The organism is Micromonospora sp. WMMD964 (assembly GCF_029581455.1).
GTDB lineage: Bacteria > Actinomycetota > Actinomycetes > Mycobacteriales > Micromonosporaceae > Micromonospora.
The window spans coordinates 6465169-6579486 of record NZ_CP120860.1 but is presented as its reverse complement, the minus strand read 5'-3'; the positions used below and the strand labels follow the sequence as shown (position 1 = coordinate 6579486).

The 114318-nt window shown below is 71.0% G+C and carries 106 protein-coding genes, 2 tRNA genes and 3 rRNA genes (2 of these 111 cut by a window edge); 85 read left to right on the top strand and 26 right to left on the bottom strand.

Going from position 1 to position 114318, the window contains the following annotated elements:
- The 11 genes from O7616_RS29960 to O7616_RS29910 form a co-directional block, all read left to right on the top strand.
- Window positions 1–852, top strand: partial view of a 2-hydroxymuconic semialdehyde dehydrogenase gene (locus O7616_RS29960; RefSeq protein ID WP_282304987.1) — the 3' portion only. The gene continues 657 nt to the left of window position 1, outside the view; the window shows 852 of its 1509 coding nt (coding positions 658–1509); its start codon lies off the left edge, out of view; its stop codon occupies window positions 850–852.
- Window positions 853–866: 14 nt separating this feature from the next.
- Window positions 867–1664 carry a fumarylacetoacetate hydrolase family protein gene (locus O7616_RS29955; RefSeq protein WP_282304986.1) on the top strand — a complete coding sequence of 266 codons (798 nt, stop codon included), beginning with the start codon at window positions 867–869 and terminating at the stop codon, window positions 1662–1664.
- A gap of 76 nt (window positions 1665–1740) precedes the next feature.
- Window positions 1741–2673, top strand: a complete 933-nt coding sequence (locus tag O7616_RS29950; RefSeq protein ID WP_282304985.1) for an acetaldehyde dehydrogenase (acetylating) — start codon at window positions 1741–1743, stop codon at window positions 2671–2673.
- On the top strand, window positions 2670–3767 hold the full coding sequence (dmpG, locus tag O7616_RS29945; RefSeq protein WP_282304983.1) for a 4-hydroxy-2-oxovalerate aldolase: 1098 nt from the start codon (window positions 2670–2672) through the stop codon (window positions 3765–3767). Before O7616_RS29950 ends, dmpG begins: the two co-directional genes overlap by 4 nt.
- Window positions 3764–4537: a fumarylacetoacetate hydrolase family protein gene (locus O7616_RS29940; RefSeq protein WP_282304982.1), complete on the top strand. Its 774-nt coding sequence runs from the start codon at window positions 3764–3766 to the stop codon at window positions 4535–4537. The genes dmpG and O7616_RS29940 overlap by 4 nt, the downstream gene beginning before the upstream one ends.
- Complete coding sequence (locus tag O7616_RS29935) at window positions 4534–4953, top strand: RidA family protein (protein ID WP_282304981.1); 420 nt, start codon at window positions 4534–4536, stop codon at window positions 4951–4953. Before O7616_RS29940 ends, O7616_RS29935 begins: the two co-directional genes overlap by 4 nt.
- Window positions 4953–5477, top strand: a complete 525-nt coding sequence (locus tag O7616_RS29930) for a 3-hydroxyanthranilate 3,4-dioxygenase (protein ID WP_282257057.1) — start codon at window positions 4953–4955, stop codon at window positions 5475–5477. Before O7616_RS29935 ends, O7616_RS29930 begins: the two co-directional genes overlap by 1 nt.
- Entirely contained in the window at window positions 5477–6478 is a 1002-nt protein-coding gene (locus tag O7616_RS29925) for an amidohydrolase family protein (protein ID WP_282304980.1), read from the top strand. The genes O7616_RS29930 and O7616_RS29925 overlap by 1 nt, the downstream gene beginning before the upstream one ends.
- Window positions 6479–6678: 200 nt before the next feature.
- On the top strand, window positions 6679–8142 hold the full coding sequence (locus O7616_RS29920; RefSeq protein ID WP_282304979.1) for an amidase: 1464 nt from the start codon (window positions 6679–6681) through the stop codon (window positions 8140–8142).
- 75 nt (window positions 8143–8217) lie between these two features.
- Complete coding sequence (locus O7616_RS29915; protein ID WP_282307773.1) at window positions 8218–8514, top strand: hypothetical protein; 297 nt, start codon at window positions 8218–8220, stop codon at window positions 8512–8514.
- Complete coding sequence (locus tag O7616_RS29910) at window positions 8501–8908, top strand: DUF5130 family protein (RefSeq protein ID WP_088988018.1); 408 nt, start codon at window positions 8501–8503, stop codon at window positions 8906–8908. The genes O7616_RS29915 and O7616_RS29910 overlap by 14 nt, the downstream gene beginning before the upstream one ends.
- A 55-nt stretch (window positions 8909–8963) precedes the next feature.
- On the opposite strand, the gene O7616_RS29905 is transcribed toward O7616_RS29910, so the two are convergent.
- Entirely contained in the window at window positions 8964–9527 is a 564-nt protein-coding gene (locus tag O7616_RS29905; RefSeq protein ID WP_282304978.1) for a Uma2 family endonuclease, read from the bottom strand.
- Window positions 9528–9611: 84 nt separating this feature from the next.
- Window positions 9612–12161: an aminopeptidase N gene (pepN, locus tag O7616_RS29900; RefSeq protein ID WP_282307772.1), complete on the bottom strand. Its 2550-nt coding sequence runs from the start codon at window positions 12159–12161 to the stop codon at window positions 9612–9614.
- A gap of 218 nt (window positions 12162–12379) precedes the next feature.
- On the opposite strand from pepN (O7616_RS29900), the gene O7616_RS29895 reads away from it, so the two are divergent.
- The 4 genes from O7616_RS29895 to O7616_RS29880 all read left to right on the top strand — a co-directional run bounded on the left by O7616_RS29895 (window position 12380) and on the right by O7616_RS29880 (window position 15544).
- Window positions 12380–13006 (top strand): disulfide bond formation protein DsbA, encoded by a 627-nt coding sequence (locus tag O7616_RS29895; protein ID WP_282304977.1) that lies wholly within the window; start codon window positions 12380–12382, stop codon window positions 13004–13006.
- Window positions 13007–13176: 170 nt separating this feature from the next.
- On the top strand, window positions 13177–13701 hold the full coding sequence (locus O7616_RS29890; RefSeq protein WP_282304976.1) for a hypothetical protein: 525 nt from the start codon (window positions 13177–13179) through the stop codon (window positions 13699–13701).
- Window positions 13702–13788: 87 nt separating this feature from the next.
- Complete coding sequence (locus O7616_RS29885; RefSeq protein ID WP_282257065.1) at window positions 13789–14988, top strand: DUF1015 family protein; 1200 nt, start codon at window positions 13789–13791, stop codon at window positions 14986–14988.
- 88 nt (window positions 14989–15076) lie between these two features.
- Window positions 15077–15544, top strand: coding sequence for a ribose-5-phosphate isomerase (locus tag O7616_RS29880; RefSeq protein WP_282257066.1), 468 nt, complete (start codon window positions 15077–15079; stop codon window positions 15542–15544).
- A gap of 9 nt (window positions 15545–15553) precedes the next feature.
- On the opposite strand, the gene O7616_RS29875 is transcribed toward O7616_RS29880, so the two are convergent.
- Complete coding sequence (locus tag O7616_RS29875; RefSeq protein ID WP_282257067.1) at window positions 15554–15898, bottom strand: hypothetical protein; 345 nt, start codon at window positions 15896–15898, stop codon at window positions 15554–15556.
- Window positions 15899–16038: 140 nt separating this feature from the next.
- Between O7616_RS29875 and O7616_RS29870 the strand changes: the two genes are divergently transcribed.
- Window positions 16039–16584, top strand: a complete 546-nt coding sequence (locus tag O7616_RS29870) for a hypothetical protein (protein WP_282257068.1) — start codon at window positions 16039–16041, stop codon at window positions 16582–16584.
- A gap of 157 nt (window positions 16585–16741) precedes the next feature.
- On the opposite strand, the gene O7616_RS29865 is transcribed toward O7616_RS29870, so the two are convergent.
- Window positions 16742–18877 (bottom strand): M14 family zinc carboxypeptidase, encoded by a 2136-nt coding sequence (locus tag O7616_RS29865; protein WP_282304975.1) that lies wholly within the window; start codon window positions 18875–18877, stop codon window positions 16742–16744.
- A gap of 186 nt (window positions 18878–19063) precedes the next feature.
- Between O7616_RS29865 and O7616_RS29860 the strand changes: the two genes are divergently transcribed.
- The 3 genes from O7616_RS29860 (at window position 19064) to O7616_RS29850 (ending at window position 21327) form a co-directional block, all read left to right on the top strand.
- Entirely contained in the window at window positions 19064–19573 is a 510-nt protein-coding gene (locus tag O7616_RS29860; RefSeq protein ID WP_282304974.1) for a SigE family RNA polymerase sigma factor, read from the top strand.
- Window positions 19570–20415 carry a hypothetical protein gene (locus O7616_RS29855; protein ID WP_282304973.1) on the top strand — a complete coding sequence of 282 codons (846 nt, stop codon included), beginning with the start codon at window positions 19570–19572 and terminating at the stop codon, window positions 20413–20415. The genes O7616_RS29860 and O7616_RS29855 overlap by 4 nt, the downstream gene beginning before the upstream one ends.
- Before the next feature lie 141 nt (window positions 20416–20556).
- Complete coding sequence (locus O7616_RS29850; protein WP_282304972.1) at window positions 20557–21327, top strand: hypothetical protein; 771 nt, start codon at window positions 20557–20559, stop codon at window positions 21325–21327.
- Between the two features lie 58 nt (window positions 21328–21385).
- On the opposite strand, the gene O7616_RS29845 is transcribed toward O7616_RS29850, so the two are convergent.
- A tRNA-Gly gene (locus O7616_RS29845) sits at window positions 21386–21459 on the bottom strand.
- Between the two features lie 339 nt (window positions 21460–21798).
- On the opposite strand from O7616_RS29845, the gene O7616_RS29840 reads away from it, so the two are divergent.
- From O7616_RS29840 to clpX, 5 genes are all read left to right on the top strand, one after another.
- Window positions 21799–21872, top strand: a tRNA-Pro gene (locus O7616_RS29840).
- Between the two features lie 138 nt (window positions 21873–22010).
- Window positions 22011–23357, top strand: coding sequence for a trigger factor (tig, locus tag O7616_RS29835; RefSeq protein WP_282257073.1), 1347 nt, complete (start codon window positions 22011–22013; stop codon window positions 23355–23357).
- Window positions 23358–23551: 194 nt separating this feature from the next.
- Window positions 23552–24193, top strand: coding sequence for an ATP-dependent Clp protease proteolytic subunit (locus O7616_RS29830; RefSeq protein WP_088988027.1), 642 nt, complete (start codon window positions 23552–23554; stop codon window positions 24191–24193).
- Between the two features lie 10 nt (window positions 24194–24203).
- Window positions 24204–24866 carry an ATP-dependent Clp protease proteolytic subunit gene (locus O7616_RS29825; protein ID WP_088988028.1) on the top strand — a complete coding sequence of 221 codons (663 nt, stop codon included), beginning with the start codon at window positions 24204–24206 and terminating at the stop codon, window positions 24864–24866.
- A gap of 210 nt (window positions 24867–25076) precedes the next feature.
- Window positions 25077–26372, top strand: coding sequence for an ATP-dependent Clp protease ATP-binding subunit ClpX (gene clpX, locus O7616_RS29820; RefSeq protein ID WP_088988029.1), 1296 nt, complete (start codon window positions 25077–25079; stop codon window positions 26370–26372).
- 24 nt (window positions 26373–26396) lie between these two features.
- Here the strand turns inward: clpX and O7616_RS29815 are convergent, their stop codons facing one another.
- The gene (locus O7616_RS29815) at window positions 26397–27023 is read right to left on the bottom strand and encodes an XRE family transcriptional regulator (protein ID WP_282304971.1); all 627 of its coding nucleotides are present in this window, start codon (window positions 27021–27023) and stop codon (window positions 26397–26399) included.
- A 41-nt stretch (window positions 27024–27064) separates the two neighbouring features.
- Here O7616_RS29815 and O7616_RS29810 point away from each other — a divergent pair, with 41 nt between their 5' ends.
- A complete protein-coding gene (locus O7616_RS29810) occupies window positions 27065–27898 on the top strand; it encodes a DMT family transporter (RefSeq protein ID WP_282304969.1) in 834 nt (277 codons plus the stop codon).
- A 39-nt stretch (window positions 27899–27937) separates the two neighbouring features.
- On the top strand, window positions 27938–28735 hold the full coding sequence (locus O7616_RS29805; protein ID WP_282304968.1) for a carbon-nitrogen hydrolase family protein: 798 nt from the start codon (window positions 27938–27940) through the stop codon (window positions 28733–28735).
- A 5-nt stretch (window positions 28736–28740) separates the two neighbouring features.
- Here the strand turns inward: O7616_RS29805 and O7616_RS29800 are convergent, their stop codons facing one another.
- Window positions 28741–28965 (bottom strand): hypothetical protein, encoded by a 225-nt coding sequence (locus O7616_RS29800; RefSeq protein ID WP_282257077.1) that lies wholly within the window; start codon window positions 28963–28965, stop codon window positions 28741–28743.
- Window positions 28966–29871: 906 nt separating this feature from the next.
- On the opposite strand from O7616_RS29800, the gene O7616_RS29795 reads away from it, so the two are divergent.
- The 4 genes from O7616_RS29795 (at window position 29872) to O7616_RS29780 (ending at window position 36410) form a co-directional block, all read left to right on the top strand.
- Window positions 29872–31386, top strand: a 16S ribosomal RNA gene (locus O7616_RS29795).
- A 375-nt stretch (window positions 31387–31761) separates the two neighbouring features.
- Window positions 31762–34872 (top strand): 23S ribosomal RNA (locus O7616_RS29790).
- An 86-nt stretch (window positions 34873–34958) separates the two neighbouring features.
- A 5S ribosomal RNA gene (rrf, locus tag O7616_RS29785) occupies window positions 34959–35075 on the top strand.
- Together the 16S, 23S and 5S rRNA genes form the textbook arrangement of a ribosomal RNA operon.
- A 1083-nt stretch (window positions 35076–36158) precedes the next feature.
- Window positions 36159–36410, top strand: a complete 252-nt coding sequence (locus tag O7616_RS29780; RefSeq protein ID WP_282304967.1) for a hypothetical protein — start codon at window positions 36159–36161, stop codon at window positions 36408–36410.
- 405 nt (window positions 36411–36815) lie between these two features.
- Here O7616_RS29780 and O7616_RS29775 read toward each other — a convergent pair whose 3' ends face one another.
- Window positions 36816–37502 (bottom strand): hypothetical protein, encoded by a 687-nt coding sequence (locus tag O7616_RS29775; protein WP_282257078.1) that lies wholly within the window; start codon window positions 37500–37502, stop codon window positions 36816–36818.
- Between the two features lie 69 nt (window positions 37503–37571).
- Between O7616_RS29775 and O7616_RS29770 the strand changes: the two genes are divergently transcribed.
- From O7616_RS29770 to O7616_RS29760, 3 genes are read left to right on the top strand one after another with little or no spacing between them, the layout of a single operon-like run.
- Entirely contained in the window at window positions 37572–40190 is a 2619-nt protein-coding gene (locus O7616_RS29770; RefSeq protein WP_282257079.1) for a valine--tRNA ligase, read from the top strand.
- Window positions 40187–41521: a folylpolyglutamate synthase/dihydrofolate synthase family protein gene (locus tag O7616_RS29765; RefSeq protein WP_282257080.1), complete on the top strand. Its 1335-nt coding sequence runs from the start codon at window positions 40187–40189 to the stop codon at window positions 41519–41521. Before O7616_RS29770 ends, O7616_RS29765 begins: the two co-directional genes overlap by 4 nt.
- A complete protein-coding gene (locus O7616_RS29760) occupies window positions 41518–41958 on the top strand; it encodes a DUF4233 domain-containing protein (RefSeq protein ID WP_282304966.1) in 441 nt (146 codons plus the stop codon). The genes O7616_RS29765 and O7616_RS29760 overlap by 4 nt, the downstream gene beginning before the upstream one ends.
- 29 nt (window positions 41959–41987) lie before the next feature.
- Here O7616_RS29760 and O7616_RS29755 read toward each other — a convergent pair whose 3' ends face one another.
- The gene (locus O7616_RS29755; RefSeq protein ID WP_282304965.1) at window positions 41988–43541 is read right to left on the bottom strand and encodes a VOC family protein; all 1554 of its coding nucleotides are present in this window, start codon (window positions 43539–43541) and stop codon (window positions 41988–41990) included.
- 142 nt (window positions 43542–43683) lie between these two features.
- Here O7616_RS29755 and ndk point away from each other — a divergent pair, with 142 nt between their 5' ends.
- Window positions 43684–44109 (top strand): nucleoside-diphosphate kinase, encoded by a 426-nt coding sequence (gene ndk, locus O7616_RS29750; protein WP_074313773.1) that lies wholly within the window; start codon window positions 43684–43686, stop codon window positions 44107–44109.
- A gap of 36 nt (window positions 44110–44145) precedes the next feature.
- Here the strand turns inward: ndk and sigJ are convergent, their stop codons facing one another.
- Together sigJ and O7616_RS29740 are read right to left on the bottom strand one after the other, a co-directional pair.
- On the bottom strand, window positions 44146–45021 hold the full coding sequence (sigJ, locus tag O7616_RS29745) for an RNA polymerase sigma factor SigJ (protein ID WP_282304964.1): 876 nt from the start codon (window positions 45019–45021) through the stop codon (window positions 44146–44148).
- On the bottom strand, window positions 45018–45458 hold the full coding sequence (locus O7616_RS29740; protein WP_282304963.1) for a carboxymuconolactone decarboxylase family protein: 441 nt from the start codon (window positions 45456–45458) through the stop codon (window positions 45018–45020). Before O7616_RS29740 ends, sigJ begins: the two co-directional genes overlap by 4 nt.
- A gap of 374 nt (window positions 45459–45832) precedes the next feature.
- On the opposite strand from O7616_RS29740, the gene ileS reads away from it, so the two are divergent.
- Both ileS and O7616_RS29730 read left to right on the top strand, forming a co-directional pair.
- Window positions 45833–48979, top strand: a complete 3147-nt coding sequence (gene ileS, locus O7616_RS29735; RefSeq protein ID WP_282304961.1) for an isoleucine--tRNA ligase — start codon at window positions 45833–45835, stop codon at window positions 48977–48979.
- 97 nt (window positions 48980–49076) lie between these two features.
- On the top strand, window positions 49077–49766 hold the full coding sequence (locus O7616_RS29730; protein WP_145779371.1) for a lysophospholipid acyltransferase family protein: 690 nt from the start codon (window positions 49077–49079) through the stop codon (window positions 49764–49766).
- A gap of 381 nt (window positions 49767–50147) precedes the next feature.
- On the opposite strand, the gene O7616_RS29725 is transcribed toward O7616_RS29730, so the two are convergent.
- Complete coding sequence (locus O7616_RS29725) at window positions 50148–51368, bottom strand: hypothetical protein (protein ID WP_282304960.1); 1221 nt, start codon at window positions 51366–51368, stop codon at window positions 50148–50150.
- A gap of 78 nt (window positions 51369–51446) precedes the next feature.
- On the opposite strand from O7616_RS29725, the gene O7616_RS29720 reads away from it, so the two are divergent.
- The 11 genes from O7616_RS29720 to O7616_RS29670 all read left to right on the top strand — a co-directional run bounded on the left by O7616_RS29720 (window position 51447) and on the right by O7616_RS29670 (window position 64529).
- Window positions 51447–53435 (top strand): TIGR03960 family B12-binding radical SAM protein, encoded by a 1989-nt coding sequence (locus tag O7616_RS29720; RefSeq protein WP_282304959.1) that lies wholly within the window; start codon window positions 51447–51449, stop codon window positions 53433–53435.
- A 243-nt stretch (window positions 53436–53678) separates the two neighbouring features.
- Complete coding sequence (locus O7616_RS29715; RefSeq protein WP_282257088.1) at window positions 53679–54119, top strand: hypothetical protein; 441 nt, start codon at window positions 53679–53681, stop codon at window positions 54117–54119.
- Between the two features lie 11 nt (window positions 54120–54130).
- Entirely contained in the window at window positions 54131–55594 is a 1464-nt protein-coding gene (locus tag O7616_RS29710) for a hypothetical protein (RefSeq protein WP_282304958.1), read from the top strand.
- Between the two features lie 10 nt (window positions 55595–55604).
- Window positions 55605–56975, top strand: coding sequence for a type VII secretion-associated serine protease mycosin (mycP, locus tag O7616_RS29705; RefSeq protein ID WP_282304957.1), 1371 nt, complete (start codon window positions 55605–55607; stop codon window positions 56973–56975).
- 154 nt (window positions 56976–57129) lie between these two features.
- Entirely contained in the window at window positions 57130–57942 is an 813-nt protein-coding gene (locus O7616_RS29700; protein ID WP_282257091.1) for a TIGR03936 family radical SAM-associated protein, read from the top strand.
- A gap of 131 nt (window positions 57943–58073) precedes the next feature.
- A complete protein-coding gene (locus O7616_RS29695; RefSeq protein ID WP_282304956.1) occupies window positions 58074–61130 on the top strand; it encodes an Rne/Rng family ribonuclease in 3057 nt (1018 codons plus the stop codon).
- Between the two features lie 117 nt (window positions 61131–61247).
- Entirely contained in the window at window positions 61248–61706 is a 459-nt protein-coding gene (locus tag O7616_RS29690) for a hypothetical protein (protein ID WP_282304955.1), read from the top strand.
- Window positions 61707–61872: 166 nt separating this feature from the next.
- On the top strand, window positions 61873–62187 hold the full coding sequence (gene rplU / locus O7616_RS29685) for a 50S ribosomal protein L21 (protein WP_007464063.1): 315 nt from the start codon (window positions 61873–61875) through the stop codon (window positions 62185–62187).
- 11 nt (window positions 62188–62198) lie between these two features.
- Window positions 62199–62453 carry a 50S ribosomal protein L27 gene (gene rpmA, locus O7616_RS29680; RefSeq protein WP_007464062.1) on the top strand — a complete coding sequence of 85 codons (255 nt, stop codon included), beginning with the start codon at window positions 62199–62201 and terminating at the stop codon, window positions 62451–62453.
- Window positions 62454–62548: 95 nt separating this feature from the next.
- Entirely contained in the window at window positions 62549–64009 is a 1461-nt protein-coding gene (gene obgE / locus O7616_RS29675) for a GTPase ObgE (RefSeq protein ID WP_282304954.1), read from the top strand.
- 70 nt (window positions 64010–64079) lie between these two features.
- Window positions 64080–64529, top strand: coding sequence for a GNAT family N-acetyltransferase (locus tag O7616_RS29670; RefSeq protein WP_278141234.1), 450 nt, complete (start codon window positions 64080–64082; stop codon window positions 64527–64529).
- A 16-nt stretch (window positions 64530–64545) separates the two neighbouring features.
- Here the strand turns inward: O7616_RS29670 and O7616_RS29665 are convergent, their stop codons facing one another.
- Together O7616_RS29665 and O7616_RS29660 are read right to left on the bottom strand one after the other, a co-directional pair.
- Complete coding sequence (locus tag O7616_RS29665) at window positions 64546–65205, bottom strand: DUF6766 family protein (protein WP_282304953.1); 660 nt, start codon at window positions 65203–65205, stop codon at window positions 64546–64548.
- A gap of 63 nt (window positions 65206–65268) precedes the next feature.
- Window positions 65269–65760: a DUF4383 domain-containing protein gene (locus tag O7616_RS29660; RefSeq protein WP_282257097.1), complete on the bottom strand. Its 492-nt coding sequence runs from the start codon at window positions 65758–65760 to the stop codon at window positions 65269–65271.
- 231 nt (window positions 65761–65991) lie between these two features.
- On the opposite strand from O7616_RS29660, the gene O7616_RS29655 reads away from it, so the two are divergent.
- The 3 genes from O7616_RS29655 to O7616_RS29645 are packed head-to-tail and all read left to right on the top strand — an operon-like array spanning window position 65992 to window position 67983.
- Complete coding sequence (locus O7616_RS29655; RefSeq protein WP_282304952.1) at window positions 65992–66837, top strand: hypothetical protein; 846 nt, start codon at window positions 65992–65994, stop codon at window positions 66835–66837.
- Between the two features lie 31 nt (window positions 66838–66868).
- Entirely contained in the window at window positions 66869–67336 is a 468-nt protein-coding gene (locus O7616_RS29650) for a phage holin family protein (RefSeq protein ID WP_282257099.1), read from the top strand.
- Window positions 67333–67983, top strand: coding sequence for a DUF3618 domain-containing protein (locus tag O7616_RS29645; protein WP_282304951.1), 651 nt, complete (start codon window positions 67333–67335; stop codon window positions 67981–67983). Before O7616_RS29650 ends, O7616_RS29645 begins: the two co-directional genes overlap by 4 nt.
- On the opposite strand, the gene O7616_RS29640 is transcribed toward O7616_RS29645, so the two are convergent.
- Complete coding sequence (locus O7616_RS29640; RefSeq protein WP_282304950.1) at window positions 67973–69070, bottom strand: glycosyltransferase family 2 protein; 1098 nt, start codon at window positions 69068–69070, stop codon at window positions 67973–67975. The two genes, O7616_RS29645 and O7616_RS29640, sit on opposite strands and share 11 nt — an antisense overlap.
- Before the next feature lie 13 nt (window positions 69071–69083).
- Entirely contained in the window at window positions 69084–70331 is a 1248-nt protein-coding gene (locus tag O7616_RS29635; RefSeq protein WP_282304949.1) for a cytochrome P450, read from the bottom strand.
- Window positions 70332–70490: 159 nt separating this feature from the next.
- Between O7616_RS29635 and O7616_RS29630 the strand changes: the two genes are divergently transcribed.
- Window positions 70491–70898 (top strand): hypothetical protein, encoded by a 408-nt coding sequence (locus tag O7616_RS29630; protein ID WP_282257103.1) that lies wholly within the window; start codon window positions 70491–70493, stop codon window positions 70896–70898.
- Window positions 70899–70994: 96 nt separating this feature from the next.
- Here O7616_RS29630 and O7616_RS29625 read toward each other — a convergent pair whose 3' ends face one another.
- Window positions 70995–71213, bottom strand: coding sequence for a DUF397 domain-containing protein (locus tag O7616_RS29625; protein ID WP_030491749.1), 219 nt, complete (start codon window positions 71211–71213; stop codon window positions 70995–70997).
- Between the two features lie 69 nt (window positions 71214–71282).
- Between O7616_RS29625 and pepN (O7616_RS29620) the strand changes: the two genes are divergently transcribed.
- From pepN (O7616_RS29620) to O7616_RS29570, 11 genes are all read left to right on the top strand, one after another.
- Window positions 71283–73799 carry an aminopeptidase N gene (gene pepN, locus O7616_RS29620; RefSeq protein WP_282304948.1) on the top strand — a complete coding sequence of 839 codons (2517 nt, stop codon included), beginning with the start codon at window positions 71283–71285 and terminating at the stop codon, window positions 73797–73799.
- Between the two features lie 348 nt (window positions 73800–74147).
- Entirely contained in the window at window positions 74148–74744 is a 597-nt protein-coding gene (nadD, locus tag O7616_RS29615; protein WP_269682755.1) for a nicotinate-nucleotide adenylyltransferase, read from the top strand.
- A gap of 110 nt (window positions 74745–74854) precedes the next feature.
- Window positions 74855–75262 (top strand): ribosome silencing factor, encoded by a 408-nt coding sequence (gene rsfS / locus O7616_RS29610; protein WP_282257105.1) that lies wholly within the window; start codon window positions 74855–74857, stop codon window positions 75260–75262.
- Window positions 75259–75888 (top strand): histidine phosphatase family protein, encoded by a 630-nt coding sequence (locus O7616_RS29605; protein ID WP_282304947.1) that lies wholly within the window; start codon window positions 75259–75261, stop codon window positions 75886–75888. The genes rsfS and O7616_RS29605 overlap by 4 nt, the downstream gene beginning before the upstream one ends.
- A gap of 72 nt (window positions 75889–75960) precedes the next feature.
- Window positions 75961–76815, top strand: coding sequence for a DegV family protein (locus O7616_RS29600; RefSeq protein ID WP_282257107.1), 855 nt, complete (start codon window positions 75961–75963; stop codon window positions 76813–76815).
- 214 nt (window positions 76816–77029) lie between these two features.
- A complete protein-coding gene (locus O7616_RS29595) occupies window positions 77030–77404 on the top strand; it encodes a VOC family protein (protein ID WP_282304946.1) in 375 nt (124 codons plus the stop codon).
- 156 nt (window positions 77405–77560) lie between these two features.
- Window positions 77561–78232, top strand: coding sequence for a DUF3592 domain-containing protein (locus O7616_RS29590; protein ID WP_282304945.1), 672 nt, complete (start codon window positions 77561–77563; stop codon window positions 78230–78232).
- Between the two features lie 173 nt (window positions 78233–78405).
- On the top strand, window positions 78406–79245 hold the full coding sequence (locus tag O7616_RS29585) for a ComEA family DNA-binding protein (RefSeq protein WP_282304944.1): 840 nt from the start codon (window positions 78406–78408) through the stop codon (window positions 79243–79245).
- Between the two features lie 116 nt (window positions 79246–79361).
- A complete protein-coding gene (locus O7616_RS29580) occupies window positions 79362–81701 on the top strand; it encodes a ComEC/Rec2 family competence protein (protein WP_282307771.1) in 2340 nt (779 codons plus the stop codon).
- A 250-nt stretch (window positions 81702–81951) separates the two neighbouring features.
- Entirely contained in the window at window positions 81952–82932 is a 981-nt protein-coding gene (gene holA, locus O7616_RS29575; protein ID WP_282257112.1) for a DNA polymerase III subunit delta, read from the top strand.
- The gene (locus tag O7616_RS29570; RefSeq protein ID WP_282304943.1) at window positions 82929–83351 is read left to right on the top strand and encodes a hypothetical protein; all 423 of its coding nucleotides are present in this window, start codon (window positions 82929–82931) and stop codon (window positions 83349–83351) included. The genes holA and O7616_RS29570 overlap by 4 nt, the downstream gene beginning before the upstream one ends.
- Window positions 83352–83732: 381 nt before the next feature.
- On the opposite strand, the gene rpsT is transcribed toward O7616_RS29570, so the two are convergent.
- On the bottom strand, window positions 83733–83999 hold the full coding sequence (rpsT, locus tag O7616_RS29565; protein WP_282257114.1) for a 30S ribosomal protein S20: 267 nt from the start codon (window positions 83997–83999) through the stop codon (window positions 83733–83735).
- A gap of 459 nt (window positions 84000–84458) precedes the next feature.
- Window positions 84459–85445, bottom strand: a complete 987-nt coding sequence (locus O7616_RS29560) for a phosphotransferase (protein WP_282304941.1) — start codon at window positions 85443–85445, stop codon at window positions 84459–84461.
- 61 nt (window positions 85446–85506) lie between these two features.
- Here O7616_RS29560 and O7616_RS29555 point away from each other — a divergent pair, with 61 nt between their 5' ends.
- The 8 genes from O7616_RS29555 to O7616_RS29520 all read left to right on the top strand — a co-directional run bounded on the left by O7616_RS29555 (window position 85507) and on the right by O7616_RS29520 (window position 93986).
- Window positions 85507–86043: a DUF4240 domain-containing protein gene (locus O7616_RS29555; protein WP_282257117.1), complete on the top strand. Its 537-nt coding sequence runs from the start codon at window positions 85507–85509 to the stop codon at window positions 86041–86043.
- Window positions 86044–86159: 116 nt separating this feature from the next.
- Entirely contained in the window at window positions 86160–88034 is a 1875-nt protein-coding gene (gene lepA / locus O7616_RS29550; RefSeq protein ID WP_282257118.1) for a translation elongation factor 4, read from the top strand.
- Between the two features lie 388 nt (window positions 88035–88422).
- The gene (locus O7616_RS29545) at window positions 88423–88707 is read left to right on the top strand and encodes a GlsB/YeaQ/YmgE family stress response membrane protein (RefSeq protein ID WP_088991454.1); all 285 of its coding nucleotides are present in this window, start codon (window positions 88423–88425) and stop codon (window positions 88705–88707) included.
- Window positions 88708–89602: 895 nt separating this feature from the next.
- The gene (locus O7616_RS29540; protein ID WP_088991454.1) at window positions 89603–89887 is read left to right on the top strand and encodes a GlsB/YeaQ/YmgE family stress response membrane protein; all 285 of its coding nucleotides are present in this window, start codon (window positions 89603–89605) and stop codon (window positions 89885–89887) included.
- Between the two features lie 247 nt (window positions 89888–90134).
- Entirely contained in the window at window positions 90135–91421 is a 1287-nt protein-coding gene (locus tag O7616_RS29535; protein WP_282304940.1) for a sugar ABC transporter substrate-binding protein, read from the top strand.
- Window positions 91418–92404 carry a sugar ABC transporter permease gene (locus O7616_RS29530; RefSeq protein WP_282304939.1) on the top strand — a complete coding sequence of 329 codons (987 nt, stop codon included), beginning with the start codon at window positions 91418–91420 and terminating at the stop codon, window positions 92402–92404. Before O7616_RS29535 ends, O7616_RS29530 begins: the two co-directional genes overlap by 4 nt.
- Complete coding sequence (locus O7616_RS29525; protein WP_269682769.1) at window positions 92401–93231, top strand: carbohydrate ABC transporter permease; 831 nt, start codon at window positions 92401–92403, stop codon at window positions 93229–93231. The genes O7616_RS29530 and O7616_RS29525 overlap by 4 nt, the downstream gene beginning before the upstream one ends.
- A gap of 113 nt (window positions 93232–93344) precedes the next feature.
- Window positions 93345–93986 (top strand): MOSC domain-containing protein, encoded by a 642-nt coding sequence (locus O7616_RS29520; protein ID WP_282304938.1) that lies wholly within the window; start codon window positions 93345–93347, stop codon window positions 93984–93986.
- A 49-nt stretch (window positions 93987–94035) separates the two neighbouring features.
- Here the strand turns inward: O7616_RS29520 and O7616_RS29515 are convergent, their stop codons facing one another.
- Window positions 94036–94938, bottom strand: coding sequence for a phytanoyl-CoA dioxygenase family protein (locus tag O7616_RS29515; protein WP_088988074.1), 903 nt, complete (start codon window positions 94936–94938; stop codon window positions 94036–94038).
- A gap of 220 nt (window positions 94939–95158) precedes the next feature.
- Complete coding sequence (locus tag O7616_RS29510) at window positions 95159–96019, bottom strand: hypothetical protein (RefSeq protein ID WP_282304937.1); 861 nt, start codon at window positions 96017–96019, stop codon at window positions 95159–95161.
- A 359-nt stretch (window positions 96020–96378) separates the two neighbouring features.
- Here O7616_RS29510 and O7616_RS29505 point away from each other — a divergent pair, with 359 nt between their 5' ends.
- A complete protein-coding gene (locus tag O7616_RS29505; protein WP_282257123.1) occupies window positions 96379–97143 on the top strand; it encodes an SDR family NAD(P)-dependent oxidoreductase in 765 nt (254 codons plus the stop codon).
- A gap of 90 nt (window positions 97144–97233) precedes the next feature.
- Here O7616_RS29505 and O7616_RS29500 read toward each other — a convergent pair whose 3' ends face one another.
- The gene (locus O7616_RS29500) at window positions 97234–98043 is read right to left on the bottom strand and encodes an enoyl-CoA hydratase-related protein (RefSeq protein WP_282304935.1); all 810 of its coding nucleotides are present in this window, start codon (window positions 98041–98043) and stop codon (window positions 97234–97236) included.
- Between the two features lie 19 nt (window positions 98044–98062).
- On the opposite strand from O7616_RS29500, the gene hemW reads away from it, so the two are divergent.
- Complete coding sequence (gene hemW / locus O7616_RS29495; protein ID WP_282307770.1) at window positions 98063–99286, top strand: radical SAM family heme chaperone HemW; 1224 nt, start codon at window positions 98063–98065, stop codon at window positions 99284–99286.
- Between the two features lie 43 nt (window positions 99287–99329).
- On the opposite strand, the gene O7616_RS29490 is transcribed toward hemW, so the two are convergent.
- A complete protein-coding gene (locus tag O7616_RS29490) occupies window positions 99330–99959 on the bottom strand; it encodes a DUF4870 domain-containing protein (protein WP_282257125.1) in 630 nt (209 codons plus the stop codon).
- 226 nt (window positions 99960–100185) lie between these two features.
- On the opposite strand from O7616_RS29490, the gene hrcA reads away from it, so the two are divergent.
- The 3 genes from hrcA (at window position 100186) to O7616_RS29475 (ending at window position 103161) form a co-directional block, all read left to right on the top strand.
- Window positions 100186–101208 (top strand): heat-inducible transcriptional repressor HrcA, encoded by a 1023-nt coding sequence (gene hrcA / locus O7616_RS29485; protein ID WP_282257126.1) that lies wholly within the window; start codon window positions 100186–100188, stop codon window positions 101206–101208.
- A 71-nt stretch (window positions 101209–101279) separates the two neighbouring features.
- The gene (dnaJ, locus tag O7616_RS29480; RefSeq protein WP_282264793.1) at window positions 101280–102425 is read left to right on the top strand and encodes a molecular chaperone DnaJ; all 1146 of its coding nucleotides are present in this window, start codon (window positions 101280–101282) and stop codon (window positions 102423–102425) included.
- 1 nt (window position 102426) lies between these two features.
- Complete coding sequence (locus O7616_RS29475; RefSeq protein ID WP_282304934.1) at window positions 102427–103161, top strand: 16S rRNA (uracil(1498)-N(3))-methyltransferase; 735 nt, start codon at window positions 102427–102429, stop codon at window positions 103159–103161.
- 4 nt (window positions 103162–103165) lie between these two features.
- On the opposite strand, the gene ppk2 is transcribed toward O7616_RS29475, so the two are convergent.
- A complete protein-coding gene (gene ppk2, locus O7616_RS29470; RefSeq protein WP_282257128.1) occupies window positions 103166–104077 on the bottom strand; it encodes a polyphosphate kinase 2 in 912 nt (303 codons plus the stop codon).
- 72 nt (window positions 104078–104149) lie between these two features.
- A complete protein-coding gene (locus tag O7616_RS29465) occupies window positions 104150–104911 on the bottom strand; it encodes an SDR family oxidoreductase (RefSeq protein ID WP_282304933.1) in 762 nt (253 codons plus the stop codon).
- Window positions 104912–104957: 46 nt separating this feature from the next.
- Between O7616_RS29465 and O7616_RS29460 the strand changes: the two genes are divergently transcribed.
- From O7616_RS29460 to O7616_RS29425, 8 genes are all read left to right on the top strand, one after another.
- Window positions 104958–105317, top strand: coding sequence for a histidine triad nucleotide-binding protein (locus O7616_RS29460; RefSeq protein ID WP_282304932.1), 360 nt, complete (start codon window positions 104958–104960; stop codon window positions 105315–105317).
- Window positions 105314–106702: a serine hydrolase domain-containing protein gene (locus tag O7616_RS29455; RefSeq protein WP_282304931.1), complete on the top strand. Its 1389-nt coding sequence runs from the start codon at window positions 105314–105316 to the stop codon at window positions 106700–106702. The genes O7616_RS29460 and O7616_RS29455 overlap by 4 nt, the downstream gene beginning before the upstream one ends.
- Window positions 106703–106832: 130 nt before the next feature.
- The gene (locus O7616_RS29450) at window positions 106833–107891 is read left to right on the top strand and encodes a PhoH family protein (RefSeq protein ID WP_269682781.1); all 1059 of its coding nucleotides are present in this window, start codon (window positions 106833–106835) and stop codon (window positions 107889–107891) included.
- Between the two features lie 15 nt (window positions 107892–107906).
- Window positions 107907–108380: an rRNA maturation RNase YbeY gene (gene ybeY, locus O7616_RS29445; RefSeq protein ID WP_282257133.1), complete on the top strand. Its 474-nt coding sequence runs from the start codon at window positions 107907–107909 to the stop codon at window positions 108378–108380.
- Window positions 108356–109828: a hemolysin family protein gene (locus tag O7616_RS29440; RefSeq protein ID WP_282307769.1), complete on the top strand. Its 1473-nt coding sequence runs from the start codon at window positions 108356–108358 to the stop codon at window positions 109826–109828. The genes ybeY and O7616_RS29440 overlap by 25 nt, the downstream gene beginning before the upstream one ends.
- Window positions 109821–110207: a cytidine deaminase gene (locus tag O7616_RS29435; RefSeq protein ID WP_282257134.1), complete on the top strand. Its 387-nt coding sequence runs from the start codon at window positions 109821–109823 to the stop codon at window positions 110205–110207. The genes O7616_RS29440 and O7616_RS29435 overlap by 8 nt, the downstream gene beginning before the upstream one ends.
- Window positions 110204–111109 carry a GTPase Era gene (era, locus tag O7616_RS29430; protein ID WP_282257136.1) on the top strand — a complete coding sequence of 302 codons (906 nt, stop codon included), beginning with the start codon at window positions 110204–110206 and terminating at the stop codon, window positions 111107–111109. Before O7616_RS29435 ends, era begins: the two co-directional genes overlap by 4 nt.
- A gap of 177 nt (window positions 111110–111286) precedes the next feature.
- The gene (locus tag O7616_RS29425) at window positions 111287–112465 is read left to right on the top strand and encodes an acyltransferase (RefSeq protein ID WP_282304930.1); all 1179 of its coding nucleotides are present in this window, start codon (window positions 111287–111289) and stop codon (window positions 112463–112465) included.
- On the opposite strand, the gene O7616_RS29420 is transcribed toward O7616_RS29425, so the two are convergent.
- Window positions 112452–113258 (bottom strand): DUF4097 family beta strand repeat-containing protein, encoded by an 807-nt coding sequence (locus O7616_RS29420; RefSeq protein ID WP_282304929.1) that lies wholly within the window; start codon window positions 113256–113258, stop codon window positions 112452–112454. The two genes, O7616_RS29425 and O7616_RS29420, sit on opposite strands and share 14 nt — an antisense overlap.
- 102 nt (window positions 113259–113360) lie before the next feature.
- On the opposite strand from O7616_RS29420, the gene recO reads away from it, so the two are divergent.
- The gene (gene recO / locus O7616_RS29415; protein ID WP_282304928.1) at window positions 113361–114227 is read left to right on the top strand and encodes a DNA repair protein RecO; all 867 of its coding nucleotides are present in this window, start codon (window positions 113361–113363) and stop codon (window positions 114225–114227) included.
- A gap of 4 nt (window positions 114228–114231) precedes the next feature.
- Window positions 114232–114318 carry the 5' end (the start) of an isoprenyl transferase gene (locus O7616_RS29410; RefSeq protein ID WP_282304927.1) on the top strand. 729 nt of this gene lie beyond the right edge of the window, so 87 of the gene's 816 nt are visible here — the first part of the coding sequence; its start codon is at window positions 114232–114234; its stop codon lies off the right edge, out of view.

Here is a 114318-nt window from a genome sequence, read left to right as displayed (position 1 = left end):
AACCTGGTGCACGGGTTCGGGCCGGACTCGGCGGGGGAGTTCCTCACCCGCCACCCGGGCGTGGACGCGATCACCTTCACCGGCGAGTCGGCCACCGGCGGCGCGATCATGCGGGCCGCCGCAGACGGTGTGAAGGCGGTCAGTTTCGAGTTGGGCGGCAAGAACGCCGGCCTGGTCTTCGCCGACGCCGACCTGGACGCCGCGGTGGCCGGCTCGGTGCGGTCCAGCTTCACCAACGGCGGCCAGGTGTGCCTGTGTACCGAACGCATCTACGTGCAGCGCCCGGTCTTCGAGGAGTTCACCGCCCGGCTGGCGAAGCGGGCCGGCGAGCTGGCGTACGGCTGGCCGACCGACGAGGCGACCGCCACCATGCCGCTGATCTCCCACCAGCACCGGGCGAAGGTGCTCGGCGCGTACGACCTGGCCCGCTCCGAGGGCGCCGAGGTGCTGACCGGCGGCGGCTCGCCCACCTTCGGCGACGCCCGTGACGGCGGGTCGTACGTGCAGCCGACGGTGCTCACCGGGCTCGGCCCGGACGCCCGCACCAACCGGGAGGAGATCTTCGGCCCGGTGGTGCACGTGGCGCCGTTCGACACCGAGGACGAGGCGTACGCGCTGGCCAACGGCACCGAGTACGGCCTGGCGGCGACGGTGTGGACCCGGGACGTGGGTGTCGCGCACCGCGCCGGCGTCCGGCTGGACGCCGGCATCGTCTGGGTCAACACCTGGTTCCTGCGTGACCTGCGGACCCCGTTCGGCGGGGTGAAGGCGTCCGGAATCGGTCGGGAGGGCGGCGTGCACTCGCTGAACTTCTACTCCGAACTCACCAACGTCTGCGTGGACCTGTCGTGAGCGAGGGAGCGAACGTGGAAGCTGACATCGAGGCCGCCAACCGGGAGCTGGCCGACGCCCGCAGCACCGGCAAGCCGTGCCCGCCGCTGCGCGGGCGGCTGCTGCCGGAGGGGGACGTCGAGTCCGCGTACCGCGTGCAGCAACTCCAGGCGCGGGCCTGGCAGGGTCGCGGTGAACGCCGGGTCGGCGCGAAGATCGGGTTGACGTCCCGGGCGGTGCAGGAGACCTTCGGGGTGTTCCAACCGGACTTCGGCATGCTGACCGACGCCATGGCGGTGGGTGACGGGGTCGAGGTGCCCATCGACCGGCTGCTCCAGCCTCGGGTCGAGGCGGAGATCGCGTTCGTGCTCGACAAGGATCTGTCGGATCCGCAGATCACGACAGTCGACCTGATCCGCGCTGTCGACCACGTGCTGCCGGCGATCGAGATCGTCGATTCGCGCATCGCCGCCTGGGACATCTCCATCGTGGACACCGTGGCCGACAACGCCTCCAGCGGGCTCTTCGTGCTCGGCACCACGCCGCGTCGGCTCGCCGACGTCGACCTGCGACTGTGCGGGATGGTGCTGGAGCACGCCGGTGAGCCGGTCTCGGTCGGCGCGGGCGCGGCCTGCCTGGGCAACCCGCTGCACGCCCTGCACTGGCTGGCCGGCACCCTGGCCCGCGCCGGTGACCCGCTGCGCGCCGGGGACGTGGTGCTCTCCGGTGCACTCGGCCCGATGGTCCCGGTCACTCCCGGGGCCGCGTACGAGGCACGGATCTCCGGGCTCGGCTCGGTGCGCACCTGCTTCAGCGACGGAGGCGACAAGTGAGCGAGCGTCAGCGAGCGAATCATCGGCGCAGGTTGGTGAACGCTCAGGGCGGCACGGAGCGAAGCGGAGTGTCGGCATGAGCGTCGGAGTGGCGGTTCTCGGTTCCGGCAACATCGGCACCGATCTGATGATTAAAGTCCTGCGGCTGAGTGACAGCCTGCGGATGGTGGCGATGGCCGGCATCGACCCGGCCTCCGACGGTCTGGCCCGGGCCCGCCGACTCGGCGTGGCCACCACCGCCGACGGCGTGGACGGGCTGGTCGCGATGCCCGAGTTCGCCGACGTCGAGCTGGTCTTCGACGCCACCTCGGCCGGGGCGCACCGACGCCACGACGAGGTGCTGCGGGCACATGGCCGGACCGTCGTCGACCTGACCCCGGCCGCGCTCGGCCCGTACGTGGTGCCGCCGGTCAACCTGGACGAGCACCTGCACGAGCCGAACGTCAACATGGTGACCTGTGGCGGGCAGGCGACCGTGCCGATCGTCGCCGCGGTCCGCCGGGTCACGCCGGTCGCGTACGGGGAGATCGTCGCCTCGATCGCGTCGAAGTCCGCCGGTCCGGGCACCCGGGCCAACATCGACGAGTTCACCGAGACCACGGCCCGGGCCATCGAAGTGGTCGGCGGGGCCGAACGCGGCAAGGCGATCATCGTGCTGAACCCGGCCGACCCGCCGCTGCTCATGCGCGACACCGTCTACTGCCTCTGCCCGGACGTCGACGCCGACCGCAGCGCCATCGCCGCCTCGGTCACCGAGATGGTCGCCGCGGTGCAGGAGTACGTCCCCGGGTACCGGCTCAAGCAGGACGTGCAGTTCGACCGGGTCGAGGCGTACCTGCCGACGCTCGGGCGTCAGCTCACCGCCCTTCAGGTGTCGGTGTTCCTGGAGGTCTCCGGCGCCGGGCACTACCTGCCCGCGTACGCCGGGAACCTGGACATCATGACCTCCGCCGCGCTGCGGACCGCGGAGCGGCTGGTCGCCCTGCGCTCGACGGGAGCGGTGGCATGACCGACCTGTACATCCAGGACGTGACCCTGCGCGACGGCATGCACGCCATCGCCCACCGGTACACGGTCGACCAGGTGCGGACGATCGCCGCCGCATTGGACGCCGCCGGGGTGGCCGCCATCGAGGTGGCGCACGGTGACGGGCTCGCCGGGTCCAGCGTCAACTACGGTCACGGCGCGGCCAGCGACGCCGACTGGATCTCCGCCGCGGCCGAGGTGCTGACCACAGCGAAGCTGACCACGCTGCTGCTGCCCGGCATCGGCACCATCGCCGACCTGAAGGCGGCGAAGGCGCTCGGGGTGACCAGCGTGCGCATCGCCACGCACTGCACCGAGGCGGACATCAGTGCCCAACACATCTCGTGGGCCCGGGAGAACGGCATGGACGTCGCCGGGTTCCTGATGATGTCGCACATGAACGATCCGGCGGGGCTGGCCGGGCAGGCCAAGCTGATGGAGTCGTACGGGGCGCACTGCGTCTACGTCACCGACTCCGGTGGCCGCCTGCTGATGTCCGACGTGGCGCAGCGGGTCGACGCGTACCGGCAGGTCCTCGCGCCGGAGACGCAGATCGGCATCCACGCCCACCACAACCTGTCGCTCGGTGTCGCCAACAGCGTGCTCGCCGTCGAACACGGCCGGGTCACCGGCTCCGGGCCGGCCGGCCCCGGCGCCCCGAACGGCCGGACGGTCCGGGTCGACGCCTCCCTCGCCGGCATGGGCGCGGGCGCCGGCAACGCGCCGCTGGAGGTCTTCGTCGCGGTCGCCGAGCTGCACGGCTGGAAGCACGGCTGCGACGTGTTCGCGCTGATGGACGCCGCTGACGACATCGTCCGCCCGTTGCAGGACCGGCCGGTCCAGGTGGACCGGGAGACGCTCTCCCTGGGGTACGCGGGTGTCTACTCCAGCTTCCTGCGGCATGCCGAGCGGGCCTCCGTGAAGTACGGCGTGGACGTCCGGTCGATCCTGGTCGAGCTGGGCCGCCGCCGGATGGTCGGCGGCCAGGAGGACATGATCGTGGACGTGGCACTCGACCTGGCCGGCACGGAGCGTTCGCGTGACCCGCGGTCGCGGACGGAGGACGACGCAGCATGATCGGACCGGACATCGCGGGGATCGCCGAGAAGTTGGGGGCGGCGGCCGGAACGGCCACCGCGATCCCGCAACTCGCCGCCGAGACCGGCCTCGACGTGGACGCCGCGTACGCCGTGCAGGCCGCGCTGATCCAGCGCCGGGTCGACGCCGGTGAGCGGCTGGTGGGGCTGAAGATGGGGCTGACCAGCAGGGCGAAGATGGCCCAGGTCGGCGTGGACGAGGTGATCTGGGGGCGGCTCACCAACGCGATGCGGGTGCCCGACGGTGGTGTGGTGGACCCGTCCGCGTACATCCATCCCCGGGTCGAGCCGGAGGTGGCGTTCCTGCTGGACCGGCTGCCCGAGCCGGGTGAGCCGGTCGGCGACTTCGCCGACGCGGTCCGCGCGGTCGCCCCGGCCATCGAGCTGATCGACTCCCGGTACGCGGACTTCCGCTTCTCGCTGCCGGACGTGATCGCCGACAACACCTCGGCCGCCGCGTTCGTGATCGGGGCGTGGTCGCCGGTGCCGGCGGGCCTGGACAACCTCGGCGTGCTGCTGGAGGTCGACGGCCGCGTGGCGCAGGTCGGCTCGACGGCCGCGATCCTCGGTGATCCGCGCCGGGCGCTCGACGAGGGCATCCGGCTGGCCGGGCGGCACGGGGTGCGGTTGGAGTCCGGGTGGGTCTTCCTGGCCGGGGCCGCCACCGCGGCCGTTCCGCTGCGTCCCGGCGCGCACGTCCGCGCGGTGGTCGAGAAGCTCGGCACCGCGTCGCTGCGGGCGTCGTCGTGACCGCGCGGGTCGTCGCCGGGAAGGCGGCTCCTCGGGGGGCGTTTCCCCACGTCAAGGTCGCGGGCGGGTTCGTCTTCGTCTCCGGTACGTCGTCACGGCGGCCGGACAACAGCTTCGCCGGTGTCGAGGTGGACGAACTCGGCACGACCAACCTGGACATCCGGGTGCAGACGCGGGCCGTCATCGAGAACGTGCGGGACCTGCTGCGCTCGGTCGGCGCGGACCTCACCGACCTCGTCCAGGTGACGTCCTACCTGGTCAACATGAACGACTTCGGTGGTTACAACGAGGTGTGGGCGGAGTTCTTCGACGCGTCCGGGCCGACCCGTACGACGGTGGCGGTGCACCAGTTGCCGCACCCGCACCTGCTCATCGAGATCCAGGCCGTGGCCCTTCTTCCCTCGGGAGGTCAGTAGTGAGTGAGATCGCCGAACCGTTCAGCTTTCCGGGCTGGATCGCTGACAACCAGCACCTGTTGAAGCCGCCGGTGGGCAACAAGGAGATGTTCCCCGGCGGGGACGACTTCATCGTCATGGTGGTGGGCGGGCCCAACCAGCGCACCGACTTCCACGTGGACCCGTACGAGGAGTTCTTCTACCAGGTCAAGGGCAACATGCACATCAACCTGATGACCCCGGAGGGGCCGCGTACGGTGCACGTACGCGAGGGTCAGATGTGGATGTTGCCGCGCAACACCCCGCACTCCCCGCAGCGGCCGGAGGCCGGCTCGATCGGTGTGGTCGTCGAGCGGGTCCGTGAGGAGGGCACGCTGGAGACCTTCCAGTGGTACTGCCCCGAGTGCGGCAACAAGGTGCACGAGGTGGAGTTGCAGGTCCGCGACATCGCCGCCGATCTCCCGCCGGTGTTCCAGGCGTTCTACGCCGACGAGGCGGCGCGTACCTGCGCCGACTGCGGCACCCTGCACCCGGGCAAGGGCTGATGCCCGCAGGTGTGGTCGACGTGCACACCCACGTCGTACCGAAGGGGTGGCCGGACCTCGGCGCGGCGTGCGGTGGGTCCGGCTGGCCGTGGTTGCGGGTCGACTCCGAGCGGGCCGCCATGATCATGGTGGGGGAGACGGAGTTCCGCCCGGTCGGCGCGGAGTGCTGGGACGCGTCGACGCGACTGGCCGACATGGACGCCGACGGCGTGGACGTGCAGGTGGTCTCACCCACCCCGGTCTTCTTCGGCTACGACCGCCCGGCCGACCAGGCGGTGAAGGTCGCCCGGATCTTCAACGACCTGACCCTGGAGGTCACCGCCGCCGGTGGCGACCGGCTGGTGCCGTTCTGTCAGGTGCCGCTCCAGGACCCGGACGCCGCCTGCGCCGAGCTGGATCGCAGCCTGGCCGCCGGACACGTGGGTGTGGAGATCGGCAACCACGTCGGCGACCGGGATCTGGACGACGCCGGCGTGGTCACCTTCCTCCAGCACTGCGCCGAGGTGGGCGCGCCCGTCTTCGTCCACCCGTGGGACATGCCCGACGGTCCACGGCTGGACCGCTGGATGGCCCGTTGGCTCACCGGGATGCCCGCCGAGACGCACCTGTCGGTGCTGGCGATGATCCTGGGCGGTGTCTTCGACCGGGTGCCCGAGACGCTGCGGATCTGCTTCGCGCACGGCGGTGGCAGCTTCCCGTTCTGGCTCGGCCGCGCCGACAACGCCTGGCACCGCCGTGGCGACCTGGTCCGGGGCGCGTCCGTCGCCCCGCCCAGCAGCTACGTCGACCGGTTCCTCGTCGACTCGGTGGTCTTCGCGACGCCCGCGCTGCGGCTGCTGGTCGACACGATGGGGGAGGACCGGGTGCTGGTCGGCAGCGACTACCCGTACCCGCTGGGTGAACGGCCGGCCGGTGCGGTGGTCCGTGACGCCGACTTCCTCACCGACGCCCAACGCGAGAAGCTCCGATCCGCCAACGCCCTGCGCTTCCTGCACGGCTGAGGCGGCGCCGCACCCGTGGCGTACGCCGCCGCACCCCCGCCGTGAGCAGATCTTGGACAGTTTCCGTTCTCGCGTAACGGAAACTGTCCAAGATCTGTGGGCTGGCGCGGCGTAGGGCCACGCCGAGGTCCGGTTGGTCCGTTTTCGGCAGGCAGCGCGTGTCGGCTGCGCCGAGGTCCGGCGACCGGCAGGATGGCGGGATGGCCGAGCCGCACGACCTGACCGCGTTGGAGCAGGCCGCCGCCGTCGCGCGCGGTGAGCTGTCCAGCGTCGAGCTGGTCGAGCACCACCTGCGGCGGGTGGCCGCGCTCGGCGACACGGTGGGCGCGTTCGTCACGGTCACACCGGAGTCGGCCCGAGAGGCCGCCCGTGCCGCCGACGCCACCCCCACCGAGCGGCGCGGTCCGCTGCACGGCATACCGACCGCGATCAAGGACCTGACCCTCACCGCCGGGGTCCGCACCACCTTCGGATCGGCTGCCTTCCTCGACTTCGTCCCGCCGGTCGACGCCGACGTGGTCCGGTTCATCAAGGCCGCCGGCCTGGTCAGCCTGGGTAAGACGACCACCTCCGAGTTGGGTTGCTCGCTCTACTCGGAGGGCCGGGTCGCGCCGCCCGCCCGTAACCCGTGGCAGTTGGCGTACACCGCCGGGGGCTCCAGCGGCGGCGCGGCGGCGGCGGTGGCCGCCGGGCTCGTCCCGGTCGCCCAGGGCTCCGACGGCGGCGGTTCGCTGCGCATCCCGGCGTCGCTGTGCGGCCTGGTCGGCTACAAGCCCAGCCGTGGCCTGGTCTCCGGCGGGCCGGTCGGCTCCGGCGCGTTCGGGCTGCCCACCGGCGGCCCGCTCGGGCGGACCGTCACCGACGTCGCCGCGCTGCTCGACGTCATGGCCGTGCCGGTGCCCGGCGAGCCCTACCTGCCACCGCCCGCGCCGCCCGAGGGCTACCTGGCGGTGGCGCGCCGGGCCGAGCCCGGCCCACTGCGGATCGGCCGGTTCACCACGCCCATGCTCGCCGACGAGCCGGTGCACCCCGACTGCGTGGCCGCCGTGGACTCCGCCGCCGCGCTGCTCACCGCGGCCGGGCACGAGGTGGTCGAGGTGCCGCCGCCGCTCACGCCCGCGGTGTGGCCGCTGTTCGAGATCCTCTGGTACGTGTTGGCGCTCGCCCCGGTGCCGCCGCAACGGGAGGCGGAGCTGCTGCCGTTGACCCGGCTGATGCGCGCCCGTGGTGCCGAGATCAGCGCCGGCACGCTCGCCGCCACCCTCGGGGAGTTGCAGGCGCAGGTCCGCCTCGGCACCCGGCGCACCGCCGGATTCGATCTGCTGCTCTGTCCCACCCTGGCCGCCCCGCAGGCGCCGGTGGGCTGGTTCACCGCCGACGGCGACCCGGCGGCCGACTTCGACAGGCAACGCCGCTTCTCGCCCTACTGCGCCGTCTTCAACGTCACCGGCGATCCCTCCGTCTCCCTGCCGGTGGGCAGCACGACCGACGGGTTGCCCGTCGGGGTGCTGCTCACGGGCCGGTACGGTGACGACGCGCGGCTGATCGCGACCGCTGCGCAACTGGAGAACTCCAGTGACGGATGGGATCGGCACCCCGCAATCTGGCGGGCCGTCGACTCCGCTAACGTGAATGGTGACGGCGTCGGGTGGCCGGCATCATGATCGTCCATTCGACCCGGCTGTTCGAGGTCGTCCTTCTTCCGCCTGGGGGCGTTGGGATTGTCTGTTACCGAGACGTTGCTGGTCTTCGTCGGCATCCCGGTGGCCGCGGTGCTGGTCATCACCGGTCTCACCTACGCCGGCAGCCGTGGTGGTGCCACCACCGGCGGCGGTGGCCACAAGCGCTACCGTCCGGGCCGGCCCTTCGACTTCACTCCGGTCTGGTTCCTGGGCCGCCCGGAGCAGCTGGCCGACTCGGCCGGCACCGCGCTGACGGCGGGGGCGCAGGCGCCCGCGCTGACCAGCCACAAGCTTGAGCAGGCCAGCGTCGAGGCGCCGGCCGGTGGAACCGGAGGCGCAAGTGACCGTTGGTGAGAAGCAGACCGGGTCGGAGAATCCGCCCGAGGTGCTGGACGGGCCCTTCTCGACCCGCCAGCTGCTGCGCATCGACGAGGCGTTGCGCCTCGCCGACCAGGGCACCGGCCTGGTCTTCTCGGTCTTCGTCGGTGGTCTCGACGAGCCCGTCCGGGAGCACGCCCAGCGGCTGCACCGCCAGCTCGCCGACCCCGACAAGTCGGTGCTGATCGCGGTGTCGCCCAACCAGCGTCAGCTGGAGATCATCACCGGTCGGTACGCCCGCAAGCGCATCCCCGACACGTACGCGAAGCTGGCCGCGCTCTCCATGGCCGGTGCGTTCAGTGGGGGCGACCTGGCCGGCGGCATCATCAACGGCCTCGACCAGCTCGCCAGCCACGCCGGGAAGGGCTGAGCCCTCCCTTCCACGACGAAGCCCGGCCCGCTGCTAGTGGGCCGGGCTTTCGCGTTCAGCGGGGCCAGGCGGAGGGGTCGAGGCGCATCGGCCACGGCTCGTCGACCTGCACGGGGTCGTCTGGACCGACCGTGCCGAGCAGGTTGTAGTGAACGCCCTTCACCAGCTCGTAGCGGTATACGACGGGGCCGAAGTCGCCACGCTCGACCCGCCAGTAGGCGGGTATACCGGCCTCGGCGTAGAGCGACGGTTTGGTGAACCGGTCATGCCGACGGCTGCTCGGTGACTCCACCTCGACAACGAGTGCCACGTCCGCTGCTTCGACCCAGGTGCCGTCCCGCGGGGCTGTCGGCTTCAGCACCGTGACATCGGGGATGAGGTTGCCCTCGACCGCTCGGAGCCCCGCCTCCCGGATGACCCGCCATCCGGCCGGTGCCGCCGATCGAAGGGCCGCCCGTAGCTCATCCGCCAGTTCCTGATGCCCGAAACCCGGGGGTGGTGTCACGTGCAGGCTCCCGTCGATGATCTCGTAGCGGTTCCCGTCCTCAGGCAGGTCGAACAGGTCCTGCTCGCGCCAGCCCCGCTCCGGGGGGCGCCACTCGTAGGTCGGCTGCGCCATCACGTCCACCTCCTCCTGTCACGATAATGCCCGAGGCCGGCGCGGGGTCACACCCACGCCGGCCCCGGGCCGCGTATTCGGTGCTCAGGCGGTCTGGGCGTCCTTCGCGCGGGCCTTCAACGCCCGCACCACACCGTCGCGGCCCTCGGCGACCAGCCGGCGCAGCGGGCCGGGGTGCCCGTCACCGGCCAACCACGCGTCGGTGGCCGCCACCGTGTCGTCCTCCACCAGGTAGGTCGGGTACGCCAACTGCGCGAACTCCTGCGCCGGCTCGCTGTCCCGGGTGGCCCACACCTGCGCGACGGTGGCGAAGTACCGCTCCCGGTACGGGGCGACCAGCTCCACCTGGGTCGGGTGTGCGAAGCCCTGCAACAGCGCCCGGTGCCGCCAGTTGGGCAGCGCGTCGGGGCCGGTCAGCAGGTCCCACAGGGCGGCCTTGTTCTCCGCCGTCGGCACCAGCGCCCTGGCGTACGCGGCTTCCCGCTCACCGCTCGCGGTGCGGTCACCGGCCAGTTCCGCGTCGATCTCGGCGGCACCGGCCGCACCGTTCGCCACCAGGGACGCGAGGACGGACCACCGCAACTCGGTGTCCACGGTCAGCCCGGCCGGGATGCCGGTGCCGTCCAGCCAACCGCGCAGCGTCGCCAGATCCTCCTCGGAGCGCGCCGCCGAGGTGAACGCGCGGGCCCAGGCGATCTGGAAACCGCTGCCCGGCTCGGCGGCGGCGAGCGCGTCTCGGGCGGTCCGGGCCAGGTCGGCCCAGCCGGTCGGCGCCCACGCCGGGTCGGCGTACAGGGTGAGCGTGGTGGTCGCCTGCCGCAGGGTGGCGGTGACCAGGTTGATGTCGGTCTCGGCGGGCAGCCCGCTCAGCGTCAGCGCCACGTAGTCGCGGGCGGACAGCTCCGCGTCGCGGGTCATGTCCCACGCGGCGGTCCAGCACAGCGCCCGGGCCAGCGACGACTCGAAGCCGCCGATGTGCTGCACCACTGTCGCCATCGAGCGCTCGTCGAGGCGCAGCTTGGTGTAGCTCAGGTCGTCGTCGTTGAGCAGCAGCACGTCGGCGGCCCGCACACCGCGCAGCTCGGCGAGGTCGGTCCGCTCGCCGGTCACGTCCACCTCGTACCGCTCGCGGCGGACCAGCCGCCCGTCGGTCAGGTCGTAGAGGCCCACACCGATCCGGTGCGTCCGCAGCGTCGGGTACGCGGTCGGCGCCTCCTGCCGGACCGCCACCTGCTCGTAGGTGCCGTCCGCGCCGATGGTCACCTCCGGGCGCAACGTGTTGACCTGCGCGGTCTCCAGCCACTGCGCCGCGAACTTGCGCAGCTCCCGGCCGGAGGCCGCCTCCAACTCGGTGAGCAGGTCGTCGAAGGTGGCGTTGCCCCAGGCGTGCTTCCCGAAGTAGGCCCGCAGCCCGGCGACGAACGGCTCCTCACCCACGTACGCGACGAGCTGCTTGAGCACGCTCGCGCCCTTGGCGTACGTGATGCCGTCGAAGTTGACCTCGACCGCCTCCATGTCCGGCATCTCGGTGTAGACCGGGTGCGTGGAGGAGAGCTGGTCCTGCCGGTAGCCCCAGTTCTTGCGGATGGACAGGAAGGTCGTCCACGCCTCGGTGAACCGGGTGGCGTTGGTGTTGCACCAGTGGCTGGCCCACTCGGCGAACGACTCGTTGAGCCACAGGTCGTTCCACCAGCGCATGGTGACCAGGTCACCGAACCACATGTGGGCCAGCTCGTGCAGGATCGTGTTGGCCCGCTGCTCGTACTCGAAGTCGGTGACCTGCGAGCGGAACAGGTAGTGCGACTCGGCGTGCGTGACGCAGCCGAAGTTCTCCATCGCGCCGGCGTTGAAGTCGGGCACCCAGAGCTGGTCGTACTTCGGCAGCGGGTAGCGCACGTCGAACTTCTCGTGGAAGAAGTCGAAGCCCTGCTTGGTGATCAGGAACAGGTCGTCGGAGTCCAGGTAGCGCGCCATCGACGCGCGGCAGAACACGCCCAGGTCGATGCCGTCGTGGCTGTCCCGAACCTCGTGGTACGGCCCGGCGCACATCGCCGTGATGTAGGTGCTCATCCGGGGCGACTCGGCGAAGTGCAGCGTCTTGAGCCCTTCACCGGCGGGCTCCTCCCGCTGCACCGGCATGTTGGACACCGCCCGCCAGTGCGCGGGCACGGTGGCGTGCCAGGTGTAGACGCTCTTCAGGTCGGGCTGGTCGAAGCAGGCGAACACCCGCTGCGCGTCGGCGGTCTCGAACTGGCTGTAGAGGTACGTCTCGCCGTCCACCGGGTCGACGGTGCGGTGCAGCCCCTGACCGCTGTTCGAGTAGGCGAAGTCGGCGTCGACGACGAGCGTGTTGTCGCTGTCCAATCCGGACAGCACCAGGCCCTTCTCGGCCGACCAGTCGGCGAGGTCGACCGGTGTGCCGTTCAGCGTCGCGGACCGCACCGACTCGGCGGCCAACTCGATGAACGTGCTCGCACCCGGCTCCGAGCAGCGGAAACGGACCTCGGTCGTGGACCGGAACGTGCGGCCGTCGGCCGCCAGCACCGCTGTCGACAGGTCCAGACTGATGTCGTACCCCGTCACATTGAGCAGGCGGGCCCGCTCGGTCGCCTCGACCTGCGTCAGGTTGCGCACTCCCGGCACGTTCGTCTCCATCCCACATCACGCCGACGCCCGGCGGCGTCCGTCTCCCCGCCACTCGTGACGGCTGGCCCGATTCGAGTCTTCCACGTACGGGCAGCCCGCGGTGGCCGAGGTCACGCTCTCATTCGGGTGCCGCTCGATGCGCCGTGGGGTGAGGATTCGGGTGAGACGCCGGAGCGCCGGCGCCCCTGTTGAGAAGGGACCTCACCGTGACCGAACGCGTCACCGCCGACATGTGGTTCGACCCGGCCTGCCCGTGGGCGTGGATCACGTCCCGCTGGCTGCTCGAGGTCGAGCAGGTCCGGGACGTGGACATCCGTTTCCACGTGATGAGCCTCGCTGTGCTCAACGACGGCCGGGACGAGCTGCCCGAGGACTACAAGACCTTCCTCCGCACCGCCTGGGGCCCGGTGCGGGTCTGCATCGCCGCCGAGCAGCGCTACGGCAACGACGTCCTGCGCCCGCTCTACAGCGCACTCGGCACCCGGATCCACCTCGGCAAGGAGGAGCGGCGGCACGAGCTCTACGTCGCCGCGCTGACCGACGCCGGCCTGGACCCGGCGTTGGCCGACGCCGCCGACAGCACCGACTTCGACGAGGCGTTGCGGGCCAGCCACGAGGCCGGCATGCGCCCGGTCGGGCAGGACGTCGGCACTCCGGTCGTGCACGCCCCCGGCCCGGACGGCAGCCCGGTCGCGTTCTTCGGCCCGGTGATCACTCCGGCCCCGAAGGGGGAGGCCGCCGGTCGGCTCTGGGACGGCGTCCTGCTGGTCGCCGGCACGCCGGGCTTCTACGAGCTGAAGCGCACCCGCGAGCAGGACCCGATCTTCGACTGAGCGGTACGGAAGGGCCCCGGTCAGCGCCGGGGTCCTTCCGCGTACGCCCCACGGCTTGTCGGGTCGCCGCCCTGCCCGTCCCGTCACCGGGAGACCGCCGCGCTCGTTGGCCTGATGTCCGCCGCAGCGACCCAGGGGGTCGCAAGCCGCAGTCCGTGGAGGCAATCCCGATGGCCAAGCACCGTGCGTCCGGTGACGATCAGTTGACCCGACCGGGGGTGATCGACGATTCCGGAGCGGCCTACTGGTCCGTCGACGACTCCCGCTGGCCGGTGGTCCGTCCCGATCTGCCCGCCCACCTGGTCGATCTGCTCGCGCCCCCCATCGTGGTGGGCGTCGCCCGGGTGCCGGTGACCTCCCGGCTCACCCCGCCCGCGCCGGCCACCCCGCTGCCGACGGCCACCGACCCCGCGCCGACGGCCACCGACCCCGCGCCGACGGATCTGCCGGCCCTTGCCGCACCGGCGGAACCCGCGCCTCCACCACCGGCTCCGGCCGCCCCGCGCCCGGTGCCGACGCCGCCGCTGAACCCGCGACCCGTTCCGTCGCCGCCCCCGGAGCGCCCGGTGCCGGGACCGCCCGCGTCGCCTCGTCGCAGCATGAACAGCGGACCGGTCGGGACCGTCCGGCGGGGCGCCAACGGCCCGGTGAGCGTCGGCCGGCACCGCCGGGGCGTTTCCGACCGCGCCGGCTGACCGCCGCGCCGGGCCTGGCGCTTTCATCTGATGGACGCCCTGCGGGTCCCCGTCGGCGGCGACGCCGTCGCCGGTAGCGTCACGGGTATGACGGTCGTGCATCCGATCACCCGAGCGTGGGTCACCACTGGTGGCACCGGCGCGCAGAACTACGACGAGTTCGCCGACGACGCGGAGATCACCGCGATCATCGAGGCGAACCCGCACAGTGCCCTCGGCATCGAGATGCCGCACCGCGCCCCGCAGAGCCTGGGCAGGTCCTTCCTCGACGCGCTGCCGGACGCGGTCTCCCGCCTCGCCGAGGCCAAGGCCGACGGGAGCTACACCCCCGCCGAGCAGGTCGTGGTGCTCTACCGGATCACCGCAGCCGGTGAGGAGCCCGCGTACGGGCTGTTCGCGATGGTGGACACCGACCAGATCTCCACCCGGGCCGACGAGCCGGGCCTGGTCATCCGCAACGAGGACGTGTTCATCGCCAAGGTGCGGGAGCGGGTGGCCCTGGCCGAGGCGCTGGGTCACCTGCTCTCACCCGTACTCCTGCTGCAGACCGGGCGTGGCGACGAGCTGCACGCCGCCCTCGCGACGGCGACCGAGACGGCCGGCGCGCCCGCCGCGACGGACACCGACCAGGCGGGGCGCACGCACGCGATCTGGCTGCTCGGCCCCGGCCCGGAGCAGACCGCGCTGACCGCTCTCGCCGGTGGCGGGGAGCTGGTCGTCGCGGACGGCAACCACCGCAGCCTGGCCGCCCAGACCGGTGGGTTGTCCCGGTTCCTGGCCGTGGTCACCACCCCCGCGTCGGTGGCCATCCAGCCGTACAACCGCTTGGTCAGCGAGCTGACCACCACGCCGGACGAGCTGCTCGACCGGCTGCGGGCCGCCGGCGCCGAGGTCGAGCCGATCGACGGCCCGGTCGAGGTCCCGGCGGCCGGCGGCACCGTGCACCTGCGCCTCGACGGCCAGGGGTACGCGGTACGCCTGCCGGCCACGGCCAGCGCCCGGCTGGAGAACCTGGACCACGCCCTGGTCGAGCGGTTGCTGCTGCGCGACGCGCTCGGTCTCGACCCGGGCGACAAGCGGATCACCTACGTGGGTGGTGACTACCCGGCGAGCTGGCTCACCGGTGAGGTCGACGCCGGCCGGGCCGAGCTGGCCATCCTGATCGCCCCGGTGACCGTGGCGGACTTCGTCGCGGTGAATCTGGCCCGGGAGAAGATGCCCCGAAAGAGCACCTGGTTCACCCCGAAGGCGCGCGGCGGTCTGGTCGTCGCCGAGCTGCCGCGCTGAGCGGCACACCGCTCTACCGTGTGACGAACCCGGCTCTCCGACGCCGCCGCTGCGACGTCGGAGAGCGCGGCCTGACAGACTGCCCGGTATGCGCGTCTACCTGGGATCCGATCACGCCGGTTTCGAGTTGAAGGTGCACCTGGCCAATCACCTGGCCATGCAGGGGTACGAGGTGGTCGACGTCGGCCCGCACGCCTATGACCCGGACGACGACTACCCGACGTTCTGCCTGCACACCGGCACCCAGGTGGTGGCCGACGAGACGGGTCTCGGCGTGGTCATCGGCGGGTCCGGCAACGGTGAGCAGATCGCCGCGAACAAGGTCGCCGGGGTCCGGGCCGCACTGGCCTGGAGCGTGGAGACCGCTCAGCTGGCCCGCCAGCACAACGACGCCAACGTGGTCGCGGTCGGCGCCCGGCAGCACACGCTGGACGAGGCCACCGGCATCGTCGAGGCGTTCCTGAACACGCCGTTCTCCGGCAACGAGCGGCACGCCCGTCGGATCGCCCAGGTGGCCGAGTACGAGCAGACCCGGAAGCTGCCCGACCTGCCCTGAGCCAGGACGTCAGCGCGGCGAGCGGGGCAACTCCTCGCGGGGCACCCAGTTGCGTCGGACGACGACCACCCGGGCCTCGGCCTCGGCCAGGTCGTCCTCGGTCGGTCGGGCCGCGTCCCGGGCTCGCAGGGCGGCGCTGAGCCCCACCTGGGACGAGCCGGAACCGACCAGCCCGCGTAGCCCCCGCTCGCCGTCGCGCTCGTCGCCTCCCGGGCCTCTGCGGCGCGGCGGCGGCGGGTCGTCCCCGTCGTGCACCCCGGCGGTGCTGGCCGTCGGGGTGTCGACGCCGCGCCCGGCCGGGTCGGAGTCGTGGTGGTGGCGTAGCCGTCGCCGTCGTCGGTCCGGGTCACCCATCAGCCGACCGTACCCTGCCCGCGGTGGGATCCGGCACCGTCGGGCCGGTGTGCGTCTCGGGCGGGGTCGGCGACCGATTTGCCGGGTGGCTACCCTCGGATTCAGGCGGCGGTGATGCCGTCGGTCAGGGGGAGGACGAGATGGCAGACCAGACGCAGCCGTGGGCGGAGCGGACCGTGGAGGTGCCGCCGCAGGCCGGCGTCGAGGTGCCGCCGCAGCGCGACGGGTTCCGCCGGGGCGTGGCGCCGGTCGGTCAGCCGCGCAACCCGCGGACCGAGCCGTTCCCGACCGTCGAGCAGGAGCCGACCGGCACCGGTTGGCCCGGCGGGCCGGTCCCGCGCCGGTCGCTGAGTTCACGGATGGCGCAGCTGCGTCGCGGCGGTGAGTGGAGTGCGGCGGCCGGGCTCTTCGCGTTCGTCTGCTGGGGGATCTGGGCGCTGTCCGGTCAGGGTGACCTGAGCGGCCCACTGCTGGTGCTGGTGCTCAGCCTGCTGGTGGCGGTCGGTCTGTTCGCCCTGGCCCGGTTGGTCGGCCGGGTGGTGCTGGAACGGCAGTTGGGGCGGGTCCGGCGCAGTGCCCGAGGTGCTCACCTGGCGACTGCGGTGTTCCTCGCCGGCCTCGGTGTGGCCTGGCTCCAGCAGACCGAGTGGGTCGTCTCCGCCTGGAACTGGATCTCCTCGAACTGATCCGGAGCGCGTACGGGCGGGTCGGCTCAGGGCCGCCCGCCCGTACGCCCGGTCGCGGCACACCGCGACACCGGTCGTCTCCCCACCAGGCAAGGTCGCTGCTTACCCGGCCGGCCACGGTTCATCCGTGGCCGGCCGGTCCCCGTTCGAGGGCGCCTCAGCCGGCGGGCTGGGCGGCGGCGTAGTCGCGGGCCACCCGCACCAACTCGACCAGCCCGCCCGCGTACTCCTGGGACTCGCCGTGCGCCTCGTCGAACGGCGGCTGGAAGCCGACGCCCTCCCACTGGCCGGTGGCCGGGTTCCACCTGTCGTTGCCGACCTCGAAGTCCCAGGCGAAGATGCCCAGCTCGTAGTAGAGCTGGTCGGCCGAGTTGCCGGCGGCGGAGTAGAGCACGTCGGCGACCGGCCCGGTCTGCGACGGCCAGGTGACCGTGCCGCGTTCCTGTGCGATGGCGCCGACGATCCGCCGGGCGCTGTCGAGGAACAGCGTGGACTCGTCGATCGACGGTCGCGGCAGGGTGACCCTGCCGTCGGCCCGGTACGCCCCCGGCGGCCACATGAAGTACCCGCCGTAGGAGTGCACGTTCATCGCGAACTTGATGTTCGGGTGGTCCTCGGCGAGCGCGATGACGTTGCGGCTCTCCGCCTCGGACAGCTCGGCCGTGCCCGCGTAGTTGCCGGAGAGGCAGTTGGCGCTGGCGCCCACGTAACCGTCGAAGTACGAACCGACCGTGTAGTTGCGGTTGATGTCGACGCCCCACGAGGTGCGGTTCTTCGGGTCGCGGGCCGGTCCGGTGCAGTGGTTGACCAGGTTCTTGCGCTGGAAGTTGAAGTCGTTGAACGAGTAGTTCGCGCCGTCCGGGTTGACCGTCGGGATGACGAAGATGTCGACCTGCTCCAGCAGCTCCCGGGTGGCCGCGTCGGTCCGGGCGTTGGCCAGCATCCGCTCGGCGAACTCCAACGTCACCAACGGCGTGGCCCACTCCCGGGCGTGCTCCTGGGAGTACGCGAGCACACCGACCCGGGAGCCGTCCCGGTGTACGCCGAGGCGCAGCGCCTGCACCGTCCACGGCCGGGCCGGCACCTCGGTGCCCTGCAGACCGTCGTCGAGTCGGACCGGCCCGGCGACGGGCATCGGCAGCCCGGCCGAGCCGTCCTCGACGGTGGCCCGGAACCGGTTCGGTTGGCGGGCGTTGATCGCCGCGGCGACCTCGTCGGTGGTGCTCACCGTCTTGCCCCCGGTGTCGGTGGCCAGCGACACGGTCAGCACCCGGTCGCGGTAGCCGACGGTCAGCGGCCGGTTCGGACGACCCGGGTCGACGGTGCGCACCTGCACGCCGTTCATCCCCTGGTCGCCGAAGCGCACCGAGTCGACGACCACGGCGGCCACCGCCGGGTCACCCAGGTACGCGACGGCGTTGCGCCGGTATCCCTGCGTCTTGTTCGGCAGGTCGATGACGTCGACCAGGTCCCGGTACTGGCGGGCCAGCCGCTTGATGCGGGCCTGGATGTCGGTCGGCGTCAGGTACGCGTCGATGAAGTCCTTCTGGTAGCCGGCCGGCAACGGTGGCGGGGCGGCGTCGGGCCAGAGCGTCGGCGTGATCGCCCGGCTGACCCCGCCGAGGCTGGAGGTGGCGGTCAACTGGACCGGTCGGCTCGGCACCGGCTGGGGGAGGTTGTAGTGGTACTGGTACTCGCCGGAGTCCTCGAACCGGTACAGCGGGAACGACCCGGTGGCGCCGTCGGCCGTACGCCAGCTGACGGTGATCTCCACATCCGGGTCGTCGGTGGCGGTGGTCGCCACCTGGGCCTGCAGGAACGTCTGGCCGGTCGTGGTCCACCAGTACGCCTGCTGGACCTGGAGGGTGTCGGTGTTCGCGGCGGTGCGTTGGCCGGCCGGAGCGCGTAGCCCGGCGGCGGTGCGGGCCTGGGCCGCGCGGACACTCTCGGCGTAGTTCCGGCTGCCGTCCTCGGCGCGCTGCACGATCTGCACCGCCCGGGCGCCCTGCGCGGTCAGCTCGGCGAGCTGCGCGCCGGTCAGCACGAGATCGGCGAGGATCTGCCCGTCCCGGGTGCGGGGTCGGTTGGCCAGGTCCGCGCCTGCGGCGACCAGCCGGTCGAGCTGCGCCTGATCGCGTAGCCGCACCCGGACCAGTGCGGTTTCGGCGGTGTTCAGGGTGATCTGCGGGGCGGGGTCGGCTGGTGCGGCGGTTCCGGGCGCGGGGTGTGACAGCACTGCGCCGAACAGGATCGCTGTGGTGGCGGCAGCTGTCCACCGTCGTCGGACGATCATGTGCCCTCCTGACGGGTGTCGATGTCATTCTGGTCCTTACACCAGTGCATAGATCGACACATGTCAAGGTGCCGTCGCGCGCGCCCCCGGTTCCGCGTTGATCTCGGTGAGATCCGCGCGAGTTCCGGAGCAACCCCCTGCCCCCGACCCCGCGTGACTACCTCGAATCGGGGATCGGAGGCCTGAATGAGCGATCGCGACACGGCGTTCGCCGAGTACTTCGCGGCACGGTCCGGTGCCATGCGCGGCACGGCGTACCTGCTGTGCGGCGACTGGCACCGTGCCGAAGACCTGGTCCAGACCGCGTTCGTCAAGCTCTACCGGGTCTGGAACCGGGTCTCCCGGCACGAGGTGCTCGACAGCTACGTACGCCAGATCCTGATCCGCACATTCCTGGACGAGCGACGGCGTGGCTGGTGGCGACGCGAACGGGTGGGAGGCGAGGACGCCGAGCAGGTGGCCCCGCCGGACTCACCGGAGAGCCGGTTGCTGCTGCTCCAGGCGTTGGCGCGGGTGGCACCGCGCCAACGCGCCGTGCTGGTCCTCCGCTACTGGGAGGACCTGTCGGTCGAGGATGTCGCGGCGCTGCTGGAGTGCTCTCCAGGGACGGTGAAGAGCCAGGCGGCACGCGGGCTCGACACGTTGCGTGGCCTCCTGGCACCCACCTACAGCGAGATCGGTATGGGGGAGCGATGAACGAAGACGAGTTGCGCGCGGGGTTGCGCGGCGAGATGGCGCGCCTCACCCCGCCACCACCATCGAGTGCGGCGGCCACGCTCGGCGTGGCCCGGCGGGCGTACCTGCGCCACCGTGCGGTGTGGGCCTCGGTCGGGACTGCGGCTGTCGTGTTGGCGGTCACGGGCTTCGCGGCCGTCGCCACTCCGGGCGGCCGTGTCTACCAACCTGCGGGTCATGGTCCGCCGGTCGCGCCGGATGCGGTGGGGGACACCGCGAAGCCGTGGCCGACCGGGCCCGACGGTCGCCCGCAGGAGGACCGGACAGCGCGGGCCGGCACCAAGTACGACCAGGGGGCCAGACTGCTCCGCGATGTCATCGCGATGGTGCCCACCGGCTACACCGCGCCGGACGACCCGCCGAACCCGCCGGACGGCCAGATGACCCTGCGGACCCACCAGGCGCAGTTCGAAGCCACAGTGGACGGGGTGGACAGGTGGAGTTACTCGACCTCGGTGGCCGTGGCGCAGGGCGAGGGCACCGGGCGCGTCATCGTCGAGGTGCACGAGGCGGGCGGCCGCGAACTGCCCACCGAACCGTGCGCCCTGGCCCAGACGTTCTGGGGCATGGAGGGCGAATGTCAGGTCGAGACCGTGGGAGCGGCGCAGGTCGGCGTGGTGGTCCGACCCGGCAGGGACGACCGGCTGGACCAGTGGTCGGCGTACCGGCACCCCGATGGCGTGGTGGTGTACGTGGCGCAGGGCAAGAAGCTCGACGATCTTCGGCCGGAGCTGACGACGCTGCCGTTCTCCGTGCCGCAACTGGCGGCCCTCGCGATCGACGAACGGTTCCACCTGAAGTGACACGGTGACCCGGCCGCCCCGGGCGGGCCCAGGTGCCGCGATCATGCGGTGCACCTGGGCCTTCTTCGTCCCCGTTGACGGGCACCCGTTCGCGGACCACGGGGGCTACGCTCGGCCGCACCGAGCCGAAGAGGGGGGCCAGTGCGGCATCGACTGCGGGGTATTGCGATGGTGCTGCTCGGCGCGGTGCTGCTGGGCACGCCGGGTCTCGCTCTCGGCTCCTGGTACGGCGGCCGGGGCACCGTGCCGCTCGGCTACGAACGTGCGACGGGTATCGCGGCGGAGCTTCTCCCGCAGGCCGAGTCGGCCGGTATCGGGTTCGAACGCGGCTTCGGGTACGGCGTCTTCCTCGCCCCGGACGACTTCGGCTCGTCCCGTGCGACGTTCCAGTACGGCATCCCCCGAGCCGACTGCGCCCTGTCCGATCAGCTGCGCCAGAATGCCGCGTCGAAGGGGTGGCCCACCCTGCACCGGGTCTCGGGCGGCCCGTGCGACGGCTGGCGCACCGAGGCGGACGGACTGGACGTCACGCTCAGCCACCGCGACACCGTCTCGACGCTGACCATCGCCCCGGCCGCGCCGGACGGTTTCCTCGCCACCACCCTCATCGGCGCCCTGCTCGGCGCAACCGCCGGCGGAGCGCTGTTCTGGTGGGTGGCGCGACGACGCCCACCCGTACCCCGGGTGGCGCGCACACTGTTGATCGTCGCTCTGCTGCCGGGCACCCTGCTCACCTGGCGGGGCCTCGCGTCGCACGGGCTCGCCGACCCGGTCTGGCCCCTCTGGCGGTCACTCGCGCCACTGCTGTGGCCGCTGTCGCTCGCGACTGTGCTGACTGTGTTGATCATTCAGCTGCGGAGACGTAACCGGACGGACGCCGCCGAGTCGACAGTTGCCAGCATCGCCGGCTAGGGGAGCGGCCGACCGGCCCGCACCGAGCGATGGAGCCTCTGACCTGGGCCTTCGTGTGTGGAGCGGGCGACGGGAATCGAACCCGCGTAGTCAGTTTGGAAGACTGAAGCTCTACCATTGAGCTACGCCCGCGTGCACCTCACCTGAGCGGGGTGCGTCGACAGCGTACCCAATGCTCGTGCCCGGCGTGCAGCCGCGCCACCGCCTGGCGGCGTCGCGTCGCCGCGACGCCGCGCGGCACACTTTGAAGATCAACGCAGGCTCGGCGATGTGGCGGCTTCCCGGCCGGTGGACACCGCCACCTCGCCGACGTTGCGTCGATCATGGCGGCCCGCCGGCCCGCCGGCCCGCCAGCCAGGCGGTCCGGCCGCCGGGAGTTGGGGTTAACGATGACTTTCGGGGGACTTGTCCGGGTGGCGGATGCCCCGGCACCGCCTGGGGCGTGGCGACGGCATAGACTGCTCGTCGCCACGGGGTGTGGCGCAGCTTGGTAGCGCACTCGCTTTGGGAGCGAGGGGCCGTGGGTTCAAATCCCGCCACCCCGACTGTCGTCCGCGGCCGGGCCGACCCGGGTGCCGCCCAGTGCGGTCCCCGGGCGATGCCGGAGCGTCCGGCCGGCTCGCCTACACTCGATGGGCTGAATCACGCCCAGACTCAACTGAGATCCGTCAAGGAGTACGCCTGTGAAGAGCACCGTCGAGACTCTGAGCCCGACGCGCGTGCGGCTCGCCATCGAGGTGCCGTTCGTCGAGCTCGAGCCGAGCCTCAAGAAGGCGTACCGGGAGATCGGTTCGCAGGTCCAGGTTCCGGGCTTCCGCCGGGGCAAGGTGCCGACCGCCGTGATCGACCAGCGGGTCGGCCGGGGCACCGTCCTCAACGAGGCGGTCCAGGAGGCCATCCCGGAGAACATCCTCGCCGCGGTGCGCGAGCACGACCTGAAGACGCTGGGGCGCCCCGAGGTCGAGATCACCGAGTTCAACGACGGTGACTCGCTGAACTTCACCGCCGAGGTCGACGTCCGCCCGGAGATCACCATCCCGGACGCCTCCACCATCGAGGTGGTCGTGGACGAGCTGCAGATCGACGAGAGCGAGATCGACGAGCAGGTGAAGAACCTGCGGGAGCGTTTCGCGACCCTCAAGACCGTGGAGCGGGCCGCCGCCGAGGGTGACTTCGTCCAGATCGACCTCAACGCCACCGTCGACGGCGAGGACGTGCCGGGCGGCCAGGCCAGCAACATCTCCCACGAGGTGGGCAGCAAGCAGCTCCTGCCGGGCCTCGACGAGGCCGTCGTCGGTCTCGCCGCCGGCGACGACACCACCTTCACCACCCAGCTGGTCGGCGGCGACTTCGCCGGTCGCGACGCCGAGGTGGCGGTGACCGTGCGCACGGTCAAGGAGAAGGAGCTGCCCGAGCTGAACGACGAGTTCGCGCAGATGGCGAGCGAGTTCGACACGATCGAGGAGCTGCGCGGCGACCTGCGTTCGCGGGTCACCCAGGGCAAGCAGGTCGAGCAGATCTACGCCGCTCGGGACAAGGCCCTGGCGCAGCTGGTCGAGGCCGCCGAGATCCCGGCCCCGGAGGGTGTCGTCCGCGAGGAGGTCGAGAGCCGCAAGCAGGCGATGGTCGACCAGCTGGAGCGGATCGGCGCCTCCATGGAGGAGTACCTCGCCGCCGAGGACAAGACCGAGGAGCAGATCGACGCCGAGCTGACCGAGGCGGCGACCGAGGGCGTCAAGGTCCAGCTCCTGCTGGACACGCTGGCCGACGCCGAGGACGTGCAGGTCTCCGACGACGAGTTCGGTCACGAGATCGTGCACCGGGCGCAGCGCGCCGGGATGGCCCCGCAGCAGTACTACGACCAGCTGGTGCGCTCCGGCGCGGCCGCCGCCGTCTTCGGCGACGTGCGGCGGGGCAAGGCGCTCGCGGCGGTCATGGAGCGGATCACGATCAAGGACTCGGCCGGCAACGGCATCACCCTTGACGCGCTGCGCGCCGCCAACGAGGCCGAGCACAACCACCAGCACTGATCGTCGGGTGCGGCCGCCGTCCGCCGCTGTGCGGTGGACGGCGGCCGAATCCTTTCCCCGGGTACGCCGGGAGCCCGCGCCGCGGGTGTGCCCGACACAGCTGCGCTGAGAGCGAACAGTGCCCCGACCGGGACTCTGCCGCCCCGCACACCGGTTAGTGTCGGGAAAGACGGTACGGAGAGCGAAGGGCTGCCATGACCGACATGCACATCCCCAAGAAGTCGCTCCGGGCGATTGACGCGCGCGGTGGCGACTCCATTGGCAACCTCGACGACTCGGTCTACAACCGGTTGCTCAAGGAACGCATCATCTTCCTGGGCAGTGAGGTGACCGACCAGGTCGCCAACCGCATCTGCGCGCAGCTGCTGCTGCTCGCCGCGGAGGACCCGGACCGCGACATCAACCTGTGGATCAACTCGCCGGGTGGCTCGGTCTACTCCGGCATGGCGATCTACGACACCATGCAGTTCATCGACAACGACGTGTCGACCGTGGCGATGGGCATGGCGGCCTCGATGGGCCAGCTGCTGCTCTGCGCGGGCACCAAGGGCAAGCGTTACGCCCTGCCGCACGCCCGGATCATGATGCACCAGCCGTCCGGCGGCCTGGGCGGCACGGCGTCCGACATCGCCATCCAGGCGGAGCAGATGCTCTACACGAAGCGGATGTTCCAGGAGCGGGTCGCGCACCACACCGGCCAAGACCAGTCGCAGATCGAGGCGGACTCGGACCGGGACCGTTGGTTCACCGCCCAGGAGGCCATGGACTACGGCTTCATCGACAAGGTGATCATCGGGGCCGCCCAGGTTCCGGATGGCGCCGGGACCCTGAGCTGAGGAGCTGACGATGACTGATCTGAGCCTGCCGCCCCAGTTCGCGGCCGTGCACAACCGTTACGTGTTGCCGTCGTTCGTGGAGCGCACGTCGTACGGGGTGAAGGAGTCCAACCCGTACAACAAGCTCTTCGAGGACCGGATCATCTTCCTCGGCGTCCAGGTGGACGACGCGTCGGCCAACGACGTGATGGCCCAGCTGCTGACGCTCGAGGGCACCGACCCGGACCGCGACATCATCATGTACATCAACTCGCCGGGTGGTTCGTTCACCGCGATGACGGCGATCTACGACACCATGCAGTACGTCCGTCCGGACATCCAGACGGTCTGCCTCGGGCAGGCCGCCAGTGCGGCGGCGGTGCTGCTCTCGGCGGGCACTCCGGGTAAGCGGATGGCTCTTCCGAACTCGCGGATCATCATCCACCAGCCGGCCACCGAGGGCGGCTACGGGCAGGGCTCGGACATCGAGATCCAGGCCCGGGAGATCCTGCGGATGCGGACGCAGCTGGAGGACATGCTGTCCCGCCACTGCAACCGCCCGATCGAGCAGGTTCGCAAGGACATCGACCGTGACAAGATCATGACGGCCGAGGAGTCCAAGGAGTACGGGCTGGTCGACACGATCCTGACCAGCCGCAAGAAGGGCTTGCTGGCCGCTCAGGCCGCCAGCTGAGCTGTACCGGGTCAGAGGTTGGCCGGGGCGTGAAGTTCCCGGCCGACCTCTGACACACCCGTTTTGGGGGTCGGAGATTGCCCCGCCAGCGGGTAACGTCGGGTCCGTACCGCTTCGCCGGTCGGCCCGGCGGGGTGAACTAGCCGGGCGGCGCGCAGCGTCCGCAGGTCAGGGCCGGGGCTCCGGCCGATGAGTGCAGGGAGAACGTAGGTGGCACGGATCGGTGACGGCGGCGACCTACTGAAATGCTCCTTCTGCGGCAAGTCGCAGAAGCAGGTCAAGAAGCTCATCGCGGGCCCAGGGGTCTACATCTGCGACGAGTGCATCGATCTCTGCAACGAGATCATCGAAGAGGAGTTGGCCGAGTCCGGCGAGGTGAAGTGGGAAGAGCTTCCCAAGCCGATGGAGATCTGCCAGTTCCTCGACAACTACGTCGTGGGGCAGGACCAGGCCAAGAAGGCCCTCGCGGTGGCGGTCTACAACCACTACAAGCGGATCCAGGCCGAGGCGGCCAACGCGCCCGGCTCCGGCAGTGATGCCGTCGAGCTGGCCAAGTCCAACATCCTGCTGCTCGGTCCGACCGGGTGCGGTAAGACCCACCTGGCGCAGACCCTCGCCCGTATGTTGAACGTCCCGTTCGCCATCGCCGACGCCACGGCGCTGACCGAGGCGGGCTACGTCGGCGAGGATGTGGAGAACATCCTCCTCAAGCTGATCCAGGCCGCGGACTACGACATCAAGCGCGCCGAGACCGGCATCATCTACATCGACGAGGTCGACAAGATCGCCCGTAAGTCGGAGAACCCGTCGATCACGCGCGACGTCTCCGGTGAGGGCGTGCAGCAGGCGCTGCTCAAGATGCTCGAAGGCACAGTGGCGAACGTGCCGCCACAGGGTGGGCGTAAGCACCCGCACCAGGAGTTCATCCAGATCGACACCACCAACGTGTTGTTCATCTGCGGTGGTGCGTTCGCCGGTCTGGATCAGATCATCGAGTCCCGTACCGGGCAGGGCGGCACCGGCTTCGGTGCCCGGCTCCGCTCGGTGTCCGAGCGGTCGACCGATGACATCTTCAGTCAGGTCATGCCGGAAGACATGCTCAAGTTCGGGTTGATCCCGGAGTTCGTCGGCCGGCTGCCGGTGATCACCAACGTGCGCAGCCTGGACCGCAGTGCCCTGGTGCGCATCCTCACCGAGCCGCGCAACGCGCTGGTCCGGCAGTACCAGCGCCTGTTCGAGCTGGACGGGGTCGAGCTGGAGTTCGACGAGCCGGCGCTGGAGGCGATCGCCGACCAGGCCATGCTGCGGGGCACCGGTGCCCGTGGTCTGCGGGCCATCATCGAAGAGGTCCTGCTCTCCGCGATGTACGAGGTGCCGAGCAACCCCGACGCCGCCCGGGTGCTGATCACCCGCGAGGTCGTCCTGGAAAACGTCAACCCGACGATCGTGCCGCGCGAGTTCACCGGGCGGCGGGCCCGGCGCGAGCGCGAGGAGAAGTCGGCCTGATCCTCCCCGCAACACGCCGGCCGCTCACTCCTGACGCGGCCGGCGTGATCGCGTTCGGCGGTCCCACTCGCCCGACGGGGTGACTGTCACCATCATCAGCCGGGCCGGCTCGGCGGTGTCGTTGCGGTATCCGTGTTCGCGGTCGGCGTGGAACTCGATGGTCTCGCCGGCCCGCACACGGTGGTCCTGCCCGTCGACCCGGACGACCACGGTGCCGGTGAGGACGTGCAGCACCTCCCGAGTGCCGCGCGGGTGGTCGGCGGAGCGGTGGTCCTCGTCCGGTGCCAGCTGCCAGTCCCACAGTTCGACGAGGTCGGGCTCGCCCAGGCCGCTCAGCAGACGAGCCGTGCCGCCGTGCTCACCCTGCCAGAGCACCGGCGCCTGGGCCGCCGAGGTGATCTTCACGGTCCGTTCCTCGGCCGGCTCCAGGAGCTGGGCGATGTTGACGCCGAACGCGTCGGCGACCCGGCAGAGCGTGCCGACGCTCGGGTTGGTGCGCGCGCCCTCGATCTGCACGAGCATCCCTTTGCTCACCCCGGACCGGCCGGCCAACTCGTCGAAGGACCACCCTCGGGCGGCCCGAAGGTCGCGTACCTGCCGGGCCACCGCGGCGGTCACCGCGCTCACCCGATCCGATCCGGCTTCGGTCATTAAACTATCCTTCACGGTCACTATTGTGATACGACAGGGGCATGCTCCCCATTGTCCTGGCAACCGTGTCCGCCGTCGCCTTCGGCATCGCCGACTTCTCCGGCGGAAAGGCGTCCCGTCGCGCCGACCCGATCGCCGTGACCGTCGTCTCCCAACTCCTCAGCGTCCCGCTGCTCGTCGTCCTGGTGCTGGCGGTGCCGGGCACCCCGACCGTCGGGGACATCTGCTGGGGTCTGCTCGCCGGGGTGGCGGGCGCCGGCGGGGTCATGCTGCTCTACCGGGCCCTCGCCGGCGGGATGATGGCCGTCGTGGCACCCGTCACCGCGATCACCGCCGCAGTGGTGCCGATCATCGCCGGCCTGTTCACCGCGTCCTTCCCAGGTGCCCTGGCACTCACCGGCGCCGGTCTCGCGGTGCTCGCGATCGCACTGGTCAGCCTGGGGGAGGGCGGCGAACGACGGGGCGTCCCGGCCCGGCTCGTCGGGCTGGCTCTCGCCGCCGGAGCGCTCTTCGGTGTCTTCTTCACCCTCCTCGGCCAGGCCGACGAGAGCGCCGGGATGTGGCCGGTGGCGGCGGTGCGGGTCAGCTCGATCGCGGTCGGCCTCGCACTGGCCGCCGGCACCGGCGTGCGGTTGCGACTCGGACGGCGGGTGCTGGGCTGGGCGGCCGTCGCCGGTCTCCTCGACAGCGCCGCCAACGGGCTCTTCCTGGCCGCCGCCGCCCGTGGTCACCTGAGCATCATCGCGGCGATCACGGCGCTCTACCCGGCCAGCACCGTGCTGCTGGCGTTGGGCGTCGACCGGGAACGGCTGCGCCCGGTCCAGGTCGCCGGGCTCGGGTTCGCCGCCGGGGCTCTGGTGTTGGCCAGCATCTGACGCTGTCCACGCCGGCTCCTCCGGCCGTACCCTGTGCTCATGCGTGTCGCCGTCTGCCAGCTGAACGCCCGGGACGACCGCAAGGCCAACCTGGCCGCCGCCGAGGTCCTGCTGGAACGCGCGGCGGCGGGTGGCGCGGACCTGGCCGTCCTACCGGAGTACGTCGACTACCTCGGCCCGGCCGCCGGGCTGCCCGAGCCGGAGCCGGTGGACGGTGAGGTCGGCAGCTTCTTCGCCGGGATCGCCCGGAGGCTCGGGATCTGGGTGGTGGCCGGCTCGTTCCACGAGGCCGGGCCGGACCCGGAGCACACCTGGAACACGTCGCTGGTCTTCGACCGCAGCGGCAGCCTCGCCGCGAGCTACCGAAAGATCCATCTGTACGACGTGGAGATCCCCGGTCGGGTCTCCTATCTGGAGTCCGCGACGGTCGCGCCCGGGGTCCAACCCGTCGTGGTGGACGTCGAGGGCCTGCGCGTCGGCCTGTCGATCTGCTACGACCTGCGCTTCCCGGAGCTGTACCGGTTGCTCGCCACCGACGGGGGAGCGCACCTGCTGGTGGTGCCGGCGGCATTCATGATGCACACCGGGCGGGACCACTGGGAGGTCCTGCTGCGGGCCCGGGCCATCGAGAACCAGTGCTTCGTCGCGGCGGCCGGCCAGACCGGCGACCACGAGCCAGGTCGTACCTGCTTCGGACGCAGCATGGTGGTCGACCCGTGGGGGACCGTCCTCACCCAGTTGCCGGACGGCCCAGGTGTGTCGGTCGTCGACCTGGACCTCGATCGCCTCGCCGCGATCCGGGCCGAGCTGCCCAGCCTGGCGAACCGCCGGCTGTAGAGCCCTCACCCCTCCAACAGGACACCGATCACCGCGAACCCGGCGATGGCCGCGGCGGTGACCAGCAGCGCGGTGGTCATCCGAGACCTGCCCCGGCGGGCGAGGCGTCCCACCGAGAGCACCAGGACGACAAGCACGACCGCGCCGATCACCACCTGCCAGAACGGCAGGAGGAGGCCGAGCAGCGCCTCCTCGGCGAACACCCTGCCCTCGATCCCGGACTCATCCATGCCTGACACTCTGGCACGTCGAGGCAGCCCGCGTCCCGGGCTGCGCCGGGACTGTCGCCTGGTCGGACGCCGCGTCCTGCCGATAGCCACCGCGGGCTGGGTTGCCGGGCCGTGCGGCGGTTGTTGCGTGGGGGTTCTCGGGCGTGCCGACGGTCGTCGCGTGCTGGCTCGAGGGCCCTGGGGGCGGTCGTTACTGGCGGTTCCCGGGCTGTGCGGGTGGCCGTCGCTTGCCGGTTCCCAGGCCATGGAAGCTGTCATTGCCTGCGGTTTCCGGGCCGTGCCGACCGTCATCGCGTGCCGCTCCGGGCCGTGCCGGCGGCAGCCCCGGGCCAGCGGGCCGAACCAGTGATGAACCCTGATTTGCCTTCTCCGGGCCGTCCGCGTAACTTTCTCTCTGCACGGGGGAGGCCGGACAAACCGGCTGAGAACGGGCGCCGGGCTCGTGGCGGTGACGCCGAGCGAGACCGAGGATCGGGCGGTGCGGAACACTCCGGATACGGGGTTGCGAACGCGAAGCCGACCGGGTAAAGTTCTGGAGCCGGCAGGAGCCGGGCAGAGAGCCGCGAAGCGGCGATCGGCCGGTCTGCGGTTTCCCACGACAGTAACGACCGCCGGGTACGGCGTGCGTCATCGTGGAATCCGGACGAGCCAAATTGATCACCTCAAACATGAGGTTGACAATGAAAGTTCGGCCAAGTAAGTTTGAGCGGTTGCCCCGAAACGGGGCCCCACGAATGCGGGGCTTCTGGTCGGTGTGTGGTTGTTCTTTGAGAACTCAACAGGGTGCTTGTAAAGCCAGTGCCAATGATGATTTATACCCCGGACTGGCAGCCTGCTTTTGATGGGTTGTTGGTTGGGATTCCTTTGGCAACAATTTGTTTGTTGCTGGGATTGTTTTCCAATTTTTTGTTGGAGAGTTTGATCCTGGCTCAGGACGAACGCTGGCGGCGTGCTTAACACATGCAAGTCGAGCGGAAAGGCCCTTCGGGGTACTCGAGCGGCGAACGGGTGAGTAACACGTGAGCAACCTGCCCCAAGCTTTGGGATAACCCTCGGAAACGGGGGCTAATACCGAATAGGACTTCTGGCCGCATGGCTGGTGGTGGAAAGTTTTTCGGCTTGGGATGGGCTCGCGGCCTATCAGCTTGTTGGTGGGGTGATGGCCTACCAAGGCGACGACGGGTAGCCGGCCTGAGAGGGCGACCGGCCACACTGGGACTGAGACACGGCCCAGACTCCTACGGGAGGCAGCAGTGGGGAATATTGCACAATGGGCGGAAGCCTGATGCAGCGACGCCGCGTGAGGGATGACGGCCTTCGGGTTGTAAACCTCTTTCAGCAGGGACGAAGCGGAAGTGACGGTACCTGCAGAAGAAGCACCGGCCAACTACGTGCCAGCAGCCGCGGTAAGACGTAGGGTGCGAGCGTTGTCCGGATTTATTGGGCGTAAAGAGCTCGTAGGCGGCTTGTCGCGTCGACCGTGAAAACTTGGGGCTCAACCCCAAGCCTGCGGTCGATACGGGCAGGCTAGAGTTCGGTAGGGGAGACTGGAATTCCTGGTGTAGCGGTGAAATGCGCAGATATCAGGAGGAACACCGGTGGCGAAGGCGGGTCTCTGGGCCGATACTGACGCTGAGGAGCGAAAGCGTGGGGAGCGAACAGGATTAGATACCCTGGTAGTCCACGCTGTAAACGTTGGGCGCTAGGTGTGGGGGGCCTCTCCGGTTCCCTGTGCCGCAGCTAACGCATTAAGCGCCCCGCCTGGGGAGTACGGCCGCAAGGCTAAAACTCAAAGGAATTGACGGGGGCCCGCACAAGCGGCGGAGCATGCGGATTAATTCGATGCAACGCGAAGAACCTTACCTGGGTTTGACATGGCCGCAAAACCTCCAGAGATGGGGGGTCCTTCGGGGGCGGTCACAGGTGGTGCATGGCTGTCGTCAGCTCGTGTCGTGAGATGTTGGGTTAAGTCCCGCAACGAGCGCAACCCTCGTTCGATGTTGCCAGCGCGTTATGGCGGGGACTCATCGAAGACTGCCGGGGTCAACTCGGAGGAAGGTGGGGATGACGTCAAGTCATCATGCCCCTTATGTCCAGGGCTTCACGCATGCTACAATGGCCGGTACAATGGGCTGCGATACCGTGAGGTGGAGCGAATCCCAAAAAGCCGGTCTCAGTTCGGATCGGGGTCTGCAACTCGACCCCGTGAAGTCGGAGTCGCTAGTAATCGCAGATCAGCAACGCTGCGGTGAATACGTTCCCGGGCCTTGTACACACCGCCCGTCACGTCACGAAAGTCGGCAACACCCGAAGCCGGTGGCCCAACCCTTGTGGAGGGAGCCGTCGAAGGTGGGGCTGGCGATTGGGACGAAGTCGTAACAAGGTAGCCGTACCGGAAGGTGCGGCTGGATCACCTCCTTTCTAAGGAGCACCTTCCGACGAAAGTCGGTAAGGAGCCCGCGCCGCCCGAGTGTGGTGGTGGGGTGCTCGATGGCGGAGACACTGGCGAGTTTTGCCTCGGCAACGGCCGGGTTCCTTCTAGTACAGCTGCCTTCGGGTGGTGGGAACGAAGCCCTGGTGCGGCTGAGGAAGAATGTAAGCACCCTGTTGGGTCCTGAAGGAACAACCATCGTGTTGTTGTTTCAGAGACTGGTCTGACCCCCTGTGGGGGTTGGGAGTCTGCCAGGCATGGCCTGGTCTCATATACCGCCGGCGGTTGTCGGGTTTGGTGTGGGGCTGTGGGGTTGTGGGTTGGTCGTTTGTTGAGAATTGCACAGTGGACGCGAGCATCTTTGTGGTCAAGTTGTCAAGGGCGAACGGTGGATGCCTTGGCACCAGGAGCCGATGAAGGACGTGGGAGGCCGCGATAGGCCTGGGGGAGCTGTCAACCGAGCTGTGATCCCAGGGTGTCCGAATGGGGAAACCTGGCACCAGTCATGTGGTGTCACCCACACCTGAACACATAGGGTGTGTGGAGGGAACGCGGGGAAGTGAAACATCTCAGTACCCGTAGGAAGAGAAAACAAATTAGTGATTCCGTGAGTAGTGGCGAGCGAAAGCGGATTGAGGCTAAACCGGCTGCGTGTGATACCTGTCAGGGGTTGCGTGGTCGGGGTTGTGGGACCCCGCTGAGTGTACTGACATGCATTCGAGGAGTTACAAAGTTGGCGGCTAGTCGAACAGTCTGGAATGGCTGACCGTAGACGGTGAGAGTCCGGTAGGTGAAAGCTGTTGACCTTCTGTGGGTGTTCCCGAGTAGCGGCGGACCCCTGAAATCTGCCGTGAATCTGCCAGGACCACCTGGTAAGCCTAAATACTTCCTGGTGACCGATAGCGGACGAGTACCGTGAGGGAATGGTGAAAAGTACCCCGGGAGGGGAGTGAAATAGTACCTGAAACCGTTCGCCTACAATCCGTCGGAGCCTTGCGGGGTGACGGCGTGCCTTTTGAAGAATGAGCCTGCGAGTTAGTGGCATGTGGCGAGGTTAACCCGTGTGGGGGAGCCGTAGCGAAAGCGAGTCTGAATAGGGCGATTCAGTCGCGTGTCCTAGACCCGAAGCGGAGTGATCTAGCCATGGGCAGGCTGAAGCGCGGGTAAGACCGCGTGGAGGGCCGAACCCACCAACGTTGAAAAGTTGGGGGATGACCTGTGGTTAGGGGTGAAAGGCCAATCAAACTCCGTGATAGCTGGTTCTCCCCGAAATGCATTTAGGTGCAGCGTCGCGTGTTTCTTGCCGGAGGTAGAGCACTGGATGGTCTAGGGGGCCCACAAGCTTACCGAAATCAGCCAAACTCCGAATGCCGGTAAGTGAGAGCGCGGCAGTGAGACTGCGGGGGATAAGCTTCGTAGTCGAGAGGGAAACAGCCCAGATCACCAGCTAAGGCCCCTAAGCGTGTGCTAAGTGGAAAAGGATGTGGGGTCGCATAGACAACCAGGAGGTTGGCTTAGAAGCAGCCACCCTTTAAAGAGTGCGTAATAGCTCACTGGTCAAGTGGTTCCGCGCCGACAATGTAGCGGGGCTCAAGCACACCGCCGAAGCTGTGGCATTCACATTTCAACCTCGCTTGGACGTGATTCCTTGTGCAGGTGTGTGGATGGGTAGGGGAGCGTCGTGCCGCGAGTGAAGCAGCGGGGTGACCCAGTTGTGGACGCGGCACGAGTGAGAATGCAGGCATGAGTAGCGAAAGAAGGGTGAGAAACCCTTCCGCCGGATGACCAAGGGTTCCAGGGCCAGGCTAATCCGCCCTGGGTGAGTCGGGACCTAAGGCGAGGCCGAGAGGCGTAGTCGATGGACAACGGGTTGATATTCCCGTACCCGCGAAAGAGCGTCCCTGATGAACCTCGTTGTGCTAACCACCCGAGCTACCTGATGTCTTCGGACGGATGGTGGGGAGCGTGGGAACCTGGCGGGTAGTAGTCAAGCGATGGGGTGACGCAGGAAGGTAGCTGAGCCCGGCCGGTGGTTGTGCCGGGGTAAGCGTGTAGGCCGTGGTGTAGGCAAATCCGCACCACTTGAAGGCTGAGACGTGATGCCGAGCCGATTCAGGTGAAGTCAGTGATCCTATGCTGCCGAGAAAAGCCTCTAGCGAGTTCTTAGCGGCCCGTACCCCAAACCGACACAGGTGGTCAGGTAGAGAATACCGAGGCGATCGGGCGAACTGTGGTTAAGGAACTCGGCAAATTGCCCCCGTAACTTAGGGAGAAGGGGGGCCGGAGACGTGAAGCCCCGCGCGGGTGGAGCGTTGTATGGCCGCAGAGAGCAGGGGGAAGCGACTGTTTACTAAAAACACAGGTCCATGCGAAGAAGTAATTCGATGTATATGGACTGACGCCTGCCCGGTGCTGGAACGTTAAGGGGACCTGTTAGCTCTTCGGGGCGAAGCGGAGAACTTAAGCGCCAGTAAACGGCGGTGGTAACTATAACCATCCTAAGGTAGCGAAATTCCTTGTCGGGTAAGTTCCGACCTGCACGAATGGCGTAACGACTTCCCCACTGTCTCAACCACAGGCCCGGCGAAATTGCAGTACGAGTAAAGATGCTCGTTACGCGCGGCAGGACGGAAAGACCCCGGGACCTTTACTATAGCTTGACATTGGTACTCGAATTAGCTTGTGTAGGATAGGTGGGAGCCGGTGAAGTCCATACGCCAGTATGGGTGGAGGCAATCTTGAAATACCACTCTGGTTGATTTGGGTATCTAACTTCGGACCGTTATCCGGTTCAGGGACAGTGTCTGGTGGGTAGTTTAACTGGGGCGGTTGCCTCCTAAAGGGTAACGGAGGCGCCCAAAGGTTCCCTCAGCCTGGTTGGCAATCAGGTGTTGAGTGCAAGTACACAAGGGAGCTTGACTGTGAGACTGACAGGTCGAGCAGGGACGAAAGTCGGGACTAGTGATCCGGCACTTGCGAGTGGAAGCGGTGTCGCTCAACGGATAAAAGGTACCCCGGGGATAACAGGCTGATCTTCCCCAAGAGTCCATATCGACGGGATGGTTTGGCACCTCGATGTCGGCTCGTCGCATCCTGGGGCTGTAGCAGGTCCCAAGGGTTGGGCTGTTCGCCCATTAAAGCGGTACGCGAGCTGGGTTTAGAACGTCGTGAGACAGTTCGGTCCCTATCCGCCGTGCGCGTAGGATACTTGAGAAGGGCTGTCCCTAGTACGAGAGGACCGGGACGGACGAACCTCTGGTGTGCCAGTTGTCCTGCCAAGGGCACGGCTGGTTAGCTACGTTCGGAAGGGATAACCGCTGAAAGCATCTAAGCGGGAAGCCTGCTTCAAGATGAGGTATCCCACCCACCTTTGGTGGGGTAAGGCCCCCAGCTAGACGACTGGGTTGATAGGCCGGAAATGTAAGCCCGGTAACGGGTTCAGTTGACCGGTACTAATAGGCCGAGGACTTGACTACTAAGCTGCTACGCGTCCACTGTGCAACTCTGAACGAGCGAACACCCGTGAACTGTGTGCCGGGGTTGTTTGATATGTTCATAGAGTTACGGCGGTCATGGCGGAGGGGAAACGCCCGGTTACATTCCGAACCCGGAAGCTAAGCCCTCCAGCGCCGATGGTACTGCACTCGTGAGGGTGTGGGAGAGTAGGACGCCGCCGGACAATCTTCCAGAACGGGCCACCCCTTTGCGGGGTGGCCCGTTCTGCATACCCGGCATATTTTTCCCGCATACGTGACCGCGCCAGGCCGATGATCGGACTATCCCAACCAGGGCCGTTCCGCTACGCCGTCCTCTCGGGTTATCCCACCGGGACGTTCGTCAGAGCGTTTCCGTCGGGCTGTTCCACCGCGCCGTCCTCTCGGGTTTACTCCACGGGGCCGTCCCATCGGCCGTTTCACAGCCGGATCCTGCTGGCGCCGCGCCCAGCCGGCCCCGCAACCGCTTACACCAGGCCATCCCCCCGCCGAAGGGCTGCACCAGCGCGGGAGACCGCGGTTGCTGGGTAAACCGGCTACACCAGGCCCCCTCCGCAGGGACGCACCAGCGCTGGATACCGCGCGGTTGCCTCGCAGCCGCTACACCAGACCCTCTCTGCGGGAACGCACCAGCGCGAGACACCGCGCGGTTGCCGGCACCACGAACCCACACCACAAGGTGGATGATCCACCCCAGGTCACCGAAGTGGGGGTATCCCCAGCACCGGACACCACCACATCGGCAACCCGCAGCCCGCCGCAGCCGCCGCAGCCGCCGCAGCCGCCGCAGCCGCCGCAGCCGCCGCAAGGCCCGCGACCCACCCGATCACCACACCCGACAGGACGCACCGGCACCCGAGGCCCACACCCCTGACGAGATCTTGGACAGTTTCCGTTACGCGAGAACGGAAACTGTCCAAGATCTCCTCGTGAGCTGCTCTACGGACGGCCGAAAGCGGCCGCACACGACGAATTCGACGCTCGTCCTCCCGTCGGCCGGGCCTCAGCCGCCACGTTTCGGCGCACCACGTCTTGGCCCATCGCGTCTCGGCCGCCACGTCTTGGCCCATCGCGTCTCGGCCGCCACGTCTTGGCCCATCGCGTCTCGGCCGCCACGTCTCGGCCCATCGCGTCTCGGTTGTGACGACTACGTGCCTGATCAGCTCGGGCAGTTCGCAGGGCCATCAGCGCCGGGCCCGTGCCGCCACTCCGCCTCCCTGACGTATCCGCTCATTCAGGCAACGGACTGACGGGCGGCACTGGTGCCGTTGTCTAGTCTGAACGCGTGGGATGACGTCCTGATCTTTCTGGTGGTCGCGGCCTGCGTGGCGGCGATCCTGGGGATCCTCACCTGGCTGGCGGTCCGGGTACGTCGTCGTGGCATCGGCGGTGAGGTCATGGGCCCGTTCGAAGAGATCTGGCATCCCGCCGCACACCGGTCGCGGGCTGAGATCCGGGTGCAGGAGGCGCGCAGCGTGCCGATGCCACCGCAGGGTGGCCGGAAGCGCCCCGAGGTCTGATCGGCCCGGCTTCGCTGAGACCGCGGTATCGCGGCCCGGGAGCACCAGGACACAAGTGCTCCGGGAGCACCGGGACACAAGTGCTCCGGGAGCACCGGGACACAAGTGCTCCGGGAGCACCGGGACGCAAGTGCTCCGGGAGCACCGGGACGCAAGTGCTCCGGGAGCACCGGGACGCAAGTGCTCCGGGAGCACCGGGACGCAAGTGCTCCGGGAGCACCGGGACGCAAGTGCTCCGGGAGCACCGGGACGCAAGTGCTCCGGGAGCACCGGGACGCAAGTGCTCCGGGAAACACCACGACACAAGAGCTCCGGGAACACCACGGCGAAAGAGCGTCGGAGAGACTCCGGACGGCCTGAGGGCCGGCCGAAACTGCCGGGCGGTGAGCGAGGCACCCGCTCGGGTCAGCCTCGGGTCTGCATCTCCGAGCGGAGGTTGCGGAGCAGGCCGCCGGCGTCGGTGACCGACCGGCCCGGGAACATCGCCATCACGACGCTGCCGTGGTCGGCCCAACCGCACACCGCGAAGTCACCGCCCTCGCCGCTGGTGCTGCCGCACTTGAGGACGCCGCCCAGGTCGCCGGCGGGCACCTCGCGAAGGCCGCTCACCGAGCCGGTCTCGTCCGACATCAGGCGGAAGAGGCTGTCCAGGTCCCGTTCCGGCTGCCACAGGAGGGTGGTGCCCCCGAAGATGAGCACCGAGCGCTTGTCGTCGGCGGGGTCGCGGTAGACGGTGCCGAAGCTGCGGTCCAGCTCGATGTTCGCGGCCAGGCCGCTGCGCAGGTAGTCGGCGGTGCTCTTGGCCCGCTCGCTGTCGTCGCGGGTCAGGCCCGCCACCCGATCGGGTGAGGTCAGTTGGGTGTTCTTCTGCTGCGCCACGCGCCACCCACCGACGCCCAGCACACCGGCGCCGGCGAGGCCGACCGCAAGGGCGATCGCCCAGCCGATCTTGCGGCGCCGGGACCAGCCGCCGGACCGCTCGGCGGGGTCGCCCCCGGAGTCTCTGGTGCTGAGCTGGATCGGCTCCTCGCTCAACTCGACCGGCTCGTGACCGCCGTCGAGCGAACGCTCGGTGAGATGTGCGTCGGACATAGCCGACACCGTACGCGAACGAGAGGTGGCGCACGTCAGGTCCGGAGAAGCCCTCCGTAGACTTGTCAGGTGACCGAGAGACTGGATGCCCACCGCCCCGCCGCCCCGACCCTTGCCGGCCAGTACCAGCCGGGCGAGGTAGAGCAGCGACGGTACGAGCAGTGGGTAGCCGCCGGGCACTTCCGGGCCTCCGCGGACAGCGACAAGCCGCCCTTCACCATCGTCATCCCGCCGCCGAACGTCACCGGTTCGCTGCACATGGGCCACGCCCTGGACCACACCGTGCAGGACGCCCTGGTGCGGCGGAAGCGGATGCAGGGCTTCGAGGCGCTGTGGCTGCCGGGCATGGACCACGCCGGTATCGCCACCCAGAACGTCGTCGAGCGGCAGCTCGCCGCCCAGGGGCTGTCCCGACACGACCTGGGCCGGGAGAAGTTCGTCGAGCGGGTCTGGCAGTGGAAGGCCGAGTCCGGGGGTGCCATCCTGGGCCAGATGCGTCGCCTCGGCGACTCCGTGGACTGGGACCGCGAGCGCTTCACCATGGACGAGGGCCTGTCCCGGGCCGTCCAGACGATCTTCAAGAAGCTGTACGACGACGGCCTCATCTACCGGGCCAACCGGATCATCAACTGGTGTCCGCGCTGCCTCACCGCGCTCTCCGACATCGAGGTCGAGCACACCGACGACGACGGTGAGCTGATCTCCATCCGGTACAGCGACGAGGTCGTGGTGGCCACCACCCGGGCCGAGACGATGCTGGGTGACACGGCGGTGGCCGTGCACCCGGACGACGAGCGCTACCAGCACCTGATCGGCACCGAGGTCGAGCTGCCGCTGACCGGCCGCCGGATCCCGATCGTCGCCGACGCGCACGTCGACCCGTCCTTCGGCACGGGCATGGTCAAGGTGACGCCCGCGCACGACCCGAACGACTTCGAGATCGGCCAGCGTCACGACCTGCCCGCGCTGACCGTCATGGACGAGCGCGGTGTGATCACCGTGCCCGGGCCGTTCGAGGGGCTGGACCGGTTCGAGGCGCGTCCCGCGATCGTCGCGGCGCTGCGTGAGCAGGGCCGGATCGTCGCCGAGAAGCGCCCGTACGTGCACGCGGTCGGGCACTGCTCCCGCTGCAAGACGACTGTCGAGCCCCGGCTGTCGTTGCAGTGGTTCGTCAACACCACCCCGCTGGCACAGGCGGCGGGTGACGCGGTGCGCGACGGTCGGGTCCGCATCGAGCCGGCCGAGTTGGCCAAGCGCTACTTCGCCTGGGTCGACAACATGCACGACTGGTGCATCTCCCGCCAGCTCTGGTGGGGGCACCGCATCCCGGTCTGGTACGGCCCGGCCGGCGAGGTCGTCTGCGTCGGCCCCGACGAGGAGCCACCGACCGGCGACGGCTGGCACCAGGACGAGGACGTCCTGGACACCTGGTTCTCCAGCGGCCTGTGGCCGTTCTCCACCCTCGGCTGGCCCGAGCAGACCCCGGAACTGGCGAAGTTCTACCCGACCAGCGTGCTGGTCACCGGGTACGACATCCTGTTCTTCTGGGTCGCCCGGATGATGATGTTCGGCCTGTACGCGATGGACGGCCGTCCGCCGTTCGACGTGGTGGCGCTGCACGGCATGGTGCGTGACCAGTTCGGCAAGAAGATGTCGAAGTCGTTCGGCAACGTGGTCGACCCGCTGGACTGGATCGACAGGTACGGCGCCGACGCGACCCGGTTCACCCTGGCTCGGGGTGGTAACCCCGGTCAGGACGTCCCGGTCAGCGAGGAGTGGTGCCAGGGCTCGCGCAACTTCTGCAACAAGCTGTGGAACGCCACCCGGTTCGCGCTGATGAACGGCGCGCACACCACCGGCGACCTGCCGCCCGTCGAGCAGCTCTCCACCGTCGACCGGTGGATCCTGTCCCGGCTGGCGCACGTGACGGCCGAGGTGGACGAGCAGTTCGAGGCGTACGAGTTCGCCAAGGTGTGTGACCTGCTCTACCACTTCGCCTGGGACGACGTCTGCGACTGGTACGTGGAGCTGAGCAAGCCGGTGCTCGCCGAGGGTGGTGAGCGGGCGGAGGTCAGCCGTCGGGTGCTCGGGCACGTGCTCGACCAGCTGTTGCGGCTGCTGCACCCGATCATCCCGTTCGTCACCGAGGAGCTGTGGCTCGCGTTGACGGGCGGCGAGACGGTGCAGACCGCCGCCTGGCCGGTGGCCGACCGGGCGCTCGTCGACGACGCCGCCGAGGCCGAGCTGGCGAGCGTGCAGCGGGTGGTCACCGAGATCCGCCGGTTCCGTTCGGACCAGGGGCTGCGCCCGACGCAGCGGGTGGCCGCCCGCCTCGACGGGTTGACCGGGGCGGGCATCGCCGCCCACGAGCCTCTGATCCGTTCGCTGGTCCGGCTGGACCCGGCCGGGGACGACTTCCAGGCCAGCGCCACGTTGGCCATGCCCGGCGCGGTCGGTGTCGCGTTGGACACCCGGGGGTCGATCGACCTGGCCGCCGAGCGGGCCCGGCTCACGAAGGACCGTGCGGCCGCCGAGAAGGAGGTCGCGCAGGCCCGGGCGAAGCTCGACAACCCCGCCTTCGTCGGCAAGGCCCCTGAGCCGGTGGTCGCGAAGATCCGCGACCGGCTCGCCACCGCCGAGGCCGACCTGGTCCGGATCGACGCTGCTCTGGAGACACTGTCCTCGTGACCGACCGTACCGATTTCGCCGCCGTCGAGGCGGAGCTGAACGCCCGTGGTTTCACCCGCATGGTCTTCGAGCTGGACCGGATCGAGTCGTTGCTCGACCTGCTCGGTAGCCCACAGCGGGCGTACCCGGCGATCCACCTGACCGGCACCAACGGCAAGACCTCCACCGCGCGGATGATCGACTCGCTGTTGCGGGCGTTCGGGCTGCACACCGGCCGCTACACCAGCCCGCACCTGGAGACCGTGCGGGAGCGGATCAGCCTGGACGGGGAGCCGGTCAGCGAGGAGCGGTTCGCGTCGGTCTACCGGGAGATCAAGCCGCTGGCCGAGTTGGTCGACGCGCGGTCCGACGAGCCGCTGACGTACTTCGACATGACCACGGCGTTGGCGTTCGCCACGTTCGCCGACGCGCCCGTCGACATCGCTGTGGTCGAGGTGGGGCTCGGCGGCGCCGAGGACGCCACTAACGTGATTCAGGCCGGCGTCTGCGTGATCACGCCGATCGGGCTGGACCACACCGAGTGGCTCGGCGACACGCTTCAGGACATCGCGCTGGCCAAGGCCGGCATCATCCACCCGGGCGCCACCGTGATCGCGGCCGCCCAGGAGGAGGAGGCGGCGCGTCCACTCCTGGAACGCTGCGCCGAGGTCGGGGCCACCATCGCGCGGGAGGGCGGCGAGTTCGGCGTCCTGCGCCGGGCGGTCGCGGTCGGCGGCCAGGTGCTCACCATCCAGGGCCTGGGCGGTGTGTACGACGACGTGTTCATTCCGCTGCACGGTGCCCACCAGGCGCAGAACGCCGCGGTGGCGCTGGCGGCGGTGGAGGCGTTCCTGGGCGCCGGGGCTCGCCGGCAGCTCGACATCGAGGCGGTCCGGGAGGGCTTCGCCTCGGCCAGCTCGCCGGGTCGGCTGGAGCGGGTCCGGAGCGCACCCACCGTCCTGCTGGACGGCGCGCACAACCCGCACGGCATGGCCGCGACGGTCACCGCCCTGCAGGAGGAGTTCGCCTTCAGCAAGCTGGTGGCGGTGGTCGGCGTACTCGCCGACAAGGACGCGGAGGCCCTGCTGGAGCTGTTGGAGCCGGTGGCCGACCTGGTGGTGGTCACCCGCAACAGCTCGCCACGGGCGATGCCGGTGGCGGAACTCGCCGCGCTGGCCACCGAGGTGTTCGGCGAGGAGCGGGTGGAGTCGGCCGAGGAGATGCCGGACGCGATCGAGCTGGCGGTGGCTCTGGCCGAGGAGGACGTCCCCGGTGAGCTCAGCGGGGTCGGGGTCCTGGTCACCGGGTCGGTGGTCACCGTCGCCGACGCCCGCCGGCTGTTGAAGCGATGACCGGCCCGCAGCGGGATCCGCACGCCACCGACGACCCGTCCGGGTCGGCCGGCGAGGGGACACCGGCCGACCAGCCGGTGGGGGAGCCCGGGCAGCCGCGGCGGTCCGGGTTACGCAACCCGGAGGCGGCGGTACGCGGCCTGGGCGCGGGGACGCTGGCCCTGGAGGCGCTGGTGCTGTTGCTGGCGATCCAGCCGGTACGGGTGGTCGGGGGTGACCTGAGCGGCGCCGCGATCGGTGTGGTGGTGGCGTTGGCGGTGGCCGCCGTCGTGCTCGCCGGCATGATGCGCCGGTCGTGGGCCTGGAACGCCGGCACCGTACTCCAGGGTCTGCTGATCCTTGGTGGTCTGCTGCACTGGTCGCTGTTCGGGCTGGGCGTCATCTTCGCCCTGGTGTGGGCGTACGCGCTGCACGTGCGGCGGGTCATCCTCGGCTGACGCCGGTGGCGTCGGCCGAGGCGGGCGGGTCAGGCGTCGGCGCGTTCGCGCCACTGGGTGAGGGCGATGCCGTGGCCGTCGGGGTCACGGAACGCCGCTGCCCACACCTCCAGCTTGCTGCCCCGGTTGACCACCCGGGGTGCGTACGTGAAGCGGACGCCTGATCCACGGAGCCGCTCGTACGCCGCTTCGATGTCGTTCACCTCGAGGTTGACGTGCACCAGGCGGCGGCTGATCGGCGCCGCCCCGGTCACCTCGCGCAGGACGAGCCGGGTCGTGCCGGAGGCGAGTACGGCGTTGTGGGCGCCCTGGTCGACCTCGCTGAAGCCGAGCATGTCGCGGTAGAAGCCGAGCGACCGGGACAGGTCGGTGACCAGCAGGGTGAGCCCGACCCCGCTGATCGGCGCGGTCGGATCCGCGGCCGACGCCGCGTCGAACCCGAAGATCGCCTGGTCCAGTTCCTCGTCGGTGACGGTCTCGCGGCCCGCGGTGGTCGGGGAGGGGTCGTCCAGCGGCAGGTCGAGCGGATCCAGTGGGTCGGCCGCGCCCGGTCCGGAGCGCTGCGCGGGTGGCGGGTCGGAGCGTTGGGCGCTCAGCGGGTCGGAACGTTGGGCGCTCAGTGGGTCGACGCGCTGCGCGGGTGGCGGGTCGGAGCGTTGGGCGCTCAGCGGGTCGGAGCGCTGCGCGCTGAGTGGGTCGACGCGTTGCGCGGGTGGCGGGTCGACGGGGTCCGGGGTCGACAGGTCGTCGCGCGGTGGGACGTACCGGTCGGTGTCGGGCTCGTCGAAGCGCTCCTCGGGGGCCGTGCGCGGCGCCGGGGTGGCGCGCCGGGGCAGCCCGCTGGCCTGGGGTTCGACGAGGACGCCCTCCAACACCGGGCCGCCCGGGGTCTGGTGCACCACCACCGGCTCGCGCTCCTCGGACGCGACACCCGGGTCGTCGCGCAGGGGATCCGAACGCAGGGGATCGGAGCGCACCGGGTCGCCGTGCGGGTCGCGGAAGGGGTCGCCGTGCGGGTCGCGGAAGTCGTCCCGGAAGTCGTCGTCCGGCGCGCGGTCGGCCCACGGTGGGGCGTCCTGCTGGATCAGTACCTCGTCCATCGCGTCGGCGTCGGCGAACTCCGGCGGGAGGTCGGCGACGGCGGCGGCGGTCTCGGCGTGGGTCGGCACCTCGTCCCAGAGGACCTTGACGTGCCGCTGGTCGTCCAGCGCGACCCGGATCGGCAGGGTCTGGCCCAGCGACGGCCACTTGGAGACCGGCACCCGAGGTTCGATGATCTTCTTTGATCGTGGTGGCAGGCCGGGCGCGTCGATGACCAACTGGAGTTCGCAGCGGCCGAACGCGTACTGGGTGGGTGGTTCGGAGGCGCTGTGCACGTGCCCGACGCCGACCACCCAGGTGCGCCCGCCGCCGCGTACGGTCGCCAGGGCGATGGCCAGCACCAGCAGGGCGACTCCGAGAGCCACGATGGCCCAACTGGTCATGCCCAGCCCGAAGAGGACGACGAAGGTGGCCACGGTGCCCAGCACCGTGCCGATCAGTTTGCGTACCGGCGCGATGGGCCGGTTCCCGCCATTCGCCACAGTGGACCTCCCGGGGGTCAGGGCCAGGCTAGGCCGGATCGGCCACCGGGGGAAAGACCGGCCGCCGCGCCGGCGCCGGGACCGGGTCGCTAGGCTGACCGTACCGATCTCGAGCGTTCAACGCGTACAGGAGGAACCCAGCGTGTCCAGCAACAGCCCGGATGAGCGCAGCCTCGTTCTGATCAAGCCCGACGCGGTCCGCCGCGGCCTGGTCGGCGAGGTCCTCTCCCGCTTCGAGCGCAAGGGGCTGCGGATCGACGCGATGGTGCACCGGACGATGGACGCGGCGCTCGCCGACGAGCACTACGCCGAGCACGTCGACAAGGCGTTCTACCCGCCGTTGAAGGACTTCATGACCGGCGGTCCGCTGGTCGCCCTGGTGCTCTCCGGTGACCAGGTCATCGACGTGGTCCGTGGGCTGGTCGGCGCGACCGACGGCCGGAAGGCCGCCGCCGGCACCATCCGGGGCGACCTGTCGCTGTCCAACCGGGAGAACCTGGTGCACGCCTCCGACTCTCCGGACAGCGCCAAGCGCGAGATCGCGCTCTGGTTCCCCGAGCTGGGCTGACCGGAGCCGTCGACGCGGCGCCGACGGCGGCGGGGTTCAGTCGACCGGCGGCACCTTCGCCGGGTTGCCGACCACGTAGATCCCGGTGATCCGGCCGTCGGCCGCCGCGACGGTCAGCGCGTAACGGTTGCCGTCCCCGCTGGTGAGCAGGGCGGCGGGTTCGCCGTTCAGCTCCAGCCGACGGAATGACCATTTCCGGGGTGGGCCGTAGATCCCGGCGAAGAAGCGGGCGACCCGGTCCGCCCCGTTGACCGGGTTGCGGGCGGCCCGCGCCCGCCCACCACCGTCGTTCCACGCGGTGGCATCCGCGGCGACCAGGCTGGTCAACGTCGCCAGGTCACCGTCGCGGGCGGCGGCGAGGAAGGCGTCCAGCAGGCGCTCGCGTTCGGAGCGGCTGGCGGTGAACCGGCGCTGCTCCTGGCGTACCCGGGAAACCGCCCGGTGGTGCAGCTGCCGGCAGTCCTCGGGGGTCCGGTCCAGGATCTCCGCGATCTCGGCGTACGGCAGGTCGAAGGCGGTGTGCAGGACGTACACGGCGCGCTCCGGCGGGGTGAGCCGCTCCAGCACGTGCAACAGGGCGATGGACACCGAGTCGCGTAACTCGGCGCGGTCCAACGGCCCGAACGGGGAGGGCTCGGTCGGCACCGGCTCGGGCAGCCACGGCCCGACGTACGTCTCGCGGCTCGCCTGCCGGGCCCGCAGCCGGTCCAGGGCCAGCCGGGTGACGACCCGGGACAGGTAGCGGCGCGGCTCGGCCACCGTCGATCGGTCCACGCCCAACCAGCGCAGGTAAGCCTCCTGGAGCACGTCCTCGGCGTCGTGGCGGCTTCCGAGCAGGCGGTACGCCAGCCCGAGCAGCATCGGCCGGTGCGCCTGGAGCGCACCGGCCGCCTGCGTCGCCTCGGTCGTCACACCTGTGCCGGGGGCTCCGTACGCATGGTGACCGCCAGTCGGTTCCACACGTTGATTGTGGCAATCGCGAGGACGAGGTCCGCCAGCTCCTTCTCCGACCACACCTTCGCGGCGGCTTCCCAGACGTCGTCGGGTACGCCGTGGTCGCCGAGACGGGTCACCGCGTCGGTGAGCGCCAGCGCGGTCCGCTCCCGCTCGTCGAAGAAGGGCGCCTCGCGCCAGGCGGCCACCGCGAAGAGCCGCCGGCTCGACTCGCCGGAACCGAGCGCGTCCCGGCTGTGCATGTCCACGCAGAACGCGCAACCGTTGATCATCGACGCCCGGAGCTTCACCAGCTCCAGCACCGTGTGGTCGACGTTCGTCTGGACGTACTTCTCCAGGCCCAGGACGGCCCGGTATCCCTCCGGCATGACCTCGGGCGTGTTCATCCGCTGCATGCTTACCTCCCTGATCGGTTCGGACACCGAGACGACGAACGGACCAGGGTCGGCCGTGACAGCCGGAGGTGTGACCCCGCTCATGCCCGCACCGATTACTCGGCGGCGGGGCGGCGGGTGGGTCTTGTATCGTTGAGCACCGTAAGGCGATGACCCGGCCATCACCGGTGAGCCTCCGGAAGAACGGCCGGGTGACCGGCTCAGTAGAACCGGACGGGTGCGGCCCGTCACAGCCGGCAAACGAGCGGGCGGTCGATCCTGACCGTCAAGCGGGGTGGTACCGCGGGCCACCCGGGGAGCGTCGTTCGAGGCGTACCCCGGAAGGTTCGTCCTCGCAGACCACGAAGAGTGAGCTGCGAGGAGAGCGACAGCAGATGGCCTATCCGTTGCACGACCCGACCGGCGCCGGTGTCCCGGCGAGCCCGGACCTGCCCGCGGTCGAGCGCCGGGTGCTGGAGCACTGGACGGCCGACAAGACCTTCGAGGCGTCGGTCGAGGCCCGTCCGGCTGGCGACGACGGCAAGAACGAGTACGTCTTCTACGACGGCCCGCCGTTCGCGAACGGCCTGCCGCACTACGGTCACCTGTTCACCGGGTACGTGAAGGACGTGGTGCCGCGCTACCAGACCATGCGCGGGCGGCACGTGGAGCGGCGCTTCGGCTGGGACTGCCACGGCCTGCCCGCCGAGGTGGTGGCGGAGAAGCAGCTCGGCATCACCAGCAAGGCGGAGATCATCGACCTGGGCGTGGCCCGGTTCAACGAGGCCTGCCGGACGTCGGTGCTGGAGTTCACCCAGGACTGGGAGCGGTACATCAACCGCCAGGCCCGCTGGGTCGACTTCGCCAACGACTACAAGACCCTCGACCTGGACTACATGGAAAGCGTCATGTGGGCCTTCAAGACCCTGCACGACAAGGGGCTGATCTACGAGGGCTTCCGGGTGCTGGCGTACTGCTGGCGGTGCGAGACGCCGCTGTCGAACACCGAGACCCGGATGGACGACGTCTACCGGGATCGGCACGACCCGACGCTGTCGGTGTGGTTCGGGCTGACCGCCGACGAGTCCGCCCCGGAGCTGGTGCGCGGGCCGGTCAAGCTGGGTGTCTGGACCACCACGCCGTGGACCCTGCCGTCGAACCTGGCGCTCGCCGTCGGCCCGGACATCGAGTACGCGGTGCTGGAGCGCGACGGGGACCGTTTCGTGGTCGGTGCCGCACGGCTGGCCGCGTACGCCAAGGAGCTGGACGGGTACGAGCAGGTCGGCACGGTGTACGGCCGGGACCTGGTCGGACGCCGCTACACGCCGCTGTTCGACTTCCTCGTCGAGCAGGCCGGGGAGAACGCCTACCAGGTGCTCGGCGCGGAGTTCGTGACCACCGAGGACGGCACCGGGATCGTGCACCTGGCCCCGGCCTTCGGTGAGGACGACCAGAACGTCTGCAACGCCGCCGGCATCCCCACCATCGTCACCGTCGACGACCACACCCGGTTCACCGCACTGGTGCCGCCGTACCAGGGTGAGCAGGTTTTCGACGTCAACAAGCCGGTGATCCGGGAGCTGAAGGAGCGGGGGGTGGTGCTCAAGCAGGACACCTACACCCACTCGTACCCGCACTGCTGGCGCTGCGACACCCCGCTGGTCTACAAGGCGGTGTCGTCGTGGTTCGTCGCGGTGACCCAGTTCCGGGACCGGATGGTCGAGCTGAACCAGGAGATCAACTGGACGCCCGGGCACATCAAGGACGGCTCGTTCGGCAAGTGGCTGGCCAACGCCCGCGACTGGTCGATCAGCCGTAACCGGTTCTGGGGCTCGCCGATCCCGGTGTGGAAGTCCGACGACCCGAACTACCCGCGCCTGGACGTCTACGGCTCGCTCGCCGACATCGAGCGGGACTTCGGCGTGCGCCTCAGCGACCTGCACCGGCCGGCGGTGGACGAGCTGGTCCGCCCCAACCCGGACGACCCGACCGGTCAGTCGATGATGCGTCGGGTGCCGGAGGTGCTGGACTGCTGGTTCGAATCCGGGTCGATGCCGTTCGCCCAGGTGCACTACCCGTTCGAGAACGCGGACTGGTTCGAGCACCACTACCCGGGTGACTTCATCGTCGAGTACATCGGGCAGACCCGTGGCTGGTTCTACACGATGCACGTGCTCGCCACCGCACTGTTCGACCGGCCGGCGTTCCGCAACTGCCTGAGCCACGGCATCCTGCTCGGCTCGGACGGACGCAAGATGTCCAAGAGCCTGCGCAACTACCCGGACGTCTACCACGTCTTCGACTCGTACGGGTCGGACGCGATGCGGTGGATGCTGATGTCCTCACCCGTGCTGCGGGGCGGGGACATGGCGGTGACGGAGACGCTCATCCGGGACGCCGTGCGGCAGGTGCTGCTGCCGTTGTGGAACGTGTGGTACTTCTTCACGCTCTACGCCAACGCCGACGGGCACCAGGCGCGTCGTCGTACCGACTCGACGCACCTGCTCGACAGGTACGTGCTGGCGAAGACGAACGAGCTGGTGGCCACGGTCGGTGCGCAGATGGACGCGTACGACATCTCCGGCGCCTGCGCGACCGTCCGGTCCTACCTGGACGCGCTGACCAACTGGTACGTGCGCCGCTCCCGGGACCGGTTCTGGTCCGGAGACGTCGACGCGTTCGACACGCTGTGGACCGTGCTGGAGACGCTGTGCCGGGTGGTGGCGCCGCTCGCGCCGCTGACCGCGGAGGAGATCTGGCGCGGCCTCACCGGTGAGCGGTCGGTGCACCTGACCGACTGGCCGGAGGCGACCGAGTTCCCGGCCGACCACGACCTGGTGGCGGCCATGGACAACGTCCGGGCGGTCGCGTCGGCGGCGCTGTCGCTGCGCAAGGCCAAGGGCCTGCGGGTGCGGCTGCCGCTGGCCAAGCTGACCGTGGCCTCGCCGGCGGCGGAGCAGTTGCGCCCGTTCGCCGACCTGATCGCCGACGAGGTCAACGTGAAGGCGGTGGAGTTCAGCGCGGAGCTGTCCGCGTACTGCGAGCAGGTGTTGACGGTGGTGCCCCGGGCGCTCGGCCCGCGGGTCGGCAAGCAGGTGCAGCAGGTGATCAAGGCGGTCAAGGCGGGCGACTGGGAGTTGGTCGACGGCGCCCCGGTGGCCGCCGGCGTCACCCTCGCCGAGGGCGAGTACGAGCTGCGGTTGGTCGCCGCCGACGCCGAGCACTCGGCGCCGCTGCCGGGCGGTGAGGGCGTGGTGGTGCTGGACACCGAGGTGACCCCGGAGTTGGCCGCCGAGGGGCTGGCCCGCGATGTGGTGCGGGTGGTGCAGCAGGCCCGCCGGGACGCCGACCTGGACGTGTCGGACCGGATCGTGGTGTCGGTGTCGGCCTCCGACGAGGTACGCGCTGCCGTGTCGGCGTACGTCGACTTCGTCTCCGCTGAGGTGCTCGCCGACTCGGTGGACTTCGCCGAGGGCCTCGACGGCTTCGCCGGTGAGGTCGGCGACGGCGAGCGGGTCACCGTCACCGTCCGCCGGTCGTAACCCGTGGACGCGGACGCCTCCACACCTCCGTCTGCGAGGTGTGGAGGCGTCCGCTACGGTGACACCGCCTGCTCGCACCTCATCTGCCGGAGGACCAGTGCCCCTGCTCTACACCATCGGCAAGCTGACCGTGGCGCCCACGCTGCGGGTGGCGTTCCGCCCGACCGTGGAGGGTCTGGAACACGTGCCGGAGACCGGCGGCGCGATCTTCGCCGGCAACCATCTCTCGGTGGCCGACGAGCTGTTCCTCGGCACGGTCGTGCCCCGACACCTGGCGTTCTGGGCCAAGTCGGAGTATTTCAAGGGCACCGGGGTGAAGGGCGCGATCTCCAAGTTCGTCCTCACCGGCCTGGGCGCCATCCCCGTCGAGCGGGCCGGCGGCCGGGCCGCGCTGTCCGCGTTCGACGCGGCGATCCCGGCGCTCAAGGGCGGTGACCTCGTGGTGGTCTACCCGGAGGGCACCCGCTCGCCGGACGGCAAGCTCTATCGAGGCCGCACCGGCGCGGCCCGGCTGGCCATCGCCGCCGGTGTGCCGATCATCCCGGTCGGCATGATCGGCACGGACAAGGCGCAGCCGATCGGCGCCCGGGTGCCCCGGCCCGGCATTGCCAAGATCACCGTGCGGTTCGGCAAGCCGCTGGACTTCACCGGCCGACCGGACGACCGGACCTCGCTGCGGCAGATGACCGACGAGATGATGAGCGAGATCCAGAAGCTCACCGGTCAGGAGTACGTCCCCCGCTACGCCCCGCCCCGCGCCCACCCGGACCCGACCCGCGACGCCTGACCCGGGCGTCGGCCCGACCACCTGCGGTCGGCCGCTCGCGCCCGGTGGCCGGCGTTCGGCCACACCCGGTCCAGAAGGCGATATACCTCTGAGTCATAAATATGACTCAGAGGTATATCGCCTGATGTGATGTGTCGTTCCGGCGCGACCTCACGCGGCGTCACGGACGTCACCGCCGGCACGCCAGCCGCGCTGGTCGACCGCCCGGCGTGGGGCTTAGGGCCTGTTTCATAAGAACTGGCCGGCCTGCGGCGGGCCCGGACGACGCCCGGCGGCGTTGCGGTTTCGCCCGGATACAACACCGGTATCCGGACGAAACCGCGCCTTGCCGGATCGCCGCCCGTGCTCCGCCTCGGCTCGACCGCCCTTATGAAACAGGCCCTAGCCCCGCTCGGGTCGGACGATCTGGGAGCGCAGGGTGTTCAGCAGTGTTGCGCTGTCGGTGACGGAGAGCCGGGTGAACACGGCGGTGGCGATGCTGCCGTGGTCGACCGAGGTGCAGACCACCACGTCGCCGCCGTCGGCCCGGCCGACGGCGCAGCGTTCGTGCCGCCCCCGTACGCCGGTGTCCACGGTCTCCGGGGTGTCCAGCGCGTACCGGTCGGCGAGCCGGCTGATCTCGGCCTCCGCGTCCGCCTCCGGGGTCAGCCGGAACCCGGTGCCGCCGAAGACGGTCACCCGCTTGCCACTCGACGTGGAGTAGACCCCGGCGAACGTGTCCTCGGCCAGCAGGTGCTCGTTGCGTACCTCGTTCTCCAGTTGCTTCGCGGTCTCCGCGCTGCGGTTGTCCTGTCGCAGGGTGAGGTCCTCGACCTGCTCGGGCAGCGCGGCGCGGGCCGGGTACTGGGCCGAGATCGGGAACCCGTAGTAGGCGGGGCAACCGCAGCAGCAGGCCAGGGTGAGCAGCAGCAGCCACGGCCAGCGGCGGCGTCGGCGGCGCGGCGCGTACCCCTTGGGCACCTGTCGCCCGGGTGGTGGCGCGGTCGGCGGCGTGGTGTGCCCGCCCCGGCGTTGCTTCGGTGGCCGGACCGGCGTGGGCGGCGGCGCAGGCGGCGGCGCAGGCGGCGACATCGGCCGACTCGGCATCATGGGCCCGGCGACCGGCGGGGGTGGTGGCGGTGGTGGCGCCTGGTGCGGCCCGACCGGGGGAGCGGGCGGGGTGGACCACTGCCGGGTCGCCGGCGGCACCGGATAGGGCGTCGTCGGAGGCAGCGGAGGCAGCTCGGCGGAGGGCAGGTCCCAGCCGCCGGTGTCCACCCCGGCCCACGGGTCGACCGGAGTCTGGTGCTCCGGCAGCCCGACGGGCACGGGTTGCGGTGGGGTCGGTTCGGCCGACTCACCCCAGGCTGGTCGGCGCGGCAACGGGGGCGGCACCGCGGCCGACCCGCTCCACCTGGGCGCGGGGACGTCCTCGGTGGCGGTGGCCTCGGGCTGGTCCGACGACTCCGGTCGGTCGGCAGCCGTGGGCTGCGTCGAGGGTTCCGGCTGGTCCGACGGTACGGGTGGGGAGGTCGGCTTGTCGGCGGCCGCCGGATCGCGGTCCGGCTCTGCGCCCGGGGTGCTCCCGTCGGCCGGCCGTGCTCCCGGCTGGGGCTCGGGCATCGCGGCAATCTCCTCTCGCGCCGGTCCGAGGTTAGTACCGCGTCGCCACCGCCGGACGGGCGCGTACCCTTGGGCATCATGAGTGCCCCGTCCACGACGCCGCGCGCGGCCGCTACCCATTCGGTCTGGTCCCAGCTCGAGCCGCTGCTGCCCCAGGTCTCCAAGCCCATCCAGTACGTCGGGGGCGAGCTGGGTGCGGTCACCAAAGACTGGGACGCGGCAGCCGTCCGCTGGGCGTTGATGTATCCCGACGCGTACGAGGTGGGTCTGCCCAACCAGGGTGTGCAGATCCTGTACGAGGTGCTCAACGAGCTGCCCGACACCCTCGCCGAGCGGACGTACGCGGTCTGGCCGGACCTGGAGACCCTGATGCGCACGCACGGCGTGCCGCAGTTCACCGTCGACGCGCACCGGTCGGTACGCGAGTTCGACGTGTTCGGTCTCTCCTTCTCCACCGAGCTCGGCTACACCAACATGCTCACCGCGATCGACCTGGCCGGCATTCCGCTGCTGGCCGCCGACCGCACCGACGCCGACCCGGTGATCGTGGCCGGTGGGCACGCCGCGTTCAACCCGGAGCCGATCGCCGACTTCATCGACGCCGCGGTGCTCGGTGACGGCGAGGAGGCGGTTCTGGAGATCACCGCGATCGTCCGGGAGTGGAAGGCCGAGGGCTCCCCGGGTGGTCGTGACGAGCTGTTGCTGCGGCTCGCCCGCACCGAGAGCGTCTACGTGCCACGCTTCTACGACGTCGACTACCTCCCGGACGGGCGGATCCAGCGGGTCGTGCCGAACCGGGCGGACGTGCCGTTCCGGGTGCACAAGCGCACGACGATGGACCTGGACGCCTGGCCGTACCCGAAGAAGCCCCTCGTGCCGCTGGCCGAGACGGTGCACGAGCGGTACGCGGTGGAGATCTTCCGGGGTTGCACCCGGGGCTGCCGGTTCTGCCAGGCGGGCATGATCACCCGTCCGGTGCGGGAGCGATCGATCACCACGGTCGGGCAGATGGTCCGCGAGGGCCTGGAGTTCTCCGGCTTCTCCGAGGTGGGCCTGCTGTCGCTCTCCTCGGCCGACCACTCCGAGATCGGCGACATGTGCTCGGGCCTCGCCCAGCAGTACGAGGGCACCAACGTCTCGCTGTCGCTGCCGTCGACCCGGGTGGACGCCTTCAACATCGACCTCGCGCAAGAGCTGTCCCGCAACGGGCGGCGTACCGGTCTGACCTTCGCCCCGGAGGGCGGGTCCGAGCGGATCCGCAAGGTCATCAACAAGATGGTGTCGAAGGAAGACCTGATCCGCACCGTCGTCACCGCCTACAGCAACGGCTGGCGGCAGGTGAAGCTCTACTTCATGTGCGGCCTGCCCACCGAGACCGACGAGGACGTCCTCGAGATCGCCGAGATGGCGCACGAGGTGATCCGGGCCGGTCGGGCCGCCACCGGCTCCAAGGACATCCGCTGCACGGTCTCGATCGGCGGTTTCGTGCCGAAGCCGCACACCCCGTTCCAGTGGGCCGCCATGGATCGTCCGGAGGTCATCGACCACCGGCTCAAGATCCTCAAGCAGGCGATCAACTCGGACCGCTCATTGGGTCGAGCCATCGGCTACCGCTACCACGACGGTGAGCCCTCGCTGATCGAGGGACTGCTCTCCCGGGGTGACCGGCGGGTCGGCTCGGTGATCCGCAAGGTCTGGGAGAACGGCGGCCGGTTCGACGGCTGGAGCGAGCACTTCTCCTACCAGCGCTGGGTGGACGCGGCGGCCGAGACGCTGCCCGCGTTCGGGGTGGACCTCGACTGGTACACGACCCGGCAGCGCGAGGAGCTGGAGGTCCTGCCCTGGGACCACCTCGACTCGGGGCTGGACAAGGACTGGCTCTGGCAGGACTGGCAGGACTCGGTCAGCGGGTTCGAGCAGGACGACTGCCGGTGGACGCCGTGCTTCGACTGCGGCGTCTGCCCGTCGATGGACACCGAGATCCAGATCGGCCCGACCGGCAAGAAGCTGCTGCCGCTCACCCCGGTGGGTGGCAACGGCATGAAGGTGCCGACCGGCGAGGCCTGACCTCGCTGCCGGGGCGGCGCCCGCAGGCGCCGCCCGCTACTCTCCACTTCCGATGTCGTCCAACGGGTCCGCGTCTCGCGGGCCCGTTGGCGTCGGTCGGGCTCCGTGCCGCGCCGCCACGTTCCACCGACTCCGGCCGGTGTGTGTCGACGGCGAACGGGGGCTGCCCCGACTTGGTCAGACTTCGATACGCTGCGTCTGACATGGACCGACCCGGCGGGTCGGGAACGGGGGAGGAATCGCATGGGGAGCATCCCGCCGCCGAGCACCGGCGATCTGCACGTCAGCGTCGAGGACCTGGACGCCGCGGCGGCGTACGTCGAACGCCTGAAGCAGTACGTCGAGGACACCCTCAGCTACGAGATGGAGCGCATCAAGGAACGGATGAAGGGCGACAGCAACAACGCCCAGACCGTTCCCAACGGCACCCCGTTCGGGGCGTACGAGGACGCCCGCATGCAGTGGGCGGCGCTGACCACCTCCACGGGCAACATGGAGGCGCACCTCGCGACGCTCACTCAGAAGCTCGCCGCGCTGAAGCAGGGCACCGAGGAGATCGCCAAGGCGTTCCGCGACACCGAGGCGCGTAACGCGGCCAACGGCAAGGAGATCGAGCGACTGCTGGAGTCCGCCGCACCGCCGCCCACCGCCGGCGGCACGCCCACCTACCCGTACACGGCCTGAGGGGGACGGTCATGGCTGGAGGAACCTGGGAGCGGTGTGTCCGCGAGGTGACGCTCTCCGCGGACCCGGAGACCGTGGGTTCGGTCGGAGCGGGCTGGAACAACCTCTCCACCGGTCTGCAACACCTGCGCGACGCGCTGGTCGGCCGATCGTTCGTCGGGCCGATCGCGACGGGTCAGGAGCGCCCGCACGTCGGCGGCCTGCCCGGGATGCTCGCCGGTTGGAAGGGCAGCGGCGGTGACGCGTACCGCGAGCACCTGAGCGCGATCGGCAAGCAGATCGAGGATCTGATCACCGACGCGACGAACGTCAGTGGCGCCTTGATCCGGATCGAGGGCGACATCCGCAAGTCGGTCTCCACGATCCCGATTCCGCTGATGGACGACTTCGGCTTCAACGAGTGGAGCCTGCCCAACGGCACCGAACTCGACGACGCCCGCGACGGCGAGAGCTCGTCCGGCTTCCTCGCCGCCCTGCGGCAGGACTACCAGAACAACCCGGCGTCGTACGCCGACGGCGCGTTCCGCGACAAGGCCGATGACCTGGAAGCGACGATGAAGGTCGACGGCCAGGCCGGCGACCAGAAGCGGGGCGGCTGGTGGGACACCAAGTCCCACCTGGACAACTGGTACCGGGACAACCAGCAGGCGGCGAACACGGCGATGGCGCCGTTGCCGCAGGCGGTCTACACCGAGCGTCCCAAGCTCACCGTGAACAGGCCGGACGGAAACGACGGTTCGGACGACCTCCGTCGCGACCCCCGGGTCCCGCCGACCGGTCGGCCCGACATCGGCGGTGGCGACTTCGGCGGTAAGCCCGACATCGGCGGTGGCGGGCCCACCATCGGCAGCAGGCCACCGGGCATCGGCGACACGGGCGGCCCGACGTCGACCGTCGACCCGTTCTCCCCGACCGGGCCCGGTGGGATCGGCGGCGGTTCGCCCTCCGGCACCGGTCAGCTCACGCCCCCGTCGACCGGCTCCGGTTACCCCGGCGACGACGACTACAGCAGCGGTCTGGCCGGTGCCGGCCCGAGCAGTGTCGGCGGCCTGGGCGGCGGCATCGGCGGCGGCGGTCTCGGCGGCGCCGGTCTCGGTGGCGCCGGCGGCGGTTTCGGAGGTGGGCCCGGCGTGGGCTCGGCCGGTGGGGTCGGCGTCGGCGGTGGCCTGGGCGCGGGCGGCGGGATCGGCGTCGGCGGCATCCCCGGCATGGTGGGTGGCGGCAACGGAAAGGTGCCACCGCTGACGAGCGCGTCGAACGCGCTCCGCACCGCCGCAGGCGGTGCGGGGATGGCGGGCGGCGCGCGTGGCGCTGCCGGCGTCGGCGGGGTCGGGATGATGGGCGGCGGCATGATGGGCGGCGCGGGCGGCGCCGGACACGGCGGCGGCACCGGCTCCGAGCACTCGTCGTGGTTGACTGAGGACGACGACCCGTGGGGCCCTGGTGACGGTGCGTCCCCGGGCATCCTTCGATGAGGACGGGCGGATGACTGTGAACCTCGGAGCGCTCCGGCCGGTGACCGCCTGCCTGCTGGCCGGGCTTCTGGTCGTCGGGGCCGCCCAACCGGCGGCCGCCGCGCCCCGGCGCGCAGAGCAGTGGTATCTGGACGAGCTGCGGATCGACCAGGCGCACGAGATCTCGACCGGGCAGGGCGTGATCGTGGCCGTGATCGACAGCGGCGTCGAGGCCAGCCATCCGGACCTGCGTGGTCAGGTGCTCGCCGGTGGTCGCAGCTACGGCGCCTCCGGAGACGGCCGGGCCGACGAGGACGGGCACGGCACGCACATGGCCGGCATCATCGCGGCGAAGGCCAGCCGCGACGGTGTGGTCGGCGTCGCCCCCGGGGCGAGAATCCTGCCCATCAAGATGCGCAAGGACGGCGGGAGCTACCGCGACGAGGGGATTGCCCGGGGCATCCGGATGGCCGTCGACGGCGGCGCCAAGGTGATCAACATGTCCATCGGTGGCCCGGGCTTCGCCAACCCGGTGGAGAAGGACGCCATCAAGTACGCGTTGGACCGTGACGTCGTCGTGGTCGCCTCTGCCGGCAACACCGCCCGAGGCAGCGTCGCCGTGGACAGCCCCGCCAACACTCCCGGTGTCATCGCGGTGACGGGGACGACCAGGGGCGGCGCGTTCTGGTCCGGCTCCGTCCAGGGGCCGGAGGCGGTGGTCGCCGCTCCCGGCGACGGCATCTACAACGTCGCCAACGAGGGCGGCTACGGCTGGGGTGACGGTACCTCCGACTCCGCCGCGATCGTCTCCGCTCTCGCCGCGCTGATCCGGGCGAAGTACCCGGACCTCAACGCCGCGAGCGTGATCAACCGGATCATCCGGACCGCGCGGGACGCCGGTCCCTCCGGACGGGACCCGCAGTACGGCTTCGGGGTGATCGACCCGGTGAAGGCGCTGACCGCGAACGTGCCGCCGGTCACCGCCAACCCGCTGCTCGACCCGGCCGCCGCCACCGACCCGGGTCCGGCCCGCACCGGGGGTGCGGACGAGGAGTTCGACGTCACCCAGCACGGTGACCGCGGTGGCCCCACCGACCAGCAGGTCATGGTGGTGGGCATCGGGATCGCCGTGGTGCTGGTGTTGTTGCTGGGGCTGGCGGTCTTCCTGATCTGGAACCGTCGTCGCTACCGGCGGGAAGCGGCACGGGCTGCCGACATCCCGGATCACCTGCTCGACCAGGCGGCGCCCGGCGCGTACCCCTCGCCGGAGGCGGGTTACGCCCCGCCGCCCGGTTACGCCCCTCCGCCCTCCGGCTACGCCCCTCCGTCGGGTTACGCCCCGCCCCCCGGGTACGGGCCGCCTCCTGGTGGTCCGCCCCCCGCGCCGCCGACGCAGCGGTAACCAGCCCCGAGCCTGATGGCCGGTCGTCGACTTCTGGTCGCCGGCCGGCCGTCGGCCTTCACGACGTGGTCACGACACCGGCGGCCGGTTTGCACCCGTCTGTCGGTGCCGTTCGACCGCCCCGGCTGCGTACCGTCACGACGCCTGCGCCAGGATGGGTGGACACGCAGGTACCCCCGAGGAGCACACGATCGCCAGAAAGCCTCAACCCGAGGGCGGCCAGGCGCCGGTCGTCCAGCGCGTCCGCATCCGCTATGCCAAGCGCGGACCGCTGCGGTTCACGTCGCACCGGGACTTCGCCCGGGCGTTCGAGCGCGCGCTGCGCCGTGCCGCCGTGCCGATCGCCTTCTCCCAGGGTTTCACCCCGCACCCGAAGATCTCCTACGCCAGCGCCGCGCCCACCGGGGTGGCGAGCGAGGCGGAGTACCTGGAGATCGGCCTACAGGAGGCGGTCGACCCGGAGGCGCTGCGGGCCGCCCTGGATGCCGCTCTCTCGCCGGGGCTGGACGTCCTGGACGCCGTGATCGCCGAGGGCGGCAATCTGCCGGACCGGATCGAGGCGTCGCTCTGGCACATCGAGATGCCAGAGGTCGACCCGGCGGTGCTGCGCGCCGCGGTGGACGCCTTCGTCGCCGCCGACGAGGTGTTGGTGGAGCGGATGACCAAGCAGGGCCGACGGACGTTCGACGCTCGTGCCGCCGTGATATCCATCGATGCCTCTGCACCGACGCCGACGCCTTCCGGGGCGCCAGCCGTCCCGTGTGCGATACTCGAACTGGTCGTGCGGCAGGTCACCCCGTCCGTGCGGCCCGATGACGTCCTTTCCGGCCTCCGCGTGGTGGCCGACCTGGAGCCGCCGGTTTCGCCGAGGGTGACCCGGCTGGCTCAGGGCACGTTGACCGCGCAGGGTGCGATCGTGGATCCGTTGGATGCGGACCGCGGCGGGGCAGCCATCGTTGAGCACTGACCGACGGTCGGTGCTCTGGCAGGCAGACTTCGGCGGTCGCGCACCACGCGCGCCCGGCGGAAACACTTTTGCGGCGACCCTGCGTGGCAGCGCTCACCCGCGCCCGGGGCAGCCAGAACTGGAGAACGTCCATGCTCGAGAACGAGCCCGAGGGCGGCGAACGGACCGGTTCACAGCCGGCCGGCGAGACCGCTGACGACAGCACCACGGCCGTGGGTTCTGCTCCGGTGGGTCCGCCGGACGCCGGCGGCGCGGAGAGCGCCGAGCCGGCCGCGCCGGTGCGGCGTACCCGGGCGACCCGCCGCCGGGCCGCCCCGCTGAACCAACCGGAGCAGACCGACGCGCCGGTCGAGGCGACCACCGCCGGGGCCGGCATCGTCGAGTCCCCGCAGGCCGAGGTCCTCGCCCCGGTCTCCGGCGACCAGGAGGTCGCCCCGAAGACCCCCCGACGCCGCCGGAAGGCCACTCCCGTCGAGACCACCGCCGACGAGCCGCTGGTCGCCGCCTCGGCGGAGGCGGCGTCGGCCGAGGTGGTTCCGCCGGTGAAGGTGACCCGGACCCGGCGTAAGAAGGCCACACCGGCTGCCGTCGAGGAGCCGCCCGCGGCCGAGCAGCCCGCAGCCGCCGAAGAGCCGCAGGCGATCGAGGAGCCGGCCGTCGCCGACGAGCCGGCCGAGTCCGACCTGCGCGAGGCCGAGGCCGAGCTGGGCGACACGGAGACCCTCCCGAGTGCGGCCGCCGCCGAATTGGCGTGGGCCGACGGCGCGCCGGGTCGCTCGGGCGAGGTGTCGCCCGGGGTGGCGGTTCCCGGTGTGACCGACGCACCGAACGAGCCCGCCGAGGTCGAGCCGGAGCAGCCGCGTACCCGTCGGCGGAGGGCCGCTCTGTCCGCGCCGACCGTGCTGTTCATGGCCCCCCAGCCGGACGCCGTTCCGGTGACCCGGCCGGTGGAGTCCGCCCCGGTCGTCGAGGAGCCGGCCGTCGAGGAGGCCGCCGAGCCGTCCCGCCGCCGTCGGCGTGGCCGCCGCGACGCCGAGCCGGTGGAGCCGATCGAGGCGATCGAGGCCGAGGAGGCGCCGGTCGAGGAGGCCGAGGAGGCCACCGAGGCGGACGAGGACGACGAGGACAGCGCCGCCGCGCGCCGCCGCCGCCGTCGTGGTCGCCGTGGGCGCGGCCGGGGCAAGGGCGGGGCCGACGACGCCGAGGACGAGGAGTCCGAGGAGGCGGCGCAGGCCGACGAGGAGGAGACCGCCGAAGCCGAGGGGGACGAGGACGAGGAGGCCGAGGGCGGGGACGGTCTGACCCGTCGTCGCCGCCGTCGTCGTCGCCGGGGCGCGGGCGACACGGAGGGCGCCGCCGACGACGGTGTCCCGACCGTGGTCAAGATCCGCGAGCCGCGTCGGACGGTCGACGAGGTGCAGGGTGTCTCCGGCTCGACCCGCCTGGAGGCCAAGCGTCAACGCCGCCGGGACGGCCGGGAGCAGCGGCGTACCCGCCCGCCGATCCTCAGCGAGTCGGAGTTCCTGGCGCGCCGGGAGGCGGTCGACCGGGTGATGGCGGTCCGCCAGCGCGGTGACCGCACCCAGATCGCCGTCCTGGAGGACGGCGTGCTGGTCGAGCACTACGTCACCCGCAACTCCGCCGGCACCATGGCCGGCAACGTGTACCTGGGCAAGGTGCAGAACGTGCTGCCGAGCATGGAGGCGGCGTTCGTCGACGTCGGCCGGGGCCGCAACGCGGTGCTGTACGCCGGTGAGGTCAACTGGGACACGTCCGGTCTGGAGGGGCGGGCCCGGTCGATCGAGCAGGCGCTGCGCTCCGGCGACTCGGTGCTGGTCCAGGTCACCAAGGACCCGATCGGGCACAAGGGCGCTCGGTTGACCAGCCACATCGCGCTCTCCGGCCGGCACCTGGTCTACGTGCCCAACGGCAACGCGTCGGGGATCAGCCGCAAGCTTCCGGACAACGAGCGCAAGCGGCTGCGGGACGTGCTCAAGAAGCTGGTTCCGGACGGCGCGGGCGTGATCGTCCGTACCGCCGCCGAGGGCGCCACCGAGGACGAGCTGGCCCGTGACGTCAAGCGTCTGCAGGCGCAGTGGGAGGACATCCAGGCCAAGGCCGCCGAGGGCGGCGCTCCGGTGCTGCTCTACGGGGAGCCCGACCTGGTCATCCGCGTGGTCCGCGACCTGTTCAACGAGGACTTCCGCGAGCTGGTGATCGAGGGCGAGCAGGCGTACGACATGGTCGAGTCGTACCTGTCGCACGTCTCCCCGGACCTGGTGGACCGGGTGCGTCGGCACGTCGGCACGAGTGACGTCTTCGCCGAGTACCGGATCGACGAGCAGATCATCAAGGGGCTGGACCGCAAGGTCTTCCTGCCCTCCGGTGGCTCGCTGGTGATCGACCGCACCGAGGCGATGACCGTCGTCGACGTCAACACCGGTAAGTACACCGGCTCCGGGGGCAACCTGGAGGAGACCGTCACCCGTAACAACCTGGAGGCGGCGGAGGAGATCGTCCGTCAGCTCCGACTCCGCGACATCGGCGGCATCGTGGTGATCGACTTCATCGACATGGTGTTGGAGTCGAACCGGGAGCTGGTGCTGCGGCGGCTCACCGAGTGCCTCGGCCGGGACCGCACCAAGCACCAGGTCACCGAGATCACCTCGCTCGGTCTGGTGCAGATGACCCGTAAGCGGATCGGCGCGGGCCTGCTGGAGGCGTTCAGCGAGACCTGCGAGTGCTGCAAGGGTCGGGGCGTCATCATCCACACCGAGCCGGTGCCGGAGAAGCCGCGCGCCGCCGGTGCGGGGGAGAAGGTCAAGGCGGTCGCCTCGTCGGCGCCCGTCGCTCCGGCGGCCGAGCAGGGCTCGACCTCGTCCCGCCGTCGGGCACGCAAGAACGCCCCGGCCGAGCGGGCGACGGTCGAGGTGGTCGACACCGACACCAGCGCCGAGGCGGACGCCGACTACCAGGACACCATGGGCTACGACCTGTCCCGGTACGAGACGGACACCGCCGCCGCTCCGGCGGTCTCCGACAGCCAGCAGGGTGAGTCGGCTCGACTGGCCGCGGCGGACGACCCGGACGCGCTCGGCGACGGTGACGGCGACGAGGACACCACCGAGGGTGGCGGCGGCAGGCGTCGTTCGCGTCGAGGTGGCGCCCGTCGCCGGACGCGCCCCTGACGGCCTGACCGGCCACGTGTTTGGCGAGGTCCCTTTCCCGGCAATGTGACGGGGGAGGGACCTCGCCGTCACGGCCACCCCGGCCCACGACCGGCCGGCCCGGGTCAGGAGAAGAAGATGCGCCGTCTGCTCGTCGTCACCGCGTTGGTCACCGTGCTCTCCGGCGCGGTCGGATGCTCCGTCGACCGGCCTGAGCCGGGCGGGACAGGGGTGGCCACCGGTGCCCCGGCCGGTGGCGGGGCCGCGGGCGACGCCACCGGAGTCTGCGCCGCCGCCCAGCAGGCCAGCACCACAGCCGTCCGGACGTACGTGGCGGAGCTGGGCCGGATGGTCGCGGCGGTGGGCGCCGGGGACAGCGGTGCGGCCGAGGTCGCCCGGGGGCGGGCCGAAGCGGCTCTGGAGGGCTGGCGGGCCGAGCTGCGGAAGCAGTCGGAGCGGGCCACCGATCCGCAGCTCAAGACTCTGCTCACCGACCTCGGCGCGGAGGTGGCCGCCCTCGGCGCAGACGTCGAGTCCATCGACGAGACCGAGCTGGACCGGCTCCAGCAGCGTCTCGACCAGCTCTGCGTACGCTGACCAGGGCGGGCCGGTTTGGGGTCCGGGCCGGCGATGGCGTACTCTTGCCTGCGGCGCACTTTTGGTGTGCCGAGTTCCCGTGTGCCCGCGCCGCCGTGCACTGCTACCCGGCGAGCCGCCGCGGGGACGACCGCCAGCAGACTCAACGACAGGGAGTGCGCCTCCGATGTACGCGATCGTCAAGACCGGCGGCAAGCAGTACAAGGTCGCCGAGGGCGACGTGATCGAGGTCGAGAAGCTCACCGGTGCTCCCGGTGACGCGGTGAAGCTCACCGCGGTGCTCCTCGTCGACGGTGACGACCTGGTGACCGACGCGGCGAAGCTTGCCGAGGTCGCGGTGTCCGGCGAGATCGCCGCGCACACCAAGGGCCCGAAGATTCGGATCCACAAGTTCAAGAACAAGACTGGCTACCACAAGCGCCAGGGTCACCGCCAGCCGTTGACCCAGGTCAAGGTGACCGGCATCTCCAGCGGGAAGTAGGTCGTCGTCCAATGGCTCACAAAAAGGGTGCGTCCAGCTCGCGTAACGGTCGTGACTCCGCGGCCCAGCGACTCGGCGTGAAGCGCTTCGGTGGTCAGGTCGTCAGCGCCGGTGAGATCATCATCCGGCAGCGTGGCACCAAGTTCCACCCCGGTGACCTGGTCGGCCGTGGCGGCGACGACACGCTGTTCGCGCTGTCCGCCGGTGCGGTCCTGTTCGGCACCAAGCGCGGTCGCAAGACCGTCAGCATCGTTCCGCAGCAGTAGTTCTCTTCGCTCAAGCGGGCCGTGGACCTCCGGGTCCCGGCCCGCTTAGCCTTTTTCGAAGTGCGGGGTCGGACCTCGCTGGAAGGGTTGACACCGTGGCAACGTTCGTTGACCGGGTCGTTCTGCACCTGCAGGCCGGCGATGGTGGGCACGGTTGTGTCTCGATCCACCGCGAGAAGTTCAAGCCCTTCGGTGGGCCGGACGGCGGCAACGGCGGGCACGGCGGCAGCGTGTCACTGGTGGTCGACCCGCAGGTGACCACGCTGCTCGACTTCCACTTCCACCCGCACGTCAAGGCCGACAACGGCAAGGGCGGCGCCGGCTCGAACCGGGACGGGGCCAACGGCCGCAACCTGGTGCTCAAGGTGCCCAACGGCACTGTGGTGCAGACCACCGACGGCACCGTGCTGGCCGACATGGTGGGGGTCGGCACCACCTTCGAGATCGCCCGCGGTGGACGCGGCGGGCGCGGCAACGCCTCGCTGGCCAACGCCAAGCGCAAGGCCCCCGGCTTCGCCGAGCTGGGCGAACCCGGCGACCAGCTGGACATCGTGCTGGAGCTCAAGAGCGTCGCCGATGTCGGTCTGGTGGGCTTCCCGTCGGCCGGGAAGTCGTCGCTGATCTCGGTGATCTCCGCCGCCAAGCCGAAGATCGCCGACTACCCGTTCACCACCCTCGTGCCCAACCTCGGCGTGGTCCGGCTGGACAACCACACCTTCACCGTCGCCGACGTGCCGGGTCTGATCCCCGGCGCGGCCACCGGCAAGGGGCTCGGTCTGGAGTTCCTCCGGCACATCGAGCGTTGCGCGGTGCTGGTGCACGTCATCGACTCGGCGACCCTGGAGCCCGGCCGCGACCCGGTCGCCGACATCGACGCCATCGAGGCCGAGCTGAACCAGTACGGCGGGCTGACCGACCGCCCCCGACTGGTGGCCGTGAACAAGGTCGACGTGCCGGACGGTCGGGACCTCGCCGAGATCGTGCGTCCGGACCTGGAGGAGCGCGGTTACCGGGTGTTCGAGGTCTCCGCGGCGACCCGGGAAGGGCTCAAGGAGCTGACCTACGCGATGGCCGAGCTGGTCGAGGCGGAGCGCAAGGCCGCGCCGCCCGCCGAGCCGACCCGGATCGTGATCCGCCCGATCGCCGTGGACGACGCCGGGTTCACCATCACCGCCGAGGCGGACGGCTCGTACACGGTGCACGGTGTCCGGCCGGAACGGTGGGTCAAGCAGACCAACTTCGACAACGACGAGGCGGTCGGCTACCTGGCCGACCGGCTGGCCCGGCTCGGGGTGGAGGACAAGCTGGCCAAGGCCGGCGCGCAGCCCGGTGACCTGGTCCGGATCGGCGAGCGCGAGTTCGACTGGCAGCCGACGCTCTTCGCCGGCGTGGAGTTCGTCCCCGGCAACCGGGGCACCGACATCCGCCTCGAGGAGAAGTCGAACCGGGCCTCCGCGGCGGACCGGCTCGCCGCTCGGAAGGCCCGCCGGGTGCGGTCCGAGGACGAGGTGGGCGCGGACGCGTCCGACGACATCGACGAGGACGACGCCGAGTAGTCCGTTGCGCTCCGTGATCGGGTTGACTTCCGGAAACCTCCGCGAAATCCACCCCTCCTAGCGTGGGGTGATGCTGATCGAGTCCCGGCCTGCCACCGATCCGGAGATCGCCGCCCTCGTCGTCGCACAGCAGCGTGAGCTGCGGGAGGCCGACGGCGGGTTGGACGGGCAGGTCTTCGTACCGCACGACGACGTCCGCTACCTGGCGGTGGTGGTCAACGGTCGGGCGGTCGCCTGCGGGGGGCTGCAGGCGCTCGACGCCGAGACCGGCGAGGTCAAGCGGATGTACGTCCGGCCCGCGTACCGGGGGCGGGGCATCGCCCGCCAGTTGCTGGCCGCGCTGGAGGAGTGCGCGTTCCGGCAGGGGCATTCGGTCGTCTGCCTGGAGACCGGCACCTACCTGCCGGCCGCGATCGGGTTGTACACCTCGTGCGGCTACGACCCGATCCCGGTGTACGGCGAGTACGTGGGCAACCCGTACAGCGTCTGTTTCGCCAAGCGGCTGCCGGTCGCGGCCTGACGGCCGCGCCCCCGGCTCAGGCGCCGGTGCTGGCGTGCTCGACGGTCACCGGCTTGGACTCCGGCGAACCGTGTTGGCGCAGCACGATGCTCAGCAGGATCAGCGCGCCGACGGCGAGGAACTCGCTCTGCCAGTTCTGCATGGACTGGAACCAGAAGTCGCTGGTGCCCAGGAACTCCCACACCCCGATCGGCGGCGCGCCGCTCTGTAGTGCCTGCTCCTGGTTGTAGGCGGCGGTGCCACCGAGCAGGTGACCGACGAACGAACCGGCGAAGATCAGCAGCAGGGCGAGGGAGAGGCTGTTGCGGTAGACCACCAGCGGCAGGCCACCGACGCGTACCGGCCACGGCGACTGGGGGGTGGCCCGGCGCTCGTCGTCCTCCGGTCGGTCGGTCTGGTCCACCGGCTTCGACTCGGCCGAACCCCGCTGCACCAGGTACGCGGTGAGCAGCACGTACCCGCCCATCTGGAGGAACTCCGACTCCCAGTTCTCGAAGACGGCCTCGGCGAAGTGCCCGCTGGTGAGGTACGCCGGCCAGCTCAACGGCGCGGCCCCGAACTCGGTCAACTCCTCGTTGTGGGTCTGCCAGCCGAAGACGCTCTGCAGCACGAGGAAGACCAGGAACGCACCGAGCATGGCGACGGCCAGCGCGTTGTCTCGGAGCCAGCGAGGCATGTCGTACCTCCTTCGCTGGTCGGTTACCCCCGCCCGCCGGACCGCGAAACCCGTAGCGCCAGGTCAGTGGCGGTCGGCGGGGTTGTCGAGGCGTCCGCCGGTGCCGGCCTCGTTCGACAGCAGCAGCCCGAGCGCGAGCATCCCGAAGCCGAGCGCGAGGTGCAGCCAGTTGTCCGCGTCGTTGACCGGCAGGATGTTCGCCCCGCCTTCCGGGTTGATCGCCTCGATCACCAGCCCGTACAGCCAGAGAGCCAGGTAGATCGCACCGCCGGCGGCCAGGAACACGCGGGCGCCGGCGACGCTGCGGGCCAGCACCAGACCGGCCAGTCCGAAGATCAGGTGTATGGCGTTGTGCAGGATCGACACCTGGAACAGCCCGAGCAGCTTGGCGTCCGAGTGATGCCCGCCGAACCTCAGCTCGCCGTAGTCGGTGGTGATGCCGGGGATGTAGCCGAGGACGCCGATCAGCAGGAAGACGCCGGCGACCACCAACGCGGCCACCTGGACCCGGGGTCGGTGGACGGCCGGTCGGCCACCTCGCGCGTCTCGTGCCATCGCTGCCCCCTCCGTGGATCTGCCAACCCTCGCGAACCCCACTGTCCGCAGCGGCGTGGTGACGCAGCCCGACGATCCTCCATTTTGAAGTCGTCGCGACCGACCGCGCAGAGGAATGCACGAAGAGGTATGGAAGCCAGAACGCCGGGTAGGTGAATGGTCAGCGGTCGTGGCGACGCGATCGCATCCCCCCAGCACAACCGCGACGACTTTCCGAGCGGAAGGGAAATCATGTCTTACGAAACTTCACCTACGTCTTCCACGTACGGGCAGGAGTCGACCAACGGCGGTGGCGTCCGCGACCAGGCACGCCAGGTTGGTTCCGAGGCCGCGCACGCCGGCGGCGCGGTCGCCCAGACCGCCAAGGAGCAGGGCACCGAGGTCGGCCGTGAGGCGGCCCGGCAGGCCCGCAACCTGTACGGCGAGGCCCGCACCCAGCTCGCCAGCCAGACCGGTGAGCAGCAGCGCAAGGCCGCCGGTGGGCTGCGCTCGCTGGCCGACGAGATGCGCTCGATGGCCGAGCAGGGTGGCCAGGCCGGCCCGGTGACCGAGTTGGCCCGCCAGGCCGCCGACCGGGTGCACGGCGTCGCCGGTTGGCTCGAGGAACGCGAGCCCGGCGACCTGATCACCGAGGTCCGCGACTACGCGCGGCGTAACCCGGGCACGTTCCTGGTGGGCGCGGCGGTTCTCGGCGTGCTCGCCGGCCGGCTGACGCGCGGCCTCTCGGCCGGTGGCGACGACTCCGGCAACGGGTCGTCGACCTACCGGGGTGCTGGGGCGTACGACCCGGAGCGGACCGCCGTGATCCCGACACCGCCGCCGGCCCCCCGCACGACGCCGGACCCTGTCCCGGCGGGCGGCTACGCCACCCCCACGTCCGGTGGCTACGCCGAGCCGACGCCGGGTGGCTACGCCGAGCCCACGCCGGGTGGCTACGCCGAGCCGACGCCGGGCGGCTACGCCGATCCCACCCGGGGCGACTACCCGCAGCACTCCGGCACGGGTCAGCCGCTGCCGCCGGTGACCCAGACCGACCCGCTGCCGGGCGTGCCGTCCAGCGGCAGCCCTCGCCCGTGACCCGCCGAGTCGTCCGAAGGGAGGCGGCGGCATGACCATGCCGACGCAGGGGCCCGGGCCGGGCTCCGGCTACCACCCCGACGCGGGTGCCCCGCACACCGCCGACGAGGTGAAGAGCAGTTCGTTGGGTGATCTGATGCGTCAGGTCACCACCGACCTGTCGACGCTGATGCGTCAGGAGGTCGAACTGGCCAAGGCGGAGATCCGCCAGGAGGGCAAGAAGGCCGGCAAGGCCGCCGGGCTCTTCGGCGGCGCCGGCTTCGGCGGCTACATGGTGGCGCTCTTCGTGTCCATCGCCGTGTGGCAGTTCCTGGACAACGTCATGGACTCCGGTCTGGCCGCGCTGATCGTGGCCGTGCTCTGGGCCGTGGTCGCCGCCGTCCTCTACTCCATGGCCAAGAAGAACGCCCAGCACGTACGCGGGCTCAAGCAGACCAACGACAGCGTGCAGCGGATCCCCGACGCGCTCAAGCCACACCCGGAGGGAGTCACCCGATGAGCACCGATCCCGATCAGATCCGCCGCGAGATCGAAGCCACCCGCAACAGCCTCAGCTCCGATGTGGACGCGTTGGCGTACAAGGTCAGCCCCAGCCGCATCGTCGACGACCGCAAGCAGCGGGCCCACTCCGCTCTGCAGAATGTGAGGGACAAGGTCATGGGAACCGCGTCTGACCTCGGCCACGGCACCGGCCACGCCGCCCACTCGGTGGGTGACCGTGCCTCGTCGGCGGCCTCCAGCGTCGGCGACGCCGCGCAGTCGGCGGCGGCCACGGTCAGCGACGCCGCCCACAGCGCACCGCGGGTGATCCGGCAGAAGTCCCAGGGCAACCCCCTCGCCGCCGGCCTCATCGCGTTCGGGGTGGGCTGGCTGGCCTCGTCGCTGATCCCGGCCTCCCGCCGCGAGCAGCAGGCCGCGACCCAGCTCAAGGAGCGGGTCAGCGAGCACAGCGGCGCGGTGACGGAGAAGCTGGGCGCGGTGGCGAGCGAGCTGAAGGAAGAGCTGCGCGAGCCGGCCCAGCAGGCCGCCGAGTCGGTGAAGTCGACCGCCCAGGACGCCGTGCACGTCGTCAAGGACGACACGAGGTCCGCCGCGTACGACGTCAAGGACCAGGCCCAGCAGGCCCGGCACCAGGTCAGCCCCTGAACCGGCCGAACACCGTTGCGACAGCTCGTGGCCACCCCGGTGACCGCGAGCTGTCGTGCGGTCCGGGCCGCCGCGCGGCCTGGTCGGGCCGCAGGGCACGGATCGGGTGGGCGGCCCGGCGGATCCGGCCGTCGCCGTACCGGACCCCGCCGAGCAGGAACCGTTGGGCGACCGCCAGCCAGCCGCACACCCCGCGTTCCAGCAGCCAGACCGGTGCCGCCAGCGCCGTCGCCGCAGGGAAGACCGCCGCGCCGCCCGCTCGGCGGCGACCCATTTCGGCGAGGGCGACGGTACCGGCCGTCGCGCCGAGCACCAGCGCGGGTCGCCGGGCCGCCACCGCCGCGGCCAGCGCCGGCAGGACCGCGAGCGCGGTCAGCAGACGCGCCGGCTGGGCCAGATCGTCGTACGCCTGACGGACCCGTTGGCCGCGGAAGTGCGCGGCGTCCGGAGGCAGCCGGCGGACGTACAGCCAGGACGGCGCGGCCTCGGTGCGGTCGTACGCGCGCATGGTGCGGATCAGTTCCAGGTTCTCGAAGAGCACGTCGGGGTCGTACCCGCCGATGGCGAGGAAGGCGCTGCGACGCACGGCGAGGGTGCCCGGGTAGTCCGCGCCGAGGGCCCGGTTGAGCAGCGTCCGGCCGGTGTCCCACCAGGCGTGCCAGGGCAGCGGGTCGAAGTAGTTCTGCGGGCGGACCAGGTCGACCTCGTCGAGCAGGAGGTGCACGGCGGTCAGCCCGGCCTGGTCGTACCGGACGTCGTCGTCGGCGATCACCACGTGTTCGTGCTCGGCGGCGCGGACGCCGGTGCGGACGCCGAGCACCTTTCCGTTGAGCCCGGAGCCGGTGGTGTCCGGTGGGAGGTGCCGGACCAGCCCCGCCCAGGCGTCGGCGTGCCGGGCGAAGAGGTCCGGTGCCGAGCCGTCGACCACGAGCACGTCGACCCTCCCGGCCAGCCAGCGCAGGTAGTCGGTCAACTCGGCCAGCCCGCTGTCGGAGTGCCAGCGCAGCGGCAGCACGTACGTCATCGGCAGGCGGACCGGCGGCACCGCCGCCCGTCGTACCTCTGCCCGCCCTGGCCGATCACGCACGAGCATCGTCCGATCAGTCGGTGCCGCGGATGTTGGTGAGGGTCAGGCCGAGGGGCGGCAGCGCCGGCATCCGGTGCAGGTCCAGGGTCAGGTCCTGGATCGGCACGTCGTAGCGCATGGTGGTGGTGAGGTTGGCGACCGCCCGTTTCATCAGGTCGATGGTGATCCACTCACCGGCGCACCGGTGCCCGGCCCAGTGGTCACCGCCGCCCTGCGGGATCAGCTCGAACGGGTCCACCCGTCGCCCGGCGAACCGTTCCGGACGGAACAGCTCCGGTTCCGGCCACAGCTCCGGGTGGTGGTTGGTGCCGTAGAGGTCGAGCAGCACCCGACGACCGGCCGGGAAGTGGTGACCCCGCCAGTCGAAGGAGCGCCGGACCCGGGCCGCCGCCATCGGGAAGAACGGGTAGTAACGGCGTACCTCCTGGACGAAGTGCTCGGTGGCCTCGTCGTCGTGGCGGACCCGGGCCTGCCAGCCCGGGTGGTCGTGCAGGGCGAGTGCGGCGAAGGCGATGTACTGGTCGACGGCGACCACCGGGCGCAACACGTTCAGCAGCTCCACCGCCGCGATCCGGCGGGGGAGCAGGTCGCCCCGCCGGTCGCGGTGTTCGGCGATCACGGCCAGGGCGCTGCCGGTCGGCGCCGGAGCGAGACCGACCCGGGTCCGTTCGACCAGGTCGGCGAGGCGGCGTTCGGCGCGGCGCCGGGCGAGCCGTCCCCGCCAGTGCCGCGGACCGGCCACCGCCGGGGCCTCGATCATGGCGTGCAGCTCGACGGCGCGCTCGTCGACCTGCGACGCGGACAGCGGCACCCCGGCCCAGGTGTGCACGACCCGGGTGAGCAGCCGGCCCAGTTCGTCGTAGAGCGACACCGGCCCGGCGGCCGCCCAGGCGGGGATCCGAGCACGCCACTCGTCGTCGAAGAGCTGACCGAGCCGCCCGATGGCGGCCGGCGTCATGATCGACATGAACATGGCCTTGCGGTCGGTGTGCGCCGCTGCGTCGAGCCCCTGCACACCACCCCGGCCGGTGAGGGTCCGCTGCACCCGCAACGGCATGGCGGTGGCGCGTCGGAAGCGTTCGGTGTCGTAGAACAACTCGGTCGCCGCTCGGCCGCGCAGGCAGATGGTCGGAGCGAGCAGGATCCGGGTCCGGAAGACGTCGCTGCCGTACCGATCGCAGCGTTCGCCGATGAACCGGTAGCCCGCTCGGAGCAGCGCGAGGGTGCTGTCCGGGCTGCGGTCGACCGGCATGCTCGCCATCGGGTCTCCTCACGCGCGGGTGCGGCCGGTCGCCGCCGACCGGCTGCGTGTACCCCGGTCGCCGCCGCTGAATCCCCGTGTCGACGGCACGCCGGCTGGCCCCTCCCAGAGGCGGCGGAACCTGGTTTGCTGCTGGTGGAGCAACCACGGGGAGGGCGGATGCGCGACAACACATCACCGCACTGGCGGCAGCGGCGGGCGCTCGGGGCGCTGGGCGGCAACCGTGACGGGCGGTCACTGATCGGGCCGCCCCGGCGGCCCACCCGGCCGCGCCGGTTCTTCACCGTGCACCTCGGCTTCACCGCGCCCGACGCCGCCGAGGCCCGCGAGCTGGCCGTGGCGTACGCGGAGGCACTGAGCCTGCTCCGCCCGGAGCTGGCGCTGGGCGCGGCGGCCCTGTCGCCGGCGGACGCCTGGCAGCGCGCCGAGCGGCTGTTCTGCGGTGCGGTCGGCCCGGACGGCGAGCGCTGCGTCGACGTCGCGGACCATCCTGGTTTCCACCACGCCCCGGGGCCGGGCGGCCTCGGCTGGGGCGACGGCGACGGTCCAGGTCGGGCCGATGGTTGACCACCGGCCCGGGCCGGTCGCCGCGACGCCGGAGGGCCTCGTGCCGGCACCCCGACTGGGGGCACCGGCACGGCGACCGCACACCGGCCGACCCGATCAGTCCAGGTCGAACTCGCCGTCCTGTGCGCCGGCCACGAACGCGTCCCACTCGGCCTGGGTGAAGACCAGCACCGGCCCCTCCGGCTCGGCCGAGTTGCGCATCCCGATCAGGTCGTCGACGAAGGCGACTTCCACGGCGCTGTCGGAGGTGTCCCCCTCGGCCCGCTGCCAGACCGCCCGAGAGAGGTCGAAGTCGCCCTTGGGGTGCTGCGCCATGGTTCTTTCCTCCAGTGCCGAGGGTCGTGTGGTGACCGGGTGCCGATCCCCATCGGGCAGGATAAGCGGATGCCGAGCCTGACCCGTGTAGAGGCGACCGCGCGTGGCGCGGCGATTACTGTCGAGTCCTATCAGGTGGACCTCGACCTGACCGGCGGCGGAGAGCTGTTCCGCTCCCGCGTCGAGATCCGGTTCCGGGCGACCCCCGGCACCGCGACCTTCGCCGAGGTCAAGCCCACCACCCTGCTGGGCGTACGCCTCAACGACAGTGACCTGGACCCCGGCCTGCTCGCCGACAACCGGCTGCCGCTCGACGACCTCGACGCGGAGAACACGCTCGTCGTCGAGGCGGAGATGGCGTATTCCAACGCGGGCGAGGGGATGCACCGCTTCGTCGATCCCGCCGACGGCGAGACCTACCTCTACGCGATGTCGTTCCTCGACAACGCGCAGCGCATCTTCGCCGCCTTCGACCAACCCGACCTCAAGGCCCCGTTCACCCTCTCGGTGACCGCGCCACCGGAGTGGACGGTCGCCGGCAACGCCGAGGTGGTCGCCAACCCTGCCCCCGGCCGGTGGGAGTTCGCCCCGAGCGCGCCCCTGGCGACGTATTTCTTCTCGCTCGTCGCCGGGCCGTGGCACGTCCGGCGGGCCGAGCACGACGGTGTTCCGCTGGGCCTCTACTGCCGCCGGTCGCAGGCCGAGCACCTGGACGCGGACGCCGACGAGATCTTCACCGTCACCCGGCAGTGCCTGGACCGCTTCCACCAGCTCTTCACCGAGCGCTACCCGTTCGGCAAGTACGACCAGGCGTTCGTGCCCGAGTTCAACGCCGGGGCGATGGAGAACCCGGGCATCGTCACCTTCCGCGACGACTACATCTTCCGCTCGGCGGTCACCGACACGCAGCGCGAGCAGCGGGCCACCACCATCGCCCACGAGATGGCCCACATGTGGTTCGGTGACCTGGTCACCATGCGCTGGTGGGACGACCTGTGGTTGAACGAGTCCTTCGCCGAGTACCTGGGCACCCGGGTCACCGCCGAGGCGACCCGTTTCGACCAGGCGTGGACCACCTTCGCGATGCGCCGCAAGGCCTGGGGCTACGCGGCCGACCAGCGCCCCTCCACCCACCCGGTCGCCCCGGAGGAGGTGGCCGACGCCGACGAGGGCCTGCTCAACTTCGACGGCATCTCGTACGCCAAGGGGGCCAGTGTGCTGCGGCAACTCGTCGCGTGGCTCGGCGACGAGGCGTTCCTGGCCGGCCTGAACGCGCACTTCGCGGTGCACCGCTTCGGTAACGCCACCCTCGACGACCTGCTCACCGGTCTCTCCGCCAGCAGTGGTCGGGACCTATCCGGCTGGGCCGACCTGTGGCTGCGTCAACCGCAGGTCAACACGTTGCGCGCCGAGGTCGGCGTCGACGCCGACGGCCGCTACACCGAGGTGGCAGTGGTGCAGAGCGCACCTGATTCGCACCCGGTGCTGCGTCCGCACCGGATCGGCGTGGGCCGCTACTCGGCGGACGGCACCGTCCAGCGTGACGAGGTGGCGATCGACCCGGCCGTCGACGGTGATCGGACCGTGCTGGGTCAGCTGGAGGGCTCTCCGGCGGCCCGGTTGCTGCTGCTCAACGACGGTGACCTCACCTTCGCCAAGGTGCGTCTCGACCCGGCGTCGGCGGAGGCCGTGCCGCTGGTGCTGCCCGATCTGACCGATCCGCTGGCCCGGGCGGTGCTGTGGGGCGAGGCACTGGACGCGGCGACCGACGGGGAGCGGCCGGTCACCGGCCTGGTCGATCTGATCGTCGCCGCGCTGCCCACCGAAACCGAGGTGATCATCGCGGAGGACGTGCTGACGCTCAGCCGGTCACTCGTCGACCGCTACCTCGACCCGCTGACCCGGTCGGCGGCGCTGGCCCGGGTCGCCGAGGCGTGCCGGCGCCTGCTCGACGGCGCGCCGGCCGGGGAGTCGTTGCAGCTCGCCGCCGCCCGGGGCTGGATCGCCGCCACCACCGACGCCGACCTACTCGTCGGCTGGCTCGCCGGCCGGGACGTGCCCGCCGGCCTGAAGGTCGACGCGGAGCTGCGCTGGGCGGTGCTGCGCCGACTGGTGGTGCTGGGTGCCGCCGGCGAGGCGGAGATCGCCATCGAGGCGGCCGCCGACGTCAGCTCCGCGGGCGCGGAACGGGCCGCCCGTTGCCGGGCCGCCCTGCCCGACCCGGGGGCGAAGCAGGCCGCGTGGGAGATCATCGTGCGGGACACCGACCTGTCCAACCGGTTGTTGGAAGCGACAGCGGAGGGGTTCTGGCAACCCGAACAGGCCGAGCTGACCGCCGCGTACGTCGACAGGTACTTCGCGGAGATGCCGGCCGCCGCGCGTCGGCGTACCCCCTGGACGGCCGACCGGGTGGCGGCCCTGGCGTTTCCCCGCTACGCCGTGGCGCAGCCGACCCGGGAGGCGGCCGCGGCGTTGCTGGCCCGCGACGACCTGACCCCCGGCCTGCGCCGGGTCGTGACCGACGCCGACGACGACCTGCGCCGCGCGCTCGTCGCCCGAACGGCGGTGGCCGCCGCCGCGGCCTGAGCGCCGTCGGGCGTGGGGTGGCCGACGAGCCACCCCACGCCCACCGCTCAGCGCAGCGCGGGCTCCGCCGTGACCGGGGCGTCCCAGTCGATGACGTAGCGCTGCTCGTCGGCGCCCGGCGGTCCTTCGCGCAGCGGTCCCGAGATGATCGACTCGCTGTCCATGGAAGCGCGGTGTCCGGGCCCTTCCACCCCCCGGTTTGCAGGAAAGCGAGTCGATCACCGGGCAGTGTGCGAATCGATCACCGCGCGCCGTCCAGGGGGCCGTCGGGCCGCGGCCCGACGGGCTGGCGGGCGTCCGTTGCCGGGCCGCAACAACCCGCTGACAGGCCCGGCCTACGATCACGGGGTGGAGGAAGATATCCGGCGGATCGGGATCATGGGTGGCACCTTCGACCCGATCCACCACGGGCACCTCGTCGCGGCCAGTGAGGTGGCGGACCGGTTCGGCCTGGACGAGGTGGTCTTCGTCCCGACCGGGCAGCCGTGGCAGAAGGCCGACGAACCGGTGAGCCCCGCCGAGGACCGGTACCTGATGACCGTCATCGCCACCGCCTCCAACCCCCGCTTCCAGGTCAGCCGGGTCGACATCGACCGCAGCGGGCCGACCTACACGGTCGACACCCTGCGTGACCTCCAGGCCGAGTACGGCCCCAAGGTGCAGCTGTTCTTCATCACCGGCGCGGACGCCCTGCAACGCATCCTGTCCTGGAAGGACCTGGACGAGATCTTCGAGTTGGCCCACTTCGTCGGCGTGACCCGGCCCGGCTTCGCGCTCACCGACAAGCACCTCCCGGCCGACACCGTCAGCCTGATCCAGGTGCCCGCGATGTCCATTTCGTCGACCGACTGTCGTGCCCGGGTCGCCCGGGGTGAACCGGTCTGGTATCTGGTGCCCGACGGTGTGGTGCAGTACATCGCCAAGCGGAGCCTCTATCAGCGCTGACCCCGCCCGATATGCCCCTGTTTCCGCCTTCAACGGCGCAGAACTGCCGGGTCGGGGCGTCGCCGGGTGTGAGACGCTTGGAGGATCGCACGCTTGATCGAAGGAGAACGGTGACAGTTTCCGAACGCGCTCACGAGCTGGCTATCGCGGCCGCGCAGGCCGCCGCCGACAAGAAGGCGCAGGACATCACGATCATCGACGTCGGCGACCAGCTCGCCATCACCGACGCGTTCGTGCTGGCCGCCGCCCCCAACGAGCGTCAGGTGCTGGCCATCGTCGACGCCATCGAGGAGAGCCTGCTGGAGCTTCCCGAGAAGGCGAAGCCGGTGCGGCGCGAGGGCGAGCGCGGTGGCCGCTGGGTGCTGCTCGACTACGTCGACATCGTGGTGCACGTCCAGCACACCGAGGAGCGCGAGTTCTACGCCCTCGACCGGCTCTGGAAGGACTGCCCCACCATCCCGTTCGTCGACCGTGACCTGGTCGAGGCAGACGCCAGCGGGTCTGCCGCCGCCGAATGACCAAGCTGATCGTCTGGCGGCACGGCAACACCGACTGGAACGCCGCCAACCGGGTCCAGGGGCAGACCGACGTACCCCTCAACGAGCTGGGTCGCGACCAGGCCCGCGCCGCCGCGCCGCTGCTCGCGGCGCTGCGGCCCGACGCCATCGTGTCCAGTGACCTGAGCCGCGCCGCGGAGACCGCCGCCGCGCTCGCCGCGCTCACCGGCCTCCCGGTGCGCTCCGACGCCCGGCTGCGCGAGCGGCACTTCGGCCAGTGGCAGGGCCTGCACCTCACCGAGGTCGCCGAACGCTTCCCCGAGGAGTACGCCCGCTGGCAGGTCGGCGATCCCGCTCCCGGAGTCGACGTGGAACCGTTGCACGACCTCGGCGAGCGGGTCGCCGCCGCGCTGCTGGAAGCCGCCCACGCGGCACCGGGCGGCACCGTGGTGCTCGCCACCCACGGCGGCGCCTCCCGGCAGGGCGTCGGTCACCTGCTCGGCTGGGACGCGGCCGTGCTGCGCGGCGTCGGTTCGCTGGCCAACTGCCACTGGACGGAACTGCGCCACGACGACGTCCGGGGCTGGCAGTTGCGGGCGCACAACGTCGGCCTGATCACCGCTCCGGTCGCCGTCGACGCCGTCTGACGCCGATCCCCGCCCCGGCCGGGCGTCATCGCGCTTCGTCGTTCGGCTTCCCGATCGGCTAGCGTGCCGGGCATGCCCGTCGCGGTCGTCATCGACTCCACCGCCTACCTTCCGCCCGAGCTGGTGCACGCGCACCGGCTGACCGTCGTGCCGTTGACAGTCGTCCTCAACGGCGCGGAAGGGCTGGAGGGGGTGGAGACCCAGCCGGCCGACGCCACCATCGCGTTGAGCGCCCGCCGGGTCACCGCGACCACCTCCCGCCCGGCACCCGAGCAGTTCGCCCGCACATACCGCCGCCTGCTCGACGGCGGCGCCGACGGCGTCGTCTCGGTGCACCTCTCCGCCGCGCTGTCCGGCACCGTCGAGGCCGCCCGGCTGGCCGCCGCCGACCTCGACGGCCGCGTCGAGGTCGTGGACAGTCGCTCGACCGGCATGGGTCTCGGCTTCCCGGCGATCGCAGCCGCCACCGCCGCCGAGGCCGGCGTCGACCTCGCCGGTGTACGCGACGCCGCGCTCGCCGCCGTCGACCGCACCAGCGTCTGGTTTTACGTCGACACGCTCGAGTTCCTCCGTCGAGGCGGCCGGATCAACGCCGCCGAGGCGCTGCTCGGCACCGCCCTCTCCGTCAAGCCGATCATGCACATGCCGGACGGGGCGATCGTGCTGCGGGAGAAGGTGCGCACCGCCAGCCGGGGAGTGGCCCGGCTGGTGGACCTGGCCGTCGAGGCGGCCGGAGACGACGACGTCGACCTCGGTGTGCACCACCTGGCCGCGCCGCAGCGAGCCGAGGCGTTGCTCGTGGCGCTGACCGAGCGGTTCGGTGACCGGCTGCACGACACGTACGTCTCCGAGGCCGGCGCGGTCGTCGCCGCCCACGCCGGCCCGGGTCTGGCCTGCGTGGTCGTCCACCGCCGTCCGACCGACTGATCCGCTCTGTTAGCCTCGGTGCGCGCCCCAGATGGGCCTACCCCCCGGAGGTTCTGGCTACTTCAGCCACCACGCCGAGATCGACGCTGTGCAGGCGTCCCTCGCGCGGGATCCGGGGCGTCGGCGCCCTCGGGGCTTCGTCATCGGTGTGGCTGGGTGGGGGCTGCGGGCCTCGGGTCGGGTCTACGGATCGACCGGGAAGAAGACGCCACGGATGACAGTCACGTTCAACCACACCATCATCGCCAGCAAGGACAGGAACGCCTCGGCCGCGTTCTACCGGGAGCTGTTCGGGCTGCCGGAGGCACCGTCGTGGGGGCCGTTCACCAACGTCCAACTGGACGAGGGCGTGCTGCTCCAGTTCGCCGAGCCGCCGGTGGACATCCAGATGCAGCACTACGCGTTCCTCGTCGACGACGAGTCGTTCGTACGGTGCCTGGCGTTCGTCGAGGGGCGAGGCATGTCGTACTGGGCCGACCCGCAGCTCAATCGCGAGGGGGAGACCAACACCGAGCACGGTGGACGGGGCTTCTACTTCTTCGACCCGGCGGGACACGCGATCGAGATCATCACTCGGCCGTACCTGTAGGCGGTCGGCATCGACAGCGGCTGAGTCGTTCATGGGCCGGGTGCTGTCCGGCGGCGGTCCCGTTCATCGACCCGGTGCTGTCCGCTGGCGGTCCGGGCAGCGCGTCCACCGGCTGCCGACGCTGCGCCGTTGCCGGTGGGTCCTACCCTGCTGCCCATGAGGCCGCGTGGTCGTCGTCGATTCCTCAACCGGCTGGGCGCACGGTATCTGCTGGTGTTCGGCGTGACCGGCGCGATCGGCGCCCTGGCGGGAACGACCTGGGTCCGAGCCGACGCGGTGGCGGTGCCGGGCACCGTGGTGTGGTGCGGAGCGCTGCTGGTGGCCGGGCTGGTGGTGACGCCGCCACCCCGGATCGTCGTGTTGTCGGCGGCCTGGTTGGTCACTGCGTTCCTCATGTACGTCGCCACCGGCACCCTGTGGTCGGCGGTGCTCACGCAACGCGGTGAACGGGTGGTGGCAACCGTGATCGACGTGCGAGACGGCAGCGAGCGGGGCCGCCACCTCTACTACACCCTCGCCGACCAGCACGATCGCCGCATCCCCGGGGAGCTGGGAATGTGGCCGGGGAGCAGCGTCGGTGCGGCCGACAACCCGGAGGGCTCGGTGGGGCAACGCGTCGTCGTGGTGCGGGATCCCGGCGGTCTGGTCGACCCGCGGCTGCCCGAGGACGTCGCCACCGGTCAGGGCAGCCTGATCCTCCTGCCGGGCGTCGTCGGCATCCTCGCCGTGCTCTGCATGCTGGCGGGGCGTCCCCGACCCGACGACACCCCGCAACCGTGGAACCCGGCGGGTCGCGAGGATCCGGCCGGAGCGCCGCCCACCTGGTGACGCCGCGCCGGTCGCGGTCCAGCCGACCGGGTGGCGCGGCGTTCGTCGGCTGCGAGGGCGGGCCTGCGTAGCAGACCGGGGCATGATCAGGGCGTTGTCCACAGAGGCGACTGTCGTCCACAGGGCCGGGGCGAAGCCCCCACCGTTCCCGGTCGCCGCCCTAGCGTCGCCGTGTGTCGCACGACGAGGAGACAGAGGTACGCCGGCGCCTGCGGCGGCTGACGGAGACGGTCGCCGTACCGGTGCCACCCCGGCCAGACGTACCGCTCGCGGGCGTGTCGTCGTCCCGGCCGACGTCGCTCGCGGATCCCACGCCGCTCGTGGATCCCATGCCGCGCGTGGAGCCGACGCCGGAGGGGTTCGCGGGCGAGGCCGAGCCGCGCCTGGCCGGGCCGGGCGCGTTCGACCCGGGGCGACGCGGGGTACGAGCGTTGGCGGTCGTCGCCGTGCTGGTGGTGTTGGGCGCGGCCGGTTGGGCCTGGCGGTCCCGGCCGCAGTCCGAGCCGGTCGCGCCTCTGGTCACCGAGGCCGCCTCGGCCGCTGCGACGGGTGACCCCAGCGGGTCCGGCTCCGGCGAGTTGGTGGTGGCGGTCGCAGGCAAGGTGCGCAAGCCCGGCCTGGTACGGCTGCCGGTCGGCTCCCGGCTCGCCGACGCGGTGCAGGCGGCCGGCGGGGCGCTGCCCGACGTCGACGTGGCATTGCTCAACCCCGCCCGGAAGGTCGTCGACGGTGAGCTGATCGTGGTCGGGGTGACGCCTCCACCGGCACCGGGTGGGGCGGCACCGGGTGGGGCGGCACCGGGTGGGGCGGCACCGGTTGCCGGGCCGCTGAACCTCAACACCGCGACGCTGGCGCAGCTCGACGCGCTTCCCGGGGTCGGGCCCGTGCTCGCCCAACGGATCCTCACCCACCGGGATCAGCACGGTGGGTTCAAGTCCGTCGGCGACCTGCGGCAGGTCGACGGGATCGGCGACGCACGCTACGAGCAGCTCAAGGATCTGGTGACGGTGTGAGGGAGTCCAGTGTCACCCCTGGCCCGCCGCCGGCCGACCAGCTTCGATCCGGGCCCCCGGTCGGTCTCCCGCAGCGAGGCACGGCGGCCGGTCCGGCCCGGCCCGAGCCGCCGGATCTGCGACTGGCTGGGCTCGCCGTGGCCGCCTGGCTCACCGCGCTCGTCGGCCTGCACCTCGGCGGCTCGGCCGTCCTGCTGGGGGCCGGCGCGGCGGCCGGTGTGACGGCGGTCGGTGCTCTGCACCTGCTCGGCCGGCTCGGCCGTCCCCGGGCCGTGGCGCGGCGCTACGGGTGGGTTGCCGTGGCGGTCGGTCTCGGCGTGGTCTGCGGTGGTGCGGCAACCGGGGCGCGCCTCGCCGTTCGCGACGCACCGGCGATCCGTGTGCTGGCCGAGCAGCGTGCTCCGGTCACCGTCGACCTGGTGGTGCGGGACGATCCGCGTCCGATCCGGAGCGCCGGCCGCCCGGGCCTGCTGCTGGTGTCGACGGAGTTGGTCCGGCTCACCGGCCCGGACGGTCGGCGGATCCACTCCTCGGTGCGGTTGCTCGTCCTGGCGGCCGACCCGTCCTGGCGGGGCCTGCTCCCCGGGCAGCGCCTCAGCGTCGACGGCCGGCTCGGCGTCCCGCGCGGTGGCGATCTCACCGCCGCCGTGCTCAGCACCAACGGCGCGCCGGAGCGACACGGCACGTCGAGCTGGGCGCAACGCGCCGCCGGGTCGCTGCGGGCCGGCCTGCAACGAGCCTGCGCCCCGTTGCCCGACGATCCGGGTGGGCTGCTTCCCGGCCTGGTGGTGGGGGATACCAGCCACCTCCCGCCCGCCGTCGAAGCAGATTTCCGGGCCACCGGAATGACACATCTCAACGCTGTGTCGGGGAGCAACGTGGCGATTGTCGTAGGTGCGGTGTTGTTGCTGGCCCGGTGGGCGCGGGCCGGTCCGTGGCTCGCCGTCGGGCTCTGCGGGGTCGCGCTGGTGGGCTTCGTCATCCTGGTCCGCCCGTCGCCGAGCGTCCTGCGGGCCGCGACGATGGGAGCGATCGGCCTCGCGGCGCTCGCCTCCGGTCGACCCCGGGCCGCGCTGCCCGCGCTCGCCGCCGCCGTGACCGTGCTGGTGCTGGTCGACCCGGAGTTGGCCGGTGATCCCGGGTTCGCGCTCTCCGTGCTGGCCACCGGCGGCCTGCTGCTGCTCGCACCGCGCTGGCGTGACGGGCTGCGGCGGCGGGGCGTACCGGCCGGGTTGGCCGAGGCGCTGGCTGTGCCGGCGGCGGCGCAGCTGGCCTGCGGTCCGGTCGTCGCCGGGATCTCCGGCACGGTCAGCCTGGTGGCGGTGCCGGCCAACCTGCTGGCGGTGCCGGCGATCGCGCCGGCGACAGTGCTCGGCGTGCTGGCGGCCATGGTGTCGCCGATCTGGCCGGGTGGCGCCGAGTTCCTCGCCTGGTTGGCGAGCTGGCCGGCCTGGTGGTTGGTGGTCGTCGCCCGCCAGGGCGCACGGCTGCCGGGCGGCACCCTGTCGTGGCCGGGCGGGCTGCCGGGCGCTCTACTGCTGACCGCGCTGACCGTCGCTCTGCTGGTCGCGGTGCGCCGACCACTCGTACGGCGACTGGTGGCCGTCGTCGCCGTCGCGGCGGTCTTCGGTGCGCTTCCGGTTCGGCTGGTCCACGCCGGGTGGCCGCCGCCGGGCTGGGTGGTGGTGGTCTGCGCCGTGGGTCAGGGCGACGCCGTGGTGCTGCCGGTCGCCCCCGGCCGGGCCGTGGTGGTGGACGCCGGGCCGGAGCCGGGTGCGGTGGACGGCTGTCTGCGCCGGCTCGGCGTGCGGGAGGTGCCGCTGCTGGTGATCAGTCACTTCCACGCCGACCACGTCGGTGGAGTGGCCGGGGTGTTCCGGGGCCGCCGGGTCGGTGCCGTGCTGACGCCGTCCTCGACGGACCCGGAGACCGGTCGGGACCTCGTCCGGGCGGAGGCGTCCGGTGGGCGGGCCGCGTTGCTGACCACTGTGGCCGGCGCTCGACATCCGGTGGGCGCGGTCGACCTGCTGGTGCTCGGCCCGCCGTACCCGCTGGCCGGCACCAGGTCCGACCCGAACAACAACTCGTTGGTGCTGCGCGCCACGGTGGCCGGGGTACGGATCCTGCTCCCCGGCGACGCAGAGGCCGAGGAGCAGCACGCGATGGTGGCACGGGCTGCTCCGGGTCAGTTGCGGGCGGACGTGTTGAAGGTCGCCCACCACGGTTCGGCGTACCAGGACCCAGGGTTCCTCGACGCGGTACGGCCCGCCGTGGCGCTCGTGCCGGTGGGCACCGGCAACACCTACGGGCACCCGAGCCCCGGATTGCTCGGTCGGTTGAGCAGGGGAGGCGCTCGGGTGCTGCGGACCGACACCGACGGCGACCTGGCAGCGGTTCGGACGAGCAACGGCCTGGCAGTCGCCCACCGAGGGGTGCCACCGGGCCAGCCGCCCTGAGGCCCCACCTGTCGATTCGCGGTCGCTGATCTCGCCTGGATCAGCGCGGTCGCCGTGGCCACGGGCCATCGCGGCATGATCGGGTTGATACCCGCCATGCCGTGCTGGGCAGCAGCTCGGGCACGGTCAAGTCCGTCCGAATTGAGGGCTAAAAGGCAATTGAGATAAATGTCGGGATTTGCGTTGTGTGCGGGCTCCGCCGACCAAGCAGTGAATGAGCAGGCACGATCCCGCCCTGGGGCGTGCGAATATGGGCGGCGTGACCCCCGCCGGCCTCGCCCCCATTCTGCTCGTCCTCGGTGACGAGGAGCTGCTCGCCACGCGCGCGGTCACCGAAGCTGTCACGAAGGTTCGCAGCGTCGACCCCGAGGTGGACGTCCGCGAGTACCAGGCCGGTGCGCTCACCGTGGGCGAGATCGCGGAGATGCTCAGCCCATCGCTGTTCGGTGGGCGGCGGCTGCTGATCCTGCGCTCCGGCCAGGATGCCCGCAAGGACCTGGTCGCCGCGCTGTTGGCGTACGCGAAGAATCCCGACCCGGACGTCCAACTCCTGGTCCTGCACCTGGGCGGGGCCAAGGGCAAGGCGTTCGCCGACGGACTGCGCACGGCCGGAGCGACCGTCGTACCGGCGGCCAAACTGAAGGGGCACCGCGACCGGTTGGCCTTCGTCCGGGACGAGATCCGCCGAGCCGGCGGAAAGTGCACCGACGACGCCGCGGAGGCACTCATCGCGGCGGTCGGCAACGACCTTCGCGAGCTGGCCGCCGCCTGCTCCCAACTGATCGCCGACACCGACGGGCGGATCAGCGCCGACACGGTCGCGCGCTACTACCGGGGCCGGGTCGAGGTGACCGGCTTCACGGTGGCGGACGCCACCATGGTCGGTGACGTGCCGGCGGCGCTGGAGGCGTTGCGCTGGGCCCTGCACGTCGGGGTCGACCCGGTGCCCATCGCCGACGCCCTGGCCGACGGAGTACGCACCGTCGCCCGGGTGGCGTCGGCCGGGCGCGGTAACCCGTACCAGCTCGCCAGCAGCCTCGGCATGCCGGCCTGGAAGATCGAGCGCGCACAGCGGCAGGGACGTGGCTGGACCCCGGAGGGCCTGGTCCGGGCCATGCAGGTCGCCGCCGAGTGCAACGCGGCCGTCAAGGGTGGCTCCGACGACCGGGCGTACGCCCTGGAGCGCGCGGTCTTCTCCGTCGCGGCGGCCCGGCAGGGCAGCACCAGGTGACGGGGGCGAACCGCCCGGTGTGGGCCACCATCGGAGCGGACGAGGAGCGGTACCGGCCGCTCTACGCCCGGATCCTCGGCCTGCGGTTCGTCAACCCCGGCGGCGTGCTGTGCTTCCTCTTCTTCGAGGGCACCATCGCCCTGGCGGCGCTGCTCTCCCTCGCCGAGCTGGTCACCTGGTGGGCGGTGCTGGTGCTGCCGGTCGTGGTGGCGGCGATGGTCAAGCTCAACGACATGGTGGCCGCCATCGTCGTCCGTTCCGCCGCGCTCGTGCCCGAGCAGGAACGGGACCGGTTCCGCCGTCAGATGGAACCGGCGGTAGGGCGGGCCCAGGTGGAGTGGGTCTCACACACTGTCACCGGCGTGGTGATCAACGCAGACGCGGTGCCACCGCCTCGCCGTACCGACCGGTCGGACTGAGCCCAGCCGGGCGGGCGGCGACGCGTCGGGTTCGACGTGCGCTCTGTCGGGGTGGTGCCGGGCTGTGCGCGCGGCCTGGCGGAGCATGGCAGCGTCGCCGTGGCCACCTGGGCCGGGTCGCGGTAGCCGTGCGAGACCCGGAAGTTGATCAGATCGGCGCCGGGCTCGATGACCACCGTCAGGTCGAGCACACCGCCTGTCGGGTGGTCGCCCCCGCCCGTAGGGCCCTGTGCGCGACCCTCGGGGCGCAACGCGATCCGCGCACTCTCCACCGCCCGAGCGGGCCGGCTCACCGAGCGGACTGGTGCGACCGGGCTGCGGACACACGGAAGCCCCGGGCCGTGGCCCGGGGCTTTCCGAATCAGTCTGACGGTGTGGTCGTCAGGCGGAGAGCGACACCACGCGCTTCGCGATCGCGGACTTGCGGTTCGCGGCCTGGTTGGCGTGGATCACGCCCTTGCTGACGGCCTTGTCCAGCTTGCGCGAGGCGTCCTGCATGAGCGCGGTCGCCTTCTCGACGTCACCGGCCTCGGCAGCCTCGTGGAACTTCCGGACGGCGGTCTTCAGCGACGACTTGACCGACTTGTTGCGCAGCCGGGCCTTTTCGTTCTGCCGGTTGCGCTTGATCTGGGACTTGATGTTCGCCACGCGACAGCCTCGTCTTGATAGCTCGGGTTGGTCAGCTTGCGCGCTGGATGACGAACATGCGTCATCGCCACGCGAAGAGCCAGGCTACCAGGTTGCCCGGGACGAGCCAAAACGGCTCGGCCCGAACGGGGTCCGCGCGCTACCTGGACGCTCGACGCATGCTCCACTCGGCTTCCCGCAAACCGCGGTATCCGACCGCGCCTGACAGCCCGACTTCAAGGAGCCCGAGTCGATCACGGGCCGCCGGGGCGCCGGGGCGCCGGGGCGCCGGGCCGCCGGGCCGCCGGGCCGCCGGGCCGCTGGGCCGCTGGGCCGCTGGGCCGCCGGGCCGCCGGGCCGCCGGGCCGCCGGGCCGCCGGGCCGCCGGGCTGCCGGGGCCGCAGGGCTGCCGGGCCGCTGGGGTGCCGGGCCCGCCGGGCCACCGGGCCGATGAGGGGCGCCGGGGCTGGCGGGCGGCTGTCAGCGCCAGCCCCGCCGGCGGGTCAGCCACTCGAGCGACTGCTCGCCGCTCCACCGCTGGTGGGCGGGCAGGTGTGGCGATGCCGTCGCCGGTGCCGCCGCCGCGCCGGTGAGGTAGTAGCCGGCCAGCGCGGCCAGGGTCGCGTCCAGAGCGTCCGGGGGCGCGTCGGCGGTCGCCGGGTGGGTGGCGAAGAGCCGGTCCGCGTCGAGCCCGCTGGCGTACGCGGTGAGGAGCAGTCCGGCCAGGTCGAACCAGGCCGGTCCGGAGGCCACCCAGGTCCAGTCGCAGAACCAGGCTCGGCCGTCCGCGCCGATCAGCACGTTGTCGACGCGCAGGTCACCGTGGATCAGGCCGGTCGCCTCGGCGGCGTACCGGGGGAGGAGGGCCTCCAACGCGACCAGGTCGGGCAACCGGTCCAGGATCGACGAGGGCAGCGGCGGCGCCGGTTCGCGGCCGGCGGCGACCTCCTCCCACCAGAGGATGTCCGAGCGGGCCAGATCGGCCAGGTGTGGCAGGTTGAGGGCGGTCAGTTCGGCCGGCGGGTCGGCCAGGGCGGCGGCGACCTCGGCGTACCCGCTGAGGGTGGCAGCCAACTCGGCCGGCACCCAGGGCAGGCGCGGGGTGTGGCCGTCGACGGCGTCGGTGCAGAGCACGAACCAGTCGCCCTCGTACAGCGTCCACCGGGGGCGGGGCACCGGAAGGTCGACCGGCAGCCGCTCCAGGATCGCCGCCTCCCGGGCGTACCACTCGACCAGGTGCGGTTGCTCGACGGCGGGTGCGGCCTTCACGAAGGCCCGGCCGCCGTCGGCGGTGTGGAGCACTGCGGCGAAGCCGCGGGTGAAGCCCGCGCCCGCGACCCGGGCGGTCACCACCGGCGCGCCGAGCCGGTCGGCGACCGCGGCCCGCACCGTCGCCGGCAACGCCGACCAGGACGGCCGTTGGGCGCTCGCGTGGTAGGGCACCGGCGGCAACGGAGGAGAGGACACCACACCATGCTGCCCCGGGGTGCGTGCGCGACGCGCGGCGACACTGCCAGACTGCCAAGCCATGAGGACCGAGGACTTCTGGCAGCTGATCGACGAGGCCCGGGCCGGCGGCGGGGGAGAGCCCGGGCCGGTCGCCGCGCGGGCCGTCGCCCTGCTCGCGGAGCGCGATCCGGAGGACATCGTCGGGTACGCCAGACACCAGACCCGGGTGCTGGCCGCCTCGCACAAGGCTGACCTGTGGGGCGCGGCGTACCTGATCAACGGTGGCGCCTCGGCCGACGGCTTCGAGCACTTCCGGGGCTGGCTGATGACCCAGGGGCGGGCGGTCTTCGCCCGCGCAGTCGCCGAACCGGACTCGCTGGCCGAACTGCCGCAGGTGCGGGCGGCCTCGCTCAGCGGCGAGGAGTTCTCCGCCGAGCGGATGCTGTCGGTGCCCTGGGACGCGTACCGCAAGGCCACCGCGACCGAACTACCAGCGGACCGGGACCCGGTGCGGACGCCGGACCTCAACGACTTCTGGGACTTCGACGACGAGGACGAGGCGCGTCGGCGGTTGCCCCGGCTGGCGGCGCTCTTCGTCGAGCCACCGCTGGAGTGAGGCGTCCGCGGACCGATGCATCGCCCGCGCAGTGGGCGTACCTCGGCGGCGTGGGAACATAGAGGGGGTCGGCGGCGCGCCGGCCTGTTCACGTCAGCCGACCAGAACGGACCGCTGTGCCACCGAAGCTCGATCCCGGCGCGAACGCCCCTGGTGCCACCGACCCCGGTCGCATCCGGAACTTCGGCATCATCGCCCACATCGACCACGGGAAGTCGACCCTGGCCGACCGGATGTTGCAGCTCACCGGTGTGGTCGATCCCCGGCAGATGCGCGCGCAGTACCTGGACCGGATGGACATCGAGCGCGAGCGCGGCATCACCATCAAGAGCCAGGCCGTTCGCATGCCGTGGACCATCCGCGAGGGCGAGCAGGCCGGTGAGCAGGCCGTGCTCAACATGATCGACACCCCGGGGCACGTCGACTTCACCTACGAGGTGTCCCGGTCGCTGGCCGCCTGCGAGGGTGCCGTGCTGCTCGTCGACGCCGCCCAGGGCATCGAGGCGCAGACCCTGGCCAACCTCTACCTGGCGCTCGAGAACGACCTGCGCATCATCCCGGTGCTCAACAAGATCGACCTGCCGGCGGCACAGCCGGAGAAGTACGCCGAGGAGCTGGCCCACCTCATCGGCGGCGACCCCGCCGACTGCATCCGGGTCTCCGGCAAGACCGGCGAGGGCGTTCCACACCTGCTCGACGAGATCGTCAGGCAGTTCGTGCCGCCGGTCGGCGACGCCGAGGCGCCCGCCCGGGCGATGATCTTCGATTCGGTGTACGACGTCTACCGCGGCGTCGTCACGTACGTCCGGGTCATCGACGGCCGGATCAGCGCCCGCGAACGGATCAAGATGATGTCCACCGGGGCCGTGCACGAGCTGCTGGAGATCGGCGTCATCTCGCCCGAGATGGTCAAGGCCGACGCGCTCGGCGTCGGCGAGGTCGGTTACCTGATCACCGGCGTGAAGGACGTCCGGCAGTCCCGGGTCGGTGACACGGTCACCATCAACAGCCGGCCGGCCGGCGAGCCGCTCGGTGGCTACAAGGACCCGAAGCCGATGGTCTACTCCGGCCTCTACCCGATCGACGGGTCCGACTACCCGAACCTGCGCGAGGCGTTGGACAAGCTCAAGCTCAACGACGCCGCCCTGGACTACGAGCCGGAGACCTCCGGCGCGCTCGGCTTCGGCTTCCGCTGCGGCTTCCTCGGCCTGCTCCACCTGGAGATCATCCGAGAGCGGCTGGAGCGGGAGTACAACCTCGACCTGATCTCCACCGCCCCGAACGTCGTCTACCGGGCGATCACCGACGACGGCGCGGAGATCGTGGTGACCAACCCGAGCGAGTACCCCACCGGCAAGATCGCCGAGGTGTACGAGCCGGTCGTCCGAGCCACCGTACTGACGCCCAACGACTACGTGGGCGCGGTCATGGAGCTCTGCCAGGGCCGACGCGGCACCCTCCTGGGCATGGACTACCTCTCCGCCGACCGGGTGGAGCTGCGCTACACGCTGCCCCTCGCAGAGATCATCTACGACTTCTTCGACCAGTTGAAGAGCCGCACCAAGGGCTACGCCTCGCTCGACTACGAGCCCTCCGGCGAGCAGGCGTCCGATCTGGTGAAGGTGGACATCCTGCTGCACGGCGAGCCGGTGGACGCCTTCAGCGCCATCGTGCACAAGGACAAGGCGTACAACTACGGCGTCACCATCGCCGCCAAGCTGCGTACGCTGATCCCGCGCCAGCAGTTCGAGGTGCCGATCCAGGCGGCCATCGGCAGCCGGGTCATCGCCCGCGAAACCATCCGTGCCATCCGCAAGGACGTGCTCGCCAAGTGCTACGGCGGTGACATCAGCCGTAAGCGCAAGCTGCTGGAGAAGCAGAAGGAAGGCAAGAAGCGGATGAAGATGGTCGGCCGGGTCGAGGTCCCGCAGGAGGCCTTCATCGCAGCGCTCTCGTCCGACTCCGGCGACACCAAGGCCCCCAAGAAGTAACCCCACCCGCTGCTCGCGCTGCCCCACCCGCTGCTCGCGCTGCCCCGCCGTGCTCGCGCTGCCCCACCCGCTGCTCCGCGGTGATCAAGAGGTTTGCGTCACCGGAGACCCGGATCCTGACGCAAACCTCTTGATCACCGGACGTGGGCCGGGGCGTGGGATGCGGGGAGGATTTTTTCGGGCTTTCGCGGGAGGTCGTCGCCCCGGGCAACATGATGCCTGACCTGTATGGACGCGCGCCCCACTCAAACGACGCAACCGGTCGACATCGACGTTGGCGATTTGTTTGCGACTGAGTCGGTTTGGATTTTCGGTGGGTCGGGCATCTAACCCTCACGACAGGAAGCACACAGATCGTGTGTCAGACATTCTTTGAGGGAGGGTGGCCGTGGAGCTCACCGTGTGGGGCATCATCACTGCGATCGTTGTTGGTCTCATTGTCGGCGCGCTTGGCCGCCTGGTGGTTCCGGGTCGGCAGAACATGCCGATCTGGCTGCATCTGTTGATCGGTGTGGGTGCGGCGCTGCTGGGTACGGTGTTGGCGCGGGCGATCGGGATCGCGACTGAGACCGCTGGTGTGGACTGGGGCGAGCTGCTGGTGCAGGTTGTCGTCGCGGCGATCGCGGTCGCTCTGGTGGCCGGTGTCGGTGGCCGCCGCCGCGTCACCCGATGACACCAGCACTGCCGTAACACCGCGACACTTCCGAGGGGCGTCCAGCCGACAGGCTGGGCGCCCCTGGCGTTTCTTTATCCGGACGGAATGGCGGCCATGGGCCCCGTTTGTCGGCCTGATCCGCTGGCAGCAGTCGTGATCGACTCGAGTTCAGCGAAGTCGGGCTATCCCGCTGCCTCGGATACCGCAGTTTCGGCGATCTCGTGTTGATCATGTCCGGTGCCCGGTGCCCGGTGCCCGGTGCCCGGTGCCCGGTGCCCGGTGCCCGGTGCCCCGGTCGGGATGATCAATGGAGTCTTGGTGTCGGCTGGTGGCGGTCCGGCGGCGCGATCGTGGTGATCGACTCCGGATCGCCGATCTGGCGGTCTCTGGCCGACCCTGATACCGCAACATCGCCGAGGTGGAGTCGATCTTTCGCTTAGTCGGAGCGCGGCCGAGCCTGCCAAGCCAATCCAGTCGTCCTGCCGGGGGCCGACGGCCTGGTCGAGGGCGGTCTTGTCGGTCGACTCCGACGGCCTGGTCGAGGGCGGTCTTGTCGGTCGACTCCGTCGGCCCGGTCGAGCGTGCGCTGCCGGTCGAGCGTGGCCCCACAGCCCTGCCTGTCGGGCCTGGTCCCTCCTCGCCCCGCTGCGGCGCCCGGCCAGGACTGGCAGGGGCTGCCGGGCTCGACCGGCAGAGCCAGCGGGGCTGGCAGGGCCGACTCAGTCGACCTGGTCGATCGTGGCGGGGGTTGGTCCCGATCCTCCCAGGCGGGCTGATGGAACGTGTCCTTGTCGGCCATGTCGTGATCGTTTGGTGAGCGAAGTCGGTTTGGATTTTCCGCCGGTCGGGAACTTAGCGGTCACGACAGAAAGCACACCTTGTGTGTCAGAACATTCTTTGAGGGAGGGTGGCCGTGGAGCTCACCGTGTGGGGCATCATCACTGCGATCGTTGTTGGTCTCATTGTCGGCGCGCTTGGCCGCCTGGTGGTTCCGGGTCGGCAGAACATGCCGATCTGGCTGCATCTGTTGATCGGTGTGGGTGCGGCGCTGCTGGGTACGGTGTTGGCGCGGGCGATCGGGATCGCGACTGAGACCGCTGGTGTGGACTGGGGCGAGCTGCTGGTGCAGGTTGTCGTCGCGGCGATCGCGGTCGCTCTGGTGGCCGGTGTCGGTGGCCGCCGCCGCGTCACCCGGTAACGACCCTGCATCACCTGGCAGGACAGCACTGACAACACAGCACTACACGAAAGAGCGCCCGGCCTCGGCTGGGCGCTCTTTCGTGCCGGTGTGCCCGACTTCGACCCGGTGCCGCAGCGCCGTTGGTCGGGCTGCTGCGGTACGGTCGCCACGCTTCGGCCGGTCCCGCCCACTGTCGTAAAGGAATTCTCCGTACTAGGGTGCGGCGGAGAAGGTTAGTTCCAAGCGGCGCGAGGGGAGAAGTGGCGTGAACAGGTGGAAGCGGCTGGCCCCGGTCACCGCCGTGGTGGCCTCGGCCGCGATGGTGCTGACCGGCTGCGGAGGCTCCGGCGAGGACGCGGCTGACGACAGCAAGCTCACGGTCTGGATGATGGGCGAGGGCGGCGAGGCGCAGAACACCTTCCTCGACTCCGTCGAGACGGAGTTCCGCCAGAAGCACCCCGACACCGACGTGGTGGTGCAGTACATCCCCTGGCTCGAGGCGCCCAAGAAGTTCCAGGCGGCGCTCGCCGGCGGTGAGGGACCGGACATCACCGAGCTGGGCAACACCGAGACCCAGGGCTGGGCGGCCCAGGAGGCGCTCGCCGACGTGAGCGGTCGGATGGGCGGCTGGGCCGACGGCAAGGACCTGCTGCCCGACCTGGTCCGCAACGCGCAGCTCGACGGCAAGCAGTACGGCGTGCCCTGGTACGCCGGGGTGCGCGCCATCTACTACCGCACCGACTGGTTCGCGGAGGCCGGGGTGCAGCCGCCGAAGACCTGGGACGACCTGGTCGCCGTCGCCAAGGCCGTGCAGGCGAAGAAGAAGGGCACCTACGGCATCGCCCTGCCGGGCAATTCGGAGCTGCCCTTCTACTCCTTCCTGTGGGGGGCCGGCGGCGAGATCGCCAGCAACCAGGGCGGCACCTGGAAGTCCGGCTACACCACGCCGGAGGCGCAGAAGGCCGTCAAGTACTGGACCGACCTGGTGACCGTGCACAAGGTGGCCCCGCCCGCGGCGGCCGGCTGGAACGAGATCGACGCGCGGACCCAGTTCGCCACCGGCAAGGCCGCGATGGCCTTCGCCGGAAGCTGGCAGCAGGGCGCCATCAAGAAGGACAACCCCGAGATCGAGAAGGTCTGGGGTACGTTCCCGATCCCCGGCCCGGACGGCAAGGCGGCGCCCGGTTTCGCCGGTGGTTCGGACGTGGCGATCTGGAAGGACAGCGAGCGGCAGGACCTGGCCTGGGACTACCTGACCGTGCTGCTGAACAAGAAGAACGCGCAGAGCTTCGCGAGCAGCCTCGGGTTCTTCCCGGTCTACCAGGACCTGGTCGCGGGTGACACCTACGCCAACGACAAGGTGATGGCGGCGTTCGCCACCACCATGCAGAACACCAAGCTCACGCCGCTCACCCCGAAGTGGGTGGAGGTCAGCCGCACCAAGACGGTGACCCAGGCGATGAACAGCTCGGTCATGAAGGGGCAGAAGACGGTCGAGAAGGCCACCGCCGACGCGGCCGCCGAGATGGAAGGCATTTTGAACAGCAAGTGAGCTCACAGACAAAAAACCCGGAGACGTCCGCCGCGCGGGAGACCCCCGCGCGGCGGCGTCGCCGGGTGGACCGCCTGCCCTACCTGCTGCTCCTGCCCGCGTTGGTGATCATCGGAGTGCTGCTGCTCTGGCCGCTCGGCCAGGTGGTGGTGATGTCCTTCTACCGACTGAACAACGTCCGGCAACTGCGCGGTGACCGTGAGTGGCCCTGGGTGGGGCTGGGCAACTACGTCGACATCCTCTCCGACCCGTTCTTCCTGACCGTCCTGCGCAACACGGTCCTGTTCGCGGCGGCCAACGTGCTGCTCACCATGGTCCTCGGCACCCTGGTCGGGCTCCTGCTCAACCGGCTCGGCCGCAGGATGGCGACCTTCGTGGCCAGTTGCGTGATGCTTGCCTGGGCCACCCCGGCGTTGACCGGCACCATCGTCTGGAAGTGGATCTTCGACGACACGAGCGGCCTCGCCACCTGGCTGTTCAACGCGCTGCCCGACGGGCTCTCCACCAGCCTGTTCGGCCGCAGCGACTGGACCGGATACGGCTGGTTCAACTCACCGCTGCTCTTCTTCGCCATCCTCACCCTGGTGGTGGTGTGGCACTCGTTCCCGTTCATCGCGGTGAGCGTGCTCGCCGGTCTCAAGAGCGTGCCGAGCGAGCTGCACGAGGCGGCCCGGGTGGACGGCGCGAGCCCATGGCGGGTCTTCTGGAAGATCACCTTCCCGCTGCTGCGCCCGGTCTTCGGGATCCTGATCATTCTCTCCACGATCTGGGACTTCAAGGTGTTCACCCAGCAGTTCGTGCTGGCCGGTGGCACCCAGGACCGGCCGACGTTCATGCTCGCCATCTACTCGTACGCCGAAGCCTTCTCTCCACCGCCGAAGTACGGACTCGGCGCGGCCATCGCGGTGATCCTCACGCTGATCCTGCTCGTGGTCACCGGCTTCTACGTTCGGATGGTGCTCAGGCAGGAGGACGAGTCGTGAAGAAGGTCGCTCTCAACGCCGCCGGGCTGCTGGTCGCGCTCTTCGCGGCGTTCCCGGTCTACTGGATGATCTCCACCTCGCTGAAGCCCAGCAACGAGATCTTCTCGGCCACTCCGCAACCGGTGCCGACCCACCCGACGCTGGCGCACTACCGGGAGATCCTGACCGGCAACCTGATCCCCGGCGTGAGTTTCCTCGACTTCTTTCTCAACAGTGCGTTGGTCGCCGTCTCCACAGTGGTGCTCAGCGGCCTGGTCGCCCTGCTGGCCGCGACAGCGGTGGCCCGGTTCCGCTTCAAGCTGCGGACCAGCTTCCTGATCATGTTGCTGGTGGTGCAGATGATCCCACTGGAGGCGCTGGTCATCCCGCTGTTCCTGATGATCCAGCGGCTGGGGCTCTACAACACCCTGCCCAGCCTGATCCTCACGTACCTCGGCTTCTCGCTGCCGTTCGCGGTCTGGATGCTGCGCGGATTCGTCGCGGCGGTGCCCAAGGAGTTGGAGGAGGCGGCGGCCATCGACGGCGCGAGCCGGGCCCAGACCTTCCGGCGGGTCCTCTTCCCGCTGGTCGCGCCCGGACTGGTCGCCACCAGCATCTTCTCCTTCATCACCGCGTGGAACGAGTTGATCTTCGCGTTGACGTTCATCAACGACCAGGGGAGCTACACGCTGCCGGTGGCGATGACGTTCTTCTTCGGCCGGGACGACACCAACTGGGGGCCGGTGATGGCTGCGTCCACCCTGTTCACCCTGCCGGTGATCATCTTCTTCCTGCTGGTGCAGCGCCGGATGGTCTCCGGCCTGGTGGCCGGCGCCGTCAAGGGCTGACCCGCACGCCGTGGCCGGCGCTCGTCAAGGGCTGCACGCCGCGGCCGGTGTGGTCGAGGGCTGACCTCACGCTGCGAGGGCGGGCGGATCTGACCCTTACTAGGCTGGCCGTCATGACGGGCAGGGTGGCAGCGGTGAACCTCGGCACGGTGACCGAGGCGGAGTGGGCCGGCGACGCGAGTGGTCGCAGCGGCATCGACAAGCGGCCGGTGGACGGCCCGGTGTTGGTCCGGGTCGACGGGGTGGTCGGCGACTTCATCGGCGAGCGCGCCCATCACGGCGGTCCCGACCAGGCGGTGTACGCGTACGCCGAGGAGGACGCCGCCTGGTGGGCGGCCGAGTTGGGCCGTGACATCCGACCGGGTGGCTTCGGGGAGAACCTGTCCACCTACGCGGTCGACGTGACCGGCGCGGTGATCGGCGAGCAGTGGCTGGTCGGCTCGGCCCTGCTCCAGGTCACCAAGCCGCGTACGCCGTGCACCACCTTCGCCGGGTTCTGGGGCGTACCGGATCTGATCAAGCGGTTCACCGCCCGGGCGCTACCCGGCGCCTACCTGCGGGTGCTCCGGGAGGGGGAGGTGGGCCCGGGCGACCCGGTCGAGGTGGTGGAACGGCCGGCACACGGTGTGACCATCGGCGAGGTGTTCCGGGCCACCAGCCTGGAGCCGGAGTTGCTGCCTCGGTTGCTCGAAGCGGAGGACCTGCCGGAGCCGATCCGGGAGAAGGTCCGCCGCCGGCTCGCCAGTCAGGCCTGAACGCGAGGAAGGCCCTCGGTCTGCCGAGGGCCTTCCTTCCAGCGGTACGTCAGCGGAGCCAGGGGATGTTGCGGTCGAGCAGACCGCGCTCCTTGAGCTCCTTGCGCAGCGGGATCTCGTCGTCGACGTACCCGTCCCAGTTGATGCCCCAGTAGTTGGCGGTGTGGGTGCCCTCACCGATCAGCTGGCGCTGGACCGGGGTGCGGTTGCGGTACCACTCGCCGTTCACGTCGGGGTGCAGCTCGTCCAGCGGGCGGATCCACCGGTAGGTGTAGCCGACGAAGAGCATCTTGCGGGTGATCGTCGACAGGTTCGTCGAGCGCGAGTGCCACTGCCGGCGGTCGAAGATGAACGCGTCACCCGGGTTGGCGGTGATCTCCACCGTGCCCTCCGGGTCCGGGTTGTGCACGCTGAGGTCCTTGGGCCGGTCCAGCGAGTTCCACAGGTGGCTGCCCGGGATGACCTTGGTGGCGCCACGGCCGGTCTCCGACAGGTCCGACAGGACGTACGCGACCTTCAGCGAGAACATCGGCCGGGGCAGGTTCGGGTCCATCGTCTCCGGGTCGGAGTTCTGCCGGTACCCGTCCTGGTGCCAACCCCAGTACGGCTTCTCCGGCTCGGCGGCCGGCGGGGTGACGTCCAGGTGGTTGTGGTGGGTGTAGATGTTCCAGCCGGCCAGCCCCCACATGTACGGGAAGGCGATCGGGTGGGTCAGCAGCTCACCGAAGAGTTCGTCGCGCTCCAGGAAGCCCAGCAGGTGCAGGGTGCCGTCCTTCTTGGTGGTGCCCTTGGCCTGCTCCTCCGCGTAGACGCGGTCGACAGCCGCCTCCAGCGCCGCCCGGTGGTCCTCCGTCAGGACGTTGCGCAGCAGGAGGAAGCCCTGCTCGTGGAACTCCTTGCGGTCAGTGTCGCTGATCGGTTCGTAACCGGTCCGGTCGCCGTAATCGAACACCGCGTCGTACCCCTCCCCATGAGGTGAATCCTTTTCTGGCACAGGCCGCCGATCGTAACGCGGCGGCCGATGCCTCGGGGAGGGAGTCTTCGATGCGTGGACCGCAGCGGGACCCCGCGCAGCGGGAGAGCTGCGGAGAGTGAGATCTTCGTGATCGATGCAACCTTTGATGGGCATTTGTCCGATTGTGCGGTGACTGCCGGTTAAGAGATCCGGGTCGTCAGCCCTCGTTGAACACCTCGGCCACCACCTGACCGGCGGGGCTCTGCTCGCCGTCCGCTCGACCCCAGGTGCCGGCGCGGGCGGTCCACTCCAGGTCGCCGAAGCGGACGCGCTTGACCCCGTGGTCCTGCGCGTGGGAGACCAACCAGTGCGCGTACCGCCAGCCGTCGCGTTGATCGCCGGGAGTGACCGTCAGCCCGGTCGGATCGGTCGGGTCGAGGCCCTTCAACCCCCAGTCCAGCACCAGGTTGCGGGTCAGTTGCGCGGCCGCCGCCGCGCCGTGCATCACCGGGGTACGCCCCACCGTGCAGGCGACCGCTCCGGTGGCGTCGCCCAGCAGGGCTCGGCTGAGCACCTCGGAGTCGTCGGCCCACTTCTGGTAGGCCTCCGGGAAGGCCGAACGCTGCACCCGTTGGGCGGCGTCGGTGACGCGCATCTTCTCCCAGCCGCGCACCTTCTTGAGCGCCGCGTAGAACCGGTTGGCCGCGTAGCGCGGGTCGCGGATCTGCGCCGGCGTGCCCCAGCCCTGGCTGGGCCGCTGCTGGAACAGGCCGACCGAGTCGCGGTCGCCGTCGGCGAGGTTGCGCAGCCCGGACTCCTGGTACGCGGTGGCCAGCGCGACCACCACGGCCCGCTCGGGCATCTTGCGCTGGGCGCCGATCGCCGCGATGGTCGCCGCGTTCGCCATCTGGTCGGCGTCGAGCGCGACCCGGCCGTCGGCCTGCACTGTGCACTTCCGGGCCGCCAGGGGTAACTGGAGGCGGTCACCGACCTGCCGTACGACGAGCCAGATCGCGATCACGGCGACGAGGATGAGGACCACTCCACCCGCCACGGTTGCCCGAGTTCGCACCCACACCCCCAGATCGACAGTCTCCCAAGCGTACGTCCCCCCCGGACCTCTCCGGGTCGTCTGAGCGGTTCGGGACCGGCTCTGCCGAGGCGTGCCGATCGGGACATTCCCGCTTTGGGCCCGGTCTCACCTGCCGGAACGGCCCTCTGCCGCAGCCCCGCCCGGCGACAATCAGGCGCATCAGGCACACACCGTGCCAGCGCTCCGCGTGGTGCCCGTCCGGCCTGTTCCGCACGTCACGGCCTCGATCCCGCCGGGAAGTGATTGACCGGTCAAGGAGTTGCCGCAGTTGACATGTCAATCGCTTGACCGCCCGGCCGTCCGACACCGGCGACCGGACCGGTCACGGAGCAAGGAGGAGTTCCATGGGAACGCTCGACGGCAAGGTCGTACTCGTCACCGGCACCGGCGGCGGTCTGGGACGCGTCGCCGCGCAGATCTTCGCGCGGGAGGGCGCGAAGGTCGTCGGAGCCGACATCCAGGTCGACGGCAACAACGAGACCGTCGAACTCGTTCGTAACGCCGGCGGTGAGATGACGGGCATCGCCCCGGTCGACCTCACCGACCCGGAGCAGGTGCGTACCCTCGTCGAGGACGCCGCAGCGGCCTACGGCGGGCTCGACGTGGTCTACAACAACGCGGCGGCGCTCCGCTTCGGGCCGATGCCCGACTTCTCGGTCGAGGACTGGCGCTACACCATCACCGGAGAACTCGACATCCCGTACTTCGTGTCGAAGTTCGCCTGGCCGCACCTGGTGCGGCGAGGCGGTGGCGTGATCATCAACGCCGCCTCCATGGCGGGGTCGATCGCCGGTCACGTCCCCCCGATGGTCGGCCACACCGCGGCGAACGCCGGCGTCATCGGTCTGACCCGACAGCTCGCCCTCGAAGGCGCGCCACACGGCATCCGGGCGGTCGCGGTCAGCCCCGGGCCCATCATCAGCCCGGCCAGCGAGCGCGACCTGGGTGACAACCAGGCGGCCCGGGACGCCATCACCGGAAAGACGCTGCTGAAGCGCTTCGCGCAGCCGGAGGAGGTCGCCGAACTGGTGGTCTTCCTCGCCTCCGACCGGGCGTCCTACATCACCGGCGCCAACTATCCGGTCGACGGCGGCGCGACCGCGTGGTGACCGCCGGGTGGGCGCCGCCGCTCGACGGCGGCGCCCACGACGGTCACCGCGGCGCGGCGGCCCCGGTCTGCCGACCGGTGAGCCCCGGTCCTACCCGGCATGATCAGCGGAACCACCGTCCAGAGCGGCCACCCATCGAGTCAATCTCTTCTCCCGGAACGCGGTGACTCCCTCGCGCCCCTCCTCGGAGAGGAAGTAGCCGGTCGACAGGGCGGACAGCCGGGCCAGGTCCGCGCGCAGCTCGGCGGTGCCCGGTCGACGCAGCAACTCCTTCGCGCCGGCCAACGCGCCGGGAGCGCCCCGCACCAGCGAGTCGCAGTAGCCCCGCACCGCGGCGTCCAGCTCGGCGGCGGGCACGGAGGCCGTGACCAGGCCGACCTGGGCGGCCCGCCGCCCGTCGAAGGTGTCCCCGGTCAGGTACAGCTCGGCTGCGGCGCGCGGGTGCAGCCGGGGCAGCACAGTCGCCGAGATCACCGCCGGGATCACCCCGATCCGCACCTCGGTGAACGCGAACGTCGCCTCGTCGGCGCAGACCGCCAGGTCGGCGGCGGCGATCAGGCCGAGCCCACCGGCCCGCGCCGGCCCGCCCACCCGGGCCAGCACCGGCTTCGGGCACTCCCAGAGCGCCGCGAGCACGTCACCCAGCATGCCGGCGGGAACCGTCCCGCTGGCGTACGCGGCGGCCGTCTCCTTCAGGTCCGCACCCGAGCAGAAGACCGGGCCGGTGTGGTCCAGCACGATCGCCCGGACCGTCTCGTCGGCGACCGCGTCACCCAGCCCGGCCAGCAGCTGGGTCATGAGACCGGTGGAGAGCGCGTTGCGGTTGTGCGGGCTGTCCAGGGTGAGGGTGGTCACCCCACGGGCCGTGGCGACCCGCACGAGGACGTCGGGAGAGGTCATGCCGGGCACACTAGTGGCCATGCCCGGCGTCCTTCCAGATGGTGAGACCGTCCCCGCCGACGGATCGCTGCCCGCCACCGCCACCACAGCGGTCGGCGCACGCGGCTTCGGCGTGTACGTCCACGTGCCGTTCTGCGCCAGTCGCTGCGGCTACTGCGACTTCAACACCTACACGGCCGCCGAGCTGGGCGGCGGCGCGAGCCGCGACGGGTACGCCGACACCGTCCTGGCCGAGCTGGCGCTCGCCGCCCGGGTGCTGGGCGACAGCCCACCGCCCCGGGTCGACACCGTCTTCGTCGGTGGCGGCACGCCCACCCTGCTCCCCGCCGACGACCTGGCCCGCATCCTCGACGGCATCGACCGCACCTGGGGGCTGGCCGCCGACGCCGAGGTGACCACCGAGGCCAACCCGGAGTCGGTCACCCCGGAATCCTTGAAGCTGCTGCGGGCCGCCGGCTACACCCGGATCTCGCTGGGCATGCAGTCCGCGTCGCCGGGGGTGCTGGCGATCCTGGACCGCAAACACAGCGCCGGGCGGGCCACCGCCGCCGCCCTGGAAGCCCGCGACGCCGGCTTCGAGCACGTCAACCTGGACCTGATCTACGGGACACCGGGGGAGCGGGCCGAGGACTTCGCCGCCTCGTTGGAGCAGGTGGTCGCCGCTGGGGTGGACCACGTCAGCGCGTACGCCCTGATCGTCGAGGACGGCACCCGGCTCGCCGCCCGGATGCGGCGCGGCGAACTGGCGTACCCCAGTGACGACGTGGCCGCGGACCGCTACCTGGCCGCGGAGGCCGCTCTCGACGCGGCCGGGCTCTCCTGGTACGAGGTCTCCAACTGGGCGCGCACCGACGAGGCCCGGTGCCGGCACAACCTGCTCTACTGGACCGGCGCGGACTGGTGGGGCCTGGGGCCGGGGGCGCACAGCCACGTCGGTGGCGTGCGGTGGTGGAACGTCAAGCACCCCTCGGCGTACGCCCAGCGGTTGGCCGACGGCGTGTCTCCCGGCCTGGCGCGGGAGGTGCTCACCGCCGACGAGGCGCACATGGAGGACGTGATGCTGCGGCTACGCCTCGCCGGCGGCCTCCCGTTGGCCGTGCTCGACGCCACCGGACGGGCAGGCGCCGAGCGGGCGCTGGCCGACGGTCTGCTGGCCGCCGACCAGTACGCGGCCGGTCGGGCGGTGCTCACCCTGCGCGGGCGGCTGCTCGCCGACGCGGTGGTGCGCGACCTGCTGCCCTGAGCGGGACGGTGCGGGGCCGGCCGGGGGAGCGGCCGGCCCGCTGTCACTTGACGAAGCTCGCGGAGAGCGGGTAGCGGTAGAGCTGCCCCTCGTTGGCCTTGATTCCGGCCAGGATGCCGAACACCGCGCCGAGGATGATGGCCGCGCCGACCCCGATGAAACCGATCAGGATGCAGGACAGCACCCAGCCGACCAGGCCGACGATCGACCAGATGAGCTGGAAGTTGAGCGCCGCCACGGCGTGCGCCCGCACGGTCGGGGACTGGTTGCCGCGGACCAGCATCGCCACCAGCGGGGCGATCCAGCCGAGCACGCCGCCGCTGATGATCATCCCGGCGGCGCCGCCGAAGTGCGCGATCAGAGCCCAGGTCTTGTCTTCGTTGTTCGCGTAGCCGCCGCCGGGGCCGCCGTACGCGCCGCCGGTCGGGTAGCCGCCGGGCGGGGGATAGCCCCCGGGCGGAGGGTATCCACCCGCCGGAGGGTAGCCGCCTGACGGCGGTTGGTCACCGGTGGGCGGCGGATAGCCACCGGGCGGGGGATAGCCGCCCGGGCCCGGTGCGCCGGACAGTGGTGCGGTGGGTGGCTCGGCCGACGGGTACGAACCCGGGGAGGTCGGCTCCGGCGGATGGTTGCCGGGGTCACCCGCGCCGGGAGGGCGAGGAGGTTCAGTCATGGATGTCACGGTAGGGGCACCTGGCAACGCCGCACCAGTGCGACACCGCCCGGCGGTGTGGGCCGATCGGACCGGTGGGGGTGGCGCGGGCCGCACCGACCGGCCGCCGTTGATCATCGCGTCGGCGGGTGCACCGACGTAGACTGGCACTCGTTACAGTCGAGTGCCAGGACGGCCCGGCCGGCCCCGGAGGTCGGCGGCCGACGTGCGACAGGAGGTGCGGAGGATGGGTCTCGACGACCGGAAACTCGCCGTGCTCCGCGCCATCGTCGAGGACTACGTCTCCACCCAGGAGCCGGTCGGCAGCAAGGCGCTGGTCGAACGGCACCAGCTCGGGGTCTCCCCGGCCACGGTCCGCAACGACATGGCCGTGCTGGAGGAGGAGGGCTACATCCGGCAGCCGCACACCAGTGCCGGCCGGGTGCCCACCGACCGTGGCTACCGACTCTTCGTCGACCGGTTGTCCCGGGTCAAGCCGCTCAGCCCGGCCGAGCGTCGGGCCATCGAGCGCTTCCTGGTCGGCGCGGTCGACCTCGACGACGTGGTGCACCGCACGGTGCGGCTGCTCGCCCAGTTGACGCGGCAGGTGGCCGTCGTGCAGTACCCGTCGCTGGCCCGTTCCTCGGTGCGTCACCTGGAGCTGGTGCCGATCTCCACCACCCGGCTGATGCTCGTCATGATCGCCGACACCGGGCGGGTGGAGCAGCGGCTGGTGGAGTTGCCCGGGCCGGTGCCCGCCGACGACGTCACCGACCTGCGTCGGCTGGTCAACGAGAAGCTGGCCGGGGCTCGGCTGTCCGACACGCCGCCGCTGGTGCAGGCACTGGTCGAGGAGGCGTCGCCCGAGTTGCAGCCGACGATGACCATGCTCTCCACGGTGCTCCTGGAGACGCTCGTCGAGCGGCACGAGGAACGCATCGCGCTGGCCGGCACCGCGAACCTCACCCGGGGTGGTCTGCTCGACTTCCAGGGTTCGCTGCGGCCGATCCTCGAAGCGCTGGAGGAGGAGGTCGTGCTCCTCAAGCTCATCGGGGAGACCGAGCCGAGCACGACCCGGGTGCTGATCGGCGACGAGAACGAGTTCGACAACCTGCGGGCCGCCTCGGTGGTCAGCACCGGCTACGGCCCGGGCGCGACGATCGTCGGTGGTCTCGGGGTGCTGGGGCCCACGCGGATGGACTACCCCGGCAACATCGCCACGGTGCGCGCCGTGGCACGCTACGTGGGCGAGTTGCTGGCCCAGAACTGACCAGTCAGGGCCGACGGCCGGCGGCTGCCGGATCGGCGCAACGCGAGACGAACATGAGGACACGGAACGCAGTGGCCAGGGACTACTACGGCATCCTCGGTGTGAGCCGGGAAGCCTCCGATGACGAGATCAAGCGCGCCTACCGCAAGCTGGCGCGCCAGTTCCACCCGGACGTCAATCCGGACCCGGAGGCTCAGGAGAAGTTCAAGGACATCAACGCCGCGTACGAGGTCCTCTCGGACGACCGGAAGCGGCAGATCGTCGACCTGGGTGGCGACCCGCTCGCCCCGGGCGGCGGCGGTGCCGGAGGCCCCGGGGGCCCCGGCGGTGCCGGCCCGTTCGTCGGTTTCCAGGACATCATGGACGCGTTCTTCGGCGGTGCCGGGGGCAACACCCGGGGTCCGCGTCCGCGTACCCGCCCGGGCGCCGACGCGATCCTGCGACTCGAACTCGACCTGCACGAGACGGCGTTCGGCGTCGAGGCGCCGATCACCGTCGACACCGCGGTGCTCTGCACCACCTGCTCCGGCGCCGGCACGGCCGCCGGCACCCACCTGGCGACCTGCGAGGCGTGTGCCGGTCGCGGCGAGGTGCAGTCGGTGCAGCGCACCTTCCTCGGCCAGGTGGTCTCCGCCCGGCCGTGCACCGTGTGCCAGGGCTACGGCACCACCATCCCGCACCCGTGCCCCACCTGCGCGGGCGACGGTCGGGTGCGTACCCGCCGTTCGCTGACCGTCAAGATCCCGGCCGGGGTCGAGGACGGCATGCGGATCCGGCTGGCACAGCAGGGCGAGGTCGGCCCGGGTGGCGGCACGGCCGGTGACCTCTACGTGGAGATCCACGAGCGGCCGCACGACGTCTACTCCCGCAAGGGTGACGACCTGCACTGCCGGGTCACCGTGCCGATGACCGCGGCGGCGCTGGGCACCCGGCTCACCATCAAGACCCTGGACAGCGAGGAGACCGTCGACGTCAAGGCCGGCACCCAGCCGGCCAGCACGCTGCGGCTGCGCGCCCGGGGCGTGCCGCACCTGCGCGGCACCGGTCGCGGCGACCTCTACGTGCACCTGGACGTGCGGACACCCACCAAGCTCGACCCGGACCAGGAGAAGATGCTGCGCGACTTCGCCAAGACCCGCGGTGAGGAGGTCGCCGAGCTGTCCAAGCAGGGCGGCTTCTTCTCCCGGATGCGCGACGCGTTCAACGGGCACGCCTGAGGTGTCCGCGCCGCTCTTCCTGGTCGAGGCGCTGCCCACCGGCGACGCGCTGACCCTGGCGGGTCCGGAGGGGCACCACGCCGCGACCGTGCAGCGGCTGCGCGTCGGTGAGGAACTGCTGCTCGCCGACGGCCGGGGCGGCACGGCCGCCGCCGTGGTCACCGCCGTCGGCCGGGGCAGCCTGGAGGTCACCGTCGCCTCCCGGGGGTACGCGGACGCGCCGGTACCCCGGATCGTCACCGTGCAGGGCATCGCGAAGGGCGACCGGGGCGAGCTGGCCGTGCAGGCGATGACCGAGGTCGGCGTCGACGAGATCGTGCCGTGGGCGGCGTCGCGTTCGGTGACCCAGTGGCGCGGTGACCGGGGCGTACGGGCCCGGGAGAAGTGGGTGTCGACCGCCCGGGAGGCGGCCAAGCAGGCCCGCCGGCCGTGGCTGCCGGTGGTGGCCGGGTCGCCGGACGAGTCGACCGCCACGGTGGCCCGCCGGATCGCCGGTGCCGCCGCCGCGTTCGTGCTGCACGAGGAGGCCGACGAGCGGCTGACCACCGCCGACCTGCCGACCTCCGGTGAGATCGTCCTGGTGGTCGGCCCGGAGGGTGGCATCGCCCCGGCCGAGCTGACCGCGTTCCGCGAGGCAGGCGGCCGACCGGTGCGGCTCGGTCCGGCGGTGTTGCGTACCTCGACCGCCGGAGTGGCGGCGCTCAGCGTGCTCGCCACCCGCCTCGGCCGCTGGTGACCGTTCAGGGCCTCGGGAACACCGGCACGACCTCCTCCTCCGGCCCCAGGTCCAGCCCGGCGTTCCCGATGATCTGCGGGTCGGGTGTGCCGACCACCGCGAGGTCCTTGCCGTCGTAGTCGAAGCGGTGCAACACGTGCCGCATCGCCTCCAGCCGCGCCCGCTTCTTGTCGTTGCTCTTCACCACCGTCCACGGCGCGTCGGCCGTGTCGGTCCAGAAGAACATCGCCTCCTTGGCCTCCGTGTACTCGTCCCACCGGTCCAGCGACGCGATGTCCATCGGGGACAGCTTCCACTGCCGGACCGGGTCGACCTGGCGGATCGCGAACCGGGTGCGCTGCTCGTTCTGGGAGACGGAGAACCAGAACTTGACCAGCCGGATGCCCGAGCGCACCAGCATCCGCTCCAGCTCCGGGGCCTGCCGCAGGAACTCCAGGTACTCCTTGCGGCCGCAGAAGCCCATCACCCGCTCGACGCCGGCCCTGTTGTACCAGGACCTGTCGAACAGCACGATCTCACCGGCCGCCGGCAGGTGCGCCAACCACCGCTGGAAGTACCACTGGCCGGCCTCCCGCTCGTCCGGTTTGGCGAGTGCCACCACCGACGCGCCGCGCGGGTTGAGGTGCTCCATGAAGCGCTTGATGGTGCCGCCCTTACCGGCCGCGTCCCGCCCCTCGAAGATGATCAGCAGCCGCTCGCCGGACTCCTTGATCCAGTCCTGGAGCTTCAACAGCTCGATCTGGAGCAGCCGCTTGTCCCGGTCGTACTCGTCGCGGTCCATCCGTTCGTCGTACGGGTAGTCCTCGCGCCAGGTGTCGACGGGAGTCCCGTCGGGTCGGAGCAGGACGGGGTCGTCGTCGTGGCCGTCGGCCACCCGGTAGTCGGCAGTGAGGTCCAGCAGCGCGGAGTCGGCCATGTCGGTGGGACTTACCCATCCACGTGCACCGAACCACTCCCCGGACCGGGTGATCCGGCGGTTGTTCCGACGTCAGCTCCGCAGGTAGGAGGCGCCGTTGAGGTCGACGATCGTGCCGGAGGCCCACTCGGCCTGCGGCGAGGCCAGCCAGTGCACCGCGGCGGCGATCTCCTCCGGCCGGGCCACCCGGTCGAACGGGCTCTGCGCCCGGATCGCCGCACCCTCGTCCCCGCGCAGGTACTCGGCGACCATGTCGGTCGCCACGAAGCCCGGCGCGACGGTGGCGACGGCGATGCCGTACGGCGCGAGTGCCACGGCGAGGGACTGACCCAACGCGTTCAGCCCCGCCTTGCTGGCACCGTACGCCGGCTGGTGCGGCTCCCCCCGGAACGCGCCCCGGGACGAGACGTTGACGATCCGCCCGCCACGGTCGCGCATGTGCTGGGCGGCGCACCAGATGACATTGCCCGCCCCGGTCAGGTTGGTCTCCAGCACCTGCCGCCAGCGCTGCTGCCACTGCTCGTAGGAGGCGCCGAAGACCGGGTGCGGGTCGTCCCGGTCGCCGTACGTCCCGGCGTTGTTGACCAGCACGTCCAACCCGCCGAGCGCCTCGGCGGCCCGGTCGACCATGGCCCGGACCGCGTCCGGGTCGGTGAGGTCCGCGCGGACCACCACGTGCCCGGCACCGGGCAGTCGCGACCGCAGGTCCTCGGCCGCGTCGGCCGAATCGCGGTGGTGGATCGCCACCCGGTCACCGCTCGCCGCGAACGCCTGTGCCACCGCGGCGCCGATCCCGCGCGAGGCTCCGGTCACGAGTACCGCCCGATCCGTCATGCCGGCCATCCTGCCCGAGCCACCTGCCAGTCCTTACACTGCCCCGATGGGATCCGACTGCCTGTTCTGCCGCATCGTCGCCGGGGAGATCCCGGCCACCGTGGTCCGGGAGACCGACACCACGCTCGCCTTCCGCGACATCGACCCGAAGGCGCCGGTGCACGTCCTGGTCATTCCGAAGGAGCACTACGCCGACGTCGCCACCCTCGCCCAGGGTGACCCGGCGCTGGCCGCCGACGTGCTGGCGACGTCCGCCGCCGTGGCCGAGGACGAGGGCCTGCTCGGCGACGGTTTCCGGTTGATGTTCAACACCGGCGCGTACGGCGGGCAGGAGGTGTTCCACGCGCACGCCCATCTGCTCGGTGGTGCGCCGCTCGGCCCGATGCTGGCCCGGGACCTCGGGTGAGCGAGCCGGCCGCCCGGGGGCACGAGCACCTGGGTCGACTCGTCCGGCGGGTGCAGGCCGACGCCCGGGTGCCGGCGGTGTCGGTGGCGCTGCACCGGGCCGACCGACCGCTCTGGACCTGCACCGTCGGCGACACCGGGAGCGACAACCCGCTGGCGCCGGACACCCAGTTCCGGATCGGCTCGGTCACCAAGACCTTCACCGCGGCGCTCACCCTCCAGTGCCGCGACGACGGGCTGCTGGACCTGGACGACCCGGTGGGCCGGCACCTGGATCTGCCCGCCCACGGTGAGCTGACCGTACGCCGGTTGCTGTCGCACACCGCCGGTCTGCAACGCGAGCCGTTCGGCGACGTGTGGGACACCCTGCGCGCACCGGACGCCGACCGGTTGGTGGCGGAGCTGGACCGGGCCGAGCGGGTGCTGCCGACGGCCCGCCGGTTCCACTACTCCAACCTGGCCATGGCCGTGCTCGGTCGACTGGTCGCCCGACTGCGCGGCGAGAGCTGGGCGCAGGCACTCAGCGAGCGGATCCTGACGCCGCTCGGGCTGACCGACACCACGGTGACCCCCCGACCGACGGCGGCCACCGGGTTCCTGGTCGACGCGTACTCCGACGAGGCGCACCCGGAGCCGCCGACCGACTTCGGTGCGGTCGGCCCGGCCGCGCAGCTCTGGAGCACCGCCACCGACATGGCGCGTTGGGCGGCGTTCCTGGCCGACCCGGCGGCACTGGACCCGGCCGGCGCGGTGCTCGCCCCCGAGACGCTGGACGAGATGCGCTGGCCGCTGACCACCACCGACGAGACGCTCTGGGGCGCGGGCTTCGGGCTCGGGCTGATCCTGGTCCCGCAGGGCGAACGGGTGATGCACGTGGGGCACGACGGGGCGATGCCCGGTTTCCTGGCCGGTGTGTACGGCCGGCGGGGCGGCGACGGTACGGCCGGCGCGATGGGCGCCGCGGTGCTCGGTTCGTCCGGTACGGCGACCGAGCTGTTCGACCTGCCGCACCGGCTGCTGGCCGCGGCGGTCGAGCAGGACCCGGCCGACATCGAGCCGTGGCGGCCGGGCGCGCCCGCGCCGGCGGCCCTCCGGGGCGTGCTCGGCCGGTGGTGGGGCGAGGGTTTCGAGTACGTCTTCTCCTGGCAGGACGGCTCCCTGCGGGCACGCGGGGCCGGCGACCCGGCCGGACGGCCGCCGGCGATCTTCGTGCCCCTGCCGGACCGACCGGACGTGTTCCGGACGGCATCCGGTCGGGAGGCCGGTGAGCTGCTGCGACTGACCCGGGACGACACCGGCGCGGTGGTCCGGATGCACTGGGCGACGTACCGGTTCACCCGTCACCAGGAGACCTTCGACCGGTACGACTTCCGCGCCGGGCGTTGATCGCGGCCAGCGGAAATGGGCGCGATGCGGCCCGCGTCGAACGGATACGATGGGTGTAACGTCCGCACGCCGGCCAGCAGACCGGCGCCGAGATCGAGAGCAGGTGGCGCAGGGCCCTTCGGCCCGACCTATGACCGGCACCCCACCTCCCGGCCCGCCCCGGGTGCAGACCAGGATCACCGTGCCCGACTCGAAGATCATGGTCAATCTGCTCGGCGCAGGCGACGAGATCCTCCGACTCGTCGAACGCTCGGTCAACAGTGACGTGCACGTCCGCGGCAACGAGATCACCATCACCGGTGACCCCGCGGACAACGCCCTCGCCGAGCGGGTCTTCAGCGAGCTGCTCGAACTCATCGAGAAAGGCGAGACCCTGACCACTGACGCCGTCCGGCGTACCGTCGGCATGCTCGAGCAGGGCAGCGCCGAGCGGCCCGCCGAGGTTCTGACGCTCAACATCCTCTCGCGGCGCGGGCGCACCATCCGGCCCAAGACCCTCGGTCAGAAGCGCTACGTCGACGCGATCGACTCGAACACCATCGTCTTCGGCATCGGCCCGGCCGGCACCGGCAAGACCTACCTGGCGATGGCGAAGGCCGTCCAGGCGTTGCAGGCCAAGCAGGTCAACCGGATCATCCTGACCCGGCCGGCGGTCGAGGCGGGGGAGCGGCTGGGCTTCCTGCCCGGCACGCTCAACGAGAAGATCGACCCGTACCTGCGCCCGCTCTACGACGCGCTGCACGAGATGCTCGACCCGGAGACGATCCCGAAGCTGATGGCCCAGGGCACGATCGAGGTCGCGCCACTGGCGTACATGCGGGGGCGGACGCTGAGTGACGCGTTCATCATCCTGGACGAGGCGCAGAACACCACGCCCGAGCAGATGAAGATGTTCCTCACCCGGCTCGGCTTCAACTCCAAGATCGTCGTGACCGGTGACGTCACCCAGGTGGACCTTCCCGGCGGGACGACCAGCGGTCTGCGGGTGGTCCGGGAGATCCTGGAGAACGTCGAGGACGTGCACTTCGCCCAGCTGTCCAGCTCCGACGTGGTCCGCCACCGGCTGGTCGGGGAGATCGTCGACGCGTACGCCCGCTGGGACGCCGAGCGGGAGAACCAGCAGGCGCAGGGCGTCCATGCCGTGCCCGGGCGACCCGCCCAGGGCGGCCGGGCCGGCCGCCGCCGCTAAAGCAGAGGAAAGCAGTTGTCCATCGAGATCGCCAACGAGTCCGGTGTCGACGTCGACACCGACGCCGTGCTCGCCGTCGCCCGGCACGCCCTCGACGAGATGGGGGTCAACCCCCTCGCCGAGTTGTCCGTGCTGTTGGTCGACATCGACTACATGACCGAGCTGAACCACCGCTGGATGGGTGGCGACGGCCCGACCGACGTGCTCGCCTTCCCCATGGACGAGGGCAGCGTCGACCACGGCCCGGGTGAGTCCGCGCCGGCCGGCGGCGAGCCCGCCCTGCTCGGCGACATCGTGCTGTGCCCCGAGGTCGCGGCCAAGCAGGCGGCGACGGCCGGGCACTCGCCCGCCGACGAGCTGCACCTGCTCACCGTGCACGGGGTGCTGCACCTGCTCGGCTACGACCACGCCGAGCCGGAGGAGGAGCGGGAGATGTTCGGTCTCCAGGCCCGACTGCTGGCCAGCTGGCGGTCGACCCGCACCCAGTGATGTCCACTCCTCCGTTACTCGCGGCCGGTGCCACCGCCGGCCTTCCCGACCTGCAGCTGATCGCCTTCGCGGCCGGCCTGGTGGTGCTGGCCGGTCTGATCGCGATGACCGAGGCGGCTCTCGCCGCGGTCTCTCCGGCCCGCGCCGCCGAGCTGGCCCGCGACGGGGTGCGGGGCGCCCGGACCCTCCAGGCGGTCGCCGGTGACGTCGTCCGGCACCTCAACCTGCTCCTGTTGCTGCGGCTGCTGGCCGAGCTGACCGCCACCACGCTCGTGGCGTTGGTCGCGGTGGACAGCTTCGGCGCCGGTTGGCGGGCGGCGCTGGTGACCGCCGGCGCGATGACCGTGGTCAGCTTCGTGGTGGTCGGCGTCGCGCCGCGCACCATCGGGCGGCAGCACGCGTACGCCGTCGGTCGTGCGGTCGCGCCGCTGGTCCGGTGGCTGGGCCGGGCGCTCAATCCGCTCGCGTCGTTGCTGATCCTGATCGGCAACGCGGTCACCCCGGGCCGCGGCTTCCGCGAGGGGCCGTTCGCCACCCAGGTGGAGTTGCGGGAGCTGGTCGACCTGGCCGAGCAGCGCGGCGTCGTCGAGCACGGCGAGCGTCAGATGATCCACTCGGTCTTCGCGCTCGGCGACACCATCGCCCGCGAGGTGATGGTGCCGCGTACCGAGATGGTGTGGATCGAGGAGGGCAAGACGCTCGCGCAGGCGCTGGCGCTCTTCCTGCGTTCCGGTTTCTCCCGCATCCCGGTGATCGGCGAGAGCGTCGACGACGTGCTGGGCGTGCTCTACCTGAAGGACCTCATCCGCCGCTCCCGGGGCGGCGACCCGCAGGCCGAGCAGTTGCCGGTGGCCGAGTTGATGCGCCCGGCGACCTTCGTGCCGGAGTCCAAGCCGGTCGACGACCTGCTGTCCGAGATGCAGGCGGCCCGCAACCACCTGGTCATCGTCGTCGACGAGTACGGCGGCACCGGCGGCCTGGTCACCATCGAGGACATCCTGGAGGAGATCGTCGGTGAGATCACCGACGAGTACGATGTCGAACGCCCGCCCGTCGAACGTCTGGCGGACTCCTCGGTCCGGGTGACCGCCCGCCTGCCGGTGGAGACCCTGGGCGAGATGTTCGACACCGACCTGCCCACCGACGAGGTGGAGACGGTCGGGGGCCTGCTCGCCCAGTCGCTGGGGCGGGTGCCGATTCCCGGTGCGACGGTCGAGGTCGCCGGCCTCCGGCTGGTCGCCGAGGGCACCACCGGCAGGCGTAACCGGATCGACACCGTCCTGGTCAGCCGGGTGGAGTCGGGCCACGAACAGGACACCCCGGGGCGCGGCGAGCAGGGCACCGCGGGGCGGCACGAGAGGGACACCGCGGGGCGTGGCGAGCACGCCGGCCCCGGGGACGACACGGACAACCACCGAGATGACGAGAGGCAACCAGCCGATGCCTGACACACCCGCCGCCCCCGCCGCCCGGCCGGCCCCCACCGCGTCAGCCGAGCTGAGCGCCGAGGACGCCAAGCTGGTCGTCCTGGCCCGGGGCGCCCGCGGGCGGGTCGGCGCCGTGGAGGGCGCCGCGGTCCGGGATCAGGACGGCCGGACGTACGCGGCGGCCAGCGTCGCGCTGCCGTCGCTGACCCTCACCGCGTTGCAGTTGGCTGTCGCGTCGGCGGTGGCGGCCGGGGCGAGTCGGCTGGAGGCGGCGGTGGTGGTGACCGAGGCGTCGACGCTGGACGGCGCCGGTCACGCGGCGGTGCGTGACCTCGCGGTGGACGCCCCGATCCACCTGGCCGCCCCGGATGGCACGGTCCTCGGCACGGTGACCCAGTGAGCCCCGTGCAGGACCCGGAGGCGAGGCCGTACCGGGCCGGGTTCGGCTGTTTCGTCGGCCGGCCCAACGCGGGCAAGTCCACGCTCACCAACGCCATCGTCGGCACCAAGATCGCGATCACCTCGAACAAACCGCAGACCACCCGGCACGTCATCCGGGCCGTGCTGCACCGCCCGGAGTCGCAGTTGGTCCTGGTCGACACCCCGGGCCTGCACCGCCCCCGGACGCTGCTCGGTGAGCGCCTCAACGACCTGGTCCGGTCCACCTGGACGGAGGTCGACGTGATCGGCCTGTGCATCCCGGCGGACGAGCCGGTCGGGCGCGGCGACCGGTTCATCACCGGCGAGTTGGCCGAGTTGAAGGCGACGGTGCTGGCGGTGGTCACCAAGACCGACCTGGTGGACAAGCGCCGGCTGGCGGAGCAGTTGCTCGCGGTGAGCGAGCTGGGGGACTTCGCCGCGGTGGTGCCGGTGAGCGCGGTCTCCGGGCACCAGGTGGACACGCTCGTCGACGTGATGACCGACTACCTGCCGCCGTCGCCGCAGCTCTACCCGGACGACATGCTGACCGACGACCCCGAGCAGGTGATGGTCGCGGAGCTGATCCGGGAGGCAGCCCTGGAAGGGGTCCGCGACGAGCTGCCGCACTCCATCGCCGTCGTGGTGGAGGAGATGATCCCCGAAGGTCAACTGACGAAGATCTACGCCGACGTGTACGTCGAGCGACCCAGCCAGAAGGCGATCGTGATCGGTCATCGGGCGAGCCGGCTCAAGGAGGTCGGCACCAACGCCCGCCGCCAGATCGAGGAGCTGCTGGGCGGCCGGGTCTATCTCGACCTGCACGTACGGGTGGCGAAGGACTGGCAGCGCGACCCGAAGCAGCTGCGCAAGCTGGGCTTCTGACACCACCGCACCGACCGGCCCCGGTCGGCGGGAGCGCGACTGTCGGCGTACCTCATGATCGTCTTCGGTCGTGGTGGTGGAAAGATTCACGTTCGGTCGGGGGTGCTGCCCGTTTCGCGGCGGCACCGCGCAGGGTAGGGGAACAACGCCAAGCGTCCCCGACCGAGATGCAGGCTGATGCGCAACAGGTACCTCGATCTGCTCCGATTCCTGGCCATCGTCCGAGTGGTCGTCTACCACGTCACCGGGTGGGCGACCCTCACCCTCGTCTTCCCCGCCATGTCGGTGATGTTCGCGCTGGCCGGTTCGTTGATGGCCGCGTCGCTGACCCGCTCCGGGCCGACGGCGGTCGCGCGTCGGCTGCGTCGGCTGCTGCCGTCACTGTGGGTGCTCGCGGCGGTCTTCGTACCGGCCATGCTGCTCACCGGTCTGCCGGTGAGCCCCCGGGTGCTGCTGTGGCTGTTCCCGATCGCCGACCCGCCGGCCAACGACTGGGGCGCACTGGCCCTGAGCGTCATCTGGTACCTGCGCGACTACCTGTGGTTCGTGCTCGCCTCACCCGTGGCGTTCTGGCTGTTCCGGCGTGCCCCGCTGCCCACGGTGCTGGCCCCGTACCTCCTCCTGGTGGCGATCGAAGCGGGGATCTACCCGGCACCACCGGTGCTGCGCGAGTTCGGGCTGTACTTCGGGGCGTGGACGCTGGGCTTCGCCCACCACGCCGGGATGCTGCGCCGGCTCTCCGGCCGGGTGCTCTACCCGGTGGCGGCCGCCCTCGCGGTGGGCGGCGGTGCCTGGATCGTCGGGCATCCCGGCCCACGCGGGTACGACCTGAACGACAACCACCTGGGCAACGCCCTCTGGTCGGCCGCGTTCATCCTGGTCGTCCTGGGTCGGGCCCCCTCCGGGGTGGCGTGGCTGAGTCGCAGTCGGCTGGCCGACCGGGCGGTGACAGTCGTCAACCGGCGGGCGCTCACCGTCTATCTCTGGCACATGCCGTTCGTGGTGGCGCTCACCCCGCTCGTCGACGTGGTGGGTTGGTCCCACCAGGACCCGGTGGGGTTGGCCATCCGGGTGCTGCTGGTCTTCGCGCTGGTCGGACTGGTCACCCTCGCCGTCGGCTGGGTCGAGGACGTCGCCGCCCGTCGCCGCCCGGAGCTGATCCCCGGTGGCCCGCCGCGCCCGGCCGAGGCGGCCGCGCCCGTCGGCGAGCCCCCTGCCGGGCCGGATGCCCGGTCCGGTGCGCTGTCGGGCGACTCCGTCGGTGCGGGGTCGTCCAGGCGTGTGCCCGAGCCGGCCGCGGTGCCGGCCCAGCGGTCGGCCGGGGAGCCGACCAGCGTCGACGTCAACGTTGGCTGATCGTCACGTTGCCGCTGCCGGCCGAACCGTCGAGCACCAGGGACGCGGCCGGGTCGTCGGCGACGGTGACCCGAGTGTCGCCGGAGCCCGCACCGGAGCGCACCCGGTAGCTGCCCGGCGGCACCAGCAACGTCACGTCGCCGCTGGACGCGTGCACCCGCGCCGCAGCCGGTGTTTCCAGCTCGACTGTGACATTGCCGGAGCCCGCCTCGGCATCCGTGGTGGCGACGAGCCGTCGTGCGGTGATGTCACCGGACCCGGCGCGCAGGCGTACGGCCCCGCTGACCTCGCTCACGTCGATGTTGCCGGAGCCGGTCTCCACCTCGACCTTGCCATCGGCCCCGGTGACCCGTACGTCACCCGAACCCAGCCGAAGCTCCACCGCGCCGACCCTGCTCAGCTCGACGTCACCCGAACCGGACTCGCCCTGGAGGGCCACCCCCTCCGGCACGGTGACCTCGTAGGAGACGCTGCACCGGTCGCCGCAGTCGGTGTCCAGCACCAGCTCGCTGCCCTTGATCTCGTACCGGGCCTGCGGCTCGCCGCCCTGGTAGCGCACCACCCGCTTGATCCGCGCCTCCGCCGCGGTGCCGGTGCCCCGGACGACCACATCGCCGGAACCCGGCAGCACCCGGATGTTGGTGATCTTCACCGGCTCGGTGTCGTCGTAGTCGAGCCGACGCATGGCCAGGTTGTCGCACCCGGCGAGCACGATGAGGGTGGTCGCCAGCCCCAGGGCCACGGGGGCGGCGGCGCGCCGACGGAGACCGCCGGAGGTCGGTTGCATTGCCATGGCCAGCACGCTACGACCGGTGAAGAGCCGCGCGCATCGGGGTTACTCCGCGCCTGCACCCCGAACCAACCCTGATATCGCACCCCGAGGGAGAATGGCCCGATGGCCGGGTACCGCCGACAGCTCTACCGCGACGACGCGGTGGTGCTGCGTGTGCAGAAACTCGGCGAGTCCGACCGGATCATCACCCTGCTCACCCGTCGACACGGCCGGCTGCGCGCGGTGGCCCGAGGGGTCCGCCGCACCACCAGCAAGTTCGGCGCCCGGCTGGAACCGTTCGGCCACGTCGACCTCCAGCTCGCCGGAGACCCGAAGGGCAACCACGGCAGCGCGCTGCACACCGTCAGCCAGGCCGAGGGCATCGACCTGTACGGCAAACGGTTCCTGGGGGACTACCCGCGCTACACGGCGGCCAGCGCGATCGCCGAGACCGCCGAGCGGCTGACCCCGGTCGAGCGGGAGCCGTCGCTGCGGCTGTTCCAGCTCACCCTGGGCGCACTCAAGGCGCTGTCCCGGGGTGAGCACGCCACCACCCTGGTCCTCGACGCGTACCTGTTGCGGGGGATGGCCCTCGCGGGCTGGGCGCCGGCGCTCGTCGCCTGCGCGGTCTGCGGCACCCCCGGCCGGCACCGGGCGTTCTCCGTGCCGGCCGGCGGCGCCGTCTGCCCCGACTGCCGGCCACCCGGCGCGGCCCACCCCGCGCCGGCCACCATCGACCTGATGTCCGCGCTGACCACCGGCGACTGGGTGGTCGCCGACGCCACCGACACCGGGGTACGCCGGGAGTGCAGCGGACTGGTCGCCGCTCACCTGCAGTGGCACCTGGAGCGCGCGCTACGCTCGCTGCCGCTGGTCGACCGGGGTCCCTCGGCGGCCGGCACGGCCCCGCCCCCGGAAGGCGGCGGAGCCGTGGTGCTCCGGCCACAGGGCGACGTCGAGGCCGGGGCGGACGGCGCGAACAGGGAGTGACCGAGTGATCCGATCCAAGAAGGCCAGCCGGCGTGAGCCGACCCCGCCGACACCACACCCGTCCGGCGCCCGGCCGCCGGCACTGCCCACC

What these genes read in the sequence shown, in the direction of transcription:
- O7616_RS29950 (WP_282304985.1), top strand. Translation starts at nt 1,741, where the DNA reads ATGAGCGTCGGAGTGGCGGTTCTCGGTTCCGGCAACATCGGCACCGAT.
- dmpG (WP_282304983.1), top strand. Translation starts at nt 2,670, where the DNA reads ATGACCGACCTGTACATCCAGGACGTGACCCTGCGCGACGGCATGCAC.
- O7616_RS29940 (WP_282304982.1), top strand. Translation starts at nt 3,764, where the DNA reads ATGATCGGACCGGACATCGCGGGGATCGCCGAGAAGTTGGGGGCGGCG.
- O7616_RS29925 (WP_282304980.1), top strand. Translation starts at nt 5,477, where the DNA reads ATGCCCGCAGGTGTGGTCGACGTGCACACCCACGTCGTACCGAAGGGG.
- O7616_RS29920 (WP_282304979.1), top strand. Translation starts at nt 6,679, where the DNA reads ATGGCCGAGCCGCACGACCTGACCGCGTTGGAGCAGGCCGCCGCCGTC.
- O7616_RS29905 (WP_282304978.1), bottom strand. Translation starts at nt 9,527, where the DNA reads ATGGCGCAGCCGACCTACGAGTGGCGCCCCCCGGAGCGGGGCTGGCGC.
- O7616_RS29890 (WP_282304976.1), top strand. Translation starts at nt 13,177, where the DNA reads ATGGCCAAGCACCGTGCGTCCGGTGACGATCAGTTGACCCGACCGGGG.
- O7616_RS29885 (WP_282257065.1), top strand. Translation starts at nt 13,789, where the DNA reads ATGACGGTCGTGCATCCGATCACCCGAGCGTGGGTCACCACTGGTGGC.
- O7616_RS29880 (WP_282257066.1), top strand. Translation starts at nt 15,077, where the DNA reads ATGCGCGTCTACCTGGGATCCGATCACGCCGGTTTCGAGTTGAAGGTG.
- O7616_RS29875 (WP_282257067.1), bottom strand. Translation starts at nt 15,898, where the DNA reads ATGGGTGACCCGGACCGACGACGGCGACGGCTACGCCACCACCACGAC.
- O7616_RS29870 (WP_282257068.1), top strand. Translation starts at nt 16,039, where the DNA reads ATGGCAGACCAGACGCAGCCGTGGGCGGAGCGGACCGTGGAGGTGCCG.
- O7616_RS29865 (WP_282304975.1), bottom strand. Translation starts at nt 18,877, where the DNA reads ATGATCGTCCGACGACGGTGGACAGCTGCCGCCACCACAGCGATCCTG.
- O7616_RS29860 (WP_282304974.1), top strand. Translation starts at nt 19,064, where the DNA reads ATGAGCGATCGCGACACGGCGTTCGCCGAGTACTTCGCGGCACGGTCC.
- O7616_RS29855 (WP_282304973.1), top strand. Translation starts at nt 19,570, where the DNA reads ATGAACGAAGACGAGTTGCGCGCGGGGTTGCGCGGCGAGATGGCGCGC.
- O7616_RS29830 (WP_088988027.1), top strand. Translation starts at nt 23,552, where the DNA reads ATGACCGACATGCACATCCCCAAGAAGTCGCTCCGGGCGATTGACGCG.
- O7616_RS29825 (WP_088988028.1), top strand. Translation starts at nt 24,204, where the DNA reads ATGACTGATCTGAGCCTGCCGCCCCAGTTCGCGGCCGTGCACAACCGT.
- O7616_RS29815 (WP_282304971.1), bottom strand. Translation starts at nt 27,023, where the DNA reads ATGACCGAAGCCGGATCGGATCGGGTGAGCGCGGTGACCGCCGCGGTG.
- O7616_RS29810 (WP_282304969.1), top strand. Translation starts at nt 27,065, where the DNA reads ATGCTCCCCATTGTCCTGGCAACCGTGTCCGCCGTCGCCTTCGGCATC.
- O7616_RS29805 (WP_282304968.1), top strand. Translation starts at nt 27,938, where the DNA reads ATGCGTGTCGCCGTCTGCCAGCTGAACGCCCGGGACGACCGCAAGGCC.
- O7616_RS29800 (WP_282257077.1), bottom strand. Translation starts at nt 28,965, where the DNA reads ATGGATGAGTCCGGGATCGAGGGCAGGGTGTTCGCCGAGGAGGCGCTG.
- O7616_RS29775 (WP_282257078.1), bottom strand. Translation starts at nt 37,502, where the DNA reads ATGTCCGACGCACATCTCACCGAGCGTTCGCTCGACGGCGGTCACGAG.
- O7616_RS29760 (WP_282304966.1), top strand. Translation starts at nt 41,518, where the DNA reads ATGACCGGCCCGCAGCGGGATCCGCACGCCACCGACGACCCGTCCGGG.
- O7616_RS29740 (WP_282304963.1), bottom strand. Translation starts at nt 45,458, where the DNA reads ATGCAGCGGATGAACACGCCCGAGGTCATGCCGGAGGGATACCGGGCC.
- ileS (WP_282304961.1), top strand. Translation starts at nt 45,833, where the DNA reads ATGGCCTATCCGTTGCACGACCCGACCGGCGCCGGTGTCCCGGCGAGC.
- O7616_RS29725 (WP_282304960.1), bottom strand. Translation starts at nt 51,368, where the DNA reads ATGCCCGAGCCCCAGCCGGGAGCACGGCCGGCCGACGGGAGCACCCCG.
- O7616_RS29720 (WP_282304959.1), top strand. Translation starts at nt 51,447, where the DNA reads ATGAGTGCCCCGTCCACGACGCCGCGCGCGGCCGCTACCCATTCGGTC.
- O7616_RS29715 (WP_282257088.1), top strand. Translation starts at nt 53,679, where the DNA reads ATGGGGAGCATCCCGCCGCCGAGCACCGGCGATCTGCACGTCAGCGTC.
- O7616_RS29710 (WP_282304958.1), top strand. Translation starts at nt 54,131, where the DNA reads ATGGCTGGAGGAACCTGGGAGCGGTGTGTCCGCGAGGTGACGCTCTCC.
- mycP (WP_282304957.1), top strand. Translation starts at nt 55,605, where the DNA reads ATGACTGTGAACCTCGGAGCGCTCCGGCCGGTGACCGCCTGCCTGCTG.
- O7616_RS29700 (WP_282257091.1), top strand. Translation starts at nt 57,130, where the DNA reads ATGGGTGGACACGCAGGTACCCCCGAGGAGCACACGATCGCCAGAAAG.
- O7616_RS29695 (WP_282304956.1), top strand. Translation starts at nt 58,074, where the DNA reads ATGCTCGAGAACGAGCCCGAGGGCGGCGAACGGACCGGTTCACAGCCG.
- O7616_RS29690 (WP_282304955.1), top strand. Translation starts at nt 61,248, where the DNA reads ATGCGCCGTCTGCTCGTCGTCACCGCGTTGGTCACCGTGCTCTCCGGC.
- rplU (WP_007464063.1), top strand. Translation starts at nt 61,873, where the DNA reads ATGTACGCGATCGTCAAGACCGGCGGCAAGCAGTACAAGGTCGCCGAG.
- rpmA (WP_007464062.1), top strand. Translation starts at nt 62,199, where the DNA reads ATGGCTCACAAAAAGGGTGCGTCCAGCTCGCGTAACGGTCGTGACTCC.
- O7616_RS29670 (WP_278141234.1), top strand. Translation starts at nt 64,080, where the DNA reads ATGCTGATCGAGTCCCGGCCTGCCACCGATCCGGAGATCGCCGCCCTC.
- O7616_RS29665 (WP_282304953.1), bottom strand. Translation starts at nt 65,205, where the DNA reads ATGCCTCGCTGGCTCCGAGACAACGCGCTGGCCGTCGCCATGCTCGGT.
- O7616_RS29660 (WP_282257097.1), bottom strand. Translation starts at nt 65,760, where the DNA reads ATGGCACGAGACGCGCGAGGTGGCCGACCGGCCGTCCACCGACCCCGG.
- O7616_RS29655 (WP_282304952.1), top strand. Translation starts at nt 65,992, where the DNA reads ATGTCTTACGAAACTTCACCTACGTCTTCCACGTACGGGCAGGAGTCG.
- O7616_RS29650 (WP_282257099.1), top strand. Translation starts at nt 66,869, where the DNA reads ATGACCATGCCGACGCAGGGGCCCGGGCCGGGCTCCGGCTACCACCCC.
- O7616_RS29645 (WP_282304951.1), top strand. Translation starts at nt 67,333, where the DNA reads ATGAGCACCGATCCCGATCAGATCCGCCGCGAGATCGAAGCCACCCGC.
- O7616_RS29635 (WP_282304949.1), bottom strand. Translation starts at nt 70,331, where the DNA reads ATGGCGAGCATGCCGGTCGACCGCAGCCCGGACAGCACCCTCGCGCTG.
- O7616_RS29630 (WP_282257103.1), top strand. Translation starts at nt 70,491, where the DNA reads ATGCGCGACAACACATCACCGCACTGGCGGCAGCGGCGGGCGCTCGGG.
- O7616_RS29625 (WP_030491749.1), bottom strand. Translation starts at nt 71,213, where the DNA reads ATGGCGCAGCACCCCAAGGGCGACTTCGACCTCTCTCGGGCGGTCTGG.
- pepN (WP_282304948.1), top strand. Translation starts at nt 71,283, where the DNA reads ATGCCGAGCCTGACCCGTGTAGAGGCGACCGCGCGTGGCGCGGCGATT.
- O7616_RS29605 (WP_282304947.1), top strand. Translation starts at nt 75,259, where the DNA reads ATGACCAAGCTGATCGTCTGGCGGCACGGCAACACCGACTGGAACGCC.
- O7616_RS29600 (WP_282257107.1), top strand. Translation starts at nt 75,961, where the DNA reads ATGCCCGTCGCGGTCGTCATCGACTCCACCGCCTACCTTCCGCCCGAG.
- O7616_RS29595 (WP_282304946.1), top strand. Translation starts at nt 77,030, where the DNA reads ATGACAGTCACGTTCAACCACACCATCATCGCCAGCAAGGACAGGAAC.
- O7616_RS29590 (WP_282304945.1), top strand. Translation starts at nt 77,561, where the DNA reads ATGAGGCCGCGTGGTCGTCGTCGATTCCTCAACCGGCTGGGCGCACGG.
- holA (WP_282257112.1), top strand. Translation starts at nt 81,952, where the DNA reads ATGGGCGGCGTGACCCCCGCCGGCCTCGCCCCCATTCTGCTCGTCCTC.
- O7616_RS29555 (WP_282257117.1), top strand. Translation starts at nt 85,507, where the DNA reads ATGAGGACCGAGGACTTCTGGCAGCTGATCGACGAGGCCCGGGCCGGC.
- O7616_RS29520 (WP_282304938.1), top strand. Translation starts at nt 93,345, where the DNA reads ATGACGGGCAGGGTGGCAGCGGTGAACCTCGGCACGGTGACCGAGGCG.
- O7616_RS29505 (WP_282257123.1), top strand. Translation starts at nt 96,379, where the DNA reads ATGGGAACGCTCGACGGCAAGGTCGTACTCGTCACCGGCACCGGCGGC.
- O7616_RS29500 (WP_282304935.1), bottom strand. Translation starts at nt 98,043, where the DNA reads ATGACCTCTCCCGACGTCCTCGTGCGGGTCGCCACGGCCCGTGGGGTG.
- hemW (WP_282307770.1), top strand. Translation starts at nt 98,063, where the DNA reads ATGCCCGGCGTCCTTCCAGATGGTGAGACCGTCCCCGCCGACGGATCG.
- O7616_RS29490 (WP_282257125.1), bottom strand. Translation starts at nt 99,959, where the DNA reads ATGACTGAACCTCCTCGCCCTCCCGGCGCGGGTGACCCCGGCAACCAT.
- hrcA (WP_282257126.1), top strand. Translation starts at nt 100,186, where the DNA reads ATGGGTCTCGACGACCGGAAACTCGCCGTGCTCCGCGCCATCGTCGAG.
- ppk2 (WP_282257128.1), bottom strand. Translation starts at nt 104,077, where the DNA reads ATGGCCGACTCCGCGCTGCTGGACCTCACTGCCGACTACCGGGTGGCC.
- O7616_RS29465 (WP_282304933.1), bottom strand. Translation starts at nt 104,911, where the DNA reads ATGACGGATCGGGCGGTACTCGTGACCGGAGCCTCGCGCGGGATCGGC.
- O7616_RS29460 (WP_282304932.1), top strand. Translation starts at nt 104,958, where the DNA reads ATGGGATCCGACTGCCTGTTCTGCCGCATCGTCGCCGGGGAGATCCCG.
- O7616_RS29450 (WP_269682781.1), top strand. Translation starts at nt 106,833, where the DNA reads ATGACCGGCACCCCACCTCCCGGCCCGCCCCGGGTGCAGACCAGGATC.
- O7616_RS29435 (WP_282257134.1), top strand. Translation starts at nt 109,821, where the DNA reads ATGCCTGACACACCCGCCGCCCCCGCCGCCCGGCCGGCCCCCACCGCG.
- O7616_RS29425 (WP_282304930.1), top strand. Translation starts at nt 111,287, where the DNA reads ATGCGCAACAGGTACCTCGATCTGCTCCGATTCCTGGCCATCGTCCGA.
- O7616_RS29420 (WP_282304929.1), bottom strand. Translation starts at nt 113,258, where the DNA reads ATGGCAATGCAACCGACCTCCGGCGGTCTCCGTCGGCGCGCCGCCGCC.
- recO (WP_282304928.1), top strand. Translation starts at nt 113,361, where the DNA reads ATGGCCGGGTACCGCCGACAGCTCTACCGCGACGACGCGGTGGTGCTG.